A 115,343-nucleotide genomic window follows, 5' to 3' on the forward strand; every position below is an offset into this window, starting at 1 on the left:
GTTTTCCAGCAACACATTGTCTGCCACGTTATTGTGAATAGAGAATGCCCCTTCACTATTCGTACCGCTCACCGTCGACCTGTCAGTCATTGCTTTTAAAGCCGCGCCATCGTGCTGGGTAACATTCGTTGCCGTGCCCTCTCTAACATCAAGCACGCCACCGGAATATATTTCAATAACATTCGAGGTGCTCCTGCTATCAACAATTTGCGTCCCACCAGAATAGATCGTGGTAGTGTGCGCCGTTGACGTGTTTTGCAGCGTCTGCATTCCTCCATTTTTAATGGTGGTTATTTGTGCAGTGCTTGAATCAACATCCTGTCGACCACCATCTATTGTGGTGTCCAGCGCATGGCTCTTAATTGTTCTTTGGTCACCTCCATTTTTAATGATAGTGTTTTCTACAATACTCGAATCTACATACTGTCGGCCCCCATCTATTGTTGTGTTCGTTGCCAGACTTCCTTGTGTGATGTTCTGAGAACCAGATGTATTTATCGTCGTACCGTCAACATGCCCCTGAGCTGTTACTGTTTGTTTACCACCATCAATGACAGTCCCGTTTGCTCTCCCTCCTTCGACGTATGAATTACCATTCTTAATTATCGTGCCATTGCTGGTACCATCCTTATAAATGTACTGATTGCCACCCTCGATTAACGTGCCATTGCTGGTACCACCGTTATAAACTTGCTGATTGCCACTCGCGATTATCGTACCGCTAGAATTCCCACCATTATAAATTACCTGTGTACCCCCATGAAGGATTGTATTATTAGCTTGCCCCTGATAATTGTTATGGTTTGCTACATCTTGTTGTCCACCCATTTCAATAATACTTCCATTAGACACCCCACCAAATACAGTCTGGTGGCCGTGATTAATGATATGAGTATCATTAGTTGTCCCCCGTTCATCTACTATTTGCTCGCCATCCACAGTTTCACCATTTACGATACCAGTAACGATTGATGTGAAAGCAGCCTCTCCAGGCTGGGCATATATCAAGGCAGATATCAATAAGGAAAGTACTGAACGGCGAAAATAATAGCGACTGGTCCTGTTCATAAATTTCATCCTCTGAAAAGTGAATACTGAGTAGCGGGTAAGCGACCTTAGCTCTGCTGCAACATCGGCCCACAGGCACCAGACCAGGGGATTCATCCTTAAGAGACAGCGCAAGTGTATTGTGTTCACCGCTCATCAAAGACATCATGATGAAATGATGATATTCCGCATAAGAAAGAGGCATTTTTAGACGCATCGCGCTGAAGTGTGGTTGAATAAAAATCAATCTTTTCAGATAAGACTGTCGTACGCTTATTCTGCGAAAATAAGGCCGTCGGCAAAGTAAAATGACTCACATAATTGTTTCTGATGAATATCTTCTACTCACATGAATATTACACAATAATATTGATGCATCAGATTATCTTACCTTTACAACATCACGTTAACAGCCAATGACACTTCTTGAATAAAAATATTATCAATCAAAGAGTTATTTTTTATTTAAGATTATTCTCATTCAAGTAAAAGACATAATTCCTATCATCACAGCCACGCTCATTTTGAATTATCTGAATAATAGCGAGCGTTCTTTAGTTAAGCAGGTCTTAATTGAAGACGAAATTATTGTGTGTGCAACTTACTTAATACCGGACATCTAAGTTGAAGAAAAAAATACTCGCCTTCGGGCTTATCTCAGCATTGCTCTGCTCCGCGCCAGCGATGGCGGATATGAATCGCACCACAAAAGGTGCACTACTTGGTGCAGGCGTTGGTTTACTTACTGGCAATGGCGTTAATGGTGTACTGAAAGGTGCAGCTGTTGGCGCTGGCGTTGGTGCAGTAACAGAAAAAGGCCGCGACGGCAAAAATGCGCGCAAAGGTGCAAAAGTTGGTGCCGCCGTTGGTGCTGTCACTGGCGTTCTGACCGGCAATGGCCTTGAAGGGGCGATTAAAGGTGCCGTAATTGGCGGTACGGGTGGTGCAATTCTGGGTAAAATGAAATAAGGAATGATGATGAAAAAATTTGCTTTACTGGCGGGTCTGTTTGTTTTCGCACCAATGACCTGGGCGCAGGACTACAATATTAAGAACGGTTTGCCGTCAGAAACCTATATTACTTGCGCAGAAGCCAACGAAATGGCAAAAACTGACAGCGCACAGGTTGCAGAAATTGTTGCGGTAATGGGTAATGCCAGCGTTGCCAGCCGTGATTTAAAAATTGAGCAATCTCCGGAACTGAGCGCCAAAGTGGTAGAAAAACTGAACCAGGTTTGCGCTAAAGACCCGCAAATGCTGTTGATCACGGCAATTGATGACACCATGCGTGCTATCGGCAAAAAATAATATTTCGTCTGTTACCGCGTCGATTGATTCGACGCGGTGGTTGTATATAGTTCTACAATGAAACATCACACCCGCCAATACGCCCTCACAACAACAAGCAAAGCAATTTAATCGGCATTAAACCACAAATACAACAATACTTATTACTATATAGCGGCTATAGCATAAAGAAAGATTAGTGCTGATCCCTGTGGCTAACGAGTTTTTCCCTTACTCGATTAACCAGATTGATCGCCAGCCAAACAAGGGCATTCAGCAAATTTATCGTCACAAGCACTTCTCCAAGCCCAGTACTGGGTTTTGCGATAAGGATGACCAGCAAGGTGATCAGCATAAATGCAATGGAAAAGATGATATAGAGAGTGAAATAATCCAGATTATTACTATTGTTCATGCTACTAATGGCAATCCTGTCAAAACTTTCAAACAATTATAGCAAACAAAATAATGAACAATAGTAACAAGACGCAACGAGCTAATTAGCTGTCTATAATTACACCGCACCATGGTCTTAATGATCAATTTTTACTCAATCATAACCTTCACCTTCGGTTTAGAAAGGATAATTTTAACCAGGTCGATGTAGGTTACCGGTTTATAGAAATAATAACCCTGCTGAAATGTGATGTTGTTTTGATTCAGATAATCAAGCTGTTCTTTTGTTTCGACACCTTCAGCGACGATACTGATCGAAAGTTTACGCGCCAGATCCAGTACACAATCCAGAATCCTGGTTGATTCTGGGTCTGCATTGACACGACCAACAAAACTGTGATCAATTTTAATATAATCAATATGCAGATCATGCAGATAAGAAAGCCCTGAATAGCCAGTACCAAAATCATCCAGTGCGATGACAAAACCATTTTCATGCAGAATGTTCAACCGCTGAACCAGACTTTCATCAACATCTAATGATTCACGCTCGGTCACTTCCAGAACGAGGTTTAAATCGCGGCGGGTAAAACTGTCACGGAAAATTAAGCACTCGTCGACAAACGTCGGCGAAATAATATGCGAGGCACTAAAATTAATTCCGATATGAAAACCTTCCGGCAATTTACTCGCGATAGCGTTCATCTGTCTGGCAACCTGATTCATCAGGCTTTGCGTAAGCGGAACGATTAATCCGGATTTTTCAGCAAGTGGAATAAATGCCGCGGGTGAGATATATTTGCCGTGAGGTTGTTTCCAGCGGGCTAATACCTCAACTCCCCGCAATGTCCCTTCCCGACCATTTACCACAGGTTGGTAAAAAGGGACAATCTCACCATTACTTATTGCCTGTCGCAGGACCTCTTCAGGCGTTGCGCTTTTATTAAAATACTTATCAAGCAGGTAGGCTGCGGCGCAGGCAATTAACAGAATGAATATCAAAACCCCTACGCCATTATCGATAAGTCTGTAGAAGCTAAAGAATGGTGGTGGGTTAAAGATAATAGTGAAATGATATCTTGTGGAGTGAACCTTCTCAGTATAAGGATAGTGTCCATTAAGCGTCATCACGTCACCGGTAGGTCCAATAATGTCATCCGCTACGCGTAATGCATACCTTACCCCTTTCAAGGGCACATTAAGCGCCCCACGAATATGCTGATCACTTATCGTGACCAAAATACGCGTGTCTGCAAATTGGCTCTGATAGAGCAGGATAGGCAATCTATTGACGGTGTCGATTGCCGGAGCCAACAATAAATTACTGTCAGGGAAAGCAGGAATACGAGACAGCAGGACTCGATTCCCCGGCAAGGATGTACACCAGACCATTCCGCGTTTGAGAATGATGATTGTGCGCAAGTGAGGTTTCAGAGCTGCTTCAGTGCCAAGCTGATATTGCTCCTCGAGGTCGCATTCCTTACCGGCAATGTTAACCGCCGCTTGAGTCGCCTGTGACGCTTCTTCAAGTATGTGATTGATATTGTTGACAGCATATCTCGCTCCCGTCATATATGCTGCTTTTGCGGAATACCAGAGCTGGATATTCAAAATAGCGACACCGGTTATAAACAAGCATATCGCAACGAGGATGGGTATGAGTGTATTGCGCATTCGCTTGTCCCGGACTAAGGATTTTAATACATGAAAATGATGTTCATTCGCTCGTGCTGGCGTCTAAAGAGAGCATGGTAGAGAGCATAAGAAATATCCACGCCGAAGATAAAATTTTCTCCATCGTCATCTAACCTATTAATTATTGTGCTTAATGTGGGTAAAATTAAGCAAATCTGGCAGGATGTCAGACGTCAAGAATGGAGAACAATAGTTCTCCATTCTTGTTTAAACCCTGATATTCCGGATATATTAAGAAACATAACGACTTAAATTATTACTTTGCACCAGCATATGATACAGCTGATTGTAATTTTAAAACCTTACTCAGTTCTAAGAGAGCACGGATTCCCTGTCATTAATAATGATATCCGTTAGTGTAGTCTTATGCATTTCAATGTACTGCAAGATTTGCAGATAGAGATCAGAAAGAATCACACTAGTTTCATCTTTTAAACGCAAGCGTAAAGCCTGATCAATAATATGACTATCAACATATCCATGCGTCATGAACACCTCCCTCTCGAGATTTTTAAACAAAGCACATTGAAAAATAAATCTCTCTGGGATTGAATTATTCATGTCAGCCTCGTAGGAATAGTGACCCAATAAAATTATGCTGTGTATAGTCTAAAGCGACAGACAAAAATAAGATGACTGAGTTTTCTATAAAATTATACTTAATAATTGAAAGTTACATATCATCAGCTGTGTATCGCAACACGATTTCCAGTGTTTTTCTAATCACATCAGCTTTGAGAATATCACTTGTTGTTTCCAGAGAGTGTATCAGACTTAAGATAATATTTTTATTATTAACATTATCGCCTGAAAGCATTAAATTGGTCACAGCCTGCCCTAACACAGCTGACTCTTCTTCTAACAAATTACCCGAACTGCGAAAGTAGCTTGATAACGCTTTATCAGTTATTGCATTATGAATTGTAGTATCTTCAAGCATGGTAACCTCTCATCTTACTTATGAAATTTTAATGTATTCTGTTTATTTTCTTACCATTGAACATACTTTTATTGTCAGCTATCGCTGTTCTTCTGTTTGGCCCTCCTGTATCACTGTTGCTAAAATCACGAATTATGCTGTCAATTAAATCTCGTCGGAAAGCATTTTCCTCAGCCGATTTCATTACGAGTAATTGCTTAATAAGAGTCTGCAACGAAAAATTTATCTTCATGCGTAATATCTGGAACACCGCCTGGCCAGTAATTTCATGTTTTATACTTTCATTATCAGATGTCTTCATAACGACTTCATAGTTAATCTGTCAAATAATCAGGCTGTCACATTATTCAAAAAGCAACCCAATTAGTGAATTGTAGTGTTTCTGTTCCTCTTCCCCTGTCGCTTGCTCCAGTCGACAAAGAAGTTTGGTACAAAGCGACTTTCGACTCAGATTACGTCCATCTTTCAAAATTTCAGTCACAATTTCCCCGAGGGTTTCCTGCTGAGTAGGCAAGTTAGCTTTTGCAAAGTAACGAGTAATTGCCCCCGCAGAATCTGAAATCACTGAATTTTGCTGCATGCTACGCCTCTATTAAAAATGTTAAACGTTGTTAAGTGCAGTAACAATAGCAAACTTGTACGAAATATGTGTACAGAATGATAAATTATTTTTTTGCAATTAGTGCTAACACCTATAAAACAATGAGATACGTAAAAATTATTTGCATCATTTGACTGACAACCTATACAAGATTCCAAACGAACTCATCTTCAAATTTTTCTATTTTTTATCAATGTAAATAAATAGTTATGTTTTAGTATTAAAAGCAAGACACCAGAAGATATGTCTGTTACCGTCATACTCTCGCCTCGCCCATTACCCTGGACTATTAATGCTTACTACCCTTATTTATCGTAGCCATATACGTGACGACGAACCTGTCAAAAAAATCGAAGAAATGGTTTCGATAGCAAATCGCAGAAACATGCGGTCTGACGTAACAGGGATTTTACTGTTTAATGGTTCACATTTTTTTCAACTTCTGGAAGGTCCGGAAGAACAGGTTCAAATGATTTATCGGGCCATATGCCAGGATCCACGGCACTATAATATTGTTGAGCTGCTGTGCGATTACGCGCCTGCTCGCCGTTTTGGCAAAGCGGGAATGGAATTATTTGATTTGCGCCTCCACGAGCGCAATGACGTTTTACAGGCCGTACTCGACAAAGGCACCTCAAAATTTCAGCTAACTTATGATGACAGAGCGCTGCAATTTTTTCGTACTTTTGTTCTTTCAACTGAAAAATCAACCTATTTCGAGATTCCTGCCGAAGACTCCTGGCGTTTTATCGCTGACGGACCTGATAAAGAACTTGATTCCTTTACCCTTTCACCAAATATAAACGACCACTTTGCCTTTCATCCTATTGTCGATCCTTTATCGCGGCGGATAATCGCTTTTGAAGCAATTGTTAAAAATAGGGAAGACAGCCCATCAGCCAGAGTGGTTGGGCAAAGCAATGACGGGGAAATCTACACAGCGGATCTCAAAAGTAAGGCACTTGCATTCGCGATGGCACACGCACTTGAGCTCGGTGATAAAATGATTTCAATCAATCTATTACCTATGACCCTGGTTAACGAGCCTGACGCGGTCTCTTTTTTACTTGATGAAATAAAGGCCAATGGTTTGGTGCCTGAACAAATTATCGTGGAATTTACTGAAAGTGAGGTCATATCTCGGTTTGATGAATTTGCCGATGCTGTTAAATCACTTAAGGCTACCGGTATGAGTGTAGCAATTGACCATTTTGGCACAGGTTTTGCCGGTTTGTTACTCCTGTCACGCTTCCAGCCTGATAGAATTAAAATCAGTCAGGAATTGATTACCAATGTTCATAAAAGCGGGCCTCGGCAGGCAATTATTCAGGCGATCATAAAATGCTGTACATCACTTGAAATTCAAGTCTCTGCTATGGGTGTGGCAACACCAGAAGAGTGGATGTGGCTTGAATCTGCAGGAATTGAGATGTTTCAGGGAGATCTGTTTGCCAAAGCTAAATTGAATGGTATCCCTTCAGTTGCGTGGCCGGAGAAAAAATAATTTTCAGCACATTATTTCACATGATTTCTGGAAATCATCGTGAAAATGAATACGTTATGTTTTAATTTAATCCACATTAAAAATAATGTTTTATCCAATTTAGCTGAAATCTTATTTATACTTTGTACAATTTTAGCGTATATTGTACAAAGTATTATTGGGTCGTGTACAGGCGACGGAGATTTATGAGCGCAAGGAGGAATTGTGGCTTATTACAGCATTGGTGATGTTGCTGAACGTTGCGGGATTAATCCTGTCACTCTCCGGGCCTGGCAACGCCGCTACGGTTTGTTAAAACCACAGCGCAGTGAAGGCGGACACCGACTCTTTGATGAAGAAGACATACAACGCATCGAAGAGATCAAGCGTTGGATAAGTAATGGCGTCCCTGTAGGCAAAGTTAAAGCATTACTGGAAACCACCAGCCAGGATACGGAAGATGACTGGAGCCGCCTGCAAGAAGAGATGATGTCAATTCTTCGTATGGCTAATCCTGCCAAACTACGCGCGAGAATTATTTCACTGGGTCGAGAGTACCCGGTAGATCAATTGATTAATCATGTTTACCTTCCTGTTCGTCAGCGTCTCGTGCTTGATCACAACACCTCCCGCATTATGAGCAGTATATTTGACGGCGCATTAATTGAATACGCAGCAGCCTCACTTTTCGAAATGCGCCGTAAGCCCGGTAAAGAAGCCATTCTAATGGCGTGGAATGTTGAAGAGAGAGCACGATTGTGGCTGGAAGCATGGCGTTTATCATTGTCAGGATGGCATATTTCTGTCCTTGCTGATCCCATTGAATCGCCGCGCCCGGAACTGTTCCCGACGCAAACATTGATTGTCTGGACAGGCATGGCACCAACGAGAAGGCAAAACGAACTTTTACAACACTGGGGTGAGCAAGGTTATAACGTCATCTTTCATGCCCCCTAATTTCACCTTTATCCCGCCCCTTAGACAGAATCTTATAATCTGAACCCACAACAGCGTTTGTACCGGAGCTGATCCGTTGCAAAATGCTCACCGGGAGAATTCAGGTAACCCCCCTTTCACACTTTGTACATATCACAGCCAAAGGACAGACCAGCTTGAAGTGAGAAAACCGATCGTGCACACTACGCACTCTCACAACTAACAAAAGGTTATTATCCTGATGGATCAGGTCGTTGTTTTTCAAAAGATGTTTGAAAAAGTGAGAAAAGAGCAAAACTTTTCCTGGTTTTATTCAGAGTTAAAACATCACCGTATTGTGCATTACATTTATTATCTGGCTACGGATAACATCAGAATTATTACTCACGATGAAACAGTTTTGTTATTAAGAGGAAACCGTAGCCTGTTAAAAGTCAGTACAACCAAAAACCCAGAAAAAATTAAAGAGGCGGCATTGCTTCATATTTCTGGGAACTCTACATTTTGGGAGTATTGTACAACACTGGCAAGTGCTGGCGTTTTCCGCTGGGTAACCGATGTTAATAACAATAAACGCGGCTACTACGCTATTGATAATACGCTGTTGTATGTTGAAGATGTGGAAAATAACAAGCCATTAATCTAGCAAAGTTTTAACACATAAGAGATCTATCATAATTCAGTAAAATAACAAAAAAGAGGACTTTCTATGACTTATCAGAACTCCCTTTTTATTGTTATCCATAATTGTTCAGCCGACCAATTCTATAAATCTGACATTTGACACGCCTCCTTTGCCGTTCTGATACGTTACTTTTCTTGCAGTTATCAAACCCACAAATACAACGGGCGTGTTATATGCCCGTTCAGTACTTAATAGGTATAGCGTTAACATATTCTTGATAGCATGTACTGCATACCTCCTGCCTTAGAATTATCTCCGGCTAACTCCACCAAACATGGCTGAACACAGCCAGATAAGAACGCTTGCGCGCATCTGGATATCATACCGCTGCTGGAACTGTTTCTTAATCATCCTACCTTATTCGACCTATTCGATACTGGCCATTATGAAGGACGCAAAGTAAGCGCTTTTTATGCGTTTTGGCTTAGTTATTATCACGTTACCTTAATATTATCAGGAACGAGTTAACGCTGCTCATAACAGTCAAACCGATACTATAAAACCCAATAATTGAAACCTTTTCATCATGTCAGTAAGATAGTCATCCTTATGATCTTTATATAAAAAAGCCAACCATGGTGGTTGGCAAAGTGGCACAAACCAGCATAAAAGCTATGCTTTGTTTACAAATCTTCTTTGAATTAAATATATATCGTCCTGACTAAACAGAACTAAAACGGAATGAATTATTTAATCATATTACTAAATTTCATTTTGTTTAGCCTCTGTTGAGATCCCTTGTTTTAAATTTCATTTAGATAAAATTCTTAATTAAATCCTTGGGAGTCAATTATCTCTATGCAAAGTCAAGGAATGTACTTTGAAATGAACCTATACGCATATTTGAATAAATATGATAGTCGGCTTTCAGAAGAAAAACTTGCAATTGATAAGGCAGTTAGAGATTTATATCTTTGCAACGAACACGTGGATAACAAGAGCATTATACTGAAATTGCTCTCATTTTTATCATCTGCTGATGACATTGTTGAAAAAGATATTATCAGGAATGCTTTGGAAGTGGTGCTTCTTTTTACATTAGACGATATTTAAGTCATCTCAGGAGTTTTAATACACGAAGAGTGCCCGGATACTAGCGATTATATTCATATTTAATTATTAGTGCGGGGAAAGAGATTATGCATTGGCATATTTCTCTAACGTCCGCGATAGAAAAACAACTTTAAATATAAATAAAGAACAAACCACCTTTGCATTCAACCTCATCTGAGCTGACTATAGTACAAATTATATTGATATTCTTTATCAACATCATTGGAACAGAAGAATAAGGCGAAGAAATGAAGTGTATAGTAATTGATACTGTAATACAACCTTCGTGTGGTATATATTTTTCAGTCATATGGAGCGATATAAAAATGATCATTTGGTATCGTTCAAATATCTTTCTCCCACCTGGCAGCATATTTACAGTTATTAAGTCAGGTATTATACTCGAGGATAAAGAATATCCGATCAGTATTTTTAACGTGGCGCTATTCAACAAAAATTTATGGAATTTAATCAAAAATAGTCAAGAGTGTCCTACAGAATCAAACAAAATTACGAATAAATGCCTGCATAAGCATTGCATTATGCAAATATGTCCACATGGTCTCAAGTAATGGGGGTTATTTAACCTTCCCTATATGCTATAGATAAATCTACCAAAAACTGCCCCTTCGTAGAGGGGCTCTATGATTTTGTTTTATTTGAAGGCATGGTGCTGAATGTATTCGTTGAATCCAGATTCAACACCTGAAGCTACACTTAACCCATAATACTTGTTTCTGGTTCCTCTACCGAGTGGTCAAACAATGATATGTATGTGACGTCAGAGTTTATTTTTTTAGTGTTTAATGCTATTAATTTAACGTAGTTACCTATCTTTTTTCTACCTTCTGAACTAACCTTAGGTTTCAACGTATCCGGCAGGAGGGGCTATCCCCAATCTTAAATTTTGCTGCCCGATTTGCTCAAGCCAAAGTTTTAATTTTACAACCTATAAACCTGAGTTAAATCAACCTCATGGTGCTGTCTGTTCCCGCTGTGGAACAAGACTCACTGCAACATCTTGCATTCCTAAACTTCGCAGAAGGCGATGGGCAAAAACTGTACTGTAATGTTATTTCGATGTCTCTTATGGTAAATAGGAGGCGTCGAGGCTAAGTGAGTAGCCTGCTTGCTTCTCAAGCCTGGATACTATCAGCATTCACGTCAGATGAAATGATGATATTTCGCGTAAGAAAGAGGCATTTTTTTATCAACTTCACATCGGAGATGGTAATAATCCTATGGGTCCAGTCCATATGAGGGGTCAACATACTATAAAATTCACAATCATAAATTAACTATATATCAAGAACGCCAAAAAAATCCTGAAAATAGTATAATAACAGGGTAAATTTCAAGTCGACCAAGAATCATAGCAATACACATGAGATATTTTGCAATATCATTAAGAACACCGAATGAGGATGCGGTAGCCCCAAAACCCAGCCCCATATTATTAATGCATGCAGCGACTGTCGCAAATGATGTAAGGAAATCATATCCCATACCATTTAGCACTAGTATAAAAAACACTGTAAAGAAAGTATAAAGAAAAAAGAAACTCCATACAGACCTCATTACGCGGTCTGTAACAATCTTCCCTCCAACATTTACACTAAGCAATGCTCTGGGATGAGAAAGCTGATTTATTTCGTGTTTACTTTGTTTAAAAAGTATAAGAAATCTAAGTGATTTAATTCCGCCGCACGTTGAGCCTATACATCCCCCAAAAAAACTTGACAGCAGCAAAAAAACTATCGTATGTGTGGGCCAGTTTGAATAATCCTGCGTAGCTAAACCATTATCAGTGAGCATGGAGCTAGCAAGAAAAAACGAATGAACAACACTTCCAGTTAAGTCATACATACCTATATGCCAGACCTGGAAAGAGGTAACAATGATAACACCTGAAGCTATTAACAAAAAGAAACGAAGTTCAACATCTCTGAGTAAGGGTTTTATTGTTTTCCTGCTTATAACAACATACCAAAGAGTGAAGTTGAAAGCCGATAACAGAGAAAAAGAGCCCGCCACCAGTTCAATCAAATAATTATTGAAATAGCCGATACTCTCACTATGAGTTGAAAAACCGCCAAGAGAAACTGTAGAAAGTCCATGACAAATAGCATCAAACAAAGGCATTCCTGCAAGTCGATAACAAACAATACAAGCAATGCCTAATAAAGAATAAGTTATCCAAAGTGTCCGCGACGTATCAGCCAAGCGTGGAGTCAGTTTGTCATCCTTAAATGGCCCTGGCATTTCTGACTGATAAAGTTTTGCACCACCAATACCCAATAATGGCAACACAGCAACTGCCAGAACAATAACCCCTAAACCGCCTATAAAATTTAATTGTGACCGGTAGAACAAATATGCCCGAGATAATGAACTGACATCATCAATTACTGTTGCTCCTGTTGTTGTTATTCCGGAAACCCCTTCAAACAGCGCGTCAGCAAACGTTAAATTAAGCTCTGAATCAATCCATAATGGAAATGCGCTAATAATAGAAAATAAAATCCAAAACATTACAATTATAATAAACCCATCACGGGTGCGTAATTGAATGCCAGATTTTTTAGTGGTATACCACGCTCCGCCACCAATACAAAAAAATATAACAAAAGTAATAAAAAAAACGAACAAGCTTTTTTCTTTATAAAACAATGCTACAACCATTGGTGGTAACATTGAAAGACTATAGAGCCAGACCAAGAACCCACACATATGAGTTACAACTCTTACATGAGATGTATTCATATCCAAATGTTCTTTCAATTATAACCACCTTACTGCAATGTCATGATTATACTGTATAAATTTTAACTCTTCTTAGATCTTACTTCACTGGTCCTTATGAAACAATCAGCAAAATGAATCTTATTATAACACTGTTCGGTTATGTATTGTTGAGCCTTCCCGCTGGGCCTGCATCATTACAAGTCGCTCCCTATGGGGCTTTGTCGAATAAATAATTTTTCGGTAAGTATCCCCTGAGCAGGTTGTATCTTCAGGCAGTATGAACACTTTCTGGCATACCTACCTTCGTCATTATGTTCAGCGTATGCACCATGACCAAAGCCTCTGCAACCGGCCGATCATAATCTAGCAACATCAGAGAACCTCAGAATAACTGTTTTACCCTGTACATTGCCGTTTCCGCTATTGAGCAACGATTGTAATCTTTTGTCCATTTTCACCGGGAATTACCCTCGGTCAATCGCTGATACGCGACTGCACAGTTACGGTCGGCATACTCACCGGACCAGTAACCCGCTCCTTTTTGGGGTGGGATGAGCGCGCTGATTTTCACACGGCGCAGCTGCTCGTAACAGAGCCGAGAGGCGTAAACTCCGTCTGCTGCTGTCCTGATTTTTTGATGGGTTTGCCGGATTAATCCGGCTACACCTCTACATCCGTTACGCTGAATGCTGAGGTCGCCCTTGGGAAGAAGGCATTGCTGACTTATACCAATCCGAAATCACCTCCTCGTGCAACCAGACAGGGAGGGGCCTCGGTTGATAAGAGCTCTGTTATTGATGTGCCAGTTGGTGATTCTAACTTTTGCTTTGTAACGGGACGAGCCGTGTTGGCAGATGATGTGTGGTCTGATCCTTAAACTCAGTAAAAGTACGATTTATTCAAAAAAGCCCCTCCACTATGATTTCGATTTAAGGGGCTGATGATTATGTAACGCGAATTTACCGGATCCTTACGAACCTTTCTTTATCCTGCTCTTGCCCCTTTCGGTAAGCCCATTCTCTGTCATGTATTTTCTGGCAGTGAATATATTAATGCTGTGGTGACTACAAAACCCCTTAACACCCTTGATCTTTTCCCGCTGAACCTGGGGCATCTTCGACCATTCCCGGACGAGATTTTTGGTAACTCTGTTCCATTTCTCTGGTTTGTTCAGCTTCGCTCGGCCCACCCAGGTTAATCCGTCCTTGCTCAAATTCAGGTAATGATGTGCTGTGCACGGCCGGAGGTTGTGGCTCTCACACCACTTATTGAAATCGACGTTGCACCGCTCATCCGAGGTCATCATCGACCATTTCCGGATAACCTCGTAGGGAATGGGGAGCTTTATGGCAACTTTCGACCTTACCCTGACGCGACGTTGCGGGACTGTCTCATGTTTCGCACTCAGGTTTTCTTCCGACAGTGCGGAGAGGGAGGACCTGAAATCAAGTGATTCTGGCTGGTTATGTGACAACAGTGTCGCGGCAATGGCGTGAAATCGGGCACTATCCACACTTCCACAGACCTTCACACTGCCATCACTGACATCAATATTCACTAATTTGCTATTACTAATAGTTTTCGTGAAGGTGATGGTGTGGCCAGAAAAACAGAAACTAAACTTGAACGGCTCAGTGAAAAGCTTAGTGAGTTGCGGGTCAGCCCCCACCTCAGCCCGGTACGTAAACAGTGCATTCGTCATGGCAACTACCAGTTCGTTAGCCTCGTCCGTATTCTCGATGATTAAATTTTTCATCTGATTCAGAATTTTCTCGCTGCTCTGGAGCAGCAGCAGGGGCCGGGGCAATGTCGCGCCCATGGCGAGGTTGGAGTAGCATGGCGTTAGCATGTAATTCACTCCTTCCCGTTGTTTTTCTTCTGTGATAGAAGGGCTGAAATCATCTATTCCGGGCTGGCGAATGCGTGAGACCAGTGTTGTGACAAAGGCGTTAAACAGATAACAATCAGCATAGCCACAGGCACTCCACCCATCCTTGCTGACCATAATATTCACGCAATTGTCCCCATTAAAATCCATATGCGTGTTGGTGAAGGTAATGGTGTGGTCGGAAAAACTAAAACTGAACGACTCAGGAATTTGCAGACCACGCGCCCTAGGCATGTCTGGATTATCCGGCAGTTTAGCCATCTGATTTGGCTGCAGTGCGGTCGCCATGACAGCCGCCAGTTCGTTAATCTGATCAGAACTCATCGTGCTACAGTCCGTATTTCTGTGAATTAAATTTATCATCTCCCGCAGATGAGTCCTGCAACTTTCCTGGCTCTGCAGGAGCTGGGACAGTGTCACAGCCGCGTTAATGCGGCATGGTGTTACCATATAATACAATCCTTTTTCTCAGGGGGGTTGATATTCCGGATCATGCCGTGTTTGCCCACGGCTCCCCCTGGAGAGCTGCAGACCTGTTTATTTAACTCGCACAGCGCCGGGGCCTGTCAGCAAACAGGGAGCATAACCGTCGTGCCATTAAACGCCAGACGGGAGATCATTATTATTTTATTAATACAGATCCGTTGCATTCCGGTCTTTACCGCAGTTTAAAAGAAAAGAGAATAGGGACTTAGGCAGTAGAGCAGTCATTGGACAGACCACACTACCCCAAACTAGCAGGGGAGTTTTGATAAAATTTTGATAACCGTTAGCATGCTAACAAAAAACAACGGGCGTGTTATACGCCCGTTTCAATATTTAACACATGTAGTGATTACATATTCTTGATGATCGCGTCACCAAACTCTGAACATTTCAGCAGTTTAGCGCCTTCCATCAGACGCTCGAAGTCATAGGTTACGGTCTTCGCGTTAATCGCGCCTTCCATACCTTTAACAATCAGATCTGCGGCTTCAGTCCAGCCCATATGGCGCAGCATCATCTCAGCGGAGAGGATGATAGAGCCTGGGTTAACTTTGTCCTGACCAGCATACTTCGGCGCAGTACCGTGGGTGGCTTCAAACAGGGCGCATTCGTCACCGATGTTTGCGCCAGGGGCGATACCAATACCACCAACCTGCGCTGCCAGGGCGTCAGAAATGTAGTCACCGTTCAGGTTCATACAGGCGATAACGTCATATTCTGCCGGACGCAGCAGGATCTGTTGCAGGAACGCATCAGCAATCACGTCTTTAATGACGATCTCTTTGCCGGTGTTCGGGTTTTTGACTTTCAGCCACGGGCCGCCGTCGATCAGTTCACCGCCAAACTCTTCACGCGCCAGCTGGTAACCCCAGTCTTTAAACGCGCCTTCGGTGAACTTCATGATGTTACCTTTGTGCACCAGGGTCACAGAGTCACGGTCGTTAGCAATTGCGTATTCGATCGCGGCACGAACCAGACGTTTGGTGCCCTCTTCAGAACACGGCTTAATACCGATACCGCAATGTTCCGGGAAGCGAATTTTCTTCACGCCCATCTCTTCACGCAGGAATTTAATCACTTTCTCAGCGTCGGCAGAATCAGCTTTCCATTCGATACCCGCATAAATGTCTTCCGAGTTTTCACGGAAGATAACCATATCGGTCAGTTCAGGATGTTTAACCGGGCTTGGGGTGCCCTGATAGTAACGTACCGGACGCAGGCAGATGTAGAGATCCAGTTCCTGGCGCAGAGCTACGTTGAGAGAACGAATACCGCCGCCAACCGGAGTGGTCAACGGGCCTTTAATGGCAACGCGATATTCACGAATCAGATCAAGGGTTTCAGCAGGCAGCCAGACGTCCTGACCATAAACCTGTGTGGATTTTTCACCGGTGTAAATTTCCATCCAGGAGATTTTACGCTCGCCTTTATAGGCTTTCTCGACTGCAGCGTCGACCACTTTCAGCATGGCTGGGGTTACATCTACACCGATTCCATCACCTTCAATGTAAGGGATAATCGGATTTTCAGGAACGTTGAGTTTGCCGTTTTGCAGGGTGATCTTCTTGCCTTGTGCCGGAACAACTACTTTACTTTCCATTCACCTCTCCTTCGAGCGCTACTGGTTTGCTCGTCTGCCACCACGTTGCATATGCGTTTGCGTCCTGCGATACGGATGCGTTAGAGCAATTTTTTGTTAATGATTTGTAATTGGCTTGTCAATACTACCCTATTGTTTGCCGTCATGAAAGATGCGCGTTATTAGGCTATAATGCGGCAATTCATAATCTCTGAAAATACCATGCAAAAAACTTCTTTTAGAAATCACCAGGTTAAGCGATTCAGCTCGCAACGTTCTACCAGGCGAAAACCTGAAAACCAGCCCACGCGTGTGATCCTGTTCAATAAACCCTACGATGTTCTTCCGCAGTTCACCGATGAAGCCGGACGCAAAACATTAAAAGAATTCATCCCGGTTCAGGGAGTGTATGCGGCAGGTCGTCTCGACCGCGACAGCGAAGGGTTACTGGTGCTGACCAATAACGGCGCTTTGCAGGCGCGTTTAACCCAGCCGGGTAAACGTACCGGGAAAATCTATTATGTACAGGTAGAAGGTATTCCCACGGAAGACGCCCTTGAAGCGTTGCGCAATGGCGTAACCTTAAATGATGGCCCTACCCTGCCCGCAGATGCGGAGATGGTTGAGGAGCCGGAATGGTTATGGCCCCGTAATCCGCCAATTCGTGAACGAAAAAGTATTCCCACCAGCTGGCTTAAGATCACCTTATATGAAGGACGTAATCGCCAGGTGCGCCGCATGACCGCCCATATTGGTTTCCCCACGCTGCGACTGATTCGTTATGCGATGGGTGATTACACTTTGGATAACCTTGCCAATGGCGAATGGCGAGAAGCAACAGAATAAGGATGCACAATGTTTAAACCGCACGTTACCGTTGCTTGCGTAGTGCACGCAGAGGGTAAATTTTTAATCGTTGAAGAGACGATTAATGGTAAAGCGTTATGGAACCAGCCCGCCGGGCATCTGGAAGCAGATGAAACCTTAGTGGAAGCCGCCGCCCGTGAGCTGTGGGAAGAAACTGGCATCAGCGCGCAACCGCAACATTTTATCCGCATGCATCAGTGGATTGCGCCGGATAAAACGCCGTTTTTGCGCTTCCTGTTTGCCATTGAGCTTGAGCAAATATGCCCGACCCAGCCCCATGACAGCGATATCGACTGCTGCCGTTGGGTCAGCGCCGAAGAGATTTTACAGGCGTCAAATCTGCGCTCGCCGCTGGTGGCGGAAAGTATTCGTTGTTATCAAAGTGGGCAACGCTATCCGCTGGAGATGATTGGCGATTTTAACTGGCCTTTTACAAAGGGTGTCATCTAAAAGGCTGCGTGATAGAATACGCCGCCTTGAAGTTCAATGTCGTGAGTGATCCAATGTCTGAAACCGCAAAAAAAGTAATCGTCGGCATGTCCGGCGGTGTCGATTCCTCCGTTTCTGCCTGGCTGTTGCAACAACAGGGATATCAGGTCGAAGGCCTGTTTATGAAGAACTGGGAAGAAGACGACGGTGAGGAATATTGCACGGCGGCAGCGGATCTGGCTGATGCCCAGGCTGTCTGCGATAAGCTCGGCATTGAACTGCACACCGTTAACTTTGCTGCCGAGTACTGGGACAACGTCTTCGAACTGTTCCTTGCCGAATATAAAGCCGGTCGCACGCCAAACCCGGATATTCTGTGCAACAAAGAGATCAAATTTAAAGCGTTCCTCGAATTTGCCGCCGAAGATTTAGGTGCCGATTATATCGCTACCGGTCATTACGTTCGTCGTGCCGATGTCGATGGCAAAAGCCGCCTGCTGCGTGGTCTGGATAGCAATAAAGACCAGAGCTACTTCCTTTATACGCTCAGCCATGAGCAGATTGCGCAAAGCCTGTTCCCGGTCGGCGAACTGGAAAAGCCGCAGGTGCGCAAGATTGCTGAAGATCTCGGTCTGGTTACCGCGAAGAAAAAAGACTCTACCGGGATCTGCTTTATTGGCGAGCGTAAATTCCGCGAGTTCCTGGGCCGTTATCTCCCGGCGCAACCGGGCAAAATCATTACCGTTGACGGCGATGAAATTGGCGAGCACCAGGGGCTGATGTATCACACCCTCGGTCAGCGTAAAGGTCTGGGTATTGGTGGCACCAAAGAAGGCACTGAAGAACCGTGGTATGTGGTCGATAAAGACGTCGAAAACAACATTCTGATTGTTGCGCAGGGCCATGAACACCCGCGTCTGATGTCTGTCGGTCTGATTGCCCAGCAGCTGCACTGGGTCGATCGCGAACCCTTCACCGGCACTATGCGTTGCACGGTAAAAACCCGCTATCGCCAGACCGACATCCCTTGCACCGTCAAGGCGCTGGACGACGATCGCATTGAAGTGATTTTTGATGAGCCGGTTGCCGCCGTGACGCCGGGCCAGTCTGCCGTCTTCTATAACGGTGAAGTGTGCCTCGGTGGCGGTATTATTGAGCAGCGTCTGCCGCTGCCGGTCTGATTATTATCTTTACTTAAACAAGGAAGCAGTGAACGTGGCAAAGAATTACTATGACATCACCCTCGCCCTGGCCGGTATTTGTCAGTCGGCACGCCTGGTGCAACAACTCGCTCACCAGGGGCATTGTGATGCCGATGCGCTACACGTCTCACTCAACAGTATTATCGATATGAACCCCAGCTCCACGCTGGCGGTTTTTGGTGGCAGCGAAGCTAACCTGCGCGTCGGGCTGGAAACATTGCTCGGCGTGCTCAACGCCAGCAGTCGCCAGGGCTTAAACGCGGAGTTAACCCGCTACACACTCAGCCTGATGGTGCTTGAGCGCAAACTCTCCTCAGCGAAAGGTGCGCTCGACACTCTGGGCAACCGCATCAACGGCCTGCAACGTCAGCTCGAACACTTCGATCTACAGTCCGAAACGCTGATGAGCGCGATGGCCGCTATTTATGTTGATGTGATTAGCCCGCTAGGCCCGCGCATTCAGGTCACCGGATCTCCTGCTGTACTGCAAAGCCCACAGGTGCAGGCGAAAGTCCGCGCCACCCTGCTGGCAGGCATTCGCGCCGCCGTGCTCTGGCACCAGGTCGGCGGCGGACGTCTACAACTGATGTTTTCTCGTAATCGCCTGACCACTCAGGCAAAACAAATTCTTGCTCATTTAACCCCGGAGTTGTGATCTATGGAATTATCCTCACTGACCGCCGTTTCCCCTGTCGATGGACGCTACGGCGATAAAGTCAGCGCGCTGCGCGGGATTTTCAGCGAATATGGTTTGCTGAAATTCCGTGTACAAGTTGAAGTACGTTGGCTGCAAAAACTGGCCGCGCACGCAGCGATCAAGGAAGTTCCTGCTTTTGCTGCCGACGCAATCGGTTACCTTGATACAATTGTCGCCAGTTTCAGCGAAGAAGATGCAGCACGCATCAAAACCATCGAGCGTACCACTAACCACGACGTTAAAGCGGTTGAGTATTTCCTGAAAGAAAAAGTGGCCGATATCCCGGAACTGCACGCAGTTTCTGAATTCATCCACTTTGCCTGTACTTCGGAAGATATCAATAACCTCTCCCACGCGTTGATGCTGAAAACCGCGCGTGATGAAGTGATCCTGCCATACTGGCGTCAACTGATTGATGGCATTAAAGATCTCGCCGTTCAGTATCGCGATATCCCGCTGCTGTCCCGTACCCACGGTCAGCCAGCCACGCCGTCAACCATCGGTAAAGAGATGGCAAACGTTGCCTACCGCATGGAACGTCAGTACCGCCAGCTTAATCAGGTGGAGATCCTCGGCAAAATCAACGGCGCTGTCGGCAACTATAATGCCCACATCGCGGCTTACCCGGAAGTTGACTGGCATCAGTTCAGCGAAGAGTTCGTCACCTCGCTGGGTATTCAGTGGAACCCGTACACCACCCAGATCGAACCACACGACTATATTGCCGAACTGTTTGATTGCGTTGCGCGTTTCAACACCATTCTGATCGACTTCGACCGTGACGTCTGGGGTTATATCGCCCTTAACCACTTCAAACAGAAAACCATTGCTGGTGAGATTGGTTCTTCCACCATGCCGCATAAAGTTAACCCGATTGACTTCGAAAACTCCGAAGGTAACCTGGGGCTTTCCAACGCGGTGTTGCAGCACCTGGCAAGCAAACTGCCGGTTTCCCGCTGGCAGCGTGACCTGACCGACTCCACCGTGCTGCGTAACCTCGGCGTGGGTATCGGTTATGCGCTGATTGCGTATCAATCCACCCTGAAAGGCGTGAGCAAACTGGAAGTGAACCGTGACCATCTGCTGGAGGAACTGGATCACAACTGGGAAGTGCTGGCTGAGCCAATCCAGACAGTTATGCGTCGCTATGGCATCGAAAAACCGTACGAAAAGCTGAAAGAGCTGACTCGCGGTAAGCGCGTTGACGCCGAAGGCATGAAGCAATTTATCGACGGTCTGGCACTGCCAGAAGAAGAAAAAGCCCGCCTGAAAGCGATGACGCCGGCAAACTACATTGGCCGCGCCATCACCATGGTTGATGAGCTGAAATAAGCCTCAAATCAGTGCCGGATGGCGATGCTGTCCGGCCTGCTTATTAAGATTATCCGCTTTTTATTTTTTCTCTTTACCTCCCCTCCCCGCTGGTTTATTTAATGTTTACCCCCATAACGACATAATCGCGTTACACTATTTTAATAATTAAAACAGGGAGAATGAAAAATGCGCGTACTGGTTGTTGAAGACAATGCGTTGTTACGTCACCATCTTAAAGTTCAGATTCAGGATGCTGGTCATCAGGTCGATGACGCAGAAGATGCCAAAGAAGCCGATTATTATCTCAATGAGCATTTACCGGATATTGCGATTGTCGATCTCGGTTTGCCTGACGAGGACGGTCTGTCATTGATTCGCCGCTGGCGCAGTAATGATGTTTCACTGCCGATTCTGGTATTAACCGCCCGTGAAAGCTGGCAGGACAAAGTCGAAGTATTAAGTGCCGGTGCTGATGATTACGTGACTAAACCGTTTCATATTGAAGAGGTGATGGCGCGAATGCAGGCATTAATGCGGCGTAATAGCGGTCTGGCTTCCCAGGTAATTTCGCTGCCACCGTTTCAGGTTGATCTCTCCCGCCGTGAGTTATCCATTAATGACGAAGTGATCAAACTGACCGCGTTCGAATACACCATTATGGAAACGTTGATACGCAATAATGGCAAAGTGGTCAGCAAAGATTCGTTAATGCTACAACTCTATCCGGATGCGGAGCTGCGGGAAAGCCATACCATTGATGTACTGATGGGACGTCTGCGCAAAAAAATTCAGGCACAATATCCGCAAGAAGTGATTACCACCGTTCGCGGCCAGGGCTACTTGTTCGAATTGCGCTGATGAAAAAATTACTGCGTCTTTTTTTCCCGCTCTCGCTGCGGGTCCGTTTTCTGTTAGCAACGGCAGCAGTAGTATTGGTGCTTTCGCTTGCCTACGGAATGGTTGCGCTGATCGGTTATAGCGTCAGTTTCGATAAAACCACGTTTCGGCTGTTACGTGGCGAGAGCAATCTGTTCTATACCCTTGCGAAGTGGGAAAATAATAAATTGCATGTCGAGTTACCCGAAAATATCGACAAGCAAAGCCCCACCATGACGCTAATTTATGATGAGAACGGGCAGCTTTTATGGGCGCAACGTGACGTGCCCTGGCTGATGAAAATGATCCAGCCTGACTGGCTGAAATCGAATGGTTTTCATGAAATTGAAGCGGATGTTAACGACACCAGCCTGTTACTGAGTGGAGATCATTCAATACAGCAACAGTTGCAGGAAGTGCGGGAAGATGATGACGACGCGGAGATGACCCACTCGGTGGCGGTAAACGTCTACCCGGCAACATCGCGGATGCCAAAGTTAACCATTGTGGTGGTGGATACCATTCCGGTGGAGCTAAAAAGTTCCTATATGGTCTGGAGCTGGTTTATCTATGTGCTCTCAGCCAATCTGCTGTTAGTGATCCCGCTGCTGTGGGTCGCCGCCTGGTGGAGTTTACGCCCCATCGAAGCCCTGGCAAAAGAAGTCCGCGAACTGGAAGAACATAACCGCGAATTGCTCAATCCAGCCACAACGCGAGAACTGACCAGTCTGGTACGAAACCTGAACCGACTGTTAAAAAGTGAACGCGAACGTTACGACAAATATCGTACGACGCTCACCGACCTGACCCATAGTCTGAAAACGCCACTGGCGGTGCTGCAAAGTACGCTGCGTTCTCTGCGTAGTGAGAAGATGAGCGTCAGTGATGCTGAGCCGGTGATGCTGGAGCAAATCAGCCGCATTTCACAGCAAATTGGCTACTACCTGCATCGTGCCAGTATGCGCGGTGGGACATTGCTTAGCCGCGAGCTGCATCCGGTCGCCCCTCTGTTGGACAATCTCACCTCGGCGCTGAACAAAGTGTATCAACGCAAAGGGGTCAATATCTCTCTCGATATTTCACCAGAGATCAGCTTTGTTGGTGAGCAGAACGATTTTGTCGAGGTGATGGGCAACGTGCTGGATAACGCCTGTAAATATTGCCTCGAGTTTGTCGAAATTTCTGCAAGGCAAACCGACGAGCATCTCTATATTGTGGTCGAGGATGATGGCCCCGGTATTCCATTAAGCAAGCGAGAGGTCATTTTCGACCGTGGTCAACGGGTTGATACTTTACGCCCTGGGCAAGGTGTAGGGCTGGCGGTAGCCCGCGAAATCACCGAGCAGTATGAGGGTAAAATCGTCGCCGGAGAGAGCATGCTGGGCGGTGCGCGGATGGAGGTGATTTTTGGCCGCCAGCATTCTGCGCCGAAAGATGAATAAATATGTCCATACTTCACGCATTACGTTAAGCATCCGTTATAATCGGTTGCAGATACCAGCCTGTGGATGCTTAACATGGAATACCAACTCACTCTTAACTGGCCCGATTTTCTTGAACGTCACTGGCAGAAACGCCCGGTGGTGTTAAAACGCGGCTTTAATAATTTTATTGACCCGATCTCTCCAGACGAGTTGGCGGGTCTGGCGATGGAAAGCGAAGTCGACAGTCGACTGGTCAGTCACCAGGATGGCAAATGGCAGGTCAGCCACGGCCCGTTCGAAAGCTACGATCATCTCGGTGAAACCAACTGGTCGTTACTGGTACAGGCAGTGAACCACTGGCATGAGCCGAGCGCCTCGCTGATGCGGCCGTTCCGTGAACTGCCGGACTGGCGTATTGATGACCTGATGATCTCTTTTTCCGTACCTGGCGGCGGCGTCGGCCCACATCTCGATCAGTACGACGTGTTTATCATTCAGGGTACCGGACGTCGTCGCTGGCGAGTGGGCGAAAAGCTGCAAATGAAACAGCACTGCCCGCACCCGGATCTGTTACAGGTCGATCCGTTCGAAGCCATCATTGATGAAGAACTGGAGCCTGGCGATATTCTTTATATTCCGCCAGGATTCCCGCATGAAGGCTACGCGTTGGAAAATGCGATGAACTATTCCGTGGGTTTTCGCGCGCCAAATACGCGGGAACTGATTAGCGGATTTGCCGATTATGTGCTGCAACGTGAACTGGGCGGCAACTACTACAGCGATCCTGATGTTCCACCTCGCGCTCATCCTGCGGACGTTCTACCGCAAGAGATGGATAAACTGCGTGAGATGATGCTTGAATTGATCAACCAGCCGGAACACTTTAAACAGTGGTTTGGGGAGTTTATATCCCAGTCACGCCATGAACTGGATATCGCGCCGCCAGAGCCGCCTTATCAGCCGGATGAAATCTACGATGCGCTGAAACAAGGTGATGTGCTGGTGCGCCTGGGTGGTCTGCGCGTATTGCGCATTGGCGACGACGTGTATGCCAATGGTGAGAAGATCGATTCCCCGCACCGTCCGGCACTGGATGCGCTCGCCAGCAACATTGCGCTGACCGCGGAGAATTTTGGCGATGCGCTGGAAGATCCGTCATTCCTCGCAATGCTCGCGGCGCTGGTCAATAGCGGATACTGGTTCTTCGAAGGGTAAGTTTAAATTCAAGTCGGATGCGGCATTACATGCCGCATCCTTTTCCGGTTACTTGCGTTGCGCCGTTAACTCGGCAATACGGACAATCACCTGCACTGCTTTTTCCATACCTTCCAGTGTCACAAACTCATGTTTACCATGATAGTTGTAACCGCCAGTGAACAGGTTCGGACACGGTAATCCCATAAACGACAACTGCGCGCCGTCGGTACCACCGCGGATCGGTTTCAGTTCCGGTTCAATATCGCAGTCACGCATCGCCTGCTGGGCGATATCGAGAATATGCGGATGCTCAACCACTTTCTCGCGCATATTGTAGTAACTATCTTCAATCACCAGTTCAATGTAGCAATCAGGATGTAACCCTTTGCCCACTTTTTTGGCGATCTCCATCATTTTACGTTTACGCGCTTCAAACTGTTTACGGTCGAAATCACGGATGATGTAGTGCATATCGGCCCGTTCAACGGTGCCTTTCATGCTCGCCAGGTGATAGAAACCTTCATAGCCTTCTGTCATTTCCGGGCTTTCATTTGCCGGAACTTCCGCATGAATACGTGCCGCCAGCGAAAGCGCATTTACCATCACTCCTTTCGCCGTGCCCGGGTGAACATTGTTACCGACAATTTTGATATTGACCGACGCGGCGTTGAAGTTTTCAAACTCCAATTCGCCTACGCCACCACCATCAACGGTGTAAGCCCAGCGGGCATCGAAGGCGTCAACATCAAAATGTTTCGCCCCTTTGCCCACTTCTTCATCCGGGGTAAAGGCGACGCGAATATCACCATGCGGAATGTTTTTTTGTTGTAATACCGCCAGCGCGGTCATGATTTCTGCAATACCTGCTTTGTCATCGGCACCTAACAAGGTTTTACCATCGGTGGTAATCAGCGTCTGACCCAGTAGCTGATGCAGCACCGGGAACATAACCGGTGATAAAACTTCATCGCCGATACCCAGCGCAATATCGCCACCGCGATAGTTTTCAACAATTTGCGGATTCACATTTTTGCCGCTGCAATCCGGTGAGGTATCCACATGAGAAATAAAGCCAATCGCCGGGATATCGCCAGGGACGTTAGCCGGTAACGTCGCCATCAACGTGCCCTTCTCACTTAAGGTCACATTGATAAGCCCCATCTCTTCGAGCTGCTCTTTCAGCAGATGCAATAACTTCCATTGGCCTTCCGTGCTGGGAACCTGTCTCACCCCCGCTTTTGATTGGGTATCCAGAGACACGTAGTTCAAAAATCGCTCAAGTAGTTTATCCATGTAGTCACCCTCACTTTTTGTGACAACATTATTAAGAAGCAAGAAAAGACAAATATTGCGTCAGGTCACTTTTACCCCTGCAAGCGGGAATATTTATCAGCATTACCTTAATGAATATAAAGCTAAGCCAGTAATTCACAACAAAGATTGGCGATTCAAGCGGTTTGCCGTAGAATTACCGCCCTCATTAAGAGTCACCAAGGTGGTTAACCACAAACCCCGCATCGGTAAGCCATCCGTTGCGTTTACATGGGACAGAGTAAAAAATTGAATAAACAACCGAGTTCGCTTTCACCGCTGGTGCAATTGGCGGGAATTCGCAAATGCTTTGATGGTAAAGAGGTCATTCCCCAGCTGGATCTGACTATCAACAATGGCGAGTTCCTCACGCTGCTTGGCCCTTCTGGCTGCGGTAAAACAACCGTTCTTCGCCTGATTGCAGGTCTGGAAACTGTTGATTCCGGACGCATCATGCTGGATAACGAGGACATCACCCACGTTCCGGCGGAAAACCGCTATGTGAACACTGTTTTCCAAAGCTACGCACTTTTCCCCCACATGACCGTGTTCGAAAATGTGGCCTTTGGGTTGCGCATGCAAAAAACCCCCGCTGCTGAAATTACGCCCCGCGTGATGGAAGCCCTGCGGATGGTGCAGCTGGAAACCTTCGCTCAACGCAAACCGCATCAGCTCTCTGGCGGTCAACAGCAACGCGTTGCCATTGCCCGCGCGGTGGTTAACAAGCCTCGTCTGTTGTTGCTGGATGAGTCGCTCTCAGCGCTGGATTACAAACTGCGCAAGCAAATGCAGAACGAGCTGAAAGCGTTACAGCGTAAGCTTGGCATTACATTCGTGTTCGTAACTCACGACCAGGAAGAAGCACTTACCATGTCGGACAGGATTGTGGTGATGCGCGATGGTCGCATTGAGCAAGACGGCACGCCGCGTGAAATCTACGAAGAGCCGAAAAACCTGTTTGTTGCTGGGTTTATCGGTGAAATCAATATGTTTAATGCCACGGTCATCGAACGTCTCGACGAGCAGCGCGTACGCGCCAACGTTGAAGGCCGCGAGTGTAATATCTACGTTAACTTCGCCGTTGAGCCAGGGCAAAAACTGCATGTTCTGCTACGTCCTGAAGACTTACGCGTTGAAGAGATTAACGACGATAACCACGCTGAAGGCCTGATTGGTTATGTTCGCGAGCGTAACTACAAAGGCATGACGCTGGAGTCGGTTGTTGAACTGGAAAATGGCAAGATGGTGATGGTCAGCGAATTCTTCAATGAAGACGATCCTGACTTTGACCACTCTCTCGACCAAAAAATGGCCATTAATTGGGTAGAAAGCTGGGAGGTCGTACTGGCTGATGAAGAACACAAGTAAGTTCCAGAATGTAGTGATTGTCACTATTGTCGGTTGGCTTGTGTTGTTTGTCTTTCTGCCCAACCTGATGATCATCGGCACCAGCTTTTTGACCCGCGACGACGCCAGTTTCGTCAAAATGGTCTTTACGCTGGATAACTACACACGTCTGCTCGATCCGCTCTATTTTGAAGTGCTATTGCACTCGCTGAATATGGCGCTGATCGCCACCCTCGCCTGCCTGGTGCTGGGCTATCCTTTTGCCTGGTTTCTGGCGAAGCTGCCACACAAGGTGCGTCCGCTGCTGCTGTTTCTGCTGATTGTTCCCTTCTGGACCAACTCATTGATTCGTATCTATGGGCTGAAAATTTTCCTCAGTACCAAAGGCTATCTCAACGAGTTTTTGCTCTGGTTGGGTATTATCGATACACCAATTCGCATTATGTTCACACCCAGTGCGGTGATTATCGGTCTGGTTTACATTCTGCTGCCGTTTATGGTGATGCCGCTGTACTCCAGTATCGAAAAACTGGATAAGCCGTTGCTGGAGGCGGCGCGCGATCTCGGTGCCAGCAAGTTGCAGACCTTTATCCGCATCATTATCCCACTGACGATGCCGGGAATTATTGCCGGATGTCTGCTGGTAATGCTGCCAGCGATGGGCCTGTTCTATGTGTCCGACCTGATGGGCGGTGCGAAAAACCTGCTGATCGGTAACGTCATCAAGGTACAGTTCCTCAATATTCGTGACTGGCCGTTTGGTGCAGCCACCAGCATTACGCTGACTATCGTAATGGGCCTGATGTTGCTGGTTTACTGGCGCGCTTCTCGTCTGCTGAATAAGAAGGTGGAACTCGAATGATCGGTCGACTGCTTCGCGGCGGTTTTATGACCGCTATCTACGCGTACCTGTATATCCCAATCATTATTTTGATTGTGAACTCTTTCAACAGCTCGCGCTTTGGCATCAACTGGCAGGGTTTTACCACCAAATGGTATAGCCTGCTGATGAACAACGACAGTCTGTTGCAGGCAGCTCAGCATTCACTGACGATGGCGGTGTTTTCGGCGACGTTTGCTACGCTTATCGGTTCACTGACGGCAGTTGCGTTGTACCGTTATCGCTTTCGTGGTAAGCCGTTCGTTAGCGGAATGCTGTTTGTGGTGATGATGTCGCCAGATATTGTGATGGCGATTTCGCTGCTGGTGCTGTTTATGCTGCTGGGTATTCAGCTTGGCTTCTGGTCGCTGCTGTTCTCGCATATCACCTTCTGCCTGCCGTTTGTGGTGGTGACGGTGTATTCGCGCCTGAAAGGTTTTGATGTGCGAATGCTGGAAGCGGCGAAAGATCTCGGTGCCAGCGAATTTACCATTCTGCGAAAAATCATTCTGCCACTGGCAATGCCTGCGGTGGCGGCGGGCTGGGTGTTAAGCTTTACCCTGTCGATGGACGATGTAGTAGTTTCTTCGTTCGTCACCGGACCAAGCTATGAAATTCTGCCGTTAAAAATTTATTCGATGGTCAAAGTCGGCGTATCGCCGGAAGTTAACGCGCTGGCAACCATATTACTGGTGCTGTCGCTGGTGATGGTAATTGCCAGCCAGCTTATTGCTCGTGATAAAACGAAAGGTAACACAGGGGACGTTAAATGAAAAAATGGTCACGCCACCTGCTCGCGGCGGGTGCTCTGGCACTGGGCATGAGCGCCGCTCACGCCGATGACAACAACACGCTGTATTTCTACAACTGGACCGAGTACGTGCCGCCAGGACTGCTTGAACAGTTCACCAAAGAAACCGGTATTAAGGTTATCTATTCGACTTACGAGTCGAACGAAACCATGTACGCGAAGCTGAAAACGTACAAAGACGGTGCCTATGACCTGGTGGTTCCTTCAACCTATTACGTCGATAAAATGCGTAAAGAAGGGATGATCCAGAAGATCGACAAGTCGAAGTTAAGCAATTTCAGCAACCTCGATCCAGACATGCTCAACAAGCCGTTTGACCCGAATAACGACTATTCCATTCCGTATATCTGGGGTGCGACGGCGATTGGCGTTAACGGTGATGCGGTGGATCCGAAATCTGTCACCAGCTGGGCCGATCTGTGGAAACCTGAGTACAAAGGCAGCCTGCTGCTGACCGACGATGCCCGTGAAGTGTTCCAGATGGCGCTGCGTAAGCTGGGCTACTCCGGTAACACCACCGATCCGAAAGAGATTGAAGCTGCATACAACGAGCTGAAAAAACTGATGCCAAACGTCGCGGCGTTTAACTCCGATAACCCGGCGAACCCGTATATGGAAGGCGAAGTTAACCTCGGCATGATCTGGAACGGTTCTGCTTTCGTTGCACGCCAGGCGGGTACGCCAATTGACGTAGTGTGGCCGAAAGAAGGCGGCATTTTCTGGATGGACAGCCTGGCGATCCCGGCAAATGCCAAAAACAAAGAAGGCGCGCTGAAATTGATCAACTTCCTGCTGCGCCCGGATGTGGCAAAACAGGTTGCTGAAACTATCGGTTATCCAACGCCAAACCTCGCCGCGCGTAAGCTGTTAAGCCCGGAAATAGCGAACGACAAGACGCTCTACCCGGATGCTGAAACCATTAAAAATGGCGAATGGCAGAATGACGTTGGCGCAGCCAGCAGCATTTATGAAGAGTATTATCAGAAGCTGAAAGCAGGACGTTAATTCAGCAAACGGGCGGTGGTATTACCGCCCGTTTTTTATTTAGCAAGGATGTGGCTAAGGAGTCAGGACAGTAAAGTTTTATCCCGCTCTTTCGTCGGTATTGTGGTCCGCTCGTAGGCCTGATAAGCGTAGCGCATCAGGCAATGCTTCCTGCTTTATAAGCCCTTCAGCAACTTTTCAACAAACTCTGGCACCACCTGGCTTGCCGGGCCGTAATATTTCTCGGCAAATTCATTACCGACCTGGCTCGGTTCGAGATTGAGTTCAACCGTATGCGCGCCATGCAGCTTCGCTTCGTGGACAAACCCAGCAGCTGGATAAACATGCCCTGATGTGCCAATAGCAATGAAAATATCGGCCATCGACAGCGCCATATAAATTTCATCCATGCCGAGTGGCATTTCGCCAAACCATACTACGTGTGGGCGCAGCGGAGCCGGGAACTGGCAGCAATGACATTTGTCTTCTGGCGTGACGTCTCCGGTCCAGTCGAGAACCTGACCACTTTGCGAACAGCGAACTTTCAGCAGTTCCCCATGCATATGAATAACATTGGTATTACCTGCGCGTTCATGCAGGTTGTCGATATTCTGCGTCACCAGCAAAAAGCGATCGCCGAGAGCATCTTGCAGTTTAGCTAGCGCAAGATGCGCGGCGTTAGGCTGAATTTCTGGCTGCTGTAGCTGTCGACGACGGGCGTTATAAAACGCTTGCACCAGTTCAGGATCGCGATCGAAACCTTCCGGCGTTGCCACATCTTCAACCCGATGTTCTTCCCACAGGCCATCTGCGGCGCGAAAGGTACGAATACCTGATTCCGCAGAAATCCCTGCCCCTGTCAGTACGAGTACTCTTGGTTTTTCCATTGCTTCCGGCACCACTTTATCTCTGAAAAAAATACGCTGACGCAAACGCTCGCGCAGGCGGCGTTTATTTTTACGAAAACGACTTAACCGATGACCCCGACGCGACAGCATAGCAACCTCTGTTGTTTAATCGGTTAGATGTAGGAAAGCCGCACCACGCATTCCTCCCGCATCACCGTGGCGCGCGCGTTCAATGCGCGGAACACGAGCGACAGGTAAGAGATGACGAGGCAGCCTGTCCGCCAGTTGCGTTGTGATTGCCAGGAAATTCGATAAGCCACCACCAATGACGACCAGGTCAGGGTCAACAATGGTCAGGATATTTCCCAGACAAACCGCTAATAAATCCAGATAACGCTCAACGTGCGCCCTTGCCTGCTCATCGCCTTGATCATAAAGCGCAATAATTTCGGGAGCCTGCAACGGTTGATGATAATAGTGTTGATACAGCCACGCAAAACCGCGACCAGACAGATAATTTTCAATGCAGCCATGCTGACCACAGCCGCAGCGGCGTAACGGGAAATCCAGCCCCATCATGGTTAATGCATCAACCGGCAGACGCATATGGCCAAACTCGCCGGTAATGTAGCTTTTACCGGTAATCGGTTTACCGTTGAAAATCAGCCCGCCGCCAACGCCGGTGCCGAGAATCAACCCCATCACCAGTGGATATTGAGTAAATTCATCATCCCATGCTTCAGAAAGTGCAAAACAGTTGGCATCGTTATCAAGGCGTACATCGCGATCAAGACGTGCGCTCAGGTCGGCACGCAGCGGTTTACCGCTGGCAGCAGGGACATTGGCGGCATACAGCGTACCATCTTCTGTTTCCGGCATTCCCGGAATACCGATGCCTACAGAACCTTTACAGCCAAAACGCTTATCGGCTTCAGCCACCAGCTCGCACACTGCATCTAGAAATGCGTCATAGCTGTCACGCGGTGTCGGCACCCGCTTTTCCCACTGCAACTGCCGACCGCTATCAAACACGCCAAGCGCAATTTTTGTTCCACCAATATCAAACCCGTAATACATTGCCGCTCCTTGTTTTAATGTACTGCCTTTACTGGCCGCTAAGGACTCGCGCAGGGTCAATATTACTGGCGCGCCGCGCCGGATACCAACTTGCCAAAAGACTCAGCAACAATGCTGTGACCAGTACGTAGAAGACGTCCAGCCAGTGCAATTCCGATGGCAGGAAGTCAATAAAATAGATATCGCTGGAGAGGAACTGATGACCAATCAGCTTTTCAATCCACTCAATAATCGGGGTAAGTTGCAGTGAAACCACCACGCCGATAATCACCCCACACAGGCTGCCGAACAGCCCTGCCAGCAATCCATACCAGACAAAGATGGCGCGAATTAAACCATCTTTCGCCCCCAGCGTTCTTAATACTGCGATATCGCCACTCTTGTCTTTCACCGCCATCACTAAGGTAGAGACGATGTTGAAACAGGCCACGCCAATCACCAGTACCATCGCCAGATACATAATGGCGCGGATCATCTGGATATCGCGATACATATAGCCGTAAGTACCAATCCAGCTTTTAATATAAACATAGCTGTTGGTCACTTCACCCGCATCGCGTACCAGCTTATTGGCGTTGAAAACATCCGTCATTTTAAGGGCAATACCTGACACGCTGGAACCCATATCAAGATATTGTTGGGCATCCGCCAGCGGGATCATGGCAAAACTGTGATCGAGTTGGCCACTCAACTGCAAAATACCGGCAACGTGCAAACGCACGCGTTTTGGCTGCATCAGTTTATGCTCGGGATTCGAGTTGGGGATCATAATCGACACCCAATCGCCCTGCTTCACTTTCAGCGCATCCGCCACGCCTTTGCCGATGATAATTTGCTGTTCACCTGCTTTAAAATTGCTCCACGCATCGTCCTGGACAAATGAGGGTAATGCGCTCAAACGCTGTTCCTGTTGCGGGTTAACGCCCTTGACCTGAATTGCGCGCAGATTGGCACCACTTTCCACCAGCCCGGTGAAATTGATATACGGCGCGGCAGCGGCAATACCCGGCACTTTTTGCACGTTATCCAGGGCTTCTTGCCAGTTAGTCCACGGCTGATCCACCGCCTCAATTTCGCCATGCGGCACCACCGCCAGAATGCGGTTGTTCAGTTCGCGTTCAAAGCCGTTCATCGCGCTTAAGCCGACGATCAATACCGCCACGCCGAGGGCAATGCCAATGGTAGAAATGACGGAGATCAGCGACACCATGCCGCCGCGTCGCCGTCCGCGACTAAAACGCAGGCCAATCAATAACGATAAAGGCATCGCCATTACTCCGCCCCCATCAGGCTCAGTTCCGCCGTCAGACGTCCATCACGCATTTCCAGTTGGCGGCTCATACGTTTCGCCAGTTGCAGATCGTGAGTAACCACCAGGAAGGCGGTACCCTGCAAACGATTCAACTCCCCAAGCAACTGGAAGATGCTGTCGGCGTTACGTGCGTCAAGGTTACCGGTAGGTTCATCCGCCAGTACCAGCCGCGGGTTATTGACCAGCGCACGGGCAATCGCCACACGCTGGCGCTCACCGCCAGAAAGTTCAGATGGGCGGTGATTCGCACGATGCTCCAGCCCCACCGCTTTTAACATCTCCAGCGCACGGCTGTTGATTTCAGCGGGCTTTTTCTTGCCAATCAGCAGTGGCATAGCCACGTTTTCCAGGGCGGTAAAATCCGGCAGCAGGTGGTGAAACTGATAAATAAAGCCCAGCTTCTGGTTGCGCAGCTCTGCTTTCGCCGCCGAAGACAGTTTGCTCATCGGTTGACCGTTAAAGATCACATCGCCGGAGGTTGGCGTATCCAGCCCGCCCAGCAGGTGCAGCAAGGTACTTTTACCAGAACCAGAGCTACCGACGATCGCCATCATTTCACCTTCGCCGACGCTGAAACTGACATTGTGCAGTACATCGGTTTGCACACTGCCTTCCTGATAGCGTTTGCACAGGTTGTCGCATTGCAACAGGATCTTATTCATAACGTAAAGCCTCAGCGGGTTGAGTGGCGGCAGCGCGCCATGAAGGGTAAAGCGTAGACAGCAGCGCGATAGCCATCGCCACCAGCGCAATAACAATGACCTGTAAAGGTTCGATAGCGACTGGCAGTGCCGCGCCATCAAGCAGGACGCCGATTATCGGCATCAGATTATTCAACTGGCTGGCAAGCAGTGCACCAAGCGCCGCTCCGAGGATCGCACCGATAATCCCGGCGCTTGCCCCTTGCACCATAAAGACCATCATGATTTGTCGCGGAGTTAAGCCTTGCGTTTGCAGGATCGCTACTTCGCCCTGCTTCTCCATCACCATCAGCCCTAGCGAGGTAATAATGTTAAACGCCGCTACGGCAACAATCAGGCTCAGCAGCAAGCCCATCATATTTTTTTCCATGCGTACGGCCTGGAACAGCTCGCCTTTACGATCACGCCAGTCCTGCCATTTGCTGCCTTCAGGCAGTTTTTGCTGGCTTAAAGAATCAACTTTCAGCGGCTCATCCAGCCACAAACGCCAGCCAGTGATATTACCTGCCGGATAACGCATCAGACGCGAGGCATCCTCAATATTCACCAGCATTTCATAGCCATCGACTTCACTGTTGGCGGCGAAAGTGCCAATCACATTGAACAGGCGCTGGCTTGGAATACGCCCCATCGGCGTGAACTGGCTGGCAGACGGCACCATCACGCGGATTTGATCACCGCGATTGACACCTAACTGTGAGGCAAGTTGTTCGCCGAGAATGACATTATATTTCCCCGGTTCGAGATCAGCTTGTTTCACATTGACCAGATACGGCGTGAGTGGATCTTTTTGCGCCGGGTCGATACCCAGCATCACCCCGACCGCCACGCTGCGCGCGCTTTGCAGTACCACATCACCGGTAGTAATAGGTGCGACGCGATTAACGCCGTCCAGTTTGACTGCCGTTTCCGGGAGTTGCTGCGGGTTAAGAGAGCCATGCTCAGAAGAGAGAATTGCCTGTGGCATCAGGCCAAGGATGTTGTTTTGCAGCTCGCGCTCAAAGCCGTTCATCACTGACAATACTGTGACCAGCGCCATCACCCCGAGGGTAATGCCGATGGTAGAAAGCCAGGAGACGAAGCGACCGAAGCGATCCGCTGCACGCCCACGCATGTAACGCAGGCCAATAAATAGAGCGACAGGTTGGTACATGAAATCCGTCTGGTTGCTGTTAGCAAAGACACGAGTATATAAGCGAAAGCAAGATGGGTAAACGTCTGAACTGTAAGTGATCGTCAGGGCTAATCTGAAAAGTCCCCGTAAATCAATCGGCTAAATTGCCATGTTTTATCATCAATCTTGCCGCCTGATCTTAATCTGAAAAATCATCCAATACAGACAGATACCCATTACACCTCGGGTCATAACCCGCAGGATCAACCGCATGTAAATTAAAAAAGAGCGTGTTGTCCTGATGAAACAAAAAGAGCTATGGATTAACCAGATCAAAGGGTTATGTATTTGTCTTGTAGTGATTTATCACTCGGTCATTACCTTTTATCCGCATCTGACCACTTTTCAGCATCCGTTATCGGAAGTCCTGAGCAAATGCTGGATCTATTTCAATCTTTACCTTGCCCCCTTTCGTATGCCGGTTTTTTTCTTTATTTCTGGCTATTTGATTCGCCGCTATATCGACAGCGTACCGTGGGGAAATTGTCTCGATAAACGCATCTGGAACATCTTCTGGGTGCTGGCGCTGTGGGGCGTGGTGCAGTGGCTGGCGTTAAGTGCGCTGAATCAGTGGCTGGCACCTGAGCGCGATTTAAGCAATGCCTCCAATGCCGCTTATGCCGATTCTACCGATGAGTTCCTGCACGGAATGATCACCGCCAGCACCAGCTTGTGGTATCTGTATGCTTTAATTGTCTATTTCGTGATATGTAAAATTTTTAACCGCCTGGCCCTGCCGTTATTTGTTCTGTTTGTACTGATGAGTGTGGCGGTTAATTTCGTACCCACACCGTGGTGGGGAATGAACAGTGTGATCCGCAATTTGCCTTATTACAGCCTTGGCGCATGGTTTGGCGCAACATTAATGACCTGTGTTAAAGCGGTGCCGTTGCGCCGCCATCTGCTGATGGCTTCTTTATTGGCCGTTCTGGCGGTCGGAGCCTGGTTGTTTAATATTTCGCTGCTGTTGTCGCTGGTATCGATTGTGGTGATCATGAAGCTGTTTTATCAGTACGAGCAACGCTTCGGTATGCGCTCCACCGGCCTGCTGAATGTGATTGGCTCCAACACCATTGCTATCTATACCACCCATCGCATTCTGGTAGAAATATTCAGCTTAAGCCTGATTCCGCAAATGAACGCCGGGCGCTGGTCGCCGCAAATCGAACTGACGTTCCTGCTGGTTTACCCCTTTGTCAGTTTGTTGATTTGTACTGTTGCGGGCTTGCTGGTAAGAAAACTTTCACAGCGCGCATTCAGCGATCTGTTGTTCTCCCCGCCTTCTCTGCCCGCTGCCGTCAGTTACTCCCGCTAAGCCATCGCCCCAGCCGGGGCGATTCAATTTGCTAAACCATGTCGATTACGGATAATGAACAGCATTGCTTATCAGAGATATGCCCCCATATGTTGAGGCATATCCTAACGAGAATCTGACAACCGTTATGCCTGAACAATATCGTTATACGCTGCCCGTCAAAGCGGGTGAGCAGCGTCTGCTGGGCGAGTTAACTGGCGCTGCCTGCGCGACGCTGGTAGCGGAAATTGCCGAACGTCACGCCGGTCCGGTGGTACTTATTGCACCAGATATGCAAAATGCCCTGCGTTTGCATGATGAAATCAGCCAGTTTACCGATCAGATGGTGATGAATCTGGCGGACTGGGAAACCCTCCCTTACGACAGTTTTTCGCCTCATCAGGACATTATCTCCTCGCGCCTTTCCACCCTTTACCAGCTACCGACCATGCAGCGTGGCGTACTGATTGTTCCGGTGAATACGCTTATGCAGCGCGTTTGCCCGCACAGTTTTCTCCACGGCCATGCGCTGGTGATGAAAAAAGGTCAGCGGTTATCTCGCGATGCCTTGCGTACGCAACTGGACAGCGCCGGTTATCGCCATGTTGATCAGGTGATGGAACACGGCGAATACGCCACGCGCGGCGCGTTGCTGGATCTTTTCCCGATGGGCAGCGACTTGCCTTATCGTCTTGATTTTTTTGATGATGAAATCGATAGCCTGCGCGTATTTGACGTTGACAGCCAGCGTACGCTGGAAGAAGTAGAAGCGATCAATCTGCTGCCCGCGCACGAATTTCCGACAGATAAAGCGGCAATTGAACTGTTCCGCAGTCAGTGGCGTGATACTTTCGAAGTGAAGCGCGATCCGGAACATATTTATCAGCAAGTGAGTAAAGGCACATTGCCTGCCGGGATCGAGTACTGGCAGCCGCTATTCTTCAGCGAACCGCTGCCGCCACTGTTCAGTTATTTCCCTGCCAATACGCTGTTGGTGAATACTGGCGATCTGGAAAACAGTGCCGAACGTTTCCAGGCTGACACGCTGGCGCGTTTTGAAAATCGCGGCGTCGATCCGATGCGCCCGCTATTACCGCCACAATCGCTCTGGCTGCGGGTAGACGAGTTCTTTTCAGAGCTGAAAAACTGGCCGCGCGTACAGCTAAAAACCGAACATTTACCGACAAAAGCAGCGAATACCAATTTAAGTTTTCAGAAGCTGCCAGATCTGGCCGTTCAGGCACAACAAAAAGCACCGCTGGATGCACTGCGTAAGTTCCTCGAGTCTTTCGACGGTCCGGTAGTGTTCTCGGTGGAAAGTGAAGGCCGCCGTGAAGCGCTGGGTGAATTGCTCGCGCGAATTAAAATTGCTCCGCAACGCATTATGCGTCTTGATGAAGCTAGCGACCGCGGGCGTTATCTGATGATTGGCGCTGCCGAACATGGCTTTATCGATACGGTACGTAATCTGGCGCTGATTTGCGAAAGCGATCTGCTCGGTGAACGCGTTGCCCGTCGTCGTCAGGATTCTCGCCGCGCCATCAACCCCGATACACTGATCCGTAACCTTGCGGAGCTGCATATTGGTCAGCCGGTGGTCCATCTGGAGCACGGCGTCGGGCGCTATGCAGGAATGACCACGCTGGAAGCCGGCGGCATTACCGGCGAGTATTTGATGCTCACCTATGCCAACGACGCCAAACTGTATGTTCCGGTGTCGTCACTGCATCTGATTAGCCGGTACGCAGGTGGCGCGGAAGAAAATGCCCCGCTGCATAAACTTGGCGGCGATGCGTGGTCACGCGCGCGGCAGAAAGCGGCGGAAAAAGTGCGTGATGTGGCGGCAGAATTGCTGGATATCTACGCGCAACGCGCCGCCAAAGAGGGCTTCGCGTTTAAACACGATCGTGAACAATATCAATTGTTCTGCGACAGCTTCCCGTTTGAAACCACGCCGGATCAGGCGCAAGCCATTAATGCAGTGCTTAGCGATATGTGTCAGCCGCTGGCGATGGATCGTCTGGTGTGCGGCGATGTTGGCTTTGGTAAAACAGAAGTTGCGATGCGCGCCGCTTTCCTGGCGGTAGATAACCACAAGCAGGTGGCGGTGCTGGTGCCTACCACCCTTCTCGCGCAGCAGCATTACGACAACTTCCGCGACCGTTTCGCCAACTGGCCGGTACGCATCGAAATGATCTCCCGTTTCCGCAGCGCCAAAGAGCAGACGCAAATCCTTGCGGAAGTGGCGGAAGGGAAAATCGATATTCTGATCGGTACGCACAAACTGCTGCAAAATGACGTCAAGTTTAAAGATTTAGGTCTGCTGATTGTCGATGAAGAACACCGCTTCGGGGTGCGTCATAAAGAGCGCATTAAAGCGATGCGGGCGAACGTGGATATTCTGACACTTACCGCAACGCCGATCCCACGTACGCTGAATATGGCAATGAGCGGAATGCGCGATCTGTCGATTATCGCTACGCCGCCTGCCCGTCGTCTGGCAGTTAAAACCTTTGTCCGTGAGTATGACAGTCTGGTGGTCCGGGAGGCGATCCTGCGTGAAATTTTGCGCGGGGGACAGGTTTATTATCTCTACAATGATGTGGAAAACATCCAGAAAGCCGCCGAACGACTGGCAGAACTGGTGCCAGAGGCGCGGATCGCCATCGGCCACGGGCAGATGCGTGAGCGCGAACTGGAACGGGTGATGAATGATTTCCATCATCAACGTTTCAACGTGCTGGTTTGTACCACCATTATCGAAACCGGGATCGACATCCCTACCGCTAACACCATTATCATTGAACGCGCGGATCACTTCGGTCTGGCACAACTCCACCAGTTGCGCGGTCGCGTCGGACGTTCGCATCATCAGGCATATGCATGGTTGCTGACGCCGCATCCAAAAGCGATGACCACCGATGCGCAAAAACGTCTTGAAGCGATTGCCTCGCTGGAAGATCTCGGTGCAGGTTTTGCGCTGGCAACGCACGATCTGGAGATTCGCGGCGCAGGTGAACTGCTTGGCGAAGAACAAAGCGGCTCAATGGAAACCATCGGTTTCTCGCTGTATATGGAGTTGCTGGAAAACGCCGTCGATGCGCTGAAAGCCGGACGCGAGCCGTCGCTGGAAGATCTCACTAGCCAGCAAACAGAAGTCGAGCTGCGGATGCCGTCGCTATTACCAGATGATTTCATTCCTGACGTGAATACGCGTTTGTCGTTCTATAAACGTATTGCCAGCGCCAAAACGGAAAACGAACTGGAAGAGATCAAAGTTGAGCTTATCGATCGCTTCGGCCTGCTGCCGGATCCGGCGCGTACCCTGCTGGATATTGCCCGTCTGCGCCAGCAAGCGCAGAAACTGGGGATCAGGAAGCTGGAAGGTAATGAGAAAGGTGGGGTGATCGAATTTGCCGAGAAGAATCACGTTAATCCGGCATGGCTGATTGGTTTGCTGCAAAAACAGCCACAGCATTACCGCCTTGATGGTCCGACGCGCCTGAAGTTTATTCAGGATTTGAGCGAGCGGAAAACGCGTATCGAATGGGTACGCCAGTTTATGCGTGAACTGGAAGAGAACGCGATCGCTTAATAGTTAATCGGGGGCGTTTCTGCGCCCCCATCTGCAACATTTACAAATTCTTTGCACTTCCCTGCACTATCCGACACTGTCACCATCCATAATTCAGGCTTATCTGTTTATTACAATAACCTTATATTTATTATGGATTTTTGGTGATGATCAAAACGCGTTTTTCTCGCTGGCTAACGTTTTTTACGTTCGCCGCTGCCGTGGCGCTGGCGCTACCGGTAAAAGCCAACACCTGGCCGCTGCCGCCAGCAGGCAGTCGTCTGGTTGGCGAAAACAAATTTCATGTGGTGGAAAATGACGGTGGTTCTCTGGAAGCCATCGCCAAAAAATATAATGTCGGCTTTCTCGCTCTGTTACAGGCTAACCCCGGCGTTGATCCTTACGTGCCGCGCGCGGGTAGCGTGTTAACGATCCCGTTGCAAACCCTACTTCCAGATGCGCCGCGCGAAGGCATTGTGATCAATATTGCGGAACTGCGTCTCTATTACTACCCGCCGGGTAAAAATTCGGTAACCGTGTATCCCATCGGCATTGGTCAGTTGGGTGGTGACACGCTGACACCGACAATGGTGACCACCGTTTCTGACAAGCGTGCAAACCCAACCTGGACGCCAACGGCAAACATTCGCGCGCGGTATAAGGCACAGGGAATTGAGTTGCCTGCGGTAGTTCCGGCTGGACCGGATAACCCAATGGGCCATCATGCGATTCGTCTGGCGGCCTATGGCGGTGTTTATTTGCTTCACGGTACGAACGCCGATTTCGGCATTGGCATGCGGGTAAGTTCTGGCTGTATTCGTCTGCGGGATGACGATATCAAAACACTCTTTAGCCAGGTCACCCCAGGTACCAAAGTGAATATCATCAACACCCCGATTAAAGTCTCTGCCGAACCAAACGGTGCGCGTCTGGTTGAAGTACATCAACCGCTGTCAGAGAAGATTGATGACGATCCGCAGCTGCTGCCAATTACACTGAATAGCGCAATGCAATCATTTAAAGATGCAGCGCAAACTGACGCTGAAGTGATGCAGCATGTGATGGATGTCCGTTCCGGGATGCCGGTGGATGTCCGCCGTCATCAAGTGAGCCCACAAACTTTGTAAATCCTGGATAAAAAAATCCCCGCGACACGGCATGTCGCGGGGAAAAAAATCAGCAGTAGCAGGCATTAATGAGGGTTAATGCTTATTTATAAATTACTGCTGTTCCATGGAGGGTATTCGGACCGGTTACAGAAGTAATACGGAAAGATTTTGCGCCCATCTCATCCGCTTTATGCGCCAGCTGCTCTTCCAGCGATCCCAGATTTGTCCCCGCGTTAGCACTGATAGTACCGACTTTTTGTTGGCCTTCTGGCGTTGACTGAACTTCGACAGCCGCAAAGCTGGCAAATGACATTGAGCTTAAAATCGCCGCAGCGATGAGGGTTTTTACGTTTTTCATAATAGTGGCCTTATGCAGATGAATGACGTCGCAAGCAATTACTTAACGATCGATAACTAAATGATAGATGTGATCTGGATCACATACAAGATATTTTTTATAACAATCATTAATTAATTTAAAAATCTTTAAATTTCAGTTAAATAGAAAGCAATTATTTTTATGGTTTGTGGACTGGTGAACGGAGGTGATTATTTTTATAATAACCTTTCATTCACAGTCACCAGGTACAACGGCATCATGGCAACTGACTCAACACAATGTGTAAAAAAAAGCCGTGGCCGCCCAAAAGTGTTCGACAGGGATGCCGCGCTTGATAAGGCCATGAAATTGTTCTGGCAGCACGGTTATGAAGCGACTTCTCTTGCGGACCTCGTCGAAGCGACCGGAGCCAAAGCGCCCACGCTATACGCGGAATTTACCAACAAAGAGGGGTTATTCCGCGCCGTACTCGACCGCTATATCGATCGTTTTGCCGCTAAGCATGAAGCACAGCTGTTTTGTGAAGAGAAAAGCGTGGAGTCTGCGCTGGCTGACTATTTTGCTGCCATCGCCAACTGCTTTACCAGCAAAGACACCCCGGCTGGCTGCTTTATGATCAACAACTGCACCACCCTCTCCCCGGATTCCGGAGATATCGCCAATACGCTGAAATCACGCCATGCGATGCAAGAGCGCACTTTGCAGCAGTTTTTATGTCAACGACAAGCGCGCGGGGAAATCCCGACCCACTGTGATGTGACGCATCTGGCTGAATTCCTTAATTGTATTATTCAGGGGATGTCGATCAGCGCACGCGAAGGTGCATCGCTGGAAAAACTGATGCAGATTGCCCGAACGACTTTGCGTTTATGGCCCGAACTGGTGAAATAAGGCGCAAAAAAAAGCCCCTCAGCCTGAGCGAATGGGGGGCTAAATTGCAGAATACAGCCTTGTTATACTTTGTTATTCAAAATCAGTTGCCCGTTGCCATCTAACGGGATCTGCGTACCCGGATCGCGGTCCATGCGGATTTTGCCCTGCTGATCGCCAATCTTATAGGTCACATCATAACCGAGCATTTTTTCTGACTTGTCATACACCGTTTTACAACGCTGTTGCGTAGTCGTGTAAGTATCGCTTTCCTGGAGAGAGCCCTGGATCTGGTTACCGGCATAGCCACCTCCCAGCGCCCCCACAACAGTGGCGACATCTTTACCGCGACCACCGCCAAACTGATGCCCTATCACGCCGCCAGCAACAGCGCCGAGCACCGACCCGGTAATGCGATTTTCATCCTGCACCGGTCGACGATGGGTCACTGTGACGTTGCGACACTCCTGACGCGGTGTTTTAACCGTTTCCTTGATTGGGGTTGCAGAAACAACCTGAGCGTATTGCGGGCCACGTTCAAACACGTTCAGACTGGCCACTGCCGCTACGCCCAACGCAGCTGCGACACCAATCCCCATACCCGCCAACATTGATTTATTCACGGGAACACCTCCTTCTTTGCTGTTATGCCAATCATGCAAGTGAAGGAGAAAAGCAGCTATCAGACAGAAGATGAAAAGCGCGGGAATGGCTGGAAATACTTAGGGATTCGGAGGAGTCTGAAGGAATGCCTGATGCGACGCTTAACGCGTCTTATCAGGCCTACCGCTCGTACCATTTGTCCAGGGCGGATAAGGCGTTTACGCCGCATCCGCCAGTACAAGCCGATTAATGCAACTTCAAACGTGGACGGATAACGCGGTTAATACTCCCCACCAGCATCATTAATCCGGTTTTAAAGTAACCATGCAGCGCAATCTGATGCATTCTGTATAGCGAGATGTATACAAAGCGCGCAATTCGTCCTTCAATCATCATTGAGCCGCGCGTCAGGTTACCCATCAGGCTACCAACGGTGGAGAAATTCGACAACGATACCAGCGAACCGTGATCTTTATACTGATAATTTTTCAGCGGCTTACCGTTCATCTGCGCCAGAATGTTGTTCATTGCGCAGGTTGCCATCTGGTGTGCGGCCTGCGCACGCGGCGGAACAAAGCCCCCTTCCGGACGCGGGCATGACGCGCAGTCGCCAATAGCGTATATGTCTGGATCGCGAGTGGTTTGCAGCGTCGGTTCCACCACCAGCTGGTTGATACGGTTGGTTTCAAGACCACCGATATCTTTCAGGAAGTCTGGCGCTTTGATCCCGGCTGCCCACACCATCAGATCAGCCTCAATATATTCACCATCTTTAGTGTGCAGGCCGCCTTCATCAGCACTGGTGACCATGGTTTGCGTCAGCACGCGAACGCCAAGTTTCGTTAACTCATTATGGGCCGCAGCAGAAATACGTGGCGGTAATGCAGGCAAAATACGTTCGCCCGCTTCTACCAGCGTTACGTTCAGGGCTTCGTTGGTCAGGCCTTTGTAACCATAGCTGTGCAGTTGCTTGACCGCGTTGTGCAATTCTGCGGAGAGTTCTACACCCGTCGCGCCGCCGCCGACAATCGCAATGTTCACTTTACCATTCGCGCCCAGGTTGGCGGAGTATTTCAGGAACAGATTCAGCATCTCCTGATGGAAACGACGCGCCTGATGCGGGTTATCGAGGAAAATGCAGTTCTCTTTGACTCCTGGCGTATTGAAATCGTTAGAGGTGCTGCCCAACGCCATTACCAGGGTGTCATAGGCGATTTTACGTTCCGGAACCAGCAGTTCACCTTTCTCGTCGCGCAGTTCTGCAATAGTGATTGTTTTCGCTTCACGATCGATATCAATGACGGAACCCAGCTGGAACTGGAAACCATGATTGCGCGCATGGGCCAGATAGCTCAACGCATCGACGCCTTCATCAAGCGAGCCAGTCGCCACTTCGTGCAGCAGCGGTTTCCACAAGTGGCTGTGGTTACGATCGACCAGCGTAATTTTGGCTTTTTTCTTGCGTCCCAGCTTATGTCCCAGCTGTGTCGCCATTTCCAGCCCACCAGCACCGCCGCCGACAATCACAATTTTTTTCAATGGCGTAGTCAACGTGACCCCCTTAAATTTATTAACCAATTGTTAACTAATAGTTATTAACATAGCTCTTAATTAACAACAGGTTACAGCAATGAAAATGTTCTTCGTTATTGAGAATAACATGAATGGTGCATTGGTCATACCAAAATTGATGTTAATCAAGTTTTGTTGCTGAAAAGATAGGCTGATTTGCCGGATGAGATCAAAAAATACAGCTTATTGTTTATTATTTAAACGAGCCCAGGAGGGTGAGACGTATATGGAGGGCGTTTGGTTGGCCTGATAAGACGCGAACGGCGTCGCATCAGGCACATTGCCAGTGTCGGATGTGGCGTGAACGCCTTATCCGATCTACAGAATCTACAGAATCTGGAACGCATCAGGTATCAGCAAGGTTACCTGATGCGACGAGGGCATTTAACCGAGGGTTTTGAACGCTTTAATGCGCTGCAAATGCGGGGAGATATTCTTGAATTTGTGCGTCTGCTCTTCGTCCCAGACAATCTCGTAATAATGATGCAACTCTTCAGATGTCCGCTGGCTGTTAAGCGCTTCATCGTTACGCGACAAAATCACCAGACAACGATCGCGATTCTTCTCGCGGAAGTTGGTCACACACTTAGTGGCAATATCGGCATACTCTTCCGGGCGATCAATCTTGCCTTCCATGTTCTCATAAGGGAACAAATTAGGATTGAAGATCACCTGGCGGATATCGCAAAGAAAACCAATTCGCTCCGCCCAGTATCCGCCCAGACCAACGCCGCATATCAGCGGACGCTCATCGACGTTTAGTTGCAGCATTTTGTCCACTTCTTTGAGCAGATGCTGCATATCATGTTTCGGATGCCGCGTACTGTAGCTTATCAAGCGTACATCCGGGTCAATAAACTGCAATTGTAAGACTTTCTCGTGGTTACCCGGACTGTTAGAGTCAAAACCGTGTAAATAGATAATCATCGCTTCCTCACATAAGCCAGGGTTAGTGACCTGCTTTCTCTTCCTGCCAGCGTTCATGTAACTGATTCAGACGGGCGCTGATCTCTTTCCAGCGAGCCGAGTCCATCAGTTCCTGTCGCGAAAATGAACCTTTATGATACAAACGTGTAACACGTTCTGCCTTGATCGGTGACAGATTATCTAACACGCTGACGGCCCCTTTACGATTATTGCAGACCAGGATCATATCGCAACCCGCGTCCAGTGATGCCTGCCCGCGTTCGGCATAACTGCCCATAATCGCGGCTCCTTCCATCGATAAATCGTCAGAGAAAATCACGCCATCAAAACCCAGTTCCTGACGCAAAACGGTTTTCAGCCAATAGGGAGAACCGCTCGCAGGACGCGGATCGACATCACTGTAGATCACATGCGCAGGCATAATGGCGTCGAGTTTATTTTCGCGGATTAATGTGCTGAAGACCGACATATCTTTAGCGCGAATCTCCGCTTGCGGACGTGGGTCACACGGTGTTTCTTTGTGTGAGTCTGCCGTTACTGCACCGTGTCCTGGGAAGTGTTTCCCGGTAGTTTTCATTCCGGCTTCATGCATACCATCAATAAACCGGCTGGCAATTGCCAGGGCTTTTTCGGGATCGGCATGATAAGAACGCTCACCAATCGCCGCGCTGATATGCCCGACGTCCAGCACTGGCGCAAAGCTGATATCAATATCCATAGCAATCATTTCGCTGGCCATCAACCAACCTGCCTCTTGCGCCAGTTTTCCGCCTTCTTCCATTCCCAACAGCGCAGCAAATGATTGTGCCGCTGGCAAGCGGGTAAAACCTTCACGAAAACGCTGCACGCGTCCACCTTCCTGATCAACCGCCACCACCAGATGATTGCGCGAAGCTGCGCGGATCTGGCGCACCAGTTCACGTAACTGGGCAGGATCATGATAGTTACGCGTAAAGAGAATCAGCCCTCCCACCAGCGGATGCGCCAGTATTTCACGCTCTTCCGCGTCCAGTTCGTAACCTTCGACATCCAACATTACTGGACCCACACTGCTCTCCTTATTGTTTTATTAATAGCTGCCGCCAGGTGTCATCGGCCAGCCTGATAAATTGTTGATCGCCGGTTTGTCGCCAGCGGTACTCAAACCACCCTGCTTTGAGCATCAGCAGCCAGGGAAACCATCGCCTGACCTGACGCCATAATTGCGCCGGATAAATCTTCGCGCGAGTGGCATAGTCATTGACCAATTGCCGGTGCTGGTCAGTATTTTCCACCCACACCGCCGCCAGTTCCAGCGCGATATCACCATCTCCGGCATACTCCCAGTCGATGAGTTTTAACCCTGACGCGCTATGCACTAAATTTCCGGCGTGGACATCCATATGCAATGGACTTAAGCGTAAAGGCCGTGGTTCCCGCGCTTTGCGCAGACGTTTTAACCTTCGCAGCCAACCCACTGTCCGCCGCGCCGGATCGCTTTGCTGCCAGTACAGTTCCAGTAACGGCAACAGCGTTATTCGCCAGCCAAAACGCGGTTGTTGATGTAGATAATACAGCAAGCCTGCCAGTTCGTTGGTATCCGGCAAATACGTTTTTACCTCGCCGGGCAGATAGTCGACCACCATCCAGTCACGGAGATATAAATGCGGCTTCGGTGCAATGCATGCGGGTAGTTGTGATAAAGCCCGATACTGGCGCAAGAACGCGAACCGCGGCGCATCAGGATCGTGCGGCTGACGCACAACAAAACGCTGGCCCTGATGTTCAATGAGAAAACTCCCGCCACTAAGCCCACTATTAAACGTCGTGACGGGATGAAATTGCGGGAAAAAGCGCGACAGCAATTCGTCGCGCGTGATGGGATTATTGCTGCGAAACGGCACCTTTACCTGACCAGATAATTTCACCCGTCTGCACCAGCATCAGCTGCATTTGTAGGGTCGGAGCGTTAACGTTGCCAGAGGCGCTGGAGTACAGCACGTAATGAGCGCCGACATTGCGGGCAATGCCTATGGCTTTACTACGGGTACCTAAACTGTCCTGCGGCGACAAACCTAACTGTTGCTTCGCCATCGACAGCTGCTGGGCGGAAACCAGGGTAAATTTACCGTTATTAGCCAGCGCATTTCGCAGCGTTTCGGTCGCTTCTGCGGCATTCAGCGAACCGTTAGTACGGTTGTTAACGCTATCAACCAGAAGGACGCTACCCGCAGTCACCCCGTCAGCCCCAAGCATCTTACTGACCATCGGCTGCATTGCGCCATTCCAGTCATAATAGCGAATATGCGGTGCAGGCGGTGCAGTTTGATCTTCGTGCTCAATTGGGCCTGGCTGCTGCGGGATCGTCGGCACCGAGGGCACTGTGGGGACAGGCTGTTGTGGCTCGGCTGGTTGTTCCGGCGCTGGTTTCACTTCTTCTACCGGTGCAGGTTCACGTTGCCCCACACACCCGGCGAGAAACATCGCCAGCGCGGCAATCAAAGCGTAGCGACTCATTTTTATCATCAAGATTCACCCCTTACAAATATAGATAAAGTCTGACTTTGTGCGCCCCCAGAAAATTGGCGCTGCCGTATAGCGTTACCGCCGAATGTGCGGGAATGGTAACGCTGCGTGGCGTTTCCAGAGGATGCATCTCAAGTCCTCTGGCGTCATACCAGTAAAAACGATAATGAACGGTAACGGGTTCTTGCCTTTCGTTATAAAGCGTTGAGGATGCTGAAGGTTGAATATCAGACGTCGAAAGGACGGGCTTTTCTGCACTGATGCCCGCAGCCAATAAAGATGACTCCATCACCAGCGATTGCTCATCATTCACCGGAATTTCCGGATGTGAACGACAGCCCACCAGCACTAACAACGCCAGAGACACCAGCCCAAAGCATCCTTTTCTCATCGTTACAGACCTTTATGCGCCAGCATGGGTCCCAGCGGACGGCCACCCAACAAGTGCATATGGATGTGATACACCTCTTGTCCGCCATGGCGATTGGTGTTCATGATCAGACGATAGCCATCTTCGGCAATACCTTCTTGCTCAGCAATTTTTGCCGCTACGGTGATCATGCGTCCCAGCGCCTGCTCATGCTCAGCAGACACGTCGTTCACAGTCGGAATGAGGATATTTGGAATGATCAGAATATGCGTTGGCGCTTGCGGCGAAATATCGCGAAACGCCGTTACCAGATCATCCTGGTAGACGATATCGGAGGGGATCTCACGACGAATAATTTTGCTAAATATAGTTTCTTCTGCCACGACATTTTCCTTTTTCAAATAGCCATGCGTTGCGCCATGCTACGCCGCGCCATACTGCGAGTATAGAGTATGGTCGAGTTAAACCTGCTCTTTCAACCTTAACTCACGATTTCTTAAGCAAAAAATCGTTTTGCTGCCGTATATATCGCCATTATTCCCATTTCTGCCTGCGAATTCGCTGAAAAGACATTCTTTGTTTGGTTTACATGTCAAATATGAATGCGTATATTTCTCATTTGCATTTGCATGCAAAATTATTCGCACACTAAATATAACCGCTCATCATCCTCCTCCTGCATGAGCCTGACGACAACATAAACCAAGAGATTTCAAATGCTTTCAACACAATTTAACAGGGATAATCAACATCAAACCACCTCCAAACCGTCACTACTTGCCGCCTGCATAGCACTGGCACTCTTACCTTCCGCCGCTTTTGCTGCACCAGCCACTGAAGAAACGGTGATTGTTGAGGGTTCAGCCACTACTCCAGTTGATGACGAAAATGATTACAGCGTAACGTCTACCTCTGCGGGTACCAAAATGCAGATGACTCAACGTGATATTCCTCAGTCGGTCACTATTGTTAGCCAGCAGCGGATGGAAGATCAGCAGTTACAAACGCTGGGCGAAGTGATGGAAAACACGCTGGGGATCAGCAAAAGTCAGGCGGATTCCGATCGTGCTCTTTATTATTCCCGCGGATTCCAGATCGATAACTATATGGTTGATGGTATCCCCACCTATTTTGAATCGCGCTGGAATCTGGGCGACGCACTTTCTGATATGGCACTGTTTGAACGCGTAGAAGTAGTGCGTGGCGCGACAGGACTCATGACCGGTACGGGTAATCCATCTGCGGCAATTAATATGGTTCGAAAACACGCGACCAGTCGTGAATTTAAAGGCGATGTCTCGGCAGAATACGGTAGCTGGAACAAAGAACGGTATGTGGCGGATTTACAAAGTCCACTCACCGAAGATGGTAAAATCCGCGCGCGAATTGTCGGCGGCTACCAGAATAACGACTCATGGCTGGACCGCTACAACAGTGAAAAGACCTTCTTCTCCGGCATTGTTGATGCTGATTTAGGCGATCTTACGACGCTTTCAGCCGGTTACGAATATCAGCGCATTGATGTTAATAGCCCAACGTGGGGCGGTTTACCGCGCTGGAATACTGATGGCAGCAGCAACAGTTACGATCGCGCACGCAGTACCGCACCTGACTGGGCGTACAACGATAAAGAGATCAACAAGGTCTTTATGACCCTGAAGCAGCGGTTTGCTGATACCTGGCAAGCGACACTGAATGCCACCCACTCCGAAGTCGAATTTGACAGCAAAATGATGTATGTCGATGCCTATGTAAACAAAGCGGATGGTATGCTGGTTGGGCCATACAGTAATTATGGACCTGGCTTTGATTATGTCGGCGGCACCGGTTGGAACAGCGGCAAACGTAAAGTTGATGCGCTGGATTTGTTTGCTGACGGTAGTTATGAATTGTTTGGTCGTCAGCACAATCTAATGTTTGGTGGCAGTTACAGCAAACAAAACAATCGTTACTTCAGTTCATGGGCCAACATCTTCCCGGATGAAATTGGCAGTTTCTACAACTTTAATGGCAATTTCCCACAAACCGACTGGTCACCACAGAATCTGGCGCAGGACGATACCACACATATGAAATCGTTATATGCTGTCACTCGTGTCACCCTTGCCGATCCGCTGCATCTGATCCTCGGCGCACGTTATACCAACTGGCGGGTTGATACGCTGACTTACAGCATGGAGAAAAACCACACCACGCCTTATGCTGGTCTGGTGTTTGACATTAATGACAACTGGTCGACCTACGCCAGCTATACCTCTATTTTCCAGCCGCAAAATGATCGTGACAGTTCAGGCAAATATCTGGCTCCAATCACCGGTAACAACTACGAGCTGGGTCTGAAATCGGACTGGATGAATAGCCGTCTGACCACCACGTTAGCCATCTTCCGTATTGAGCAGGATAATGTCGCTCAGTCCACCGGTACACCTATCCCCGGCAGCAACGGCGAAACCGCCTATAAAGCGGTGGATGGGACAGTCAGTAAAGGTGTGGAATTTGAACTCAACGGCGCAATTACCGACAACTGGCAGCTGACGTTTGGCGCAACGCGCTATATTGCAGAAGATAACGAAGGAAACGCCGTTAATCCTAATCTGCCACGCACCACGGTTAAAATGTTCACCAGCTATCGGTTGCCTGTCATGCCAGAGTTGACGGTCGGCGGTGGTGTTAACTGGCAAAATCGCGTGTATACCGACACCGTGACACCGTATGGCACCTTCCGCGCCGAGCAAGGTAGCTACGCGCTGGTGGATCTCTTCACCCGCTACCAGGTGACGAAAAACTTCTCGTTACAGGGGAACGTCAATAACCTGTTCGACAAAACCTACGATACCAACGTGGAAGGTTCTATCGTCTACGGCGCACCGCGTAATTTCAGCATTACCGGCACGTATCAATTCTGAATAACACCTGTAAAAAAGGCAGCCATCTGGCTGCCTTAGTCTCCCCAACGTCTTACGGATTAGTGGTTACGGATGTACTCATCCATCTCGGTTTTCAGGTTATCGGATTTAGTACCGAAAATCGCCTGAACACCAGAACCAGCAACCACTACGCCCGCTGCGCCCAGTTTCTTCAGGCCAGCCTGATCCACTTTAGACACATCAGCAACGCTGACGCGCAGACGGGTAATACATGCGTCGAGGTTAGTGATGTTTTCTTTACCACCAAACGCAGCAACCAGAGCCGGTGCCATTTCGCTGGTACCTGTCGCTTTTGCATCATCAGTCGCGTCTTCACGACCCGGCGTTTTCAGATCCAGTGCTTTAATCAGCACGCGGAAGATGGTGTAGTAAACAATTGCATAACCGATACCGACGATCGGGAACAGCCACAGTTTGCTGCTGTTACCAGACAGAACGATGAAGTCGATCAGACCGTGCGAGAACGACGTACCGTCACGCATCCCCAGAAGAATACAGATTGGGAATGCCAGGCCTGCCAGAATCGCGTGGATGATGTACAGGATCGGCGCAACGAACATGAAGGAGAACTCGATCGGCTCGGTGATACCGGTCAGGAACGAGGTCAGCGCCGCGGAGATCATGATACCGCCCACTTTCGCGCGGTTTTCCGGTTTAGCAGAGTGCCAGATAGCAATTGCGGCAGCTGGCAGACCGTACATTTTGAACAGGAAGCCGCCAGACAGTTTACCCGCAGTCGGGTCACCCGCCATATAACGCGGAATGTCGCCGTGGAAAACCTGACCTGCAGCGTTGGTGTATTCACCAATCTGCATCTGGAAAGGTACGTTCCAGATGTGGTGCAGACCAAACGGTACCAGGCAACGTTCGATGAAACCGTAAATGCCAAACGCAACTACCGGGTTCTGGTAAGCAGCCCACTGAGAGAAGGTCTGGATTGCAGAACCAATAGGCGGCCAAATGAAGGACAGCACAACGCCAGTAAAGATGGCAGCCAGGCCGGAAATGATCGGCACAAAGCGTTTACCGGCAAAGAAGCCAAGATACTCAGGCAGCTTAATACGGTAGAAACGGTTAAACATGTACGCTGCGATCGCACCGGAGATAATCCCCCCGAGTACGCCAGTATCCGCCAGGTGTTTAGAGGCGATTTCTTCAGCAGGTAAATGCAGTACCAGTGGCGCAACCACGGCCATGGTTTTAACCATGATGCCATAGGCAACAACTGCGGCCAGCGCGGATACGCCATCGTTATTGGTAAAGCCGAGGGCGACACCGATCGCAAAAATCAGTGGCATGTTTGCAAAGACGGAACCGCCTGCTTCTGCCATAACATGCGATACAACGGCGGGCAGCCAGCTGAAATTCGCGGAACCGACGCCCAGCAGAATACCTGCGATAGGCAGTACGGATACCGGCAGCATCAGCGATTTACCGACCTTTTGCAGGTTAGCAAATGCATTCTTAAACATAATTGAGAGTGCTCCTGAGTATGGGTGCTTTTTTACGTTCTCACGCGTGGCAAGGGGGGAGAGCCTCGCCGTGTACAGGGCATCTAAGCGCCCTTTATTTATTACACAGAGTAAAATAATTCAGTGCCGATTTGTTTGACGGCTATCACGTTTCAACTTCAGATCATTGGAGAAGTTGCACATTTTGACAAAACATATGTCACAATATTTCAAACGTGGTTATTCACCGCCCAATTTTCGGCGGTGAACTTTACTCGTTTTAGCCATTAATTACGAGCTTTAAAAAAACTCATTCAACGGATGGATTGAAGGCGGGAAGCGTCGATGTGAAACAGACGGGCGAAGTTATCGGTGGTTACCTGCGCCAGTTCTTCAACGGCAACACCTTTCAACACAGCCATGTATTCTGCAACGTCACGAACCATCGCAGGTTGATTCTCTTTTCCTCGATGCGGAACCGGTGCAAGGTAAGGTGAGTCAGTTTCTACCAGTAACCGATCGAGGGGGACATAACGCGCGGCATCGCGCAGTTGCTCCGCATTACGGAAGGTCACAATGCCGGAAAAGGAGATGTAAAATCCGAGATCCAGTAATTTACCCGCCGTTTCTCTGTCCTCTGTAAAACAGTGTAGTACGCCACCGCAATCCGTCACTTTTTCTTCGCGCAGAATTGCCAGCGTATCGGCGCGGGCGTCACGGGTGTGGACGATAACCGGCTTGTTCAGTTCACGACCAATCTGGATATGATGGATGAAGGACTCTTGCTGCCGTACTTTAGTTTCCGGCGTGTAATAATAATCCAACCCGGTTTCACCCAGCGCAACAACGCCCTCTTCTGCCGCCAGACGGCGTAAATCTTCTACATCGTAGGGATCATTCTGGTTGAGTGGATGCACGCCACAAGAAAATACGACGTTGTCACGTTCGCCTACCAGATCCCGCATGTGTAAATAACCCGGTAATGTTGTGGCGACTGCCAGACAAAATTTCACATCGCGTGCGGCGGCTTTCGCCAGAACGTCATCCACGTCCTTATGCAAAGATTCATAATCCAGACCATCGAGATGGCAGTGTGAGTCGACTAAAAACATGATGTCTCTCTTAAAGATGAGGAACCGGTAGCACAACGCCCGGTTGCAGGTAATGCTCAATACGCAGTAAAAGATCGGTGATGAGAAGCTCGCGGTTAATACCTGTGACAGACATTAACTGTTCACGAATGTGGCAAACATCCCCCAGTATAGCCTGCAGACGCGAGGGAGAAAGATGGTTTGCCAGTTCGACGACCAGGCCCGGCACATCAACATTGGTAACCTGCGCAGCGCCATGATGGCGTTTTAGCGCATCCATCAGCAACGTTGCCAGCCAGTGTAAACGCGCCGGAGCTTGTTCATGATTAAGGGCCGCTAGCAGCGAATACCAGTCGCCCGATTGCACGCTATATGCCAGCGCCTGACACAATGTTTCACGAGCCTGCCAGATATCTCCCTGAAACAACGCCAGTGCCGCACCAGGCGAACCGGCGCTTAAGCGCAATGCGGCAAGTAATGCATCCTGTGACATTGTCACTTCGCGTGAAAGCCAGGTCACGGCGTACTGTTCCGGCGGCGGCGCAAGGTAATGTAACCGACAACGACTACGTAATGTTGCCAGTAAACGTTCAGGCTCGCGGGTAGCAAGGAAAAACCAGGTTTCTGCTGGCGGCTCTTCAAGCGTTTTCAGCAATGCGTTAGCCGCGGCGTCAGTCAGTAAGGCAGCATCGGTTACCCAGACAACTTTCGCACCACCTAAGCGTGCGTGCTCATTTAACTTTTCGGTGACTTCACGTACCGCATCAATGCCCAGCGCATTTTTCCCTTTTTCGGGAGCCAGGGTGTAATAATCGGGATGCGTGCCAGCCTGCATCAACTGACATCCACGACAGTGACCGCAACTTTTGTGGCCCTGCGGTTGTTGGCAAAGTAAATAACGGCTCAGGGCGTAGATTAAAGCATCCTCGCCCATACCCGGTAACGCCTGAATGAGTAGCGCATGGTGACCTCTTCCGGCCTGATAGCTGGCTACCAGTTTTTCGAAATCAGGTCGTAACCATGGATACCATCTCATGCGTCCAACTCCTTCACCCAATTGGTCACGGTAGTGCGGATTGCATCCATCACGGACTCCAGCGGCTGGGTGGCATCAATGGTATGAATGCTTTTATCTTGTGCTGCCAGTTCCAGATAGCGGGCGCGGGTGCGATTAAAGAAATCGAAAGACTCTTGCTCAATACGATCCAGCTCGCCGCGCGCACGCGCGCGTTTTAAGCCAACTTCCGGAGTAACATCGAGATAGAGCGTTAAGTCGGGGCGAAAATCCCCGAGAACAGCATCACGCAGTGTTGCCAGCATATGTTGGTCAATACCACGTCCGCCCCCCTGATACGCCTGAGTGGAGAGATCGTGGCGATCGCCAATCACCCAGGTGCCGTTAGTCAGCGCAGGTTTGATGACCGTTTCTACCAGTTGAACGCGCGCGGCATAAAACATCAGAACTTCGGCTTTATCGGTAATGACTTCATCGCCTACCGATTTGATATCCAGCACCAGGCTTCTTAACTTTTCGGCAAGTTGCGTACCGCCAGGTTCCCGAGTGAAAACCATGTCGCGGATACCCAGTTGCTCGAGCGTCTCAACCACCACGTTACGCGCGGTAGTTTTGCCTGCGCCTTCCAGCCCCTCAATGACGATATACTTACTGCGCATTTTTTTCCTTAAGCACTTTCAGATAATCCTGCACAGACTTGTTATGACTGGCAAGATTGGTATTAAACGTGTGACCACCTTTACCATCGGCCACAAAATAGAGATACGGCGTTTTTGCCGGATGCGCAGCAGCCTTCAGCGAATCCGCCCCCGGCGTCGCTATCGCACCTGGCGGCAAACCGGTAATGGTATAGGTGTTATACGCTGTCGGCGTTTCCAGGTCTGCACGAGAAAGTTTGCCATTATAACGCTCTCCCATCCCGTAAATCACGGTCGGGTCGGTCTGCAGGCGCATACCAATGCGTAAACGGTTGATAAATACTGAGGCAACCTGATCGCGTTCGCTGGCAACGGCGGTTTCTTTTTCGATAATTGATGCCATCGTCACCAACTGGTTTTTATCTTTATAAGGCAGACCGTCCGCACGCCCTTCCCAGGCGCTATCGACCGCTTTCACCATTTTCTTGTGCGCTCGCTTGAGTAACGCGACATCGGTGGTATTGGCGGTATACATCCAGGTGTCTGGCCAGAACCAACCTTCAATCCACTCCGGGTTTTCCAGTTCAAGTGCCTGCGCTACGGTAGCGTACTTATCATCGCTTAGCGTGTGCTTGATATACGGGGCCTCACGCAATTGCTTGAGGTAATCGCTCAAACGCATCCCTTCTACCAGTCGCAGGGGGAACTGTGCTTCTTTACCGCTTTCCAGCAATTTCAGCATCTCACGTACGGTCATCTGCGGTGTAAAGCGGTAAGTCCCGGCTTTAAAGTGAGAAAGATCCGGTTCGATACGCAGCAGCCATTGAAAAACCCGTGGGCGATTGATGATCTTATCGGCATAAAGCTGTTCACCGAGCGCCAGACGTCCGGTCCCTGGCTTCAGGGTAAATATCGTCTCTTCTTTGATAAGCAATTTGCTGTCGGCAAGATGGCGAACCTTCCAGACGCCCACCCCAGCGGCGATACCCAGTACCACCAGCAATAACAAGATAATCAATAACACTTTTTTCATGACTAATTCGGGCGCTCACAAAGTGGGGCTAAATATTCATATAACGTTGCTGACGAAAAGGAGACATCGCCACAGGCACGTACGGGCATCACTGGCATTAACGCATTACAAATAACCAACTCATCTGCCTGCAACGCCTCTTCCAGAGTGGCTTGCACTTCGACAAGCTGATAAGAGGATTGTGCCAGTAAACGGATACAGAATTGTCGCATAATGCCGTTAACACCTGCCTGCTCCAGTCGCGGCGTATAAACTACATTGCCCTTCCGCCAGAACAAATTAGCCGCACAGCATTCCGTAACCCACCCTTCGCTGTCAAGGACCAACGCCTCATCGGCATTTGTCTGCTCAAGATGAGAGCGAATCAATACTTGTTCAAGCCGATTAAGATGTTTAATACCTGCAAGATGAGGATTGCGCCCCAGCCGCACCGGGCTTAGCGCCAACATCATTCCCTCGTTACGCAAACGATCGTAATGTGCAGGATAAGCCGTAACGGAGAGAATCCGCGTTGCCGGTCCGCTGTTCAATGTGCTGTACCCTCGCCCGCCACTACCGCGACTGATCACGACCTTCAGCACACCATTCTGCTGTTCTGCTGCCAGCGTTTTCATCTCTTGTTCAAGCTGAGGCCAGAAGTCACAGGAAATCATCAACCGCTGACAAGCATCCTGTAGTCGCTGGATATGTGCCGCTAACAAACTGACTTTACCGTCGATAACTCTGGCGGTGGTAAAACAACCATCACCAAACTGCGTTGCTCGATCGCTTACTGCCAGCGATTCCTGCTTATGACCGTTAATTAAGAACATACCGGCTCCTTATCAGAGAATTGTTAGTGTGGCAGCATGTTCACTACAGAACAAGTCGGAATAAAAGCTAAGAAAAAAGGCCCGCAAGCGGACCTTTTATAAGGGTGGGAAATGACAACTTAGATCTTTTTAAAGATCAAAGAACCATTAGTGCCACCGAAGCCGAAAGAGTTACACAGAGTGTATTCCATTCCGCTAACCTGACGCGCTTCGTGCGGTACGAAATCCAGATCGCAACCTTCATCCGGGTTATCCAGGTTGATGGTTGGCGGAACAGCCTGATCGCGCAGCGCCAGGATGGAGTAGATAGACTCTACTGCACCCGCCGCACCTAACAGGTGACCGGTCATAGATTTCGTGGAGCTCACCAACACACGGCTGGCAGCTTCACCGAAGATGCTTTTAACAGCCTGCGCTTCAGCTTTATCGCCAGCCGGTGTAGAAGTACCGTGCGCGTTAACGTAGCCAATCTGACTCGCTTCAATGCCTGCATCACGCAGAGCATTTGCCATTGCCAGAGCTGCGCCTGCGCCGTTTTCTGGCGGTGACGTCATATGGTAAGCATCGCTGCTCATACCAAAGCCAACGAGTTCAGCGTAAATTTTCGCCCCGCGTTTTTTCGCGTGTTCGTACTCTTCCAGTACCAGCATACCGGCACCATCGCCCAGTACGAAACCATCGCGCTCTTTATCCCACGGGCGGCTCGCCGCTTGCGGGTTATCATTGCGGGTAGATAATGCACGTGCCGCGCCAAAACCACCAACGCCCAGCGGCGTACTGGCTTTCTCTGCGCCACCTGCAACCATCACGTCAGCATCGCCATACGCGATAATACGCGCAGCATGACCGATGTTGTGCACGCCAGAAGTACAGGCGGTCGCGATAGAGATGCTTGGGCCACGCAGGCCATACATGATAGTCAGATGACCTGCCACCATGTTCACAATCGTTGACGGAACGAAGAATGGGCTGATCTTACGTGGGCCACCATTCATCAGAGATGTGTGGTTTTCTTCAATCAGTCCGAGGCCGCCAATCCCGGAGCCAATTGCGGCACCAATACGGGTTGCGTTCTCTTCCGTTATTTCAAGGCCAGAATCCTGCATGGCCTGAACGCCAGCGACAATTCCATATTGAATGAAGGCATCCATCTTGCGCTGTTCTTTGCGCGAGATAATGTCCTCACAGTTAAAATCCTTTACTAAGCCAGCAAATTTCGTTGCATAGGCGCTAGTATCGAAATGGTCGATTAGGCTGATGCCACTCTGACCGGCAAGCAGAGCTTTCCAGGTAGACTCTACGGTATTGCCGACAGGAGACAACATGCCCAGTCCGGTCACAACTACACGACGCTTAGACACGTTTGTCCTCCAGGGAGGGAAAAAATGATTCTAGTGGGACAAAAAGATAAAACTCAGGCGGTCGAACGACCGCCTGGAGATGTTCACTTACGCCTGGTGGCCGTTGATGTAATCAATGGCAGCCTGAACGGTGGTGATTTTCTCAGCTTCTTCGTCCGGAATCTCAGTATCAAACTCTTCTTCCAGAGCCATTACCAGCTCAACGGTGTCAAGAGAATCCGCGCCCAGGTCTTCAACGAAAGAAGCATTGTTGGTAACTTCTTCCTGCTTAACGCCCAGCTGTTCGCCGATAATTTTCTTAACGCGTTCTTCGATAGTGCTCATACTCTTAAATTTCCTATCAAAACTCGCTTTCGCGATGGTTTTCGTAGTGTATAAAATGTTGAAAAATTTGCAACTAAATCCCGGCAGGTCTTACCACGATTTTACGTTATTTTGAGGCCTTACCCCCCAATAACGCAAATCATTTTGCACTAATTATTACTCATAACCACGCAGACTGCGCGCAACATGAGCATTTTGTGCAAATCGCGGTCAGACCATGTACATCCCGCCGTTCACATGCAAAGTTTCACCCGTGATGTAAGCTGCTTCGTCGGATGCCAGGAATGCAACCGCGTTGGCGATTTCCTGTGCACCGCCGAGGCGACCCGCAGGAACCTGCGCCAGGATACCCGCACGCTGGTCATCGCTCAGCGCACGTGTCATGTCCGTTTCAATAAAGCCCGGAGCAACAACGTTTACAGTAATACCGCGTGACGCAACTTCGCGCGCCAGTGATTTACTGAAGCCGATCAAGCCCGCTTTCGCCGCAGCGTAGTTGGCCTGACCGCCATTTCCCATGGTACCAACCACAGAACCGATAGTGATAATGCGACCATGACGCTTTTTCATCATAGCGCGCATTACCGCTTTTGACAGACGGAAAACAGATGAAAGGTTGGTTTCGATAATATCGTTCCACTCTTCATCTTTCATTCGCATTAACAGGTTATCACGAGTGATACCGGCATTATTGACCAGGATATCCACTTCACCAAATTCTGCGCGAATTTTTTCCAGAACAGATTCGATAGATGCCGGGTCGGTCACATTCAACATCAGACCTTTGCCGTTGGCACCTAAATAATCACTGATCGCCTGAGCGCCATTTTCACTGGTCGCAGTGCCGATAACTTTCGCGCCACGGGCTGCGAGCGTTTCAGCAATTGCGCGGCCAATTCCGCGGCTTGCACCGGTTACCAGTGCGATTTTTCCTTCAAAATTCATGATTTTCCTCTTTTAAAGCTCGAGCGCCGCTGCCATCGCTGAAGGTTCGTTCAGCGCCGAGGCGGTCAGGGTGTCGACAATGCGTTTCGTCAGGCCAGTAAGCACTTTGCCCGGGCCGACTTCATAGAGATGTTCTACGCCTTGCGCTGCCATGTATTCAACAGACTTCGTCCACTGAACCGGGTTGTACAACTGACGTACCAGTGCGTCACGGATGGCATCACCATTGGTTTCGCATTTCACATCAACGTTATTCACAACAGGAACTGTTGGTGCGTTAAAGGTGATTTTCGCTAATTCTACTGCCAGTTTGTCGGCTGCCGGTTTCATCAACGCACAGTGAGACGGTACGCTCACTGGCAACGGCAGCGCGCGTTTTGCGCCTGCAGCTTTACAGGCAGCGCCAGCACGCTCAACGGCTTCTTTATGTCCCGCAATTACCACCTGGCCTGGAGAGTTGAAGTTTACCGGAGAAACCACCTGACCTTCTGCAGCTTCTTCACACGCTTTCGCAATAGACGCATCATCCAGACCGATGATTGCCGCCATAGCGCCCGTTCCTTCCGGTACGGCTTCTTGCATGAACTTGCCGCGCATCTCAACCAGACGCACCGCATCAGCGAAATCAATCACACCAGCGCAAACCAGCGCAGAGTATTCCCCGAGGCTGTGACCGGCCATCATCGCTGGTGCTTTACCGCCCTGCTGCTGCCATACGCGGTACAGCGCAACTGATGCAGTCAACAGCGCTGGCTGAGTTTGCCAGGTTTTATTAAGTTCTTCGGCTGGCCCCTGCTGAGTCAGCGCCCACAGGTCATAACCCAGCGCCGCAGAAGCTTCAGCAAACGTTTCTTCGACAATGGGATAGCTCGCCGCCATATCAGCCAGCATTCCAACGGTTTGAGAACCCTGTCCAGGGAACACAAATGCAAATTGCGTCATGTTTTAATCCTTATCCTAGAAACGAACCAGCGCGGAGCCCCAGGTGAATCCACCGCCAAAGGCTTCAAGCAGAACCAACTGCCCCGGCTTAATGCGCCCGTCACGTACAGCTTCATCCAGCGCGCACGGGACAGAGGCCGCAGAGGTATTACCGTGGCGATCCAGCGTCACCACGACATTGTCCATCGACATGCCGAGTTTTTTCGCCGTTGCACTGATAATACGCAGGTTAGCCTGATGCGGCACCAGCCAGTCCAGTTGAGAACGGTCAAGATTATTCGCCGCCAGCGTCTCATCAACGATGTGCGCCAGTTCCGTTACCGCAACCTTGAAGACTTCGTTGCCCGCCATCGTCAGATGAATTGAATTCTCTGGATTCACACGGTCAGCATTAGGCAGCGTCAGCAATTCACCATAGCTACCATCGGCGTGCAGATGGGTAGAGATGATTCCCGGCTCTTCAGAGGCAGCCAACACCGCAGCGCCCGCGCCATCGCCAAAAATAATAATAGTCCCGCGATCTGTTGGATCACAGGTGCGCGCCAGTACATCGGAACCGACGACCAGAGCATACTTCACCGCCCCAGATTTCACGTATTGATCGGCTACGCTTAACGCGTAGGTGAAACCTGCGCAGGCTGCTGCAACGTCAAATGCCGGGCAACCTTTAATACCCAACATGCTTTGAATCTGACATGCTGCGCTCGGGAAAGCGTGCGTAGCAGAAGTCGTTGCCACAACGATCAGGCCAATCTGGTCTTTATCAATGCACGCCATCTCAATTGCGCGTGTCGCCGCTTCAAAGCCCATGGTTGAAACGGTTTCGTTTGGTGCAGCAATGTGGCGTTCGCGGATGCCGGTACGAGTGACAATCCACTCGTCAGAGGTATCCACCATTTTTTCCAAATCGGCGTTTGTCCGCACTTGTTCGGGCAGATAGCTGCCAGTACCAATAATCTTCGTATACATGTACGCTCAGTCACTTTTCGGTTATATACCGTCACTTGCAAACTGCGAGTTCGCTGGCAGCGTCCTGCTACCGCAGAGTTCCGCTTTTGCCACCGTCCAGCAGCTCAAAACCAGCTGGGTATACAGATTCCAGGCGAGCGGCAATTCGCTGAGGAACTTGTCGCTGCACCGCCTGCACTGCCTGTTCAATCGCGACCGCAAAAGCTCGCTGATTGGCCGCACCATGACTTTTTATCACCGTGCCGCGCAATCCTAACAGACAGGCGCCGTTATACTGGTCGGGGTTGAGGTGACTGAATCGCCTCGTCAGGCTCTTTTGTAGCCAACGCTTTAATAACAGTAGCCACCACGACCGTTTTTTCCCTTCACCCTGAGATTTCAGCAGAGAAAGGAACATCCTGACAACACCTTCCATCGTCTTTAATGTGACATTTCCTGTAAAGCCGTCACAAACCAGCACATCTGTCTTGCCAGTTAACAACTCATTGGCTTCAAGATAGCCGATATAATTGATAGAAGGGATTGTTTTAAGCACTGCTGAGGCATCCCGAATACTGTCGAGACCCTTTACTTCTTCTTCACCAATATTGAGCAACGCCACGCGAGGATTGGGAATTTCCACCACCTCTTCAGCCAGAACTGAGCCCATAATGGCAAATTGCACCAACATTGTACTGTCACAATCGACGTTGGCCCCTAAATCGAGGACCACCGTTTTGCCCTTTTGCTGATGCGGTAATACCGTCACCAGCGCCGGACGCTCAATCCCCTCCAGGGGCTTGAGTAGTAATTTTGCCAGCCCCATCAGCGCCCCGGTATTACCAGCACTGACACAGGCTTGCGCTCGACCTTCTTTCACCAGCTCAAGGGCCACGCGCATTGAACTACCACGACTGGCGCGGATAGCTTGCGAAGGCCGGGCATCACTGGCGATAACTGACTGCGCAGGAATAATCTGCAGACGCGAACGTTGTTCAAAGTCAGCTTTAGCAAGTAATGGCGTGATGGCGTCGGGATTGCCGACTAAAAGAAGAGTGAGTTGCGAATTAGAATTCAGTGCCTGCAATGCTGCAGGCACTGTCACGGAAGGGCCAAAATCCCCTCCCATGACATCTAACGCCAGGGTTAGACGTGTCAAGGTATCGTCGCCGCCCGGTTTGGTCTTTCCCCAGTTGCCTGGGGAAAATCCTCACTAAGCTTCATCACGCAGACGCGTGATTACTTAGCGATGACCTTGCGGCCGCGGTAGTAACCGTCGGCAGTGATGTGGTGACGCAGGTGTTTTTCACCAGAAGTTTTGTCTACAGACAGGCTGGTGACTGCGGTCAGCGCGTCATGGGAACGACGCATGCCACGTTTGGAACGGGTTGGTTTATTCTGTTGTACGGCCATGGACCTTACTCCTCAATTACGGTTTATCCCCGATCCAACGGGGAGCACCAATTACTTACGCTTTAAGCTGGCTAATACGGCAAATGGGTTTGGCTTTTGCGCTTCTTCAGGCAGTTCACCAAAGACCATGTCCGCTTCGGACACTTCACAGTGTTCAGAATCATGCACCGGAACTACCGGCAAGGCGAGGATGATTTCATCTTCAACCATTGCAAGCAGATCGATTTCACCGAATTCGTTAACCTCAATCGGTTCATACGCTTCCGGCAGTGCTTCAGCCTGTTCGTCTGAACGCACAGGACTAAAACAATACGTTGTGTAGACCTGATGAGTAAACGGCTTCCCGCAACGCTGACACTCGAGCGTTACCGTCACCTTCGCATCGCCGTTTAACACTGCGAGACGTTGGTTATCGATAGCGAACGACATGGAGCATTCCACATCACTGTCCACACTGACTACGGATTCGGCGACGCGCTCAACCTGATCAGGGGTATAGATACCCTGGTAATCAAGGCGTTTTTGAGCCGTACGAACCGGATCGAGAGTCAGGGGTAATTTTACCTTTTGCATAGGGCGCGCATATTAACTTTGTAACGTCATAGAGTCAAAGAAAAAGGCAGCCTGTGGTTGCCTTTTGCCAATAATTCGCACACATTGCGGGTTACTGCTTTATTTTCGTTCAGTGCTGATAACGAACATCAACCTGCAAAACGAAGCGCATAGTTTAAAATGGCTATCATCAATACGCTATATCTGATGGAAAAAAATATGCCTAAACTTATTTTAGCCTCCACCTCGCCCTGGCGTCGCGCTCTTCTGGAAAAACTGCAAATCTCTTTTGAATGTGCAGCACCCGAGGTCGACGAAACCCCACGCAGCGACGAATCACCGCGACAGTTGGTGCTTCGGCTGGCACAAGAAAAAGCGCAATCTCTGGCGTCACGTTATCCGGATCATTTAATTATTGGTTCAGACCAGGTATGTGTTCTTGATGGCGAAATCACCGGTAAACCGTTAACGGAAGAAAATGCCCGTCTGCAATTACGCAAAGCCAGCGGCAATATCGTCACCTTCTATACTGGACTGGCGTTGTTTAATTCGGCGAATGGGCATCTGCAAACAGAAGTGGAGCCTTTTGACGTCCATTTCCGTCACCTGAGCGAGGCGGAGATTGATAATTACGTGCGTAAGGAGCATCCCCTGCACTGCGCGGGTAGCTTTAAGAGTGAAGGATTTGGCATTACGCTGTTTGAGCGTTTAGAAGGGCGTGACCCTAACACGCTGGTTGGTTTACCGCTAATCGCGCTGTGTCAGATGTTACGTCGGGAAGGGAAAAACCCGCTAATGGGATAGTTTTTTGCGCCGGATGCGGTTACGTCGCATCCGGCAATCGGTGCTGGCGGCCTGATGCGGCGTAAACGCCTTATCAGGCCAACCGCCCATTATCAGGCTTATATGCACGTATTAGCGCGCGTTACGCAGTTTCTGCAAACAACGCTTCAACCCCTCATCCATCGGCGCTTCGATACGCATCACCTCACCGGTTCCCGGATGGGTAAACTTCAACGCTGCGGCGTGCAGGAACAGACGATTTAATCCCGTGCCTGCTTCAGTGAGCTGTCTATCAAATTCACGGTCACCGTAGCGATCGTCAAAGGCAATCGGATGACCCGCATACTGTGTATGCACACGGATCTGATGAGTACGCCCTGTTACCGGGCTACAACGCACCAGGGTGGCAAAAGCATAGCGTTCTTCCACTTTAAAGCGTGTTTCCGACGGTTTGCCTTCCTGACTCACACGCACGATACGTTCGCCGCTTTGCAGAATATTTTTCAGCAACGGCGCTTGTACGCTCTTCACATGCGACTGCCACTGACCGCGCACCAGCGCCAGGTAATCTTTTTGCATCCCTTTTTCACGTAATTGCTCATGCAGAGAACGCAACGCCGATCGTTTTTTCGCTACCAGCAACACACCGGAAGTGTCCCGGTCGAGACGATGTACCAGTTCAAGGAACCGCGCTTCCGGGCGCAACGCCCGTAAACCTTCGATAACGCCGAAGCTTAAACCACTGCCGCCATGTACTGCCGTACCGGAAGGTTTATTCAGCACCAGGATATGCTCATCTTCATATAAGATGACGTCCGCCAGCGCCGCCACCTTTTGCAGATGTGGCGAAACCGCCTCCTCTTCACGTTCAGCAACGCGAACCGGTGGAATACGCACCTCATCACCTGCTTCGAGTTTATATTCAGGCTTAATACGTTTTTTGTTCACCCGCACTTCGCCTTTACGCAAAATACGGTAAATCATACTTTTAGGTACGCCTTTCAATTGGGTACGCAAAAAGTTGTCGATACGTTGCCCCGCTTCGTCCGCGGTGATAGCAACAATTTTTACGGATGGAGTCTCTGTTTTCATGGTGGGCGATTCTAATTAGCCAACAGGATTCGCGCCACTCATTTTTCTATGCTTATATTTAGTTTTGCACCTTATTACTTCACTACGTCATCACTTTATTGATGGTTATTAAACCAATCACCATTAAGAAGTGAAAAAACTGTGAGTAAGCGGGTGATAAATGGTAAAAGTCATCTTGCTATAACAAGGCTTGCAGTGGAATAATGAGAACGTTTCCGTGTCCATCCTTGTTAAAACAAGAAATTTTACGGAATAACCCATTTTGCCCGACCGATCATCCACGCAGCAATGGCGTAAGACGTATTGATCTTTCAGGCAGTTAGCGGGCTGCGGGTTGCAGTCCTTACCGGTAGATGGAAATATTTCTGGAGAGTAATACCCAGTCTGTTTCTTTGATAATTGCGCTGTTTTTCCGCATGAAAAACGGGCAACCGACACTCTGCGCCTCTTTGAGCTGACGATAACCGTGAGGTTGGCGACGCGACTAGACACGAGGCCATCGGTTCACACCCGGAAAGGCGTTACTTTGCCCGCAGCTTAGTCGTCAATGTAAGAATAATGAGTAAGTTACGATGAAAAGAATGTTAATCAACGCAACTCAGCAGGAAGAGTTGCGCGTTGCCCTTGTAGATGGGCAGCGTCTGTATGACCTGGATATCGAAAGTCCAGGGCACGAACAGAAAAAGGCAAACATCTACAAAGGTAAAATCACCCGCATTGAACCGAGTCTGGAAGCTGCTTTTGTTGATTACGGCGCTGAACGTCACGGTTTCCTCCCACTTAAAGAAATTGCCCGCGAATATTTCCCTGCTAACTACAGTGCTCATGGCCGTCCCAACATTAAAGATGTGTTGCGTGAAGGTCAGGAAGTTATTGTTCAGATTGATAAAGAAGAGCGCGGTAACAAAGGCGCAGCACTGACCACCTTTATCAGCCTGGCAGGTAGCTATCTGGTTCTGATGCCGAACAACCCGCGCGCGGGTGGTATTTCTCGCCGTATCGAAGGCGACGACCGTACCGAATTAAAAGAAGCACTGGCAAGCCTTGAACTGCCGGAAGGCATGGGGCTTATCGTGCGCACCGCTGGCGTCGGCAAATCTGCTGAGGCGCTGCAATGGGATTTAAGCTTCCGTCTGAAACACTGGGAAGCTATTAAAAAAGCCGCTGAAAGCCGCCCTGCCCCGTTCCTGATCCATCAGGAGAGCAACGTAATCGTTCGCGCATTCCGCGATTACTTACGTCAGGACATCGGCGAAATCCTTATCGATAACCCGAAAGTGCTCGAACTGGCGCGTCAGCATATCGCTGCATTAGGTCGCCCGGATTTCAGCAGCAAAATCAAGCTGTACACTGGTGAAATTCCACTGTTCAGCCACTACCAGATCGAGTCGCAGATCGAGTCCGCCTTCCAGCGTGAAGTCCGTCTGCCGTCTGGTGGTTCTATTGTTATCGACAGCACTGAAGCGTTAACTGCCATCGATATCAACTCCGCACGCGCAACCCGCGGCGGCGATATCGAAGAAACCGCGTTTAACACCAACCTCGAAGCTGCCGATGAGATTGCTCGTCAGCTGCGCCTGCGTGACCTCGGCGGCCTGATTGTTATCGACTTCATTGACATGACGCCAGTCCGCCACCAGCGTGCGGTAGAAAACCGTCTGCGTGAAGCGGTGCGTCAGGACCGTGCGCGTATTCAAATCAGCCATATTTCTCGCTTTGGCCTGCTGGAAATGTCCCGTCAGCGCCTGAGCCCATCATTGGGTGAATCCAGCCATCACGTCTGCCCGCGCTGCTCCGGTACCGGCACCGTGCGTGACAACGAATCCCTGTCGCTCTCTATTCTGCGTCTGATTGAAGAAGAAGCGCTGAAAGAGAACACTCAGGAAGTGCATGCCATTGTTCCTGTACCAATCGCTTCTTACCTGCTGAACGAAAAACGCTCTGCGGTAAATGCCATTGAAACTCGTCAGGACGGCGTGCGCTGTGTGATTGTGCCAAACGATCAGATGGAAACCCCGCACTACCATGTGCTGCGCGTACGCAAAGGGGAAGAAACCCCAACCTTAAGCTACATGCTGCCGAAGCTGCATGAAGAAGCGATGGCGCTGCCGTCTGAAGAAGAGTTCGCTGAACGTAAGCGTCCGGAACAACCTGCGCTGGCAACGTTTGCCATGCCGGATGTGCCGCCAGCGCCAACGCCAGCTGAACCTGCCGCGCCTGTCGCAGCCCCAGCACCTAAAGCTGCATCAACAACACCAGCAGCTCCTGCACAACCAGGGCTGTTAAGCCGCTTCTTCGGCGCACTGAAAGCGCTGTTCAGCGGTGGTGAAGAAACCAAACCGACCGAGCAACCGGCACCGAAAACTGAAACGAAACCGGAACGTCAACAGGACCGCCGTAAGCCACGTCAGAACAACCGTCGTGACCGAAATGAACGCCGCGACACACGTAGCGAACGTAATGAAGGCAGCGATAATCGCGAAGAAAACCGCCGTAATCGTCGCCAGGCACAGCAGCAGACTGCCGAGACGCGTGAGAGCCGTCAGCAGGCTGAGGTAACGGAAAAAGCGCGTACCACCGACGAGCAGCAAGCACCGCGTCGTGAACGTAGCCGCCGCCGTAATGATGATAAACGTCAAGCGCAACAAGAAGCGAAAGCGCTGAATGTTGAAGAGCAATCTGTTCAGGAAACCGAACAGGAAGAACGTGTACGTCCGGTTCAGCCGCGTCGTAAACAGCGCCAGCTGAATCAGAAAGTGCGTTACGAGCAAAGCGTAGCCGAAGAAACGGTAGCCGCACCAGTGGTTGAAGAAACTGCCGCTGCCGAAACCATCGTTCAGGAAGTGCCTGCTCCGCGTACAGAACTGGCGAAAGTCCCGCTGCCAGTCGTAGCGCAAACTGCGCCGGAACAGCAGGAAGAGAACAATGCTGATAACCGTGATAACGGTGGCATGCCGCGTCGCTCTCGCCGCTCGCCTCGTCACCTGCGCGTAAGTGGTCAGCGTCGTCGTCGCTATCGTGACGAGCGTTACCCGACCCAGTCGCCAATGCCGTTAACCGTAGCGTGCGCGTCTCCGGAACTGGCCTCTGGCAAAGTCTGGATCCGCTATCCGATTGTACGTCCGCAAGATGTACAGGTTGAAGAGCAGCGCGAACAGGAAGAAGTACAAGTGCAACCGATGGTGACTGAGGTCCCTGTCGCCGCCGCTGTCGAACCGGTTGTTAGCGCACCGATTGTTGAAGAAGTGGCTGAAGTCGTAGAAGCCCCCGTTCAGGTTACCGAACCGCAACCGGAAGTGGTTGAAACGACGCATCCTGAAGTGATTGCCGCCGCGGCAACTGAACAGCCGCAGGTGATTACCGAGTCTGATGTTGCCGTAGCCCAGGAAGTTGCAGAACACGCAGAACCGGTGGTTGAACCGCAGGAAGAGACGGCTGATATTGAAGAAGTTGCCGAAACTGCTGAGGTTGTGGTTGCTGAGCCTGAAGTTGTTGCTCAACCTGCCGCGCCAGTCGTCGCTGAAGTCGCAGCAGAAGTTGAAACGGTAGCTGCGGTTGAACCTGAGGTCACCGTTGAGCATAACCACGCTACCGCGCCAATGACGCGCGCTCCGGCACCGGAATATGTTCCGGAGGCACCGCGTCACAGTGACTGGCAGCGCCCTGCTTTTACCTTCGAAGGTAAAGGTGCCGCAGGTGGTCATACGGCAACGCATCATGCATCTGCCGCTCCTGCGCGTCCGCAACCTGTTGAGTAATAATTAGCTCAAGTAATCAAGCCCTGGTAACTGCCAGGGCTTTTTTATTTCATCTTTAAATCAACATATTAAAATTCATCGAATGGCATCCTTGCTAACCAACAATACAAAATAGGCAAAAAAATGCCCGCCCCGGCGATCCCAGAGCGGGCAGACAAAACATACCCAGTTTCATGATATGTTTTAAAGCGAGCTTATTTGTTGAGCTGGAACAGCGACAATCCCTGCATATCGGTAAATGCTTTATACGATGCCTGCAATGCCGTTTGCTGCATGATGTAAGATGAAATAGTTGCATTCCAGTCCACATCAACCAGATCGCTCATCTGCTGCGTTTGCCCTAAAGCGCGATCGCTACCTAATGAATCCAGCGACTCCAGTTCGTTCAGCTGCGTGCCTAATTCCGCGCGAACGGTCAGCACATTGTTCAGCGAGTTTTTCAGTCCGCGGTTGGTTTTATCCAGTGCCGCAGCGGCGGTTTCTTTATCCGCTTCGCTTTCCGCGACCGGCGTTTTCAGGGCTGCGATGGCGCTATCCAGCATGGCAAAAAGATTGGTTTCAGAAGCGCTACCGTCTGGTTCCGCTACCGCGTTGCTGGTAATACTGTCGAAAATTTTGTCACCCGTGTGCCCTATCACCATCGAACGCGAAGCATCGACCTGTTGTTTAATACTTTCTGCTCCGCCAACATATTCGCCGTCTGCCTCACTAAACGGCGCAGTTTCTGTTTTATAACCGGCAAAAATGTAGCGCCCGTTACCATCCGTAGTGTTCGCCAGATTCAGCAACTGGTCACGAATACCCTGGATATCGGTTGCCAACGACGCCCGGTCATCATCACTCAAGGTGCCATTGCTGGCGTAGACAATTTTTTCCTGAGCATTCTGGATAGCAGTGGTGACTTGGCTAAGCACACTCTCTTCCAGTGACACTTTTTGAGTGGCGAAAGTACGCGCCAGCGTGTACTGACTGTTTTGCGCCTGTGCCTGGGAGAGAACAACAGCTTGTGATGCAGCAATGGGATCATCTGAAGGGTTAACGACTCGCTTACCCGTCGACATCTGTTCGCCGTACTTCATCCATTCGGCCTGAGAATTGGTGATGCCACGCATGTTTTGCTGGTACATCATCTGGGTACTGAAACGCATTTTATCTCCCCTTAGCGAATGTTAATCAGCGCATCAAAAATCGCGTTTGCCGTCTGCAGAACCTGCGCATTCGCGAGGTAATACTGCTGAAAACGTTGCAGATTTCCGTACTCCTCGTCGAGATTGACACCAGAAATCGACTGCTGCTGATTGGAAAGCTGCGTCACCACATTACCTTGCGTGGTGCTACTGGTTTTCAACGTTGCGGTTTTATTACCGATATCACTCACTAACGAGGCATAAGCGTCGTTAAAGGATTTCGCACCGCCCACCGTTTTACTGTTACTTTGCAGATCCAGCAGGGCCTGACCGTTGCGGTTGTCGCTATCACCCGCATCTTCTGCGCTCGCCATGGCGATTTTCGCTTCGTCGGTGATTAATACATCCATGTTGACGATGGCGTCACTTACCGGTTTCAGTGTGAAGCTGTCATTAACGGCAGGCGTTCCTGTAAACGTCAACTCCAGACCATCAAATGCCACTTTACCGTTAGCATCCGGCGTCACCGTAAAAGTGGTATTGCTGGCAAGGCGGGTGACCTGCCACTGATTATTATCGAACGAGATTTTGTAATCTGTCGCCAGTACCGCGGAGGCATCGGTTACCGTGGCACCGATCGCAACGCTACCATTGTTGTTAGTATTTTGCAGAACCGCGGGCTTACCGATAGCAAAGAAATCCTCCCCTTCTTTACCATTGGCATCATACCCCTTGTTATGTTGGGCATTGAAAGCCTCGGCAAATGCCAGCGCCAGTTGTCCGAGCGTATTACGCGTCTGGTCGAGATCCTGAGAACGAAATGTCAGAATACCGCCCAGTGACCCGGTATTCAGCAATTTCTCCGGGATCTCAAGATTGCCCGCAGTCCCATCAACATAAGCGACAGTCGTACGAGAAGGGTCGGCGCTGGAAGGAATTGCCGCAAGTTGCCGCGCCGTACTTCCCTGAACCAGTGAGTAGCCATTGGCCATCGTGATGTTATAAGTGCCACCATCCTGAACGCTGACTTCTACGCCAACAATCTGGTTTAATTCGCTCACCAGTTGATCGCGTTGATCCAGCAGATTGTTAGGTGACGCCCCTGCCCCCACGCCTGTCAGGCGGGAGATCTGATCGTTCAGGCTGGCGATTTGTTTAGCGTAATTGTTGATCTGATCAACGCTGGCACCTATCGCGATATTGACCTGTTTGTCCTGGTCGCGCAGATATTGATCGGTGGTTTTAAACTGATTCACCAACCCTTCTGATTTCCCAATCAGCGCCTGGCGCGCTGCCGGATCTTCCGCGTTACTCACCAGCGTTTGCAGGCTGGTGAAGAAATCCTGCATCTGTGTTGCCAGCGAAGAGGTACTGGTGGAGAGCATATTGTCGATTTTCGACATCTGCTCATAGCGGGCAGTCAGGCCGCTACTTTGCGTCTGAGCCGCACGTAACTGGTTGGTAATAAAAGCATCATACTCACGCTGCACACCGGAAACGTAGACACCATTGCCAACCCAGCCACCCGCGCCCAACGTGCTGTTGGCCTGCGCCATAATAGTGGTTTGGCGGGTATATCCGGCAACGTTATAGCTGGAGATATTATTACTTGCCGTATTTAACGCCGCCTGGGCCGCGTTCAGTCCGCTCATGGCGTTATTGATCAAGCTGGACATGGAGGTTCCTTATAAGCCTTCAATTACAGAGTATTATCGGCAGCGACCCGCCGGACTTGAGTTATTCAGAACAGATTATCAATGTTCATGCTGTAGGTTTTGCTCACCTTGTCGCTTATCGATTTCATCTGCTGAATCATGCTGGTGAGTTTGCGGGCATAGTGAGGATCGGTGGCATAGCCCGCGTCCTGTAGGGCCTGCGCCCCCTGCTCCGCACTCGCGGCGGTCGTCACGGCAGCGTAGCGCGGGTTACGTGTTAATAGCCCAACGTAATCCGACAATGCTTCCAGATACGAGCTGTAGACCCGAAACTTCGCTTTTACTTTCTTCGCTTCGCCATTTTCATATTCAGTCGTGGTGATTTCAGTGACTGGCCCTTTCCAGTTGCCAGAGGCTTTGACGCCAAACAGGTTATAGCTCGGCTCGCCGTTTTCACGGCGGATTTGCCGTTGTCCCCAGCCAGATTCCAGCGCCGCCTGAGCGAGGATCAAATGATGTGGCACACCGCTTTGCTGGCTTGCCAGTTGGGCGGGCAACGAGAGTTGCGCGAGGAATGCTTTACTGTCACCCGGCAGCGAATCATCGTAGTTACGTGGTACGGCCTTTTGCACCAGCTGCGAAAGCGTCTGATTTTGATAACGCACCACGGTTTCGAGCGGGAATTTCATCGGTGCTGCTGGCGTGGACTCATCTGGCAATGGTTGTTCTGGCGTCATCTGTTTAACCATCATCTCTGCCAGCCCCAGACCTTTGCCCGCCGTCATCTGTTGGGCAATCTGCTGGTCATACATACTGGTATACAGGCGAGTGTGCTCGCTGCTGAACAGGCCATCTTTTGGTAAAGCGTCGCGCATGCTTTTCAACATCATCTGCACGAACATCCCTTCCACCTGGCGGGCCACCGGACGGATATTTGCCGCCGGATCTTCGCCCGCTTTCGTCTTAAGTTCGTTGAGCGATTGTGCATCCCAGGCCGCACTTGCCAGTAGTTTGCTGTCGCTGATCATCAGATGATTTCCAGTTTTGCCCGCAGACATCCCGCACTTTGCATTGATTGCAGTATGGACATCAGATCCATCGGCGTAGCGCCCAGCGCATTGAGCGCACGCACCACGTTATTGAGGCTGGCGCTGGAACGTACGCTTTGCAGCGAACCGCCGCTCTGGCGTAAATCGATCTGCGTTTGTGGAGTAACCACAGTCTGCCCGCCACCAAACGGTGTATCTGGCTGGCTGACATTGGCCTGCCGATTTACCGTAACCGAGAGATTCCCCTGCGCTACCGCGCAGCTGTCGAGGGTCACTTCGCGATTCATCACCACCGAACCAGTGCGCGAGTTAATCACTACTTTAGCGTCCTGCGGGGTAACATTAACCTGCATATTCTGGATATCGGCAAGGAAACGGACCTGGGAACTGTTGCCACTCGGTACGCGCACCTGAATAGTCCGCGCATCTAACGCGGTGGCGCTGCCATATCCACGCACGCGGTTGATGGTGTCAGCGATTTGCTGCGCCATACTGAAATCTTCGTCGTTAAGTTGCAAATTAAGGGTATTCCCGACGCCAAACTGGCTGGGCAATTCACGTTCAATAACCGCACCATTGGTGATCCGTCCACCGTTCAGTTGGTTCACCTGAACACTGCTACCGCCAGCGGAGGCCCCTGCGCCGCCAACCAGAATATTGCCCTGTGCCAGCGCATACACCTGACTGTCAACGCCCTTAAGCGGTGTCATCAATAACGTACCGCCACGCAGACTTTTGGCATTTCCCATGGAAGAAACCACCACGTCAATGGTTTGCCCCTGACGTCCAAACGGTGGAAGTGACGCCGTCACCATTACCGCAGCGACGTTTTTTAGCTGCATATTAGTGCCCGTCGGAACGGTAATTCCCAGCTGTGAGAGCATGTTATTAAGCGTTTGTGTGGTAAACGGCGTCTGAGTTGTCTGGTCACCAGTGCCATCCAGCCCCACCACCAGGCCATAGCCAATCAGTGAGTTTTGCCTTACCCCCTGAACACTGGTGAGATCGCGAATACGCTCAGCCTGAGCTGCCGTGATAACCAGTAGAAGAATTAATGCAGAGAGAAATTTAATCACCACAGCCTCACTTACATTGGCGACAGGTTAAGGAAGAAACGCTGCAACCAGCCCATATTTTGCGCTTCGTTAATGTAGCCATTGCCTACGTATTCAATGCGCGCATCCGCCACCTGAGTAGACGGTACGGTATTACTGCCGCTGATGGTGCGAGGATTAACTACACCAGAGAAGCGAATAAATTCGGTACCCTGATTAATGGCGATCTGTTTTTCACCCACCACATGCAGGTTGCCGTTGACCAGTACCTGGTCAACCGTCACCGTCAACGTGCCGCTAAAGGTATTGCTGGCATTGGCCCCGCCTTTTCCGTTGAACGTGTTACCACCGGAGGCTTCGACATCGGCACGAGCGTTACCAAACAGCCCCTGCAAATAGCGCGGCACAGTATCAAAGCCAAAATTAGTTTTACCGTCACGGCTGGCATTCGCAGAGGAGCTTTTGCTGGCGCTGACGTTCTCCTGCAACACGATGGTCAGCGTATCGCCAATATTGCGTGGTCGACGATCTTCAAACAGCGGTTGATAGCCATAGTTAATCGGCTGAGCAGACTGGAAAATAGAACCGTTGGCGACGGGCGTCGGGCCGGGAACCGGTTGTGCACTCGTCGCCCCCTGTACCAGCGGCGTGGAGGGTATCCAGGCGCAGCCGGTTAGTGAAAGCACCAACAAGCTGGAAATGGCATAAGTATGCGCAGCGTTTTTTTGCATGGCTATCATCTTCAAAAATCAGTAAACCGGTGAATCTGCCACCGGTTATGCCTTAGAGTTGCGTCAGTTTTTGCAGCATCTGATCGGTGGTGGATACCGCTTTACTGTTGATTTCGTAAGCGCGTTGCACCTGAATCATATTGACCAGTTCTTCCGCCACGTTGACGTTAGACGTTTCAACATACCCTTGATACAGCAGTCCCGCGCCGTTCAGGCCCGGCGTGCTTTCGTTCGGTGCACCGGAGGATTGCGTTTCGGTGTAGAGATTTTCGCCAATACTCTCCAGTCCGGTATCATTCATAAAGGTGGTGAGATTGAGCTGCCCAACCTGAACCGGAGCTGCCTGGCCTTGTTGGGTTACGCTGACCACGCCATCACGACCGATGGTGATACTTAACGCATTCGCCGGAATGGTGATCGCTGGCTGCACCTGAAAACCACCAGCCGTCACCAGTTGCCCGTTCTGATCCACCTGGAAAGAGCCGTCGCGGGTATAGGCTGATGAGCCATCTGGCAACATCACCTGAAAAAAGCCCTGCCCTTTAATCGCGACGTCTTTACTGTTGTTGGTCTGCGACAGGTTGCCCTGGCTGTGTAAGCGTTCAGTGGCGACCGGACGTACCCCCGTGCCGATTTGCAACCCGGATGGCAAGGTGGTTTGTTCGGAAGACTGTGCCCCCGGCTGGCGGATGGTTTGGTAAAGCAGATCTTCAAAAACGGCCCGCTGGCGCTTAAAACCGTTGGTACTGACGTTTGCCAGGTTGTTGGCAATGACGTCCATATTGGTTTGCTGGGCGTCAAGGCCCGTTTTGGCGATCCATAATGAACTGATCATAAAATGTCCTGTGGTGGATTATTGACAAAATGCATATGTCTTCATGCCGGATGCGGCGTAAACGCCTTATCCGGCCTACAAGGTATAGAAAAATCAATAAATTGCGATGTACCCCGTAGACCGATAAGTTTGCACACCGGGCAACTTACGTTTGTCATGAATCCGTTCAATTAACTCATCGACAGCAGTTGGTTGGCACGGCCTGCGTTATCATCGACGCTGCTGATCACCTTCATCTGCATTTCAAAACGCCGCGCGCTGGCAATCATGTCGCTCATTGCCGCAACGGCATTGACGTTACTGCCTTCCAGAACCCCCGACATCACACGTAAGGTTGGATCTGCCTGCAGTACCGGCCCACGCGTAGCCTGGCTTTCTGCGCTTAAACGAAAAATGCCGTCGTCACCGCGCTGCACTTCGCTGCCCGTGGCTTTCACCAGCTTCAGACGCCCCACTGGCGCGACAGTATTTGCCGGATCGCCAGAATTCAGCGCCGAGATTGTGCCATCGGCAGCAACAGTGATTTCCGCCCCTTCCGGCACAGCAATTGGCCCCGCCTCGCCGATCACCGGATGCCCCTGAATTGTCAGTTGCCCGGTGGGATCAACCTGAATGCTGCCATTACGCGTATACCCTTCGCTGCCGTCATCGGTCTGCACGGCCAGCCAGCCATCCTGCTGCAACGCAACGTCCAGCGGGCGCGAGGTGTAATCCATCTTGCCGGGCGTCATGTCTGCACCCGGCGTTGACGCCGTTACCAGCGTGCGCGTAGGCAGTGAAAGCCCTTCCACCGGCACTGCGCGCAAGGCGTTTAACTGCGCGCGAAAACCGGGCGTTGAGGCATTGGCCAGATTACTGGCGGTCACCGCCTGTTGATTCAGCGTCTGGCTGGCTGCCCCCATCGCGGTATAAATTGCGTGATCCATTGAGCTATCCCGTCAGCGATTAGCGTAAGTTAACCAGCGTGTTGAGGATCTGGTCCTGGGTTTTGATGGTCTGGGCGTTAGACTGATAGTTACGCTGGGCAACGATCATATTGACCAGTTCTTTACTGAGATCGACGTTGGACGCTTCCAGCGCACCGTTGGTCAGGGTGCCAAAGTTGCCCGTCCCGGCTGTCCCCAACAGCGCCACGCCAGAAGATTGCGTCGCAGACCAGACGTTGTCGCCTTCGGATGCCAGACCTTCGTTGTTGGCAAAGTTCGCCAGTACAATCTGCCCCAGCAGTTGGGTTTGTTCGTTGGAATAGTTGCCGACAACCGTACCGTCATCATTGATTTGATAACTCACCAGATCGCCCGGTTTGTAGCCGTTCTGGGTGGTTGCCACAATGTTGTTAGCACCGGTATTTTGCTGCATGGAGTTGAGGAAGCTCAGGCTAAACGTGGCGGGATCTGCGCCGTTAATTGCGCCGGTGGTAATATCCTTTGTTGGATCTGAGGTCAGAACGCCATTGGCATTAAACACCAGCGTCGTTGCAGGGTTAGCTGTGCCTTTTGGATCACTGCTATCCAGGGTGTAAACATCCCAGTTATTATCCCCGGTCTTCACAAAATAAACGCTCATGTCATGAGCATTACCCTGACTATCGAAAACAGTCACCGAACCTTTTTTGTTATAGCTATCCGCATTGCTGGCATCAAATGCTTTAACAGAGGGAAGCGGATCACTGGAATTCAGGTTGATCTGCATCGATGCCGTGGTGGTAGTTTTCGCTGCCATCAGGGTATTCGGGATCGAAATATTGGTCGGATTCGCCCCTTGCTGAATAGTCGGCGGCGTACCGGTTGCCGGGTAACCTGTCAGCTGTAAACCTTGCATATTCACCAGGTTACGATTTTCATCAAGCTTAAATTGTCCATTACGGCTGTAAAAAACCGAACCATTGCTGTCTACCAGACGGAAAAAACCATTCTGGCTTATAGCAACGTCCAGACCTCGCCCAGTGTTGGTGGTCGTGCCATCGGTAAAGTCCTGAGTGATACCGGCAACTTTTACCCCCAGTCCCACTTTCGAACCGGCAAACATATCGGCAAAAGAGGCCGTGCCTGATTTAAAGCCGTAGGTGGCGGAGTTGGCGATATTGTTGCCAATAACATCGAGGTTGGTGGCGGCAGCGTTTAATCCGCTAACCGCTTGAGAAAAGGCCATGACTGACTCCTGAAATTTGAGGGCTTTAAATTATCTGCCGTACTTCGTCGAGGGTGGTGGTGCCGTAAGTGCCGAGATCCAGCGTATTACCGTTGTTGCCGCGGATCACCCCCTGCACCAGAGCAAACTGCAGCGGCTGGGCAACCAGTTGTGTACCACCGCTACTGGCGCTAATCGCTACATTGTAAGAACCGTTCGGCGCAGTGCTGCCGTCAGTCAACGTACCGTCCCAGGTGAAACTGTGGACTCCGGCAGTCAGTTCACCGATATCAATGGTACGGACAACCGCGCCGTTTTTATCGGTGATGGTGGCCGTAACTTTGTCTGCCGCCTGCTGCAACTCAACACCAAACGGTGTGGTCGTGGTCACAGCCCCTTCTTCACTGCCGGTTCCGGCAAGAACTGTGGTGCCGGGGATCATCACACCGTGACCGATCAGGTTACTGGCCTGTAACGACTGGCTGTTATCAATCTGTCCGGAAATAGATCCGAGCGTGGTATTGAGTTTTTCAATCCCGCTGACCGTGCTGATTTGTGCCAATTGCGACGTCAGCTCGTTGTTTTCCATTGGATTGGTCGGGTCCTGGTTTTTCAGCTGCGCCACCAGCAAAGTCAGAAAACTGCTTTGTAAATCTGCGGCGTTGCTACCCGTGAGTGAGCTACTGCTGGTGGTGCTGACGCCGGTATTTGTCGGATCGGTGGTGGTTACCGCAATGGACATAGATTTCTCCTTTATTGACCAAGCGTAAGGGTTTTCAGCATCATGCTTTTCACCGTGTTGAGCACTTCAACATTGGCCTGATAGCTGCGTGATGCTGACATGGTGTTAACCATCTCCCCGACGACATCAACGTTTGGCATTTTCACGTAGCCCTTTGCATCCGCCAGCGGATTACCCGGTTCATAAACCAGTTTGTCCGGAGCCTGACTTTCTATAACATCGGCAACCTTTACGCCGCCTGTCGCAGCGCCTGGCGCAGCGTTCACCTGGAATACCACCTGTTTTGCCCGATATGGCTGTCCATCGGGACCGGTCACGCTATCAGCATTCGCCAGATTACTGGCCGCCACATTCAGGCGCTGGGACTGGGCAGTTAACGCCGACCCGGCGATATCAAAAATGTTCAGCAGTGCCATCCGTTAATTTCCGCTCTGTAAAACGTTCATCATGCCTTTGATTTGCCCGCTCAACGCGCTAAGGCTCATCTGGTATTGCAGGCTGTTATCGGCAAACTGAGTGCGTTCGCGATCCATATCGACGGTATTACCGTCCAGCGAAGGCTGGTCCGGAATACGGTATTGCAGTTCTGCGGTAGGAGGCGTCAGCGCCTGCGCCGGAATGTGTTGCGTTGAGGTCATCGTCAGCGCAACCATGCTGGTTTCATCCCGTCCACGCTGCATGACCTTTTTAAGTTCACTGGCAAAATCGATATCGCGTGCCTGATAACCAGGGGTATCGGCATTGGCGATGTTTGCTGCCAGCACTTCCTGACGCTGGGCGCGCAGATTGAGCGCCTCTTGTTGAAAACGTAAGGCGGCGTCGAGCTTATCGAGCATATCTCCTCCGCAGGTATCAAAATTCTGCCATCAGCTTAAATGCCTTTACGCGCGCGTTATCGGCGGAATAAACGCAAAATGGGTCGCTATTTATGCCGTTGATGGTCATTGCGTACAGGTACAATTCACGTTGTAGAAATGGCTGGGAGCGAAAATGCTGACAATAAAACGTAGCGTGGCGATCATTGCGATACTGTTCAGTCCGTTAAGTGCGGCGAGCAATCTCACATCGCAGTTACAAACCTTTTTTAGCGCCCAGCTCGCGGGAGTAAGTGATGAGGTTCGTGTTTCTATTCGTACATCGCCCCATCTACTTCCGCCGTGCGAGCAACCACTGCTTTCGATAAGCAATAATTCCCGCCAGTGGGGAAATGTGAATGTGCTGGCACGCTGCGGTAACGACAAACGATATTTGCAAGTCAATGTACAGGCCACAGGAAATTATGTGGTTGCCGCGATGCCCATTGTGCGGGGAGGAAAGCTGGAAGCTGGCAATGTAAAACTGAAACGCGGACGACTGGACACCTTGCCGCCGCGTACTGTGTTGGATATCAATCAACTTATTGATGCCGTTAGCCTGCGCGATCTATCACCCGAACAGCCTATCCAATTAACCCAGTTGCGCCAGGCCTGGCGTGTAAAAGCGGGACAACGCGTCAACGTGATCGCCAACGGTGATGGATTTAGCGCCAACGCTGAAGGTCAGGCGTTGAACAATGCTGCCGTCGCACAGAATGCACGGGTGCGGATGGTATCGGGGCAAGTGATCAGTGGCGTTGTAGATGCAGATGGGAATATTCTTATAAACCTGTAACCTGTTAAAGATTACCCGACCCATGCCGATAAATAAGCAACACATGATAAAAGCGCCCTCAATGAGGAATAAACCATGAGTATTGACCGCACTTCACCTCTGAAGCCCGTAAGCACCGTTCAACCGCGTGAAACCACTGACGCGCCGGTAACGAATACCCGGGCGGCAAAAACAACCGCCGCCACCAGCACCAGTGTGACGTTAAGCGACGCGCAAGCAAAACTAATGCAACCCGGCAGCAGTGATATCAATCTTGAACGTGTCGAAGCGTTAAAACTGGCGATTCGTAACGGTGAACTAAAAATGGACACTGGCAAAATTGCCGATGCGCTAATCAACGAAGCGCAGCAAGACTTGCAGAGTAACTGATCGTATGACGCGTCTTGCAGAGATCCTCGACCAGATGTCCGCAGTGCTTAACGATCTCAAAACGGTAATGGATCAAGAGCAGCAACATCTCTCAATGGGGCAGATCAACGGCAGCCAGTTGCAATGGATTACAGAACAAAAAAGCTCACTGCTGGCGACGTTGGATTACCTCGAACAGTTACGCAGAAAAGAACCCAATGCAGAAAATAGCGTTGATATTAGTCAACGTTGGCAGGAAATTACGGTGCAAACTCAGCAACTACGTCAAATGAATCAACATAATGGCTGGTTACTGGAAGGACAGATTGAGCGCAATCAACAGGCGCTGGAAATGTTAAAACCGCATCAGGAACCGACGCTGTACGGGGCGAACGGTCAGACATCAATACCCCATCGCGGCAGTAAAAAGATTTCGATCTGAAGATTATTTCCGGCCTGCAGTGCAGGCCGGAATGCATTGTTATACCGTCCGACGGGCAAACTCTTTAACTTTGAAGCCCAACACCGCCAGTGCAGCGAAGTACGCGGCAATTCCCGCCAGCACGACCGCCATTAAACGCAGTAAACGCCAGGGCATAGTACCCAGTGACCACTCTGGCATGATATGTAACATACCTAAAAGCACGCCAGACATCACCAGTACCGCCACCACCAGACGCAACAGAAACGGCATCCAGCCGGGTTGCGGGGTAAAGATTTTCTGCTTACGCAACTGCCAGTAAAGCAGAGAAGCATTCAGACACGCCGCCAGACCAATAGAAAGGGACAGCCCGGCATGTTTCAACGGGCCGATAAACGCCAGGTTCATCAATTGCGTCAAAATAAGCGTAACGATGGCAATTTTCACTGGCGTTTTAATGTCCTGGCGGGAATAAAAGCCAGGAGCCAACACTTTCACGACAATCAGACCAATCAAACCCACCGAGTAGGCAATCAACGCCCGCTGGGTCATCAGCGCATCAAAGGCGGTAAATTTACCGTACTGGAACAGCGAAACGGTTAACGGGCCTGAAAGAATGCCCAACGCAACCGCACTCGGCAGTGCCAACAGGAAACAAAGACGCAGCCCCCAGTCCATCAAACGGTTGTATTCATCATGATTGCCGCTGGCAAAACTTTTCGACAGTGACGGCAGCAAAATGGTGCCAAGCGCCACGCCCAGTACACCGGACGGAAACTCCATTAGGCGGTCGGCGTAATACATCCACGACACCGAACCGGAAGCAAGAAACGAGGCAAAAATGGTGTTGATGATTAAGGAGATCTGGCTCACAGAGACGCCAAGGATCGCTGGTCCCATCTGTTTCACCACGCGCATTGCCCCGGCATCGTGGAAGTTAATGCGTGGCAAAACCAGCATGCCGATCTTCTTCAAATGCGGTAGCTGATACACCAGCTGTAGGATGCCGCCGACCGTAACAGCCCATGCCAGCGCCAGCACCGGAGGATTAAAGTACGGTGCGGCAAACAGCGCGAAGCCAATCATGCTGATGTTAAGCAGCGTTGGAGCAAATGCCGGAATCGAGAAGCGGTTCCAGGTATTCAGAATCGCACCCACCAGCGACGCCAGGGAAATCAGCAAGATATAAGGAAAGGTAATCTGTAATAACTGGGTAGTCAGGGCAAATTTGTCGGCCGTGTCAGCAAAACCCGGCGCGGTCACCATGATCACCCACGGCGCGGCGAGCATCCCGGCGACCGTCACAACCGCCAGTGCGAGTGTCAGCAAGCCAGAAACATAAGAGACGAAGACCCGCGTGGCGTCTTCACCCTGCTTGCTTTTATATTCCGCCAGAATCGGTACAAATGCCTGGGAAAATGCCCCTTCGGCAAAGATACGGCGCAACAAGTTAGGAAGTTTAAATGCGACGAAAAAGGCGTCTGTTGCCATCCCTGCGCCAAAGATTCTGGCGACAATTGCGTCACGTGCGAAGCCAAGCACACGCGAAAACATGGTCATCGAGCTGACGGCGGCCAGCGATTTTAATAAATTCATCGGTGTTCTAATCCAGACCCACGGGCAAAACGCCTGCAAGGCAGGCGCTGAAAGAGGCGAATAGTCTACCTGGATTATGGTGAATTGCTACCGCCAGATGTTACAGGGTTTATTCACTCATCGCATCGCGCCAGATCTTGTCAACGATACGTTGCGCCAGCACGGCCTGTTCGCCGGCGGTTTGCGGAACTGTCTGATTTTGCACGCATTCAATGAAGTGCCGCGCACAGCCGACAAATCCACGTTGCACAAGAGTACTCTGCCAACCAGGAATCGGTTTATGCACTACGCCCTGCCCGCGCTCCTCACGCCATTCGCGCATATCCGTAATGTCGATGAGCGCACCGTCAGTCACGGCCTGCACGGTTTCACGCTGACTTCCGGCACGGCGATGCATACAGGTGGTGATCTGCAAAGGACCGGCCGAAAAATGGTGCTCGGCAAACAGCATTTCGCCAGCGTCATTAGTCAGTAGCGTACCGCCATCCAGAGAGGCTTTACCGCCCGACAACCACAGCGCGGTATCCACCACATGCAGATAATCATCCAGCAACGTGAAATAAAGATCGTGTGGCCCGACACTATTGCTACGATGTTTATCCATTCTTAGCGAGGCTGCGGTGGCGAGTTGCGTTTTTAACTCACCGTAGAGTGGTGCGAAACGACGGTTAAAACCGACCATCAACGTCAGTTTTTTCCGCGCCGCCAGTTCAACCAGCCGTTCAGCATCGCGCAGATTTTCTGCCAGCGGTTTATCGACACAGACATGTACTCCCGCATTGAGTAACGCACTGACCACGTCAAAGTGGCTGGCGGTGCTGGAATGCACAAAAACAGCGTCACAACAGGCAGCAAGGCTGGATAACGAATCGGCATAAGGAATGCGCCAGCTTTCACAAATTGGCAGGGCTTTCGCGCGCGTTGGCGACCACGCACCTTGTAACGTCCAGTCAGACGCTGCCGCCAGCACCGGTAACCACGCCTTTTGCGCGATGCCGCCTAACCCCACTACGCCGATACGTAATTTTTTCACTTTAATCTCCCAGATGGGCCAGCAACGAATCAAGACGCTGTTTCAGTTCTGCCACTTCGATTTCCAGAGCTTCGACGCGGGCCTGTAAATCACCGTCAACCGCGTTCGACGTATCCGTTACCGCCGGCTGATCTTCAACCTCACCACTGAAAAGATGCATGTAGCGGCTTTCGCGTTTACCCGGTACGCGGGCCAGACGCACCACAAAAGGACCATCTTCGCGATTCGCCAGTTGTTCCAGCGTCGACTCCACTTCCGCCATATCGCTGAACTCATACATTCGCGCGGCGCGACTGCGCAGTTCTCCCGGTGTCTGGGCACCACGCAATAACAACGTGGTGATTAACGCTACTTCTGCGGCGCTCAGTTTCAGATCGCCAAATTCTGAATTACAAAAACGTTGCTCATATTTGGTGACCCGATTACCAAAACCGCTCACCGTGCGTAGATAATGACGTTTGACCAGATTATCCAGCTGCTCCTGCACTTCAGATTCACTCAGATTCATGACCGGTTCACGGTTCGTTTTCTGATTACAGGCCGTTACTACACCATTTACTGATAGCGGGTATTGCTCCGGCGTGGTCACCTGCTTTTCCAGCAAGCAGCCAATCACGCGGGCTTCCAGAGCAGTAAGTTGATATTTCATGAGATTCTCCTTAGCGGCCAGGCGTCCAGTCTGGGGTGGTTAATGCCGTCAGAACATGATCGCGCCATTGTCCATCAATCAACAGATAGTTTTTCGCATAGCCTTCTTTTTCAAAACCCAATCGTGCCAGTAAATCACCGCTGCGTTTATTGTGCGGCATATAGTTGGCCATAATGCGATGAATATGTTGGGTGCGCTGCATATAACGAATGGAGGCGGTCAGGGCTTCAAACATGAGTCCTTTGCCCTGCCATTTTTGCCCAATCGAATAACCGAGATAGCAGGCATGAAAAGAGCCGCGAACAACATTGGAAAAATTGGCAACGCCAATAATCTCTTTTTCGTCCGGGTCGAAAAGGCCAAAGTAGAAAGCTGAACCTTGTTTATGAAATTCGTTAATCATCCCCAGCCTGGCCTGCCATCCTGAAGGATAGCAGTGGCTTTCGTCGCGCACTGGCTCCCAGGGCTTGAGGAAATGGCGATTCTCTGCGTAATAATCCGCAAGACGCCAGGCATCACGATCATGCACCAGACGCACGACCAGTCGGTCAGTGGTTAAGCGCACTTTTGGCACGTTACTGCGATAGCCAAACATTCTATACCTACTCCTTCCCGTAACGTCTTTAATACGCTGTAAGTATTACTATACCTGCGCAACCAGACCCTGTGAAAAGTCCAGAATGCCGTTTTCTGCATTATTCACATATTTGATAAAAACTCTCTATCAAAGCGACGTTTTGATAAAAAAATATTGTCCCCGAAGTGATGGGAAAAGTCTTAACGGCAATGCAGAATAGAAAGTGCTCATCTTTTATTTCCCGGGAGGGGAAATGTCCCGCGTGTCGCAGGCGAGGAACCTGGGTAAATATTTCCTGCTCATCGATAATATGCTGGTCGTGCTGGGGTTCTATGTTGTCTTCCCGCTGATCTCTATCCGCTTCGTTGATCAAATGGGCTGGGCCGCCGTCATGGTCGGTATTGCCCTCGGCCTACGCCAGTTTATTCAGCAAGGTCTGGGTATTTTCGGCGGCGCAATTGCCGACCGCTTTGGTGCCAAACCGATGATTGTCACCGGTATGCTGATGCGTGCCGCCGGATTCGCCACAATGGGTATCGCCCACGAACCGTGGCTACTGTGGTTTTCATGCCTGCTTTCGGGACTCGGCGGCACGTTGTTTGATCCTCCGCGTTCGGCGCTGGTGGTGAAACTAATCCGTCCACAACAGCGTGGTCGTTTTTTCTCGCTGTTAATGATGCAGGACAGTGCCGGTGCGGTCATTGGCGCATTGTTGGGGAGCTGGCTGTTGCAATACGACTTTCGCCTGGTCTGCGCCACAGGAGCCGTTTTGTTTGTGCTGTGTGCAGCGTTCAATGCGTGGTTGTTACCGGCATGGAAACTCTCCACCGTACGCACGCCCGTTCGCGAAGGCATGACCCGCGTGATGCGCGACAAGCGTTTTGTCACCTATGTACTGACGCTGGCGGGTTACTACATGCTGGCTGTACAAGTGATGCTGATGCTGCCGATCATGGTCAACGACGTCGCGGGCGCGCCGTCTGCCGTTAAATGGATGTATGCCATTGAGGCGTGTCTGTCGTTAACGTTGCTCTACCCTATCGCCCGCTGGAGTGAAAAACATTTTCGTCTGGAACACCGATTGATGGCTGGGCTATTAATAATGTCATTAAGCATGATGCCAGTGGGTATGGTCAGCGGGCTACAACAACTTTTCACTCTGATTTGTCTGTTTTATATCGGGTCGATCATTGCTGAGCCTGCGCGCGAAACCTTAAGTGCTTCGCTGGCAGATGCAAGAGCACGCGGCAGCTATATGGGGTTTAGCCGTCTGGGTCTGGCGATTGGCGGCGCGATTGGTTATATCGGTGGTGGCTGGCTATTTGACTTGGGTAAATCAGCGCACCAACCAGAGCTTCCGTGGATGATGCTGGGAATTATTGGCATCTTCACTTTCCTTGCGCTGGGTTGGCAGTTTAGCCAGAAACGCACCGCGCGTCGTTTGCTGGAACGCGACGCCTGATTTGATACTCCCCCCTGACTCCTCCATACTGAAAGTGAACTGACAGCCAAATGGAGGAGTCACGTGAAGCTATACATTTACGATCACTGCCCTTACTGCCTCAAAGCCCGCATGATTTTCGGCCTGAAAAATATCCCCGTCGAATTACATGTTCTGCTCAATGACGACGCAGAAACACCCACCCGGATGGTCGGTCAAAAACAGGTTCCCATTCTGCAAAAAGATGACAGCCGCTATATGCCAGAAAGCATGGACATCGTTCACTATGTCGATAAACTCGACGGCAAACCGTTACTGACCGGCAAACGTTCACCTGCCATTGAAGAATGGCTGCGCAAGGTCAACGGCTACGCCAACAAACTGCTGTTACCGCGTTTTGCCAAATCGGCATTTGATGAGTTTTCTACTCCCGCCGCGCGCAAATATTTTGTCGACAAGAAAGAAGCCAGCGCGGGTAATTTTGCCGACCTGCTGGCCCACTCTGACGGTCTGATTAAGAATATCAGCGATGATTTACGTGCGCTGGACAAACTTATCGTCAAACCGAACGCCGTGAATGGCGAACTTTCGGAAGACGATATTCAGCTATTTCCGCTCCTGCGTAATCTGACGCTAGTAGCCGGAATCAACTGGCCAAGCCGCGTTGCTGATTACCGCGATAATATGGCGAAACAGACACAAATCAATTTGTTATCATCAATGGCGATTTAATCCTGACCCGCCGCGGCAGCCTGTATTCGCGGGTTGCCGCCGTTTTCAGTTTTTTCTGCTGGCGAGTTTATCGCTGGTGACACATGCTGCGTTGTGTCAGGATATTGACGCAGATTTCATGTCGAGGACTACCATGAACAAGTTTTTATTTGCCGCTGTATTGTTCGTCAGTGGCCTGCTCGTTGGCTGTAATCAACTCACCCAATACACCATCACCGAACAAGAAATTAACCAGTCGCTTGCGAAACATAATAATTTCTCAAAAGATATCGGTTTACCCGGCGTGGCTGACGCCCATATTGTTCTGACAAACCTGACCAGCCAAATTGGTCGCGAAGAGCCGAATAAGGTTACCCTAACCGGAGACGCCAATCTGGACATGAACTCCCTGTTCGGTAGCCAGAAAGCGACCATGAAACTGAAGCTGAAAGCGCTGCCTGTGTTTGATAAAGAAAAAGGCGCGATCTTCCTGAAAGAGATGGAAGTAGTCGATGCGACGGTACAACCGGAAAAAATGCAAACGGTGATGCAAACGTTGCTTCCCTATTTGAACCAGGCATTACGCAATTACTTTAACCAGCAACCTGCTTATGTCCTGCGCGAAGATGGCAGTAAGGGCGAAGCAATGGCGAAGAAACTGGCGAAAGGTATTGAAGTGAAGCCTGGTGAAATTGTCATTCCGTTTACTGATTAATCACGAGGGCGCATTTGCGCCCTTTATTTTTCGTGCAAAGGAAAACGTTTCCGCTTATCCTTTGTGTCCGGCAAAAACATCCCTTCAGCCGGAGCATAGAGATTAATGACTGCACCATCCCAGGTATTAAAGATCCGCCGCCCAGACGACTGGCACCTTCACCTCCGCGATGGCGACATGTTAAAAACTGTCGTGCCTTATACCAGCGAAATATATGGACGGGCTATCGTAATGCCCAATCTGGCTCCGCCCGTGACAACCGTTGAGGCTGCCGTGGCATATCGCCAGCGTATTCTCGACGCCGTACCTGCCGGGCACGATTTCACCCCGTTGATGACCTGTTATTTAACAGATTCGCTGGACCCTAATGAGCTGGAACGTGGATTTAACGAAGGCGTGTTCACCGCTGCAAAACTTTACCCCGCAAACGCAACCACTAACTCCAGCCACGGCGTGACGTCGGTTGATGAAATCATGCCGGTACTTGAGCGCATGGAAAAAATCGGTATGCCGCTACTGGTGCATGGTGAAGTGACACATGCAGATATCGACATTTTTGATCGTGAGGCGCGCTTTATAGAAAGCGTAATGGAACCGCTTCGCCAGCGCCTGACCGCGCTGAAAGTCGTTTTTGAGCACATCACCACCAAAGAAGCTGCCGACTATGTCCGTGACGGAAATGAACGTCTGGCGGCCACCATCACTCCTCAGCATCTGATGTTTAACCGTAACCATATGCTGGTTGGTGGCGTGCGTCCACACCTGTATTGTCTACCCATCCTCAAACGCAATATTCACCAACAGGCACTGCGTGAACTGGTCGCCAGCGGTTTTAATCGCGTATTCCTCGGTACGGATTCTGCGCCGCATGCACGTCATCGCAAAGAGAGCAGCTGCGGCTGCGCGGGCTGCTTCAACGCCCCAACCGCGCTGGGCAGTTACGCTACCGTCTTTGAAGAGATGAATGCTCTGCAGCACTTTGAAGCATTCTGTTCTGTAAACGGCCCACAGTACTATGGCTTGCCGGTCAACGACACATTCATCGAACTAGTCCGCGAAGAGCAACAGGTTGCTGAAAGCATCGCATTGACTGATGACACACTGGTGCCATTCCTCGCCGGGGAAACGGTACGCTGGTCCGTTAAACAATAAAAATCGTAGCTTCCTGTTGTCATTAGGTTATTTTGACTGTATAAATAACCAGTATATTCAACAGGGGGCTATTATGCGAATTGAAGTCACCATAGCGAAAACTTCTCCATTGCCAGCTGGGGCTATTGACGCCCTGGCTGGCGAACTTTCCCGCCGTATTCAGTATGCGTTTCCTGATAATGAAGGCCACGTATCGGTACGTTATGCCGCAGCGAATAATTTATCGGTTATTGGCGCGACAAAAGAAGATAAACAGCGCATTAGCGAAATTCTCCAGGAAACGTGGGAAAGCGCCGATGACTGGTTTGTCAGCGAATAATATGCAGTGATTTTTGTTTTTGCCGGGTCGCCCCGGCTTTTTTATTTTACTTACGAATTTCGAGTACAAAATTCCTACACTTCCTCAAAATAATTGCACAATATGCTAAAAAAATATGAATGACATGCTGTTTTATTGTTCATATAAATCTTAAAAGCAAAAATTTATCTGTTCCCCCCTTTAAAAATTCGGTGAATACCCTTACTTATTGGTATACTGAAGTTGCTTCAGATAAAAACGCATTGAACCTCGAATAACGTTGTCTAGTAACACGAATTAGGGGGCCATGATGGAAAAAAATAATGAAGTCATTCAGACTCATCCGCTCGTAGGGTGGGACATCAGCACCGTTGATAGCTATGATGCGCTGATGTTGCGTTTGCATTACCAGACCCCAAATAAGTCCGAGCAGGAAGGGACTGAAGTTGGTCAGACGCTCTGGTTAACCACTGATGTTGCCAGACAATTTATTTCGATATTAGAAGCAGGAATCGCCAAAATTGAATCCGGTGATTTCCCGGTAAACGAGTATCGGCGTCATTAACATGACATGACCATCCACCCAAAAGGCACCTCACTGGTGCCTTTACCATTTCTGGGTTGTATATCTGCATTCAGTTAATTACTCTGCTTAAACCATGAGAGCAGAGAGAAAAAAATGAAATACGATCTCATCATTATTGGCAGCGGTTCCGTAGGCGCTGCCGCCGGGTATTATGCAACCCGTGCCGGTTTAAACGTGCTAATGACCGACGCCCATATGCCACCGCATCAACACGGCAGCCACCACGGCGATACGCGATTAATTCGCCATGCTTATGGTGAAGGCGAAAAGTATGTCCCGCTGGTCCTCCGCGCGCAAACGCTGTGGGATGAACTCTCCCACCACAACGAAGAAGATCCCATTTTTGTACGCTCTGGCGTCATTAACCTTGGCCCGGCTGATTCCACATTTCTCGCCAACGTCGCCCACAGCGCCGAACAGTGGCAACTCAACGTTGAAAAGCTCGATGCGCAAGGGATTATGGCACGCTGGCCAGAAATACGCGTCCCGGACAACTACATCGGCTTATTTGAGACTGATTCCGGCTTTTTACGCAGCGAACTGGCGATTAAAACCTGGATCCAACTGGCGAAGGAAGCGGGTTGTGCGCAGTTGTTTAACTGCCCGGTCACCGCAATTCGTCATGACGATGATGGCGTAACTATTGAAACCGCTGACGGTGAGTATCAGGCGAAAAAGGCGATTGTCTGCGCGGGAACATGGGTAAAAGATCTGCTCCCGGAACTGCCTGTCCAGCCCGTACGCAAAGTATTTGCCTGGTATCAGGCCGATGGTCGCTATAGCGTGAAGAATAAATTCCCGGCGTTTACCGGTGAACTGCCCAATGGCGATCAATATTATGGTTTTCCGGCAGAAAACGACGCGTTGAAGATTGGCAAACATAACGGAGGCCAGGTTATCCATTCAGCGGATGAACGTGTTCCGTTTGCGGAAGTGGCCAGTGATGGGTCAGAAGCCTTCCCGTTCTTGCGCAATGTATTGCCGGGTATCGGTTGCTGCCTGTACGGCGCTGCCTGCACCTATGATAATTCGCCTGACGAAGATTTTATTATCGATACTCTACCCCGCCACGATAATACACTGCTCATTACCGGCCTGAGCGGGCACGGTTTTAAATTTGCGTCAGTTTTAGGGGAAATAGCTGCCGATTTTGCGCAAGACAAAAAAAGCGATTTTGATTTGACGCCATTCAGGCTTTCCCGCTTCCAATAATCATCATTACGGCCTCCAGAATGAGGCCGTTTTTACAGGAGTATTTAATGCGTCGGCTGTTGCACTATCTCATCAATAATATTCGCGAGCATCTGATGCTTTATCTTTTTCTCTGGGGACTGTTGGCAATTATGGACCTGATCTACGTGTTTTATTTTTAGTTTTTCCGCACTGACATAAACTGACAAATATTTAATCTCCCTTTCATTTAGCGTGAAAAATTGAATGAGATTCTTCCTGCCTCTACAGCACTCACCAGACCTTCCAGATGCTGAACCCACTAAACTTATGAAGATTCTTTCATTATTAATTCAAAATTATTGAAATAAAAATAAATATCATTCAATTTGTTATTTTTGTGTTGCAATTCATTCTCCGACACGCCATTTTCTTTCTCTCGCAAATTCGTTTTGGATGCACTTATGTCATTCACAAATACCCCTGAACGCTATGGTGTTATATCTGCGGCCTTCCATTGGCTAAGCGCAATTATTGTCTATGGCATGTTTGCTTTAGGTCTGTGGATGGTCACGCTCAGTTATTACGATGGCTGGTATCACCAGGCACCGGAACTGCATAAAAGCATCGGCATTTTGTTAATGATGGGGCTGGTTATTCGCGTTCTGTGGCGTGTCATATCTCCACCGCCGGGTCCGCTGCCGAGTTATTCGCCCATGACTCGTCTTGCAGCAAAAGCTGGACATCTCGCATTGTACCTATTGCTGTTCACCATCGGCATCAGCGGCTATCTGATCTCAACTGCCGATGGTAAACCGATCAGCGTTTTTGGCTGGTTTGACGTCCCCGCGACCCTCGCCGACGCTGGCGCACAGGCTGACTTTGCCGGTGCCGTGCATTTTTGGCTCGCGTGGAGCGTCGTAGTACTGTCCGTTATGCACGGATTTATGGCCCTGAAGCATCATTTCATCGATAAAGACGACACTCTGAAGCGCATGCTGGGAAAGTCGTCATCTGACTATGGAGTATAAAAAATGAAAAAAAGCCTGCTTGGTTTAACCTTCGCTTCCATGATGTTCTCTGCGGGTTCAGCGGTTGCCGCCGATTACAAAATTGACAAAGAAGGTCAGCACGCCTTTGTTAATTTCCGCATCCAGCACCTTGGCTACAGCTGGTTATATGGCACCTTTAAAGATTTCGACGGTACTTTTACCTTTGATGAAAAAAATCCCGCTGCCGATAAAGTGAATGTGACAATTAACACCACCAGCGTCGATACTAATCACGCCGAACGCGATAAACATCTTCGCAGTGCGGATTTCCTCAATACCGCAAAATATCCACAGGCAACATTCACCTCCACTAGCGTAAAGAAAGACGGTGATGAGCTGGATATTACCGGCGATCTGACGCTGAACGGGGTCACCAAACCCGTCACGCTGGAAGCGAAATTAATTGGTCAGGGCGACGACCCGTGGGGCGGTAAACGTGCAGGCTTTGAGGCCGAAGGCAAAATTAAGCTCAAAGACTTCAATATCAAGACAGATTTAGGTCCAGCTTCTCAGGAAGTGGATCTGATTATTTCAGTGGAAGGCGTACAGCAGAAGTAAGCGTGAAATGTTGCCGGATGACACGCATCCGGCAATGATATTTATTCTGTTGGATCAGGAATGCCCAGTGTTGTATTCAGACGTCCACGAGACTTATTAAAGATCTTATTGCCATTTTCACGTCCTGCCCGACGGCGTCGCTGTTCTTCTGGCGGTAACGCGCTTTCTTCGCAGCAAATCTCACTGCAACAACCTTTGTATTTTTCTGCACATACTGGACACTGAATAAACAGCAGGTGGCAGCCATCATTTTTACAGTTGGTATGGCTATCGCACGGCGCACCGCACTGGTGGCAATGCGCGATAATCTCATCAGAGATACGTTCGCCCATCCGCTCGTCAAACACAAAATTTTTGCCAATAAAACGCACCGGTAAGCCCTGCTCGCGCGCCTTACGGGCGTATTCAATAATTCCGCCTTCGATATGCCAGACTTTATTGAATCCGTTATGTTTCATCCAGGCACTGGCCTTTTCACAACGAATGCCGCCGGTGCAGTACATAACGATTTTTTTATCTTTATGTTCCTGCATCATCTCGACTGCTTTTGGCAGCTGCTCACGGAAGGTATCTGCCGGAATTTCCAGCGCGTTTTCAAAGTGCCCCACTTCATACTCATAGTGGTTACGCATGTCGATAAACAATGCATCGGGATCGTCAAGCATGGCGTTCACTTCTGCCGCTTGCAGATACTCACCAACATTGCTGGCATCAAAGTGAGGATCGTCAATACCGTCGGCTACGATGCGATCGCGCACCTTCATGCGCAGTACCCAGAAGGATTTCCCGTCATCATCCAACGCGATATTCAGGCGTAAGCCATCTAAAGCCGGGTCGAAGCCGTATAGCTGTGCGCGAAATGTTTCAACATTGCTCGCAGGTACACTGATTTGCGCGTTAATCCCCTCATGCGCCAGATACACTCGCCCAAAAATATTCAGCGCAGTAAACAGCTGATATAAAGCGTCACGGGTCGCTTTCGGATCGGCGATGTGGAAATACTTATAAAACGAAATGGTGGTGCGCGGTTCGCGCTCAGCCAACATTTTGGCTTTCAGCGCGTCGTTGGAAATGCGGTTGTGTAACACTGGCATGGTGTACGGTTCCTGCGAGATGGGAAAGTAAAAATCCGCGGCATGATATAGCAATTATCGATAATTAACATCCACACATTTTACGCTACATTTGCGCATTAAAAATTATTTATTATTTACAAGCGCGGTAATTTCGCCCAGTCTTCAGCCACAAATTTTGGTTGCGGGCGAAAAAATGCGACAATACATACAATTGCCCGAATAGGTTGAAAAACAGGATTGATATGACGAATCTACCCAAGTTCTCCACCGCACTGCTTCATCCGCGTTATTGGTTAACCTGGTTGGGTATTGGCGTACTTTGGTTAGTCGTGCAATTGCCCTACCCGGTTATCTACCGCCTCGGTTGTGGATTAGGAAAACTGGCGTTACGTTTTATGAAACGACGCGCAAAAATTGTGCATCGCAACCTGGAACTGTGCTTCCCGGAAATGAGCGAACAAGAACGCCGTGAAATGGTGGTGAAGAATTTCGAATCTGTTGGTATGGGGCTGATGGAAACCGGCATGGCGTGGTTCTGGCCAGACCGCCGGATCGCCCGCTGGACGGAAGTGATCGGCATGGAACACATTCGTGACGTGCAGGCGCAACAACGCGGCATCCTGTTAGTTGGCATCCATTTTCTGACTCTGGAGCTGGGTGCGCGGCAATTTGGTATGCAGGAACCCGGGATTGGCGTTTACCGCCCGAACGATAACCCACTGATTGACTGGCTACAAACCTGGGGCCGTTTGCGCTCAAATAAATCAATGCTCGATCGCAAAGATTTAAAAGGCATGATTAAAGCCCTGAAAAAAGGCGAAGTGGTCTGGTACGCACCGGATCATGATTACGGCCCGCGCTCAAGCGTTTTCGTCCCGTTGTTTGCCGTTGAGCAGGCTGCGACCACAACCGGAACCTGGATGCTGGCACGGATGTCCGGCGCATGTCTGGTGCCCTTCGTTCCACGCCGTAAGCCAGATGGCAAAGGGTATCAGTTGATTATGCTACCGCCAGAGTGTTCTCCGCCGCTGGATGATGCCGAAACCACCGCCGCATGGATGAACAAAGTGGTCGAAAAATGCATCATGATGGCACCAGAGCAGTATATGTGGTTGCACCGTCGCTTTAAAACACGTCCGGAAGGCGTTCCTTCACGCTATTAAATCTCCCATGCCGGATGCTTGAGAATGGCATCCGGCATTACCACAGCAAATCCCCCCTGATTTAGCGATAAAAGCTCTCTGGATTGCGCCCCCTGGAAGTCGGGCGCATAATTAGTGTGCTTATCTTTTCTTCTTATGTTCACCGCGCCTGGCGCACCAACAGCGGATTGCTATGTCACCCTGTGAAAATGACACCCCTATAAACTGGAAACGAAACCTGATCGTCGCCTGGCTAGGCTGTTTTCTTACCGGTGCCGCCTTCAGCCTGGTAATGCCCTTCTTACCCCTCTACGTTGAGCAGCTTGGCGTTACGGGCCACTCCGCCTTGAATATGTGGTCCGGTATTGTCTTCAGCATTACATTTTTATTTTCGGCCATCGCCTCACCGTTTTGGGGTGGACTCGCCGACCGTAAAGGCCGAAAACTCATGCTATTACGCTCTGCCCTCGGCATGGGCATCGTGATGGTGTTGATGGGGCTGGCACAAAATATCTGGCAGTTTTTGATCCTGCGGGCGCTGCTTGGTTTGCTTGGCGGATTTGTTCCCAACGCTAACGCACTGATCGCCACACAAGTACCGCGTAATAAAAGCGGCTGGGCGCTGGGTACGCTCTCCACAGGCGGCGTTAGCGGCGCGTTGCTCGGCCCAATGGCTGGTGGTTTGCTTGCCGATAGCTACGGCTTACGTCCGGTATTCTTTATTACCGCCAGTGTGCTGATACTTTGCTTTTTCGTCACCCTGTTTTGCATCCGAGAAAAATTCCAGCCAGTCAGCAAAAAAGAGATGCTGCATATGCGGGAAGTGGTGACATCACTTAAAAACCCGAAACTGGTACTCAGCCTGTTTGTCACCACGTTAATCATCCAGGTGGCGACGGGCTCAATTGCCCCCATTCTGACGCTGTATGTCCGCGAACTGGCGGGTAACGTCAGTAACGTCGCCTTTATCAGTGGCATGATCGCCTCGGTGCCAGGCGTGGCTGCTCTGCTGAGTGCACCACGACTCGGCAAACTTGGCGATCGAATCGGCCCCGAAAAGATCCTGATTACGGCGCTGATCTTTTCTGTACTGCTGTTGATCCCAATGTCTTATGTTCAGACGCCATTGCAACTTGGGATTTTACGTTTTTTGCTCGGTGCCGCGGATGGTGCATTACTCCCCGCCGTACAGACACTGTTAGTTTACAACTCGAGCAACCAAATCGCCGGGCGTATCTTCAGCTATAACCAATCGTTTCGTGATATTGGCAACGTTACCGGACCATTGATGGGAGCAGCGATTTCAGCGAACTACGGTTTCAGAGCGGTATTCCTCGTCACCGCTGGCGTAGTGTTATTCAACGCAGTCTATTCATGGAACAGTCTGCGCCGTCGTCGGATACCCCAGGTATCGAACTGATTTTTCGCCTTTCATACTTGCAAAAGCGGAGAATCAGCTATCCTTTTCCCTGAAACCTCATCAACTCAAAGGGAGAATCGTGATGACCATGTACGCAACGCTTGAAGAAGCCATTGATGCTGCACGCGAAGAATTTCTTGCAGACAACCCCGGCATCGACGCCGAAGACGCGAATGTGCAACAGTTCAATGCCCAAAAATACGTTTTGCAGGACGGCGACATCATGTGGCAAGTTGAGTTTTTTGCCGACGAAGGGGAAGAAGGTGAATGTTTACCCATGCTTAGCGGTGAAGCCGCGCAAAGTGTCTTTGACGGCGACTATGATGAGATAGAGATCCGCCAGGAGTGGCAGGAAGAGAATACATTACATGAATGGGACGAGGGGGAATTTCAGCTTGAGCCACCGCTGGATACGGAAGAAGGACGGGCAGCGGCTGATGAGTGGGATGAACGCTAATTACTCATACGGGCCATGATGAATGTCGATCGGCAGCAGTAAAGTATCGAAAACAAGGGAGAATGGCAGATCAAGGATCGTGACGTAACGCCAGGCGGAGTCACGCACGTCCCATTGCACACCAGGATAATATTGGTTGCCATGCCCCTGCCCCGGTATAGTGCGACTAATAATACTGCCGCAGCCACTCAACAAGGTCACCATAATACTGACCATGATGAAACGCATTTGATACCTCTCCCGTAAAAAAATACCGGCATAACGCCGGTATTTTTATTGGCTCGTTGTTTTTGCCGGATGCAGCGTGAACGCCTTGTCCGACCTACAAAATATTGCAAAATCAATACATCGTAGAACGTTGTAGGCCTGATAAGCGTAGCGCATCAGGCCACTACGTTTTATTGCGAAGCCGCATCCGGTTTACGCAATGCCAGCGGATTCAGCTTTATCCCTTCATAATAACTCACCCATGAAGAATATCTCTCAGGGGAATTCCAGACGCGGAAATGCAGACGGGCCATCGTCACCGGATCGCTTAGCAGCACCAGGCGACGATCGCGATTCAGCTTCTCTGGCGTCTCGTTCAGCGCCTGTTCAACGTGGCGATCACGGGCAATTTCCAGCACCTTACTGGCGCGGTGACGCGCCGTCGCCATGGCGGTTGCCAGAGCGTTAAATGACGGGTTAAACACCGCATGCATAAAGCCATCGTCGAGGGAGCGTTGACGATTCATCTCGAGGAAACGATCGGTATCAAGCAGTACCTGCGGCGGTGAATACTCTTCCGGGATCAGGAACAGTTTCCAGCGTTTGGTACGCAGACCCACTGTAGTACGGCTGGAGATCACCGAAACAAACGGTGACAGGATCAACGAGAAAACAATCGGTGCCAGCCAGAACAGGAAACGCAGATCCAGCCACGCCATACCAACCGCCCACACTAACCCCAGCAGCAGCTGAGAGCCGTGGCGTTTGAATGCTTCGCCCCAGGAAGTGGAGTCATCATCACGCTGCGGTGAATTCCACACCACTTCCCAGCCAAGGAAAGCGCTGACGACGAATACCGTATGGAACAGCATACGTACCGGAGCCAGCAACACGGAAAAAAGCACTTCCAGCAGCAGCGATAATGTAACGCGCCAGAAGCCGCCGTATTCTTTCGTTCCTTTGCACCAGATAAGCAAAATGCTCAATAACTTCGGCAGGAACAACAGCACCATAGTCGAAGCAAACAGCGCTATCGCCAGCTCAGGACGCCACTGCGGCCACACCGGGAACAACTGCCGTGGTTGCAGGAAGTATTGCGGTTCGGTCAACGCATGAACTACCTGCAATGCCGTAGAGAGCGCGAGGAACATAAACCACAGCGGCGCGGAGAGATAAGACATCACACCTGTCAGGAACACCGCACGGTGAACCGGGTGCATACCCTTAACCAGGAACAGACGGAAGTTCATCAGGTTACCGTGGCACCAGCGGCGGTCACGTTTTAGCTCATCAAGCAAGTTAGGCGGCAATTCTTCATAAGAACCCGGGAGATCGTAAGCAATCCACACCCCCCAACCTGCACGGCGCATCAACGCCGCTTCCACGAAGTCATGTGACAGGATTGAACCGGCAAAGGAACCTTCGCCCGGCAGCGGAGCCAGTGCGCAGTGCTCGATAAACGGTTTCACGCGGATAATCGCGTTATGTCCCCAGTAGTGCGACTCGCCAAGTTGCCAGAAGTGCAAACCGGCTGTAAACAGTGGCCCATACACGCGGGTCGCGAACTGCTGACAGCGCGCATACAGCGTATCCATACCGGACGCTTTCGGCGACGACTGAATGATCCCGGCGTTCGGGTTGGCTTCCATCAGGCGCACCAGCCCGCACAAACAATCACCGGTCATTACCGAGTCAGCATCCAGCACCACCATGTAGCTGTACTGGCTGCCCCAGCGACGGCAGAAGTCATCGATATTACCGCTTTTACGCTTCACGCGACGACGGCGGCGGCGATAGAAAATCTGACCTTCGCCACCGACTTCAGCGATCAGCTCCATCCAGGCTTTTTGCTCTGCGACGCAGATATCCGGGTTATAACTGTCACTCAGAATGTAGACATCAAAGTGTTTGGCATTCCCGGTGGCTTTTACTGATTCCCACGTTGCACGCAGGCCAGCAAAAACACGGTTCACGTCTTCGTTACAGATAGGCATGATCAACGCCGTGCGATGCTCCGGGTTTAATGGTTCATCGCCAACTGTCGACGCAGATATACTGTATTTATCGCGACCAATAAGCAGTTGCAGGAAGCCCATCAACGCCGTCCAGAATCCGGCGGACACCCAACAGAACAGCACCGCAAAGAGGATCAGGATACCGGTTTGCAGCATATAAGGCAGAAGCTGCATAAAGGAAACCCACACATCCTGACCAACCATATCCATAGGATTAATCAGCGCCCACCCCTGATAAGGAAGAATGGTCTTCATATACCAGGTCGCGACAACAGTTTGTGCGAGCGTCAGGATTAACAAAATGTAACGGCGGATAGTACCGACGGTACGCCACTTTTGCTCGCTTTCCTGCTCTTCTTTGGTCAAACGAGCCAGATAGCGCGGCGTGACATCGCGTCCACGCAGACGATCCCAGAAACGGCCTACCGGGTTGGTACGCCACGGGTCGGGAAACATCGAGGAGCGTTTTGCTTCTGGCATCGCCTTAAGCTGATCGCGCCCTTCATCGTCTTTAATTAACTGTCCATCAGCAAGTGAATCTGGCCAGGCTTGTTCCAGACGCGCCTTTACCGAGCCTTGCGGGGAGTCATCCTCCCGCGCCCAGGTGCGGTGTTCGGCATCCAGCGCCTGATGAACGGCGCGGATATCAGTCTTCGGCAATGCCGCTTTCTCGCTTGCGGCGATGGGCATTGCGTCAATGTACTCAGTTGTCTTATTCATTGGCAGGTAACTGGTAGCTCCAGGTTTCACTCAACGTCTGATCGGCATTCACCAGCGCAGCACGCATTTCAGTGGTTTTCTTGGCATCTTTCACTTTCACACGCATCACCAGACGCCAGCCTTTGGTAACCGGGTTATAGCGCACTGTGCTTTCAACTATCTCACCATTATCACCAATGCTGGTTTGCGCTGTGACCGGGGTATCCTCTGGCAGTTTTTTCATCTCTGCGCCGGTAAAATCGACCACAAAGGCGATAGTACCGTCAGGCTGGCGAATCAGGTTCGACTGCTTCACATCCCCCGTTGAACGACGCGTTTGTTGCACCCATGCGTTATCTGGTGCATGCAGTTTGTCTTCATCACGGCTAAAGGTGATGGTGTATTTAAAGTTCATCTCTTTACCCGGCTCCGGCAGCTGATCCGGCGTCCAGTAAGCGACGATGTTATCGTTGGTTTCATCGTTGGTTGGAATTTCCACCAGCTCAACGCTGCCTTTGCCCCACTCCCCTTTCGGAGTCACCCATGCGCTTGGACGGAGGTCGTAACGATCATCGAGATCTTCGAAGCGGGAGAAATCACGACCGCGCTGCAACAGACCGAAGCCTTGCGGATTTTCCATCGAGAAGCTGCTGACCGCTAAATGTTTCGGGTTATTCAACGGACGCCAGATCCATTCACCATTACCGGCATGGATAGAGAGACCGTTAGAGTCGTGCAACTCCGGGCGATAGTTATTTGCAGGCGAAGGTTGGTTCGGCCCAAACAGGAACATACTGGTTAACGGTGCAACCCCCAGTTTGCCGACTTTATCGCGCAGATAGATTTTCGACTGCACATCCACAACCGTGTCACGCCCTGGCATAACCACGAATTTGTAAGCACCTGTCGCACGCGGCGAGTCAAGCAATGCATAAATGGTTAAACGTTTATCAGTCGGTTTTGGACGCTCGATCCAGAACTCTTTGAAACGTGGAAATTCTTCACCCGATGGCAAGGCGGTATCAATTGCCAGACCGCGGGCAGAAAGGCCATAAACCTGACCTGCGCCAATCACGCGGAAATAGCTGGCCCCGAGCATGCTGACGATTTCATCGTTTTTATCTTTGCTGTTGATCGGGTAAAGCACTTTAAAACCGGCAAAACCAAGGTCTTTTACCGTGTCTTTATCATGCTGAACATCGCCGAAAGTGAAATAATCCGGGCTGTATTTGATTCGTTTGACTGCGGTGGCAGTCACTTCATTTATTTTGACCGGGGTATCGAAGTACATACCCTGATGGTAGAACTCGAGTTTGAATGGGGTCTTCAGATTGTTCCAGTACGCTTTGTCATGATTAAACTGGATCTGCTGATAGTCCGCGTATTTCATGTCGCGGAAAACGGAGGGCAAGTTGCTTTTAGGCGCCTCATAGCCTTTCCCGGCTAAGGATTGAGCTTGCTTTGCGACATCGTCAATACTGAAAGCCCAGCTTGAAGATGTATACAGGGTTAACATTACTGCAGCACTCAACCAACGCATTTTCATCATTTGTAGTTTATGTTTCATAATTAGTAAGCACTTCCCCCTTTGTGTGCTTATATCGATCCGATCTATTTTAATGGATAACCAGCCATTCCGACAACAGAATCCCGGTATCGTTCAGCACGCTGGCTCATGGATTAAGCACCTGATTGCAACCGTTTTCACTTTCCGTGCTTCTCCTAAAGACAGAAGCATCGACTTCGTGTAGGGTTTGCCAGCAAATTTATTTATCAACCGTCTTACAGACGCTTCCATTCTGGTTAGTGGTAGCGATGATGCTATGCATAAAAACCTTGAAGCCTGCGTCTGGCGCGGTCAGGTCGGTGTCGCTATGGCAACAAGCCTAAAGGCATAACCCGACAGGGATAAGACGAAAAATCCGAGATTAGTTAACCATATATGAATCCAGTACCCGCGCAACGTGAATATTTCCTCGACTCCATCCGCGCCTGGCTGATGTTGTTAGGGATCCCTTTTCATATTTCTTTAATCTATTCGAGCCATACATGGCATGTGAATAGCGCCGAACCGTCATTGTGGCTGACCCTTTTTAATGACTTCATCCACTCGTTCCGCATGCAGGTATTTTTCGTTATATCCGGGTACTTTTCTTACATGCTTTTTTTACGCTATCCCCTGAAAAAATGGTGGAAAGTACGTGTCGAACGTGTAGGGATCCCGATGTTAACAGCCATCCCCCTACTGACATTGCCGCAATTTATTATGCTGCAATACGTCAAAGGGAAAGCGGAAAGTTGGCCTGAGCTGTCATTGTATGACAAATATAATACGTTGGCCTGGGAATTAATATCACACCTGTGGTTTTTACTGGTGTTAGTGGTCATGACGACGCTGTGCGTATGGATATTTAAACGCATCAGAAATAATTTAGAAAATTCTGATAAAACGAATAAAAAATTCTCGATGGTAAAATTATCGGTGATTTTTTTGTGCCTCGGCATCGGTTATGCGGTAATAAGAAGAACGATTTTTATTGTGTATCCACCCATTCTGAGTAACGGCATGTTCAATTTTATTGTCATGCAAACGTTATTTTATTTGCCGTTCTTTATCCTCGGCGCACTGGCTTTCATTTTCCCTCATCTTAAAGCCTTGTTTACCACGCCGTCTCGTGGCTGTACCCTTGCAGCAGCATTGGCGTTTGTCGCTTATTTACTCAACCAGCGCTATGGCAGTGGCGATGCCTGGATGTACGAAACCGAGTCGGTGATTACCATGGTCCTCGGTCTGTGGATGGTGAATGTGGTCTTCTCCTTCGGCCACCGTTTGCTTAACTTCCAGTCAGCGCGGGTGACTTACTTTGTTAACGCATCGCTATTTATCTATCTGGTTCACCACCCGTTAACGCTGTTTTTCGGCGCGTACATTACACCGCACATCACCTCCAACTGGCTTGGTTTTCTCTGTGGCCTGATATTCGTAGTAGGGATTGCGATAATTCTGTATGAAATTCATTTACGCATCCCGTTACTGAAGTTTTTGTTCTCTGGTAAACCGGTTGTTAAGCGTGAGAACGATAAAGCACCAGCCCGTTAAGCCGCGTTTACAATAACCATTCCACAGGCAATATCGACGCCAGTCTGACCATAACCCGCTTCCAGAAACTGGTAGCGGGTTCTTTTTTGAGAACAATTTCTTTCTTTGCATGACGATCAACCCAGTTGATCCGCCCCCACCTGTCCAGACGGAGCTGCCAGGCCGCATCATACTGGCTCTGAATAAAGCGTTTATCAATTAACTGTGCCAGCGTTTCGCTCTCTATCACGAACCCCATTTCAGTATTGAGCAATGTCGAACGTGGATCGAAATTGAAAGAGCCAATAAACACCGTTTTACCATCGATGCTAAAGGTTTTAGCATGCAGGCTGGCACCGGAATTACCGGTTATGCCGCGATCGTGTAACGTACTACTTTGTTCACGCGTCGGCTTGAGTTCATATAATTCCACGCCGTAGCGGAGCAATTTTTTGCGCCAGCGCGCGTATCCGGCATGGACGACAGCAACATCGTTAGCGGCAAGAGAATTGGTTAGGATCGCAATCTTTACCCCTTTTCTCACCATCCGTAAGAGTTGCGCCACACCTGCGCGTGTCGGTACAAAATAGGAAGAGATAATATCGATGCGTTCACTGGGTGAGCCCATGATATCGAACAGGCGTTGCGGTAACAGTGAATGCCGTTTTGCCTTGCCTTCCCCTTTCGCCGGATCATCACTTAATAAACGTGTTTTCGCCCAGATAAGCGGCAACGTTCCATCAACCAGATGATTTATAAACGGGCTGGATTCCATTTTGCGTAAATAACGATGCGTCATGGCATCGTCATGCCAGGAGGCGGGTAACTCGATGCGATCCGCCATTTCACCTTCCGGGACATCCAGCACCTGCTGTAAGGGTGAAACCGATTTACAATACCAGTAGCGGGCGAAATCATCGGCAACGTCCTCTACAACTGGTCCTATTGCCATGACATCTAAATCCGAAAAAAGTGGCTCTTCCCCTGCACCAAAATAGGCATCACCAATATTTCGTCCCCCTACCAGCGTCACCACGCCATCGACAGTGAAACTTTTATTGTGCATACGGCGATTGAGACGGGAAAAGTCGGTGATATAACCAAGCGGACGTAGCAAGCGAAACGAGAAAGGATTAAAAAGCCGGACTTCAATGCGGGGATGACTGTCAAGCAAGCGTAAAATGTCGTCAAGTCCGGGTGTATTGTTGTCGTCCAGCAACAAACGGACGCGAACGCCACGCTTTGCTGCGGCTAACAGGGCGGAAAACAGTAACCGACCCGACATATCGTCCTGCCAGATGTAATACTGAACATCCAGCGTATGCTCTGCCATTTCGGCCAGACGATACCGGGCGGCAAACGCATCCAGACTTTTCTCCAGAGGGAAAAGGCCACACTGACCGGGATGTTGCGAACACAGTGGCAGCACCGCGCTCGCCAGCCGGGGCAAATCATTCATCTCCTTGTTGGGTAAGGAGTCTTTCGTAGAGGTGGGCGTTTTCTTCATCATAACAGACAAAGTATACCTGTTCGGGTAAAGCGTGACGGGTAATAAATTCTGAAACGGTTTTTACTGCGATTTCAGCCGCTGCCGCACGAGGGTAACCATAAACCCCAGTACTAATTGCAGGAAAAGCCACTGACGTATAGCTGTTTGCCGCCACCAGTCGTAGGCTATTGAGATAGGCATCCTGCAAAAGCTGGTCTTCGTTTTGTTCACCACCACGCCAGACTGGCCCGACGGTGTGCACTACGGCTTTCGCGGGAAGATCGCCTGCAAGCGTAATAACGGCATGCCCCGTAGGGCAATCGCCCTGCTGCTGCCTGACTTTTAAACAGGCATCCAGCAGGGCCGGACCCGCTGCGCGATGAATGGCCCCATCGACGCCGCCGCCTCCCATTAATGACGGATTAGCCGCATTCACAATCACATCAACGGCCAGTTTGGTAATATCACCCTGCACAACATGAATACGCGTTTTCATAACGCCTCCTTACACCTTCTTGTTTCTTAAGTGTACAGCAGGCTTTTTGGTTAAATCGCATTTTTCTGCTCAGCAAGGTGAGTTGTTCAGAAACTTAGTTATATTCGATGTTCATTACAGCCAGCTTTTTCTGTTTATCAAGATACTGCACTTTTACTGAGGCTATTTGCGCGTTTTTAACATTGCCGCTCATTAACGCTTTGCTGGAATAGGTTCTGCCCGGAACAGAGCCATTCTGTGGGTAGTTCATTTCTACGGGTGATGACTGGGTGCTGACGTCACATGCCGGTTCCACAATTTGGCCATAAAAATGGATCACGCCCCCTTGCGCGGTGCTTCCTGCGATGGCAATAAAAGGAAAAAACAAACTGCCGAGCATAAGAGAGTTTAAAAAAGGTCTGAACATTTATTCTATTTCCTCAATGATTAGTCATCCTTGAGGGTTGTGTTATCCATACTTTCAGGTTGGCTGATCCGCAGCAGACCATTCTCTCCAGATTCATCTTATGCTCGATATTTCAACAAATTAAGACTTTTCTGAAGAGGGCGGCCATTGTTGTGATAAATGAAGTGACTGTCCATCAGAAACAGTAACAACTATTTTCACCCGATCGTCCGGGGAAATATTTAAACTCAACTTCGTCAAAGCAATGGGTTGATTAGCAGGCAATGAGAGGGTCTTTTCTTGCTTCGTCTGACTTTGCCCTGAACTGCCTTCGCGCAGGGACAATATTTGTACTCTGCACAGACAAGATTGAGTAAGAGTGACTTCAGGAATAATGGTGTACATATCCCCTTGCTGGGTCGTATTAAAGGTTATCTGACTGGAAAGTGCCGCAAGGAGTAATAACGCATTCATATTCTTCTCCCGAAAAAAAACAGGGCTTGCGCCCTGTTTCTTTAATACAGAGGATGTATTAGTACTGATGAGCGGTCGCGTTGTTGCCAAAACCAACCTGAGTAACGTTTACGCTAGAGTTAGATGCAGTTTGATCAACTGCAGCACCGTTACCACCACCAAACTGTTTAACAGTCATTTCAGAGTTTTTACCGTTCCACTGATCAAGAGTGGCACTGTTACCGAAGCCACGTTGGGTCAGATCGATTGAGCTGTCATCAGAGCCCTGACCAACATCTGCACCGTTACCGCCACCGTGCTGGGTAATCGTCAAGTCAGAGTTACGAGCATCAGTTTGCAGAGCAAGTGCAGAGTTACCACCACCGTACTGGTAAATATTCAGCTCTGAATTTGGGCCGCTATTATTACCGCCACCGCCATGGTGACCACCACCGCCATACTGAGGAATAGAACCTGCCAGAGCGCTACCAGAGAATACGATTGCTGCAATTGCTGCTACTTTTAAAAGTTTCATGTAAAACCCCCATCGGATTGATTTAAAAGTCGAATGGAAATTAACGTTGTGTCACGCGAATAGCCATTTGCGACTGTCTCTGCACTACAATTGCCGTTTTTTGAGTACCATACTGTGTAATATTTGCTTTATTACCAGAACCTTTCTGGATAATCATCGCAGTATTACCATAAGCACCTTGCGAAATACTGGCATCGTTGGCATTGCCCGCCTGATCAATATATGCAAGGTTATAATCTCCTGTCTGGTCAATCTTTGCCCGGTTGCTACTACCTTCTTGCGCAACAACCGCCAAAAGTTTTGAGCCTCCCTGCCGTAACTGAGCACTATTATTAGTCCCAGCTTGACCAATTATGGCTGCCTGATTAAATGAAGACTTACTCAATTCATTTACCGCGAAGTTATATTCTGAATTAGCTAAATCATAACCTGCTGCGGCTGCAATCCCAGGCGCACCCAGTATTGTTAACATCATAAATAACAATTTGTTTTTCATGTTGTCACCCTGGACCTGGTCGTACATTTAAGAAATTAAATCATTTCAACTTGGTTGTTAACGCAACCTGTATTTTGTTAACGCTGCGTTACGATGGAAAGTATGTCTGCGGAAATATTTTTAATAACTCACCCGCGCGTTGTATTTTTCTTTTTTTGTTCATACCAAAGTATTAAAACCCACGTAAATACGCTGTTATCTACGCAAAAAAATATTTTGTTTTCTTTTAAATTTCGGTTTTCCGCAATCAAAAATCACCAGACAGTCATTCTTCTTGCCCGTCGCTGATTGCTGCGATATGTCTTGCGCACAAGCCGTGACAAACCTCGTCTTTTTGCAGTAAAAAATTGTCCACGGAGGTGTGGAGAAAAAACAAGAACGTTTTACATGACGAAAGGACTACACCGAAATATTTTTTATATGCATTATTAGCAAGTTAGCACCATTTGTATGATTTTTTAAAATTGTGCAAGAAAAACCAAATGTACAACTTTTCTATCATTTCTAAACTTAATAAAACCTTAAGATTAACATTTTAATATAACGAGTTACATTTAGTTACATGTTTAACACTTGATTTAAGATTTGTAATGGCTAGATTGAAATCAGATGTAATCCATTAGTTTTATATTTTACCCATTTAGGGCTGATTTATTACTACACACAGCAGTGCAACATCTGTCAGTACTTCTGGTGCTTCTATTTTAGAGGCAGCTGTCAGGTGTGCGATCAATAAAAAAAGCGGGGTTTCATCATGTTTAATGAAGTCCATAGTATCCATGGTCATACATTATTGTTGATCACTAAACCTTCTTTGCAGGCGACAGCTCTCTTGCAGCACCTTAAACAATCGCTGGCAATTACAGGAAAATTACATAATATTCAACGTTCTCTGGACGATATATCTTCAGGCTCTATTATTCTTCTGGATATGATGGAAGCGGATAAAAAGCTTATCCATTATTGGCAGGATACTTTGAGCAGGAAAAACAACAATATCAAAATATTGTTGCTAAATACGCCTGAAGATTACCCGTACCGCGACATTGAAAACTGGCCTCATATCAACGGCGTTTTTTATGCCATGGAGGATCAAGAACGTGTTGTCAATGGGTTGCAAGGCGTCCTGCGCGGCGAATGCTACTTTACGCAAAAGCTTGCCAGTTACCTGATTACGCATTCAGGTAACTATCGTTATAACAGCACGGAATCAGCCCTCCTTACTCATCGGGAAAAAGAGATCCTGAATAAGCTGCGTATCGGCGCGTCTAATAACGAGATCGCTCGTTCGTTGTTCATCAGCGAAAATACGGTTAAAACGCATCTTTATAATCTTTTCAAGAAGATAGCCGTAAAAAACCGGACACAAGCGGTTTCCTGGGCAAACGATAACCTCAGGCGATAAAGCCATGAAACGTTATTTACGCTGGATTGTGGCGGCAGAATTCCTGTTCGCCGCAGGGAATCTTCACGCCGTTGAGGTAGAAGTCCCGGGCTTGTTAACTGACCATACTGTTTCATCTATTGGCCATGATTTTTACCGAGCCTTTAGTGATAAATGGGAAAGTGACTATACGGGTAACTTAACGATTAATGAAAGGCCCAGTGCACGATGGGGAAGTTGGATCACAATAACGGTCAATCAGGACGTTATTTTCCAGACTTTTTTATTCCCGTTGAAAAGAGACTTCGAAAAAACTGTCGTCTTTGCACTGATTCAAACTGAAGAAGCACTAAATCGTCGCCAGATAAATCAGGCGTTATTGAGTACGGGCGATTTGGCGCATGATGAATTCTAAATAAAAAATTGTTCGGAGGCTGCAATGCGTGTCAAACATGCAGTAGTTCTACTCATGCTTATTTCGCCTTTAAGTTGGGCTGGAACCATGACTTTCCAGTTCCGTAATCCAAACTTTGGTGGCAACCCAAATAATGGCGCTTTTTTATTAAATAGCGCCCAGGCACAGAACTCGTATAAAGATCCGAGCTATAACGATGACTTTGGTATTGAAACGCCATCAGCGTTAGATAACTTTACCCAGGCCATCCAGTCACAAATTTTAGGTGGGCTACTGTCGAATATTAATACCGGTAAACCGGGCCGCATGGTGACCAACGATTATATTGTCGATATCGCTAACCGCGATGGTCAATTGCAGTTGAATGTGACGGATCGCAAAACCGGACAAACCTCGACCATCCAGGTTTCGGGTTTACAAAATAACTCAACCGATTTTTAAGCCCCAGCTTCATAAGGAAAATAATCATGCAGCGCTTATTTCTTTTGGTTGCCGTCATGTTACTGAGCGGATGCTTAACCGCCCCGCCTAAAGAAGCCGCCAGACCGACATTAATGCCTCGTGCTCAGAGCTACAAAGATTTGACCCATCTGCCAGCGCCGACGGGTAAGATCTTTGTTTCGGTATACAACATTCAGGACGAAACCGGGCAATTTAAACCCTACCCGGCAAGTAACTTCTCCACTGCTGTTCCGCAAAGCGCCACGGCAATGCTGGTCACGGCATTGAAAGATTCTCGCTGGTTTATACCGCTGGAGCGCCAGGGCTTACAAAACCTGCTTAACGAGCGCAAGATTATTCGTGCAGCACAAGAAAACGGCACGGTTGCCATTAATAACCGAATCCCGCTGCAATCTTTAACGGCGGCAAATATCATGGTTGAAGGTTCGATTATCGGTTATGAAAGCAACGTTAAATCGGGCGGTGTTGGGGCAAGATATTTTGGGATCGGTGCAGACACGCAATACCAGCTCGATCAGATTGCCGTGAACCTGCGTGTCGTCAATGTGAGTACCGGTGAGATCCTCTCCTCGGTGAACACCAGTAAGACGATACTTTCCTATGAAGTTCAGGCGGGGGTCTTCCGCTTTATTGACTACCAGCGCTTGCTGGAAGGGGAAGTAGGTTACACCTCGAACGAACCCGTTATGCTGTGCCTGATGTCGGCTATCGAAACAGGCGTCATTTTCCTGATTAATGATGGTATCGACCGCGGTCTTTGGGATTTGCAGAACAAAGCAGAACGGCAGAATGACATTCTGGTGAAATACCGCCATATGTCGGTTCCACCGGAATCCTGATAGATAAAAATGCCGGAATTATCATCCGGCATTTTACTGTTCAAGCGAAAGCGTGAGTGCCCCTCACGCTTTATTTTTGATTTGCTGCTCACGGTGAGCCGTCTTTGCACTACGCGCCGCCAGCCACAAGCCGCTGTTTTTCATTGCGTAACCAAATACCAGTCCAAGCGCCAGCGAAGGTAACACCAGTTTCCAGTCACCCTGCCCGGCAAACGTCGCGCATGCGCCTATAAACGTCCCCGGAACAAATGAAAGCAGCAGCTGTTTCGCCTGAATACACATCAGAAACGCGACAATACCGGTTATGACATAACCGAGAATTTCCAGATGTGGTGCCAGTGCACTACCGTAAATAATGACCATCGCCCACACCACGCCACTAAGCAGGGTTGCAGCGGAGATCGCCAGCCCTTTCAGCCCACCTTGCGGGCAGGCAAAGTAGGCCGTACAGCCCAGGAAGCCCGCCCAGCTTAGTAAGCCCAGGGAAACAGCCACCCATCCCCAGATACCGGAGAGAATGCCTGTTGTGATTGCAATAGAGAGAAGTATGTTCATGCCGCGCATGATAGCAGAAAACGCGGCCATGAATGAGATCGAGCACACATTTTATGCAACAACAAATTATCTGTTGCAGTTATGAGTGATGGAGATCACATTTACTCTTCAGAATCTTCTTCCAGCTCGTCCCACATTGCACTAATAGCATCGCGGGTTAGCGGTGCCATGGTGCGCCAGAAAGGCGTAGTTGCATGGGCCTCCACTTTGCCAAGGAACGCACCACACCAGGGTAACAGATACTCACTGAACAGTGTTTCCAGTGCTTCGCTCTCATCTTCCGTTGACTGATCTTCCAGCCAGGAAGCCGCGAGCAGCAATGTACCGATGTGATCGGCTGGCGTATCCGCTAATGGCATCCCTCGTTCGGAAAGAAAAGCGCGCACTTCCGCTTCCGTCGAGCCCTCAACCCATGCGCTACGATATGGCGGCACAGCACATTCATCGCCGATAAACAACGCATTGTATTCGGCAGAGACCTGCGCCATATCACAGCTTTTCTGTAAACGTGTCAGTAACTCATCCTGCTCCAGTGGCCAGTTCGCAGCCAGTTTCCCCTCACGAATCAGGGTAAACAGCGGCACCAGTAAAGGATCTTGCGGTTGGCGGTAATAGAGCGAACCCAGCACACGACAGAGGATAGAAAACTCGTTCATTAATATATTTCCATTACTAGTAGTTAAAGGTCTGCAAATTCCGCAATCGGTGCCATACCGCGAGATTCAAGAAAGTTCAGTAAGCGGCGCGGAGAAACATTCAAAATGCGCTCTGGCGGAAAATCTACCGCGTCGAGGATTTTAAGACACTCTTCAAATTCCCCCATGGTAAACGCAGTGTGAGAATCCGAGCCTAATGCCACCCAACCTCCAGCGTCACGTACCGCTGCGGCTACCGCACGACAGTTGTCTTCACTGCCCTTACGTGAGTGTAAAAATGAGGAATTATTGATTTCCAGCGCCACCTGATGTTTCGCCGCAGCTTCAGAAACAGCTTTAAAATCAATTGGATATCGTGGATTTCCGGGATGACTTATTATATGCACATTGCCGCTGGCGATAGTGGCGATCATCGCTTGCGTATTGGTCGCTTTATCATGTGGTGCAAAAACCGGTTCATGAAAGCCGGCAATAATTAGATCCAGCGAATCAAACATTTTGCCACTGCAGTCAATTTCACCATCAACATTTTTAATGTTAGCTTCGATACCACGCAGGATCCCTACCCCATCGACCATTCGCGGCCAGATACGCATGTTAATGAAGTGCCAGTGATGCGGCGCATCTTCCATGTCCGGGCCATGATCGGTGATCGCAAAAAGTTTAATGCCCTTTTGTTTGGCCTGGGCAATATAATCACTTAATGTGCTATATGCATGCGTGCTGGCAACGGTATGCATATGAAGGTCGACGGGATACATAACTCTCTCCTGTATTCAATTCCCGCCAAGGATAGCAGGAAACCTGATGCTTTATTAGTAGCCGCGTGCGCGGTCGACTTGCCCGCAGACCCTCTCCCCTTTTTCGAGCTGGGCAATGGTGCGAGAAATGTACTCCACAGCTTCAGCGGGACGGGTAATCGCGGCGACATGTGGTGTTATCGCCACGCGTGGATGTTGCCAGAGCGGACTTTCCGGCGGTAAGGGTTCGCGATTAAAAACATCCAGCATTGCGCCTTTAACTTTGCCGCTATCCAGCGCCGCGAGCAGGTCATCTTCCACGACATGAACACCACGCGCCAGGTTGAGGAGATACGCGCCATCCGGTAATTTTTCGATTAATTGTTGATTAATAATGCCGACGGTTTCAGGGGTATTCGGTAACAAATTAATCAATACCCGGCATTGGCTCAGAAATGCAGAGAGTTCTTCCCGTCCGGCAAAGCTTTGCACGCCAGGCCACGATTTACGGGTTCGACTCCAGCAACGCAGCGGGAAGCGCCAGGTTTGCAGACTCTGTGCAACTTTACTGCCCAGTACGCCTGCACCCAAAATGCCGATGGTAAAATCTTCCCGATGATATTCAGGCAGCGGTTGCCAATGCGAACTATTTTGCTGGATGCGGTAATCGTCAAAACGTCGAAACCAATGCAGCACCTGACTGACAGCATATTCCTGCATTTGCTCGCCCATACCGGTATCTTCCAGGCGAAAAAGTGGAACAGAAGGCTTCAGCATTTCAGGGTGTGCCTGTAACTTGCTCAAAATAGAATCAACACCGGCCCCGAGTGCAAACACCGCTTTAAGATCGCGCCCTGCCAGCATTTCAACTGGAGGATGCCAGACTAAAGCATAATCGGCTGATTCATTATCTCCGCTTTTCCATGCTCTGACTCTTGCCTGAGGAATAGCTTTGCGCAGTGCCTCAATCCACCATTGGGTATCGAACGTTGGGTGATAAAAGATGATATCCATACTGACTCCCGAAGAGTGTTGGCGAAATTTATTCGCACTTATCGTTATGATCTACAAAGGCCACCAGCATAACAAATCCGTGGTCGGTGGCAAAAAAAGCAGATTTCGCTTATTAAAACTGCATATTGATTGAAGTTTGAATAAACGCGCGATTTTTTAAAAAAGTTTGTTGACCTCAGGTCATGATTTCCCTAAATTAGCGCCCGTTCCAGCAAGACAGGAACGACAATTTGGTGAGGTGTCCGAGTGGCTGAAGGAGCACGCCTGGAAAGTGTGTATACGGCAACGTATCGGGGGTTCGAATCCCCCCCTCACCGCCATCTTTAAAGAAGAGCTCGTACGAAAGTACGGGCTTTTTTTTCGTATATTGCACACACCGGGGGGATGAGAAGCCCCGACAGGGGTTCGACAACTGGCGACAGCCAGTTGGACAGACCGTGAACGCAGTGAGCGGGCTGCCCGCAGGGCGAGCGAAGCGAGTCAATCCCCCCCTCACCGCCATCTTTAAAGAAGAGCTCGTACGAAGGTACGGGCTTTTTTTTCGTATATTGCACACACCGGGGGATGAAAAGCCCCGACCGGGGTTCGACAACTGGCGACAAACTCAATCATCATCCTTGCAGTTGATAAGAATTTCTGCCTCTTTTACAACTATCTTATTACGTCCGGTTTCTTTCGCTTCATATAGTGCATTATCAGCCATTCGATAGATTTCATTCGGATTTAACGCACTTCCCTGAGTCACCACAGCGCCAATGCTAATCGTCACTTTTTGCGGTATGGCGTATTCAGGATTATCGCCTGTCAAACGCTCTACATTTGCCCTTATCCTTTCGGCTAAAACTTTCGCGCTTTCAGTATCGGTCTCCGTCAGCAAGACGCCAAACTCTTCGCCGCCAACGCGTGCTAAAAGGTCATTTGGTCGTATGCTTTTCCCAATGATGCTCACCACTGTTTTTATCACCTGATCGCCAACCGGATGCCCCCACGTATCGTTAACTTTTTTAAAGTGATCGATATCCATAATCATGACACAATAAGACGTTTTTTGGGCTGATGCTGATTGAGCCTTCAGTTCATTGAAAAAATAATTCCTGTTAAATATATTAGTTAATGGATCGCGATGGGCAATGTTCTTTGTTACTCGTAGCGCACTGAAAATATGGCACATAAATATTACCATAACGGTTAATTTACTGACTACTTCAATAGTGCGGCTAATATACCAAGTGGACACACTATACCTGCTCATAAATAACAGAGAGATATTATACAGCACGGCACAGAAAGCAATCACTGATACTCCATTCCAGATATCACAGCGTAAACCATTAAAGTATAGATTAACCAAAAGCAAGATTAACCACATGAAAATCATTATGGTAACATATGAGGTTTTCCAGACTACCTGACCATTTTCATTTGTTAACTCGGCAATATGTAAACTGTAGTCATCATAATGACTACTTAGCATGTGAGCAACTGCCGCCCCCCCAAAAAATAAAAAATAGGCTTATACACAATGTCATTTTTTTGGAAAAAAAACAGCGTTTCTTATTGTTTTCACTAACTTTATTCACCAGCGCTAGCAATATTAACATGCACAAACTCATCTGACGAAACAAATAATAAATTGCAATATCATTTTGTACAACGCTGCTTATCAAATGCCCCTCAATAAATTGCTGAATGATAATGACAGTTTTAACAAAGTAAATCAAACAACTCAGAAACGCTAAACTAAGTATGCAGTTTGAAAATTGCACACGATCATAAATGAAATACAATTGCATGAAAATAAATGCAACGGTATCGATAAAAAATAAAGCAATCATAACCATTAGATAGGTTGATCGTGGAACAACCTCCTCAACGGTTGGCTGATTAAACCAACTATTTACCAAAACGAATGCAAGCCCAAACAATAAGCTCACCAATACAGTACTACTAATTCCCAAATAGTCTTTTTCCATAAAGCTACACCAATCTGTAGGTTGTAGATCCCTTTCTGTCACTAATAGATATAAGAACTGTACTGTTGTCAATATAAAAATCCACCACAAACAATACCAATGATGATAGTTGCAGACCGCAATTATTATTACCTTAGTGCTTTATACATTCTTCGCGACAAGACAGGCTTGCAAATACATATAAATGGTTATAAGGAAATCCTTATAAAACATTAATTCATAGATATATTAGGAATAACAATTGAATCCGTGAGTACAGTAACGCTGCATTTCATCAGGACTTTCGAAAAATCCGATATCATGCATCGGAATTTACTGATTTAATTATTTTAATCCTAATTTATTTTGAAAAAGGCATTGGGATTTATGCCGTATTCCTGAAGTTCCTCATCATTGGAATGGATTTTCGGGCGAGAAAAGGATTTTATATGGATACTCTACTCATCATTTCTTCTTCTCATCATCAACAATTCACGTCTCTCTTCCGCGTTTAATAACGGATTATGATGTGCAAAAAAATATCTTTCGTTTCAGTTACCTGTAATTAGATACAG

The 115,343-nt window shown here is 49.3% G+C and carries 117 protein-coding genes, 1 tRNA gene and 3 pseudogenes; 49 read left to right on the plus strand and 72 right to left on the minus strand.

Annotated features, from left to right (window positions below; translation table 11 throughout):
• Together BEB42_RS00005 and BEB42_RS00010 are read right to left on the minus strand one after the other, a co-directional pair.
• Positions 1–1,068, minus strand: a 1,068-nt coding sequence (locus tag BEB42_RS00005) for an AIDA repeat-containing protein (protein WP_172954542.1), incomplete at its 3' end; no start/stop codon positions are given.
• A gap of 67 nt (positions 1,069–1,135) precedes the next feature.
• Positions 1,136–1,252 (minus strand): annotated as a pseudogene (locus tag BEB42_RS00010) (ATPase); the annotation flags it as partial.
• A gap of 265 nt (positions 1,253–1,517) precedes the next feature.
• On the opposite strand from BEB42_RS00010, the gene BEB42_RS00020 reads away from it, so the two are divergent.
• Genes BEB42_RS00020 through BEB42_RS00030 form a run of 3 tightly spaced genes read left to right on the plus strand, consistent with a single transcriptional unit; the run spans position 1,518 to position 2,355 of the window.
• Positions 1,518–1,670 carry a hypothetical protein gene (locus BEB42_RS00020; protein WP_032183962.1) on the plus strand — a complete coding sequence of 51 codons (153 nt, stop codon included), beginning with the start codon at positions 1,518–1,520 and terminating at the stop codon, positions 1,668–1,670.
• Position 1,671: 1 nt separating this feature from the next.
• Positions 1,672–2,016: a YMGG-like glycine zipper-containing protein gene (locus BEB42_RS00025; RefSeq protein WP_000726978.1), complete on the plus strand. Its 345-nt coding sequence runs from the start codon at positions 1,672–1,674 to the stop codon at positions 2,014–2,016.
• A 3-nt stretch (positions 2,017–2,019) separates the two neighbouring features.
• Positions 2,020–2,355 (plus strand): YmgD family protein, encoded by a 336-nt coding sequence (locus BEB42_RS00030; protein WP_000979977.1) that lies wholly within the window; start codon positions 2,020–2,022, stop codon positions 2,353–2,355.
• A 175-nt stretch (positions 2,356–2,530) separates the two neighbouring features.
• Here the strand turns inward: BEB42_RS00030 and ymgF are convergent, their stop codons facing one another.
• From ymgF to ycgZ, 6 genes are all read right to left on the minus strand, one after another.
• Entirely contained in the window at positions 2,531–2,749 is a 219-nt protein-coding gene (gene ymgF, locus BEB42_RS00035; protein WP_001065863.1) for a cell division-associated protein YmgF, read from the minus strand.
• Positions 2,750–2,880: 131 nt separating this feature from the next.
• Complete coding sequence (locus BEB42_RS00040) at positions 2,881–4,404, minus strand: cyclic diguanylate phosphodiesterase (RefSeq protein WP_001353279.1); 1,524 nt, start codon at positions 4,402–4,404, stop codon at positions 2,881–2,883.
• A gap of 333 nt (positions 4,405–4,737) precedes the next feature.
• Positions 4,738–4,986, minus strand: a complete 249-nt coding sequence (ymgC, locus tag BEB42_RS00045; RefSeq protein ID WP_001065752.1) for a protein YmgC — start codon at positions 4,984–4,986, stop codon at positions 4,738–4,740.
• A gap of 112 nt (positions 4,987–5,098) precedes the next feature.
• Entirely contained in the window at positions 5,099–5,365 is a 267-nt protein-coding gene (gene ariR, locus BEB42_RS00050) for a biofilm/acid-resistance regulator AriR (protein ID WP_000888778.1), read from the minus strand.
• Between the two features lie 28 nt (positions 5,366–5,393).
• Positions 5,394–5,666 (minus strand): hypothetical protein, encoded by a 273-nt coding sequence (locus BEB42_RS00055; RefSeq protein WP_000858008.1) that lies wholly within the window; start codon positions 5,664–5,666, stop codon positions 5,394–5,396.
• 42 nt (positions 5,667–5,708) lie between these two features.
• Positions 5,709–5,945 (minus strand): regulatory protein YcgZ, encoded by a 237-nt coding sequence (gene ycgZ, locus BEB42_RS00060; RefSeq protein ID WP_001186982.1) that lies wholly within the window; start codon positions 5,943–5,945, stop codon positions 5,709–5,711.
• A gap of 313 nt (positions 5,946–6,258) precedes the next feature.
• Here ycgZ and BEB42_RS00065 point away from each other — a divergent pair, with 313 nt between their 5' ends.
• From BEB42_RS00065 to iraM, 5 genes are all read left to right on the plus strand, one after another.
• The gene (locus BEB42_RS00065) at positions 6,259–7,470 is read left to right on the plus strand and encodes a diguanylate phosphodiesterase (RefSeq protein ID WP_000958307.1); all 1,212 of its coding nucleotides are present in this window, start codon (positions 6,259–6,261) and stop codon (positions 7,468–7,470) included.
• Positions 7,471–7,674: 204 nt separating this feature from the next.
• Complete coding sequence (bluR, locus tag BEB42_RS00070) at positions 7,675–8,406, plus strand: DNA-binding transcriptional repressor BluR (protein ID WP_000332295.1); 732 nt, start codon at positions 7,675–7,677, stop codon at positions 8,404–8,406.
• A gap of 220 nt (positions 8,407–8,626) precedes the next feature.
• A complete protein-coding gene (locus BEB42_RS00075; protein ID WP_000373092.1) occupies positions 8,627–9,031 on the plus strand; it encodes a DUF1398 domain-containing protein in 405 nt (134 codons plus the stop codon).
• Between the two features lie 837 nt (positions 9,032–9,868).
• Complete coding sequence (locus BEB42_RS00080; protein WP_001353280.1) at positions 9,869–10,123, plus strand: biofilm development regulator YmgB/AriR family protein; 255 nt, start codon at positions 9,869–9,871, stop codon at positions 10,121–10,123.
• 248 nt (positions 10,124–10,371) lie between these two features.
• Entirely contained in the window at positions 10,372–10,695 is a 324-nt protein-coding gene (gene iraM, locus BEB42_RS00085) for an anti-adapter protein IraM (protein ID WP_000649797.1), read from the plus strand.
• A 733-nt stretch (positions 10,696–11,428) separates the two neighbouring features.
• On the opposite strand, the gene trkG is transcribed toward iraM, so the two are convergent.
• The 4 genes and pseudogenes from trkG to icd form a co-directional block, all read right to left on the minus strand.
• Positions 11,429–12,886: a Trk system potassium transporter TrkG gene (gene trkG, locus BEB42_RS00090; protein ID WP_001360580.1), complete on the minus strand. Its 1,458-nt coding sequence runs from the start codon at positions 12,884–12,886 to the stop codon at positions 11,429–11,431.
• Positions 12,887–13,136: 250 nt separating this feature from the next.
• Positions 13,137–13,526: pseudogene (locus BEB42_RS26605) on the minus strand (IS5/IS1182 family transposase); the annotation flags it as partial.
• A gap of 312 nt (positions 13,527–13,838) precedes the next feature.
• Positions 13,839–15,206, minus strand: a complete 1,368-nt coding sequence (locus BEB42_RS00100; RefSeq protein ID WP_000258474.1) for a hypothetical protein — start codon at positions 15,204–15,206, stop codon at positions 13,839–13,841.
• Positions 15,207–15,591: 385 nt separating this feature from the next.
• The gene (gene icd / locus BEB42_RS00105; RefSeq protein WP_000444487.1) at positions 15,592–16,842 is read right to left on the minus strand and encodes an NADP-dependent isocitrate dehydrogenase; all 1,251 of its coding nucleotides are present in this window, start codon (positions 16,840–16,842) and stop codon (positions 15,592–15,594) included.
• A gap of 171 nt (positions 16,843–17,013) precedes the next feature.
• Between icd and rluE the strand changes: the two genes are divergently transcribed.
• The 8 genes from rluE to roxA all read left to right on the plus strand — a co-directional run bounded on the left by rluE (position 17,014) and on the right by roxA (position 24,845).
• Positions 17,014–17,667 (plus strand): 23S rRNA pseudouridine(2457) synthase RluE, encoded by a 654-nt coding sequence (gene rluE, locus BEB42_RS00110; protein WP_105267105.1) that lies wholly within the window; start codon positions 17,014–17,016, stop codon positions 17,665–17,667.
• Between the two features lie 9 nt (positions 17,668–17,676).
• The gene (gene nudJ / locus BEB42_RS00115; RefSeq protein ID WP_032183952.1) at positions 17,677–18,138 is read left to right on the plus strand and encodes a phosphatase NudJ; all 462 of its coding nucleotides are present in this window, start codon (positions 17,677–17,679) and stop codon (positions 18,136–18,138) included.
• Between the two features lie 53 nt (positions 18,139–18,191).
• Positions 18,192–19,298 (plus strand): tRNA 2-thiouridine(34) synthase MnmA, encoded by a 1,107-nt coding sequence (mnmA, locus tag BEB42_RS00120; RefSeq protein WP_001353282.1) that lies wholly within the window; start codon positions 18,192–18,194, stop codon positions 19,296–19,298.
• Positions 19,299–19,332: 34 nt separating this feature from the next.
• Complete coding sequence (gene hflD, locus BEB42_RS00125; protein ID WP_001297479.1) at positions 19,333–19,974, plus strand: high frequency lysogenization protein HflD; 642 nt, start codon at positions 19,333–19,335, stop codon at positions 19,972–19,974.
• Between the two features lie 3 nt (positions 19,975–19,977).
• A complete protein-coding gene (purB, locus tag BEB42_RS00130; protein ID WP_000423751.1) occupies positions 19,978–21,348 on the plus strand; it encodes an adenylosuccinate lyase in 1,371 nt (456 codons plus the stop codon).
• A gap of 168 nt (positions 21,349–21,516) precedes the next feature.
• Positions 21,517–22,188 carry a two-component system response regulator PhoP gene (phoP, locus tag BEB42_RS00135; RefSeq protein ID WP_001265481.1) on the plus strand — a complete coding sequence of 224 codons (672 nt, stop codon included), beginning with the start codon at positions 21,517–21,519 and terminating at the stop codon, positions 22,186–22,188.
• Positions 22,188–23,648, plus strand: a complete 1,461-nt coding sequence (gene phoQ, locus BEB42_RS00140) for a two-component system sensor histidine kinase PhoQ (protein WP_000735412.1) — start codon at positions 22,188–22,190, stop codon at positions 23,646–23,648. The genes phoP and phoQ overlap by 1 nt, the downstream gene beginning before the upstream one ends.
• A gap of 75 nt (positions 23,649–23,723) precedes the next feature.
• Entirely contained in the window at positions 23,724–24,845 is a 1,122-nt protein-coding gene (roxA, locus tag BEB42_RS00145) for a [50S ribosomal protein L16]-arginine 3-hydroxylase (protein WP_001353283.1), read from the plus strand.
• Between the two features lie 48 nt (positions 24,846–24,893).
• Here the strand turns inward: roxA and pepT are convergent, their stop codons facing one another.
• Positions 24,894–26,120, minus strand: a complete 1,227-nt coding sequence (gene pepT, locus BEB42_RS00150; RefSeq protein WP_000359451.1) for a peptidase T — start codon at positions 26,118–26,120, stop codon at positions 24,894–24,896.
• 249 nt (positions 26,121–26,369) lie between these two features.
• Between pepT and potA the strand changes: the two genes are divergently transcribed.
• From potA to potD, 4 genes are read left to right on the plus strand one after another with little or no spacing between them, the layout of a single operon-like run.
• Entirely contained in the window at positions 26,370–27,506 is a 1,137-nt protein-coding gene (gene potA / locus BEB42_RS00160; protein WP_000531594.1) for a spermidine/putrescine ABC transporter ATP-binding protein PotA, read from the plus strand.
• Complete coding sequence (gene potB, locus BEB42_RS00165) at positions 27,490–28,347, plus strand: spermidine/putrescine ABC transporter permease PotB (RefSeq protein ID WP_000799396.1); 858 nt, start codon at positions 27,490–27,492, stop codon at positions 28,345–28,347. The genes potA and potB overlap by 17 nt, the downstream gene beginning before the upstream one ends.
• Positions 28,344–29,138: a spermidine/putrescine ABC transporter permease PotC gene (potC, locus tag BEB42_RS00170; RefSeq protein ID WP_000580316.1), complete on the plus strand. Its 795-nt coding sequence runs from the start codon at positions 28,344–28,346 to the stop codon at positions 29,136–29,138. The genes potB and potC overlap by 4 nt, the downstream gene beginning before the upstream one ends.
• The gene (potD, locus tag BEB42_RS00175) at positions 29,135–30,181 is read left to right on the plus strand and encodes a spermidine/putrescine ABC transporter substrate-binding protein PotD (protein WP_000759307.1); all 1,047 of its coding nucleotides are present in this window, start codon (positions 29,135–29,137) and stop codon (positions 30,179–30,181) included. The genes potC and potD overlap by 4 nt, the downstream gene beginning before the upstream one ends.
• Before the next feature lie 155 nt (positions 30,182–30,336).
• On the opposite strand, the gene cobB is transcribed toward potD, so the two are convergent.
• From cobB to lolC, 5 genes are read right to left on the minus strand one after another with little or no spacing between them, the layout of a single operon-like run.
• The gene (gene cobB, locus BEB42_RS00185; protein WP_000952736.1) at positions 30,337–31,158 is read right to left on the minus strand and encodes a Sir2 family NAD+-dependent deacetylase; all 822 of its coding nucleotides are present in this window, start codon (positions 31,156–31,158) and stop codon (positions 30,337–30,339) included.
• Between the two features lie 15 nt (positions 31,159–31,173).
• On the minus strand, positions 31,174–32,085 hold the full coding sequence (gene nagK, locus BEB42_RS00190; RefSeq protein ID WP_000291247.1) for an N-acetylglucosamine kinase: 912 nt from the start codon (positions 32,083–32,085) through the stop codon (positions 31,174–31,176).
• 28 nt (positions 32,086–32,113) lie between these two features.
• Positions 32,114–33,358, minus strand: coding sequence for a lipoprotein-releasing ABC transporter permease subunit LolE (gene lolE, locus BEB42_RS00195; protein WP_001251354.1), 1,245 nt, complete (start codon positions 33,356–33,358; stop codon positions 32,114–32,116).
• The gene (lolD, locus tag BEB42_RS00200; protein ID WP_001033695.1) at positions 33,358–34,059 is read right to left on the minus strand and encodes a lipoprotein-releasing ABC transporter ATP-binding protein LolD; all 702 of its coding nucleotides are present in this window, start codon (positions 34,057–34,059) and stop codon (positions 33,358–33,360) included. The genes lolE and lolD overlap by 1 nt, the downstream gene beginning before the upstream one ends.
• On the minus strand, positions 34,052–35,251 hold the full coding sequence (gene lolC, locus BEB42_RS00205) for a lipoprotein-releasing ABC transporter permease subunit LolC (protein WP_000284708.1): 1,200 nt from the start codon (positions 35,249–35,251) through the stop codon (positions 34,052–34,054). The genes lolD and lolC overlap by 8 nt, the downstream gene beginning before the upstream one ends.
• A 262-nt stretch (positions 35,252–35,513) precedes the next feature.
• Here lolC and BEB42_RS00210 point away from each other — a divergent pair, with 262 nt between their 5' ends.
• From BEB42_RS00210 to ldtC, 3 genes are all read left to right on the plus strand, one after another.
• Complete coding sequence (locus BEB42_RS00210; RefSeq protein WP_000810238.1) at positions 35,514–36,587, plus strand: acyltransferase family protein; 1,074 nt, start codon at positions 35,514–35,516, stop codon at positions 36,585–36,587.
• Positions 36,588–36,714: 127 nt separating this feature from the next.
• Positions 36,715–40,161: a transcription-repair coupling factor gene (gene mfd / locus BEB42_RS00215; RefSeq protein WP_001353284.1), complete on the plus strand. Its 3,447-nt coding sequence runs from the start codon at positions 36,715–36,717 to the stop codon at positions 40,159–40,161.
• 143 nt (positions 40,162–40,304) lie between these two features.
• The gene (gene ldtC / locus BEB42_RS00220; RefSeq protein WP_010360119.1) at positions 40,305–41,267 is read left to right on the plus strand and encodes a L,D-transpeptidase LdtC; all 963 of its coding nucleotides are present in this window, start codon (positions 40,305–40,307) and stop codon (positions 41,265–41,267) included.
• Positions 41,268–41,349: 82 nt separating this feature from the next.
• On the opposite strand, the gene bhsA is transcribed toward ldtC, so the two are convergent.
• A complete protein-coding gene (gene bhsA, locus BEB42_RS00225) occupies positions 41,350–41,607 on the minus strand; it encodes a multiple stress resistance protein BhsA (RefSeq protein WP_000800149.1) in 258 nt (85 codons plus the stop codon).
• A 240-nt stretch (positions 41,608–41,847) separates the two neighbouring features.
• On the opposite strand from bhsA, the gene comR reads away from it, so the two are divergent.
• The gene (gene comR / locus BEB42_RS00230; protein WP_001356845.1) at positions 41,848–42,480 is read left to right on the plus strand and encodes a TetR family copper-responsive transcriptional repressor ComR; all 633 of its coding nucleotides are present in this window, start codon (positions 41,848–41,850) and stop codon (positions 42,478–42,480) included.
• 62 nt (positions 42,481–42,542) lie between these two features.
• Here the strand turns inward: comR and BEB42_RS00235 are convergent, their stop codons facing one another.
• From BEB42_RS00235 to hinT, 8 genes are all read right to left on the minus strand, one after another.
• Positions 42,543–43,082 carry a glycine zipper 2TM domain-containing protein gene (locus tag BEB42_RS00235; RefSeq protein WP_001043462.1) on the minus strand — a complete coding sequence of 180 codons (540 nt, stop codon included), beginning with the start codon at positions 43,080–43,082 and terminating at the stop codon, positions 42,543–42,545.
• Between the two features lie 226 nt (positions 43,083–43,308).
• Positions 43,309–44,613 carry an NADH-quinone dehydrogenase gene (ndh, locus tag BEB42_RS00245; RefSeq protein WP_000211045.1) on the minus strand — a complete coding sequence of 435 codons (1,305 nt, stop codon included), beginning with the start codon at positions 44,611–44,613 and terminating at the stop codon, positions 43,309–43,311.
• A gap of 405 nt (positions 44,614–45,018) precedes the next feature.
• Positions 45,019–45,561 (minus strand): alpha/beta hydrolase YcfP, encoded by a 543-nt coding sequence (gene ycfP, locus BEB42_RS00250; RefSeq protein ID WP_000587933.1) that lies wholly within the window; start codon positions 45,559–45,561, stop codon positions 45,019–45,021.
• 22 nt (positions 45,562–45,583) lie between these two features.
• Positions 45,584–46,609, minus strand: a complete 1,026-nt coding sequence (gene nagZ, locus BEB42_RS00255) for a beta-N-acetylhexosaminidase (RefSeq protein WP_105267106.1) — start codon at positions 46,607–46,609, stop codon at positions 45,584–45,586.
• A 10-nt stretch (positions 46,610–46,619) separates the two neighbouring features.
• Positions 46,620–47,444: a thiamine kinase gene (thiK, locus tag BEB42_RS00260; protein ID WP_001116587.1), complete on the minus strand. Its 825-nt coding sequence runs from the start codon at positions 47,442–47,444 to the stop codon at positions 46,620–46,622.
• On the minus strand, positions 47,425–48,066 hold the full coding sequence (gene lpoB, locus BEB42_RS00265; RefSeq protein ID WP_000594312.1) for a penicillin-binding protein activator LpoB: 642 nt from the start codon (positions 48,064–48,066) through the stop codon (positions 47,425–47,427). Before lpoB ends, thiK begins: the two co-directional genes overlap by 20 nt.
• 13 nt (positions 48,067–48,079) lie before the next feature.
• On the minus strand, positions 48,080–48,457 hold the full coding sequence (locus BEB42_RS00270; protein WP_001225293.1) for a YcfL family protein: 378 nt from the start codon (positions 48,455–48,457) through the stop codon (positions 48,080–48,082).
• Between the two features lie 2 nt (positions 48,458–48,459).
• Positions 48,460–48,819, minus strand: coding sequence for a purine nucleoside phosphoramidase (hinT, locus tag BEB42_RS00275; RefSeq protein WP_000807125.1), 360 nt, complete (start codon positions 48,817–48,819; stop codon positions 48,460–48,462).
• Between the two features lie 333 nt (positions 48,820–49,152).
• On the opposite strand from hinT, the gene fhuE reads away from it, so the two are divergent.
• Complete coding sequence (gene fhuE / locus BEB42_RS00280; RefSeq protein ID WP_000953426.1) at positions 49,153–51,342, plus strand: ferric-rhodotorulic acid/ferric-coprogen receptor FhuE; 2,190 nt, start codon at positions 49,153–49,155, stop codon at positions 51,340–51,342.
• Between the two features lie 59 nt (positions 51,343–51,401).
• Here fhuE and ptsG read toward each other — a convergent pair whose 3' ends face one another.
• The 14 genes from ptsG to yceD form a co-directional block, all read right to left on the minus strand.
• Positions 51,402–52,835, minus strand: coding sequence for a PTS glucose transporter subunit IIBC (ptsG, locus tag BEB42_RS00285; RefSeq protein ID WP_000475716.1), 1,434 nt, complete (start codon positions 52,833–52,835; stop codon positions 51,402–51,404).
• Positions 52,836–53,128: 293 nt separating this feature from the next.
• Positions 53,129–53,926, minus strand: a complete 798-nt coding sequence (locus BEB42_RS00290; protein WP_000480245.1) for a metal-dependent hydrolase — start codon at positions 53,924–53,926, stop codon at positions 53,129–53,131.
• Positions 53,927–53,936: 10 nt separating this feature from the next.
• Positions 53,937–54,941 carry a DNA polymerase III subunit delta' gene (gene holB / locus BEB42_RS00295; protein ID WP_001267966.1) on the minus strand — a complete coding sequence of 335 codons (1,005 nt, stop codon included), beginning with the start codon at positions 54,939–54,941 and terminating at the stop codon, positions 53,937–53,939.
• On the minus strand, positions 54,938–55,579 hold the full coding sequence (gene tmk, locus BEB42_RS00300) for a dTMP kinase (RefSeq protein ID WP_001257014.1): 642 nt from the start codon (positions 55,577–55,579) through the stop codon (positions 54,938–54,940). Before tmk ends, holB begins: the two co-directional genes overlap by 4 nt.
• Entirely contained in the window at positions 55,569–56,591 is a 1,023-nt protein-coding gene (gene yceG / locus BEB42_RS00305; protein ID WP_000756838.1) for a cell division protein YceG, read from the minus strand. Before yceG ends, tmk begins: the two co-directional genes overlap by 11 nt.
• 2 nt (positions 56,592–56,593) lie before the next feature.
• A complete protein-coding gene (gene pabC / locus BEB42_RS00310; RefSeq protein WP_000478670.1) occupies positions 56,594–57,403 on the minus strand; it encodes an aminodeoxychorismate lyase in 810 nt (269 codons plus the stop codon).
• A 119-nt stretch (positions 57,404–57,522) separates the two neighbouring features.
• The gene (fabF, locus tag BEB42_RS00315; RefSeq protein WP_000044678.1) at positions 57,523–58,764 is read right to left on the minus strand and encodes a beta-ketoacyl-ACP synthase II; all 1,242 of its coding nucleotides are present in this window, start codon (positions 58,762–58,764) and stop codon (positions 57,523–57,525) included.
• A gap of 87 nt (positions 58,765–58,851) precedes the next feature.
• Positions 58,852–59,088, minus strand: a complete 237-nt coding sequence (gene acpP, locus BEB42_RS00320; protein ID WP_000103754.1) for an acyl carrier protein — start codon at positions 59,086–59,088, stop codon at positions 58,852–58,854.
• A 210-nt stretch (positions 59,089–59,298) separates the two neighbouring features.
• Positions 59,299–60,033, minus strand: coding sequence for a 3-oxoacyl-ACP reductase FabG (fabG, locus tag BEB42_RS00325; RefSeq protein ID WP_001008535.1), 735 nt, complete (start codon positions 60,031–60,033; stop codon positions 59,299–59,301).
• A gap of 12 nt (positions 60,034–60,045) precedes the next feature.
• Complete coding sequence (gene fabD / locus BEB42_RS00330; RefSeq protein WP_000191372.1) at positions 60,046–60,975, minus strand: ACP S-malonyltransferase; 930 nt, start codon at positions 60,973–60,975, stop codon at positions 60,046–60,048.
• 15 nt (positions 60,976–60,990) lie between these two features.
• The gene (gene fabH, locus BEB42_RS00335; RefSeq protein ID WP_000288124.1) at positions 60,991–61,944 is read right to left on the minus strand and encodes a beta-ketoacyl-ACP synthase III; all 954 of its coding nucleotides are present in this window, start codon (positions 61,942–61,944) and stop codon (positions 60,991–60,993) included.
• A 67-nt stretch (positions 61,945–62,011) separates the two neighbouring features.
• Positions 62,012–63,082 carry a phosphate acyltransferase PlsX gene (plsX, locus tag BEB42_RS00340; protein ID WP_000197578.1) on the minus strand — a complete coding sequence of 357 codons (1,071 nt, stop codon included), beginning with the start codon at positions 63,080–63,082 and terminating at the stop codon, positions 62,012–62,014.
• A gap of 80 nt (positions 63,083–63,162) precedes the next feature.
• Positions 63,163–63,336 (minus strand): 50S ribosomal protein L32, encoded by a 174-nt coding sequence (gene rpmF / locus BEB42_RS00345; protein ID WP_000290727.1) that lies wholly within the window; start codon positions 63,334–63,336, stop codon positions 63,163–63,165.
• A gap of 51 nt (positions 63,337–63,387) precedes the next feature.
• Positions 63,388–63,909, minus strand: a complete 522-nt coding sequence (gene yceD / locus BEB42_RS00350) for a 23S rRNA accumulation protein YceD (protein WP_001174481.1) — start codon at positions 63,907–63,909, stop codon at positions 63,388–63,390.
• A 198-nt stretch (positions 63,910–64,107) separates the two neighbouring features.
• Here yceD and yceF point away from each other — a divergent pair, with 198 nt between their 5' ends.
• The gene (yceF, locus tag BEB42_RS00355; RefSeq protein ID WP_001125202.1) at positions 64,108–64,692 is read left to right on the plus strand and encodes a 7-methyl-GTP pyrophosphatase; all 585 of its coding nucleotides are present in this window, start codon (positions 64,108–64,110) and stop codon (positions 64,690–64,692) included.
• 111 nt (positions 64,693–64,803) lie between these two features.
• Here the strand turns inward: yceF and rluC are convergent, their stop codons facing one another.
• On the minus strand, positions 64,804–65,763 hold the full coding sequence (rluC, locus tag BEB42_RS00360; protein ID WP_000846356.1) for a 23S rRNA pseudouridine(955/2504/2580) synthase RluC: 960 nt from the start codon (positions 65,761–65,763) through the stop codon (positions 64,804–64,806).
• Positions 65,764–66,335: 572 nt separating this feature from the next.
• On the opposite strand from rluC, the gene rne reads away from it, so the two are divergent.
• Positions 66,336–69,521, plus strand: a complete 3,186-nt coding sequence (gene rne, locus BEB42_RS00370; RefSeq protein WP_000827353.1) for a ribonuclease E — start codon at positions 66,336–66,338, stop codon at positions 69,519–69,521.
• A gap of 194 nt (positions 69,522–69,715) precedes the next feature.
• On the opposite strand, the gene flgL is transcribed toward rne, so the two are convergent.
• From flgL to flgB, 11 genes are all read right to left on the minus strand, one after another.
• Positions 69,716–70,669, minus strand: a complete 954-nt coding sequence (gene flgL / locus BEB42_RS00375; RefSeq protein WP_001212755.1) for a flagellar hook-associated protein FlgL — start codon at positions 70,667–70,669, stop codon at positions 69,716–69,718.
• An 11-nt stretch (positions 70,670–70,680) separates the two neighbouring features.
• Positions 70,681–72,324, minus strand: a complete 1,644-nt coding sequence (gene flgK, locus BEB42_RS00380) for a flagellar hook-associated protein FlgK (RefSeq protein WP_000096445.1) — start codon at positions 72,322–72,324, stop codon at positions 70,681–70,683.
• Between the two features lie 65 nt (positions 72,325–72,389).
• Positions 72,390–73,331, minus strand: a complete 942-nt coding sequence (gene flgJ / locus BEB42_RS00385; protein WP_001353287.1) for a flagellar assembly peptidoglycan hydrolase FlgJ — start codon at positions 73,329–73,331, stop codon at positions 72,390–72,392.
• Complete coding sequence (flgI, locus tag BEB42_RS00390) at positions 73,331–74,428, minus strand: flagellar basal body P-ring protein FlgI (protein WP_000589300.1); 1,098 nt, start codon at positions 74,426–74,428, stop codon at positions 73,331–73,333. The genes flgJ and flgI overlap by 1 nt, the downstream gene beginning before the upstream one ends.
• 11 nt (positions 74,429–74,439) lie before the next feature.
• Positions 74,440–75,138: a flagellar basal body L-ring protein FlgH gene (gene flgH, locus BEB42_RS00395; protein WP_001295442.1), complete on the minus strand. Its 699-nt coding sequence runs from the start codon at positions 75,136–75,138 to the stop codon at positions 74,440–74,442.
• A 52-nt stretch (positions 75,139–75,190) separates the two neighbouring features.
• Positions 75,191–75,973, minus strand: a complete 783-nt coding sequence (gene flgG, locus BEB42_RS00400) for a flagellar basal-body rod protein FlgG (RefSeq protein WP_000625837.1) — start codon at positions 75,971–75,973, stop codon at positions 75,191–75,193.
• Between the two features lie 170 nt (positions 75,974–76,143).
• Positions 76,144–76,899, minus strand: coding sequence for a flagellar basal-body rod protein FlgF (flgF, locus tag BEB42_RS00405; protein WP_000349334.1), 756 nt, complete (start codon positions 76,897–76,899; stop codon positions 76,144–76,146).
• Between the two features lie 19 nt (positions 76,900–76,918).
• Positions 76,919–78,124 carry a flagellar hook protein FlgE gene (gene flgE, locus BEB42_RS00410; protein ID WP_000885843.1) on the minus strand — a complete coding sequence of 402 codons (1,206 nt, stop codon included), beginning with the start codon at positions 78,122–78,124 and terminating at the stop codon, positions 76,919–76,921.
• A gap of 25 nt (positions 78,125–78,149) precedes the next feature.
• Positions 78,150–78,845: a flagellar hook assembly protein FlgD gene (gene flgD, locus BEB42_RS00415; protein ID WP_000020488.1), complete on the minus strand. Its 696-nt coding sequence runs from the start codon at positions 78,843–78,845 to the stop codon at positions 78,150–78,152.
• 11 nt (positions 78,846–78,856) lie between these two features.
• Positions 78,857–79,261, minus strand: coding sequence for a flagellar basal body rod protein FlgC (flgC, locus tag BEB42_RS00420; protein ID WP_001196460.1), 405 nt, complete (start codon positions 79,259–79,261; stop codon positions 78,857–78,859).
• 3 nt (positions 79,262–79,264) lie between these two features.
• Positions 79,265–79,681, minus strand: coding sequence for a flagellar basal body rod protein FlgB (gene flgB / locus BEB42_RS00425; RefSeq protein WP_000884705.1), 417 nt, complete (start codon positions 79,679–79,681; stop codon positions 79,265–79,267).
• A 154-nt stretch (positions 79,682–79,835) separates the two neighbouring features.
• Between flgB and flgA the strand changes: the two genes are divergently transcribed.
• The 3 genes from flgA (at position 79,836) to flgN (ending at position 81,285) form a co-directional block, all read left to right on the plus strand.
• Positions 79,836–80,495, plus strand: a complete 660-nt coding sequence (gene flgA / locus BEB42_RS00430) for a flagellar basal body P-ring formation chaperone FlgA (protein ID WP_000955711.1) — start codon at positions 79,836–79,838, stop codon at positions 80,493–80,495.
• Between the two features lie 75 nt (positions 80,496–80,570).
• Positions 80,571–80,864 carry a flagellar biosynthesis anti-sigma factor FlgM gene (gene flgM / locus BEB42_RS00435; RefSeq protein WP_000020882.1) on the plus strand — a complete coding sequence of 98 codons (294 nt, stop codon included), beginning with the start codon at positions 80,571–80,573 and terminating at the stop codon, positions 80,862–80,864.
• 4 nt (positions 80,865–80,868) lie between these two features.
• Positions 80,869–81,285 (plus strand): flagella biosynthesis chaperone FlgN, encoded by a 417-nt coding sequence (gene flgN, locus BEB42_RS00440; protein WP_000197347.1) that lies wholly within the window; start codon positions 80,869–80,871, stop codon positions 81,283–81,285.
• 39 nt (positions 81,286–81,324) lie between these two features.
• Here the strand turns inward: flgN and murJ are convergent, their stop codons facing one another.
• The 4 genes from murJ to rimJ form a co-directional block, all read right to left on the minus strand.
• Complete coding sequence (gene murJ, locus BEB42_RS00445; RefSeq protein WP_001050688.1) at positions 81,325–82,860, minus strand: murein biosynthesis integral membrane protein MurJ; 1,536 nt, start codon at positions 82,858–82,860, stop codon at positions 81,325–81,327.
• 109 nt (positions 82,861–82,969) lie between these two features.
• A complete protein-coding gene (locus BEB42_RS00450) occupies positions 82,970–83,893 on the minus strand; it encodes a Gfo/Idh/MocA family protein (protein WP_105267107.1) in 924 nt (307 codons plus the stop codon).
• A 1-nt stretch (position 83,894) separates the two neighbouring features.
• Positions 83,895–84,542 carry a YceH family protein gene (locus tag BEB42_RS00455; protein WP_000877125.1) on the minus strand — a complete coding sequence of 216 codons (648 nt, stop codon included), beginning with the start codon at positions 84,540–84,542 and terminating at the stop codon, positions 83,895–83,897.
• A 10-nt stretch (positions 84,543–84,552) separates the two neighbouring features.
• Positions 84,553–85,137 (minus strand): ribosomal protein S5-alanine N-acetyltransferase, encoded by a 585-nt coding sequence (rimJ, locus tag BEB42_RS00460; protein ID WP_000468191.1) that lies wholly within the window; start codon positions 85,135–85,137, stop codon positions 84,553–84,555.
• Positions 85,138–85,372: 235 nt separating this feature from the next.
• On the opposite strand from rimJ, the gene mdtH reads away from it, so the two are divergent.
• The 10 genes from mdtH (at position 85,373) to BEB42_RS00515 (ending at position 92,802) form a co-directional block, all read left to right on the plus strand.
• Positions 85,373–86,581 carry a multidrug efflux MFS transporter MdtH gene (gene mdtH / locus BEB42_RS00465; protein WP_105267108.1) on the plus strand — a complete coding sequence of 403 codons (1,209 nt, stop codon included), beginning with the start codon at positions 85,373–85,375 and terminating at the stop codon, positions 86,579–86,581.
• A gap of 63 nt (positions 86,582–86,644) precedes the next feature.
• Positions 86,645–87,292 (plus strand): glutaredoxin 2, encoded by a 648-nt coding sequence (grxB, locus tag BEB42_RS00470; protein ID WP_000780912.1) that lies wholly within the window; start codon positions 86,645–86,647, stop codon positions 87,290–87,292.
• A 133-nt stretch (positions 87,293–87,425) separates the two neighbouring features.
• Positions 87,426–87,986 carry a lipoprotein gene (locus BEB42_RS00475; RefSeq protein ID WP_001353288.1) on the plus strand — a complete coding sequence of 187 codons (561 nt, stop codon included), beginning with the start codon at positions 87,426–87,428 and terminating at the stop codon, positions 87,984–87,986.
• 105 nt (positions 87,987–88,091) lie between these two features.
• Positions 88,092–89,138, plus strand: coding sequence for a dihydroorotase (gene pyrC / locus BEB42_RS00480; RefSeq protein ID WP_000126549.1), 1,047 nt, complete (start codon positions 88,092–88,094; stop codon positions 89,136–89,138).
• Positions 89,139–89,211: 73 nt separating this feature from the next.
• A complete protein-coding gene (gene dinI, locus BEB42_RS00485; RefSeq protein ID WP_001217754.1) occupies positions 89,212–89,457 on the plus strand; it encodes a DNA damage-inducible protein I in 246 nt (81 codons plus the stop codon).
• Positions 89,458–89,746: 289 nt separating this feature from the next.
• Positions 89,747–90,001, plus strand: a complete 255-nt coding sequence (bssS, locus tag BEB42_RS00495) for a biofilm formation regulator BssS (protein WP_000414437.1) — start codon at positions 89,747–89,749, stop codon at positions 89,999–90,001.
• Positions 90,002–90,115: 114 nt separating this feature from the next.
• Entirely contained in the window at positions 90,116–91,234 is a 1,119-nt protein-coding gene (gene solA, locus BEB42_RS00500; protein ID WP_105267109.1) for an N-methyl-L-tryptophan oxidase, read from the plus strand.
• Between the two features lie 47 nt (positions 91,235–91,281).
• Positions 91,282–91,395 carry a YceO family protein gene (locus tag BEB42_RS00505; RefSeq protein WP_001253418.1) on the plus strand — a complete coding sequence of 38 codons (114 nt, stop codon included), beginning with the start codon at positions 91,282–91,284 and terminating at the stop codon, positions 91,393–91,395.
• Positions 91,396–91,656: 261 nt separating this feature from the next.
• Positions 91,657–92,223, plus strand: a complete 567-nt coding sequence (locus BEB42_RS00510) for a cytochrome b (protein WP_001353289.1) — start codon at positions 91,657–91,659, stop codon at positions 92,221–92,223.
• A gap of 3 nt (positions 92,224–92,226) precedes the next feature.
• Positions 92,227–92,802 carry a YceI family protein gene (locus BEB42_RS00515; protein ID WP_000749275.1) on the plus strand — a complete coding sequence of 192 codons (576 nt, stop codon included), beginning with the start codon at positions 92,227–92,229 and terminating at the stop codon, positions 92,800–92,802.
• 41 nt (positions 92,803–92,843) lie between these two features.
• Here BEB42_RS00515 and trhO read toward each other — a convergent pair whose 3' ends face one another.
• Positions 92,844–93,896, minus strand: coding sequence for an oxygen-dependent tRNA uridine(34) hydroxylase TrhO (trhO, locus tag BEB42_RS00520; protein ID WP_001353290.1), 1,053 nt, complete (start codon positions 93,894–93,896; stop codon positions 92,844–92,846).
• Between the two features lie 224 nt (positions 93,897–94,120).
• Here trhO and lpxL point away from each other — a divergent pair, with 224 nt between their 5' ends.
• The 3 genes from lpxL (at position 94,121) to BEB42_RS00535 (ending at position 96,897) form a co-directional block, all read left to right on the plus strand.
• Positions 94,121–95,041 (plus strand): kdo(2)-lipid IV(A) lauroyltransferase, encoded by a 921-nt coding sequence (lpxL, locus tag BEB42_RS00525; RefSeq protein WP_001353291.1) that lies wholly within the window; start codon positions 94,121–94,123, stop codon positions 95,039–95,041.
• A 172-nt stretch (positions 95,042–95,213) separates the two neighbouring features.
• Positions 95,214–96,440 (plus strand): multidrug efflux MFS transporter MdtG, encoded by a 1,227-nt coding sequence (mdtG, locus tag BEB42_RS00530; RefSeq protein WP_000074172.1) that lies wholly within the window; start codon positions 95,214–95,216, stop codon positions 96,438–96,440.
• 82 nt (positions 96,441–96,522) lie between these two features.
• Positions 96,523–96,897 carry a MysB family protein gene (locus BEB42_RS00535; RefSeq protein WP_000180056.1) on the plus strand — a complete coding sequence of 125 codons (375 nt, stop codon included), beginning with the start codon at positions 96,523–96,525 and terminating at the stop codon, positions 96,895–96,897.
• Here BEB42_RS00535 and BEB42_RS00540 read toward each other — a convergent pair whose 3' ends face one another.
• The 3 genes from BEB42_RS00540 to mdoG all read right to left on the minus strand — a co-directional run bounded on the left by BEB42_RS00540 (position 96,898) and on the right by mdoG (position 101,367).
• Positions 96,898–97,125 (minus strand): YceK/YidQ family lipoprotein, encoded by a 228-nt coding sequence (locus BEB42_RS00540; RefSeq protein ID WP_001211028.1) that lies wholly within the window; start codon positions 97,123–97,125, stop codon positions 96,898–96,900.
• A gap of 170 nt (positions 97,126–97,295) precedes the next feature.
• Positions 97,296–99,839 carry a glucans biosynthesis glucosyltransferase MdoH gene (gene mdoH, locus BEB42_RS00545; RefSeq protein WP_001353292.1) on the minus strand — a complete coding sequence of 848 codons (2,544 nt, stop codon included), beginning with the start codon at positions 99,837–99,839 and terminating at the stop codon, positions 97,296–97,298.
• Positions 99,832–101,367 (minus strand): glucans biosynthesis protein MdoG, encoded by a 1,536-nt coding sequence (mdoG, locus tag BEB42_RS00550; protein ID WP_001300662.1) that lies wholly within the window; start codon positions 101,365–101,367, stop codon positions 99,832–99,834. The genes mdoH and mdoG overlap by 8 nt, the downstream gene beginning before the upstream one ends.
• A gap of 393 nt (positions 101,368–101,760) precedes the next feature.
• On the opposite strand from mdoG, the gene mdoC reads away from it, so the two are divergent.
• Positions 101,761–102,918 carry a glucans biosynthesis protein MdoC gene (gene mdoC, locus BEB42_RS00565; protein WP_105267110.1) on the plus strand — a complete coding sequence of 386 codons (1,158 nt, stop codon included), beginning with the start codon at positions 101,761–101,763 and terminating at the stop codon, positions 102,916–102,918.
• Between the two features lie 7 nt (positions 102,919–102,925).
• Here the strand turns inward: mdoC and clsC are convergent, their stop codons facing one another.
• From clsC to csgB, 6 genes are all read right to left on the minus strand, one after another.
• The gene (gene clsC, locus BEB42_RS00570) at positions 102,926–104,407 is read right to left on the minus strand and encodes a cardiolipin synthase ClsC (RefSeq protein ID WP_001353293.1); all 1,482 of its coding nucleotides are present in this window, start codon (positions 104,405–104,407) and stop codon (positions 102,926–102,928) included.
• Positions 104,349–104,882, minus strand: coding sequence for an O-acetyl-ADP-ribose deacetylase (ymdB, locus tag BEB42_RS00575; protein WP_000857405.1), 534 nt, complete (start codon positions 104,880–104,882; stop codon positions 104,349–104,351). The genes clsC and ymdB overlap by 59 nt, the downstream gene beginning before the upstream one ends.
• 94 nt (positions 104,883–104,976) lie before the next feature.
• Positions 104,977–105,288, minus strand: coding sequence for a protein YmdA (ymdA, locus tag BEB42_RS00580; protein WP_105267111.1), 312 nt, complete (start codon positions 105,286–105,288; stop codon positions 104,977–104,979).
• Positions 105,289–105,408: 120 nt separating this feature from the next.
• Positions 105,409–105,741, minus strand: a complete 333-nt coding sequence (gene csgC, locus BEB42_RS00585) for a curli assembly chaperone CsgC (RefSeq protein ID WP_000992818.1) — start codon at positions 105,739–105,741, stop codon at positions 105,409–105,411.
• 58 nt (positions 105,742–105,799) lie between these two features.
• Positions 105,800–106,255: a curli major subunit CsgA gene (gene csgA / locus BEB42_RS00590; protein WP_000771423.1), complete on the minus strand. Its 456-nt coding sequence runs from the start codon at positions 106,253–106,255 to the stop codon at positions 105,800–105,802.
• Between the two features lie 40 nt (positions 106,256–106,295).
• Positions 106,296–106,751 (minus strand): curli minor subunit CsgB, encoded by a 456-nt coding sequence (csgB, locus tag BEB42_RS00595; protein ID WP_001360656.1) that lies wholly within the window; start codon positions 106,749–106,751, stop codon positions 106,296–106,298.
• Positions 106,752–107,505: 754 nt separating this feature from the next.
• Here csgB and csgD point away from each other — a divergent pair.
• Genes csgD through csgG form a run of 4 tightly spaced genes read left to right on the plus strand, consistent with a single transcriptional unit; the run spans position 107,506 to position 109,851 of the window.
• Positions 107,506–108,156 carry a biofilm master transcriptional regulator CsgD gene (csgD, locus tag BEB42_RS00610; protein WP_000481500.1) on the plus strand — a complete coding sequence of 217 codons (651 nt, stop codon included), beginning with the start codon at positions 107,506–107,508 and terminating at the stop codon, positions 108,154–108,156.
• 4 nt (positions 108,157–108,160) lie between these two features.
• On the plus strand, positions 108,161–108,550 hold the full coding sequence (csgE, locus tag BEB42_RS00615) for a curli production assembly/transport protein CsgE (protein WP_000833288.1): 390 nt from the start codon (positions 108,161–108,163) through the stop codon (positions 108,548–108,550).
• 24 nt (positions 108,551–108,574) lie between these two features.
• Complete coding sequence (gene csgF, locus BEB42_RS00620) at positions 108,575–108,991, plus strand: curli production assembly/transport protein CsgF (protein WP_001264088.1); 417 nt, start codon at positions 108,575–108,577, stop codon at positions 108,989–108,991.
• A gap of 26 nt (positions 108,992–109,017) precedes the next feature.
• Positions 109,018–109,851 (plus strand): curli production assembly/transport protein CsgG, encoded by an 834-nt coding sequence (gene csgG / locus BEB42_RS00625; protein WP_001189321.1) that lies wholly within the window; start codon positions 109,018–109,020, stop codon positions 109,849–109,851.
• 63 nt (positions 109,852–109,914) lie between these two features.
• Here the strand turns inward: csgG and BEB42_RS00630 are convergent, their stop codons facing one another.
• From BEB42_RS00630 to ghrA, 4 genes are all read right to left on the minus strand, one after another.
• A complete protein-coding gene (locus tag BEB42_RS00630) occupies positions 109,915–110,406 on the minus strand; it encodes a DUF1097 domain-containing protein (RefSeq protein WP_001340063.1) in 492 nt (163 codons plus the stop codon).
• 101 nt (positions 110,407–110,507) lie between these two features.
• Positions 110,508–111,062 (minus strand): molecular chaperone YcdY, encoded by a 555-nt coding sequence (gene ycdY, locus BEB42_RS00635; protein WP_001001912.1) that lies wholly within the window; start codon positions 111,060–111,062, stop codon positions 110,508–110,510.
• Between the two features lie 23 nt (positions 111,063–111,085).
• Entirely contained in the window at positions 111,086–111,823 is a 738-nt protein-coding gene (ycdX, locus tag BEB42_RS00640; RefSeq protein WP_000283651.1) for a zinc-binding phosphatase, read from the minus strand.
• 54 nt (positions 111,824–111,877) lie between these two features.
• Positions 111,878–112,816, minus strand: coding sequence for a glyoxylate/hydroxypyruvate reductase GhrA (ghrA, locus tag BEB42_RS00645; RefSeq protein ID WP_000351330.1), 939 nt, complete (start codon positions 112,814–112,816; stop codon positions 111,878–111,880).
• A 232-nt stretch (positions 112,817–113,048) separates the two neighbouring features.
• Here ghrA and BEB42_RS00650 point away from each other — a divergent pair.
• Positions 113,049–113,136: transfer RNA gene (locus BEB42_RS00650), tRNA-Ser, on the plus strand.
• Between the two features lie 284 nt (positions 113,137–113,420).
• Here the strand turns inward: BEB42_RS00650 and BEB42_RS00665 are convergent.
• Positions 113,421–114,789: pseudogene (locus BEB42_RS00665) on the minus strand (GGDEF domain-containing protein).
• Between the last annotated feature and the right edge of the window lie 554 nt (positions 114,790–115,343).

The organism is Escherichia sp. MOD1-EC5990, from assembly GCF_002965285.1.
GTDB classification, from domain to species: Bacteria; Pseudomonadota; Gammaproteobacteria; order Enterobacterales; family Enterobacteriaceae; genus Escherichia; species Escherichia coli_F.

What these genes read in the sequence shown, in the direction of transcription:
- BEB42_RS00030 (WP_000979977.1), top strand. Translation starts at nt 2,020, where the DNA reads ATGATGATGAAAAAATTTGCTTTACTGGCGGGTCTGTTTGTTTTCGCA.
- ymgF (WP_001065863.1), bottom strand. Translation starts at nt 2,749, where the DNA reads ATGAACAATAGTAATAATCTGGATTATTTCACTCTCTATATCATCTTT.
- BEB42_RS00040 (WP_001353279.1), bottom strand. Translation starts at nt 4,404, where the DNA reads ATGCGCAATACACTCATACCCATCCTCGTTGCGATATGCTTGTTTATA.
- ymgC (WP_001065752.1), bottom strand. Translation starts at nt 4,986, where the DNA reads ATGAATAATTCAATCCCAGAGAGATTTATTTTTCAATGTGCTTTGTTT.
- ariR (WP_000888778.1), bottom strand. Translation starts at nt 5,365, where the DNA reads ATGCTTGAAGATACTACAATTCATAATGCAATAACTGATAAAGCGTTA.
- BEB42_RS00055 (WP_000858008.1), bottom strand. Translation starts at nt 5,666, where the DNA reads ATGAAGACATCTGATAATGAAAGTATAAAACATGAAATTACTGGCCAG.
- ycgZ (WP_001186982.1), bottom strand. Translation starts at nt 5,945, where the DNA reads ATGCAGCAAAATTCAGTGATTTCAGATTCTGCGGGGGCAATTACTCGT.
- BEB42_RS00065 (WP_000958307.1), top strand. Translation starts at nt 6,259, where the DNA reads ATGCTTACTACCCTTATTTATCGTAGCCATATACGTGACGACGAACCT.
- BEB42_RS00075 (WP_000373092.1), top strand. Translation starts at nt 8,627, where the DNA reads ATGGATCAGGTCGTTGTTTTTCAAAAGATGTTTGAAAAAGTGAGAAAA.
- BEB42_RS00080 (WP_001353280.1), top strand. Translation starts at nt 9,869, where the DNA reads ATGCAAAGTCAAGGAATGTACTTTGAAATGAACCTATACGCATATTTG.
- iraM (WP_000649797.1), top strand. Translation starts at nt 10,372, where the DNA reads ATGAAGTGTATAGTAATTGATACTGTAATACAACCTTCGTGTGGTATA.
- trkG (WP_001360580.1), bottom strand. Translation starts at nt 12,886, where the DNA reads ATGAATACATCTCATGTAAGAGTTGTAACTCATATGTGTGGGTTCTTG.
- BEB42_RS00100 (WP_000258474.1), bottom strand. Translation starts at nt 15,206, where the DNA reads ATGGTAACACCATGCCGCATTAACGCGGCTGTGACACTGTCCCAGCTC.
- icd (WP_000444487.1), bottom strand. Translation starts at nt 16,842, where the DNA reads ATGGAAAGTAAAGTAGTTGTTCCGGCACAAGGCAAGAAGATCACCCTG.
- rluE (WP_105267105.1), top strand. Translation starts at nt 17,014, where the DNA reads ATGCGGCAATTCATAATCTCTGAAAATACCATGCAAAAAACTTCTTTT.
- nudJ (WP_032183952.1), top strand. Translation starts at nt 17,677, where the DNA reads ATGTTTAAACCGCACGTTACCGTTGCTTGCGTAGTGCACGCAGAGGGT.
- mnmA (WP_001353282.1), top strand. Translation starts at nt 18,192, where the DNA reads ATGTCTGAAACCGCAAAAAAAGTAATCGTCGGCATGTCCGGCGGTGTC.
- purB (WP_000423751.1), top strand. Translation starts at nt 19,978, where the DNA reads ATGGAATTATCCTCACTGACCGCCGTTTCCCCTGTCGATGGACGCTAC.
- phoP (WP_001265481.1), top strand. Translation starts at nt 21,517, where the DNA reads ATGCGCGTACTGGTTGTTGAAGACAATGCGTTGTTACGTCACCATCTT.
- phoQ (WP_000735412.1), top strand. Translation starts at nt 22,188, where the DNA reads ATGAAAAAATTACTGCGTCTTTTTTTCCCGCTCTCGCTGCGGGTCCGT.
- roxA (WP_001353283.1), top strand. Translation starts at nt 23,724, where the DNA reads ATGGAATACCAACTCACTCTTAACTGGCCCGATTTTCTTGAACGTCAC.
- pepT (WP_000359451.1), bottom strand. Translation starts at nt 26,120, where the DNA reads ATGGATAAACTACTTGAGCGATTTTTGAACTACGTGTCTCTGGATACC.
- potA (WP_000531594.1), top strand. Translation starts at nt 26,370, where the DNA reads ATGGGACAGAGTAAAAAATTGAATAAACAACCGAGTTCGCTTTCACCG.
- potB (WP_000799396.1), top strand. Translation starts at nt 27,490, where the DNA reads ATGAAGAACACAAGTAAGTTCCAGAATGTAGTGATTGTCACTATTGTC.
- potC (WP_000580316.1), top strand. Translation starts at nt 28,344, where the DNA reads ATGATCGGTCGACTGCTTCGCGGCGGTTTTATGACCGCTATCTACGCG.
- potD (WP_000759307.1), top strand. Translation starts at nt 29,135, where the DNA reads ATGAAAAAATGGTCACGCCACCTGCTCGCGGCGGGTGCTCTGGCACTG.
- cobB (WP_000952736.1), bottom strand. Translation starts at nt 31,158, where the DNA reads ATGCTGTCGCGTCGGGGTCATCGGTTAAGTCGTTTTCGTAAAAATAAA.
- nagK (WP_000291247.1), bottom strand. Translation starts at nt 32,085, where the DNA reads ATGTATTACGGGTTTGATATTGGTGGAACAAAAATTGCGCTTGGCGTG.
- lolE (WP_001251354.1), bottom strand. Translation starts at nt 33,358, where the DNA reads ATGGCGATGCCTTTATCGTTATTGATTGGCCTGCGTTTTAGTCGCGGA.
- lolD (WP_001033695.1), bottom strand. Translation starts at nt 34,059, where the DNA reads ATGAATAAGATCCTGTTGCAATGCGACAACCTGTGCAAACGCTATCAG.
- lolC (WP_000284708.1), bottom strand. Translation starts at nt 35,251, where the DNA reads ATGTACCAACCTGTCGCTCTATTTATTGGCCTGCGTTACATGCGTGGG.
- BEB42_RS00210 (WP_000810238.1), top strand. Translation starts at nt 35,514, where the DNA reads ATGAAACAAAAAGAGCTATGGATTAACCAGATCAAAGGGTTATGTATT.
- mfd (WP_001353284.1), top strand. Translation starts at nt 36,715, where the DNA reads ATGCCTGAACAATATCGTTATACGCTGCCCGTCAAAGCGGGTGAGCAG.
- bhsA (WP_000800149.1), bottom strand. Translation starts at nt 41,607, where the DNA reads ATGAAAAACGTAAAAACCCTCATCGCTGCGGCGATTTTAAGCTCAATG.
- comR (WP_001356845.1), top strand. Translation starts at nt 41,848, where the DNA reads ATGGCAACTGACTCAACACAATGTGTAAAAAAAAGCCGTGGCCGCCCA.
- ycfP (WP_000587933.1), bottom strand. Translation starts at nt 45,561, where the DNA reads ATGATTATCTATTTACACGGTTTTGACTCTAACAGTCCGGGTAACCAC.
- lpoB (WP_000594312.1), bottom strand. Translation starts at nt 48,066, where the DNA reads ATGATAAAAATGAGTCGCTACGCTTTGATTGCCGCGCTGGCGATGTTT.
- BEB42_RS00270 (WP_001225293.1), bottom strand. Translation starts at nt 48,457, where the DNA reads ATGAGAAAAGGATGCTTTGGGCTGGTGTCTCTGGCGTTGTTAGTGCTG.
- fhuE (WP_000953426.1), top strand. Translation starts at nt 49,153, where the DNA reads ATGCTTTCAACACAATTTAACAGGGATAATCAACATCAAACCACCTCC.
- ptsG (WP_000475716.1), bottom strand. Translation starts at nt 52,835, where the DNA reads ATGTTTAAGAATGCATTTGCTAACCTGCAAAAGGTCGGTAAATCGCTG.
- BEB42_RS00290 (WP_000480245.1), bottom strand. Translation starts at nt 53,926, where the DNA reads ATGTTTTTAGTCGACTCACACTGCCATCTCGATGGTCTGGATTATGAA.
- holB (WP_001267966.1), bottom strand. Translation starts at nt 54,941, where the DNA reads ATGAGATGGTATCCATGGTTACGACCTGATTTCGAAAAACTGGTAGCC.
- tmk (WP_001257014.1), bottom strand. Translation starts at nt 55,579, where the DNA reads ATGCGCAGTAAGTATATCGTCATTGAGGGGCTGGAAGGCGCAGGCAAA.
- yceG (WP_000756838.1), bottom strand. Translation starts at nt 56,591, where the DNA reads ATGAAAAAAGTGTTATTGATTATCTTGTTATTGCTGGTGGTACTGGGT.
- pabC (WP_000478670.1), bottom strand. Translation starts at nt 57,403, where the DNA reads ATGTTCTTAATTAACGGTCATAAGCAGGAATCGCTGGCAGTAAGCGAT.
- acpP (WP_000103754.1), bottom strand. Translation starts at nt 59,088, where the DNA reads ATGAGCACTATCGAAGAACGCGTTAAGAAAATTATCGGCGAACAGCTG.
- fabG (WP_001008535.1), bottom strand. Translation starts at nt 60,033, where the DNA reads ATGAATTTTGAAGGAAAAATCGCACTGGTAACCGGTGCAAGCCGCGGA.
- fabD (WP_000191372.1), bottom strand. Translation starts at nt 60,975, where the DNA reads ATGACGCAATTTGCATTTGTGTTCCCTGGACAGGGTTCTCAAACCGTT.
- fabH (WP_000288124.1), bottom strand. Translation starts at nt 61,944, where the DNA reads ATGTATACGAAGATTATTGGTACTGGCAGCTATCTGCCCGAACAAGTG.
- rpmF (WP_000290727.1), bottom strand. Translation starts at nt 63,336, where the DNA reads ATGGCCGTACAACAGAATAAACCAACCCGTTCCAAACGTGGCATGCGT.
- yceD (WP_001174481.1), bottom strand. Translation starts at nt 63,909, where the DNA reads ATGCAAAAGGTAAAATTACCCCTGACTCTCGATCCGGTTCGTACGGCT.
- yceF (WP_001125202.1), top strand. Translation starts at nt 64,108, where the DNA reads ATGCCTAAACTTATTTTAGCCTCCACCTCGCCCTGGCGTCGCGCTCTT.
- rluC (WP_000846356.1), bottom strand. Translation starts at nt 65,763, where the DNA reads ATGAAAACAGAGACTCCATCCGTAAAAATTGTTGCTATCACCGCGGAC.
- rne (WP_000827353.1), top strand. Translation starts at nt 66,336, where the DNA reads ATGAAAAGAATGTTAATCAACGCAACTCAGCAGGAAGAGTTGCGCGTT.
- flgL (WP_001212755.1), bottom strand. Translation starts at nt 70,669, where the DNA reads ATGCGTTTCAGTACCCAGATGATGTACCAGCAAAACATGCGTGGCATC.
- flgK (WP_000096445.1), bottom strand. Translation starts at nt 72,324, where the DNA reads ATGTCCAGCTTGATCAATAACGCCATGAGCGGACTGAACGCGGCCCAG.
- flgJ (WP_001353287.1), bottom strand. Translation starts at nt 73,331, where the DNA reads ATGATCAGCGACAGCAAACTACTGGCAAGTGCGGCCTGGGATGCACAA.
- flgH (WP_001295442.1), bottom strand. Translation starts at nt 75,138, where the DNA reads ATGCAAAAAAACGCTGCGCATACTTATGCCATTTCCAGCTTGTTGGTG.
- flgG (WP_000625837.1), bottom strand. Translation starts at nt 75,973, where the DNA reads ATGATCAGTTCATTATGGATCGCCAAAACGGGCCTTGACGCCCAGCAA.
- flgF (WP_000349334.1), bottom strand. Translation starts at nt 76,899, where the DNA reads ATGGATCACGCAATTTATACCGCGATGGGGGCAGCCAGCCAGACGCTG.
- flgE (WP_000885843.1), bottom strand. Translation starts at nt 78,124, where the DNA reads ATGGCCTTTTCTCAAGCGGTTAGCGGATTAAACGCTGCCGCCACCAAC.
- flgD (WP_000020488.1), bottom strand. Translation starts at nt 78,845, where the DNA reads ATGTCCATTGCGGTAACCACCACCGATCCGACAAATACCGGCGTCAGC.
- flgC (WP_001196460.1), bottom strand. Translation starts at nt 79,261, where the DNA reads ATGGCACTGCTGAACATTTTTGATATCGCCGGGTCGGCGTTAACTGCC.
- flgB (WP_000884705.1), bottom strand. Translation starts at nt 79,681, where the DNA reads ATGCTCGATAAGCTCGACGCCGCCTTACGTTTTCAACAAGAGGCGCTC.
- flgA (WP_000955711.1), top strand. Translation starts at nt 79,836, where the DNA reads ATGCTGACAATAAAACGTAGCGTGGCGATCATTGCGATACTGTTCAGT.
- flgM (WP_000020882.1), top strand. Translation starts at nt 80,571, where the DNA reads ATGAGTATTGACCGCACTTCACCTCTGAAGCCCGTAAGCACCGTTCAA.
- flgN (WP_000197347.1), top strand. Translation starts at nt 80,869, where the DNA reads ATGACGCGTCTTGCAGAGATCCTCGACCAGATGTCCGCAGTGCTTAAC.
- murJ (WP_001050688.1), bottom strand. Translation starts at nt 82,860, where the DNA reads ATGAATTTATTAAAATCGCTGGCCGCCGTCAGCTCGATGACCATGTTT.
- BEB42_RS00455 (WP_000877125.1), bottom strand. Translation starts at nt 84,542, where the DNA reads ATGAAATATCAACTTACTGCTCTGGAAGCCCGCGTGATTGGCTGCTTG.
- rimJ (WP_000468191.1), bottom strand. Translation starts at nt 85,137, where the DNA reads ATGTTTGGCTATCGCAGTAACGTGCCAAAAGTGCGCTTAACCACTGAC.
- mdtH (WP_105267108.1), top strand. Translation starts at nt 85,373, where the DNA reads ATGTCCCGCGTGTCGCAGGCGAGGAACCTGGGTAAATATTTCCTGCTC.
- BEB42_RS00475 (WP_001353288.1), top strand. Translation starts at nt 87,426, where the DNA reads ATGAACAAGTTTTTATTTGCCGCTGTATTGTTCGTCAGTGGCCTGCTC.
- pyrC (WP_000126549.1), top strand. Translation starts at nt 88,092, where the DNA reads ATGACTGCACCATCCCAGGTATTAAAGATCCGCCGCCCAGACGACTGG.
- dinI (WP_001217754.1), top strand. Translation starts at nt 89,212, where the DNA reads ATGCGAATTGAAGTCACCATAGCGAAAACTTCTCCATTGCCAGCTGGG.
- bssS (WP_000414437.1), top strand. Translation starts at nt 89,747, where the DNA reads ATGGAAAAAAATAATGAAGTCATTCAGACTCATCCGCTCGTAGGGTGG.
- solA (WP_105267109.1), top strand. Translation starts at nt 90,116, where the DNA reads ATGAAATACGATCTCATCATTATTGGCAGCGGTTCCGTAGGCGCTGCC.
- BEB42_RS00505 (WP_001253418.1), top strand. Translation starts at nt 91,282, where the DNA reads ATGCGTCGGCTGTTGCACTATCTCATCAATAATATTCGCGAGCATCTG.
- BEB42_RS00510 (WP_001353289.1), top strand. Translation starts at nt 91,657, where the DNA reads ATGTCATTCACAAATACCCCTGAACGCTATGGTGTTATATCTGCGGCC.
- BEB42_RS00515 (WP_000749275.1), top strand. Translation starts at nt 92,227, where the DNA reads ATGAAAAAAAGCCTGCTTGGTTTAACCTTCGCTTCCATGATGTTCTCT.
- trhO (WP_001353290.1), bottom strand. Translation starts at nt 93,896, where the DNA reads ATGCCAGTGTTACACAACCGCATTTCCAACGACGCGCTGAAAGCCAAA.
- lpxL (WP_001353291.1), top strand. Translation starts at nt 94,121, where the DNA reads ATGACGAATCTACCCAAGTTCTCCACCGCACTGCTTCATCCGCGTTAT.
- mdtG (WP_000074172.1), top strand. Translation starts at nt 95,214, where the DNA reads ATGTCACCCTGTGAAAATGACACCCCTATAAACTGGAAACGAAACCTG.
- BEB42_RS00535 (WP_000180056.1), top strand. Translation starts at nt 96,523, where the DNA reads ATGACCATGTACGCAACGCTTGAAGAAGCCATTGATGCTGCACGCGAA.
- BEB42_RS00540 (WP_001211028.1), bottom strand. Translation starts at nt 97,125, where the DNA reads ATGCGTTTCATCATGGTCAGTATTATGGTGACCTTGTTGAGTGGCTGC.
- mdoH (WP_001353292.1), bottom strand. Translation starts at nt 99,839, where the DNA reads ATGAATAAGACAACTGAGTACATTGACGCAATGCCCATCGCCGCAAGC.
- mdoG (WP_001300662.1), bottom strand. Translation starts at nt 101,367, where the DNA reads ATGATGAAAATGCGTTGGTTGAGTGCTGCAGTAATGTTAACCCTGTAT.
- mdoC (WP_105267110.1), top strand. Translation starts at nt 101,761, where the DNA reads ATGAATCCAGTACCCGCGCAACGTGAATATTTCCTCGACTCCATCCGC.
- clsC (WP_001353293.1), bottom strand. Translation starts at nt 104,407, where the DNA reads ATGATGAAGAAAACGCCCACCTCTACGAAAGACTCCTTACCCAACAAG.
- ymdB (WP_000857405.1), bottom strand. Translation starts at nt 104,882, where the DNA reads ATGAAAACGCGTATTCATGTTGTGCAGGGTGATATTACCAAACTGGCC.
- ymdA (WP_105267111.1), bottom strand. Translation starts at nt 105,288, where the DNA reads ATGTTCAGACCTTTTTTAAACTCTCTTATGCTCGGCAGTTTGTTTTTT.
- csgC (WP_000992818.1), bottom strand. Translation starts at nt 105,741, where the DNA reads ATGAATGCGTTATTACTCCTTGCGGCACTTTCCAGTCAGATAACCTTT.
- csgA (WP_000771423.1), bottom strand. Translation starts at nt 106,255, where the DNA reads ATGAAACTTTTAAAAGTAGCAGCAATTGCAGCAATCGTATTCTCTGGT.
- csgB (WP_001360656.1), bottom strand. Translation starts at nt 106,751, where the DNA reads ATGAAAAACAAATTGTTATTTATGATGTTAACAATACTGGGTGCGCCT.
- csgD (WP_000481500.1), top strand. Translation starts at nt 107,506, where the DNA reads ATGTTTAATGAAGTCCATAGTATCCATGGTCATACATTATTGTTGATC.
- csgE (WP_000833288.1), top strand. Translation starts at nt 108,161, where the DNA reads ATGAAACGTTATTTACGCTGGATTGTGGCGGCAGAATTCCTGTTCGCC.
- csgF (WP_001264088.1), top strand. Translation starts at nt 108,575, where the DNA reads ATGCGTGTCAAACATGCAGTAGTTCTACTCATGCTTATTTCGCCTTTA.
- csgG (WP_001189321.1), top strand. Translation starts at nt 109,018, where the DNA reads ATGCAGCGCTTATTTCTTTTGGTTGCCGTCATGTTACTGAGCGGATGC.
- BEB42_RS00630 (WP_001340063.1), bottom strand. Translation starts at nt 110,406, where the DNA reads ATGAACATACTTCTCTCTATTGCAATCACAACAGGCATTCTCTCCGGT.
- ycdY (WP_001001912.1), bottom strand. Translation starts at nt 111,062, where the DNA reads ATGAACGAGTTTTCTATCCTCTGTCGTGTGCTGGGTTCGCTCTATTAC.
- ycdX (WP_000283651.1), bottom strand. Translation starts at nt 111,823, where the DNA reads ATGTATCCCGTCGACCTTCATATGCATACCGTTGCCAGCACGCATGCA.
- ghrA (WP_000351330.1), bottom strand. Translation starts at nt 112,816, where the DNA reads ATGGATATCATCTTTTATCACCCAACGTTCGATACCCAATGGTGGATT.